The organism is Xenorhabdus indica (assembly GCF_014467235.1).
Lineage (GTDB): Bacteria > Pseudomonadota > Gammaproteobacteria > Enterobacterales > Enterobacteriaceae > Xenorhabdus > Xenorhabdus indica.
This window is the reverse complement of the sequence record NZ_NKHP01000003.1, coordinates 57,672-142,916: the sequence shown is the minus strand read 5'-3', so window position 1 is coordinate 142,916 and position 85,245 is coordinate 57,672. Positions and strand designations below refer to the sequence as shown.

At 42.7% G+C, this 85,245-nt stretch carries 63 protein-coding genes, 6 tRNA genes, 1 rRNA gene and 5 pseudogenes (1 of these 75 cut by a window edge); 20 read left to right on the top strand and 55 right to left on the bottom strand.

The window, feature by feature from the left end:
* The first annotated feature begins 36 nt into the window (after positions 1-36).
* Positions 37-152 (top strand): 5S ribosomal RNA (gene rrf, locus Xind_RS03670).
* 108 nt (positions 153-260) lie between these two features.
* Here the strand turns inward: rrf and Xind_RS03665 are convergent.
* The 4 genes from Xind_RS03665 to Xind_RS03650 form a co-directional block, all read right to left on the bottom strand.
* Positions 261-614, bottom strand: a complete 354-nt coding sequence (locus Xind_RS03665; RefSeq protein WP_052189602.1) for a YfiM family lipoprotein — start codon at positions 612-614, stop codon at positions 261-263.
* Between the two features lie 118 nt (positions 615-732).
* The gene (gene pssA / locus Xind_RS03660; protein ID WP_187649503.1) at positions 733-2,091 is read right to left on the bottom strand and encodes a CDP-diacylglycerol--serine O-phosphatidyltransferase; all 1,359 of its coding nucleotides are present in this window, start codon (positions 2,089-2,091) and stop codon (positions 733-735) included.
* Positions 2,092-2,304: 213 nt separating this feature from the next.
* Positions 2,305-4,947, bottom strand: coding sequence for a bifunctional acetate--CoA ligase family protein/GNAT family N-acetyltransferase (locus tag Xind_RS03655; RefSeq protein ID WP_187649502.1), 2,643 nt, complete (start codon positions 4,945-4,947; stop codon positions 2,305-2,307).
* Between the two features lie 115 nt (positions 4,948-5,062).
* Positions 5,063-5,740 carry a tRNA-uridine aminocarboxypropyltransferase gene (locus tag Xind_RS03650; RefSeq protein WP_047683143.1) on the bottom strand — a complete coding sequence of 226 codons (678 nt, stop codon included), beginning with the start codon at positions 5,738-5,740 and terminating at the stop codon, positions 5,063-5,065.
* Positions 5,741-5,874: 134 nt separating this feature from the next.
* Here Xind_RS03650 and Xind_RS03645 point away from each other — a divergent pair, with 134 nt between their 5' ends.
* The 6 genes and pseudogenes from Xind_RS03645 to fhuF all read left to right on the top strand — a co-directional run bounded on the left by Xind_RS03645 (position 5,875) and on the right by fhuF (position 9,626).
* On the top strand, positions 5,875-6,894 hold the full coding sequence (locus tag Xind_RS03645; RefSeq protein WP_187649501.1) for a tRNA/rRNA methyltransferase: 1,020 nt from the start codon (positions 5,875-5,877) through the stop codon (positions 6,892-6,894).
* Positions 6,895-7,212: 318 nt separating this feature from the next.
* Positions 7,213-7,542, top strand: coding sequence for a hypothetical protein (locus Xind_RS03640; protein WP_047683147.1), 330 nt, complete (start codon positions 7,213-7,215; stop codon positions 7,540-7,542).
* Positions 7,533-7,760 (top strand): annotated as a pseudogene (locus Xind_RS23780) (ferric iron reductase); the annotation flags it as partial. The gene Xind_RS03640 and the pseudogene Xind_RS23780, both read left to right, overlap by 10 nt.
* Positions 7,755-8,069, top strand: a pseudogene (locus Xind_RS20840) (iron chelate uptake ABC transporter family permease subunit); the annotation flags it as partial. The pseudogenes Xind_RS23780 and Xind_RS20840, both read left to right, overlap by 6 nt.
* A complete protein-coding gene (locus Xind_RS03630) occupies positions 8,069-8,857 on the top strand; it encodes an ABC transporter ATP-binding protein (protein WP_187649547.1) in 789 nt (262 codons plus the stop codon). The pseudogene Xind_RS20840 and the gene Xind_RS03630, both read left to right, overlap by 1 nt.
* A 1-nt stretch (position 8,858) precedes the next feature.
* Positions 8,859-9,626, top strand: a complete 768-nt coding sequence (gene fhuF / locus Xind_RS03625; protein ID WP_187649500.1) for a siderophore-iron reductase FhuF — start codon at positions 8,859-8,861, stop codon at positions 9,624-9,626.
* Positions 9,627-9,713: 87 nt separating this feature from the next.
* Here fhuF and emrB read toward each other — a convergent pair whose 3' ends face one another.
* The 7 genes from emrB to proV form a co-directional block, all read right to left on the bottom strand.
* Positions 9,714-11,255 (bottom strand): multidrug efflux MFS transporter permease subunit EmrB, encoded by a 1,542-nt coding sequence (gene emrB, locus Xind_RS03620; protein ID WP_047683155.1) that lies wholly within the window; start codon positions 11,253-11,255, stop codon positions 9,714-9,716.
* 15 nt (positions 11,256-11,270) lie between these two features.
* Positions 11,271-12,458 (bottom strand): multidrug efflux MFS transporter periplasmic adaptor subunit EmrA, encoded by a 1,188-nt coding sequence (emrA, locus tag Xind_RS03615; protein ID WP_047683157.1) that lies wholly within the window; start codon positions 12,456-12,458, stop codon positions 11,271-11,273.
* Between the two features lie 262 nt (positions 12,459-12,720).
* Positions 12,721-13,248 (bottom strand): transcriptional repressor MprA, encoded by a 528-nt coding sequence (mprA, locus tag Xind_RS03610; RefSeq protein WP_047683158.1) that lies wholly within the window; start codon positions 13,246-13,248, stop codon positions 12,721-12,723.
* Positions 13,249-13,377: 129 nt separating this feature from the next.
* Positions 13,378-13,875 carry a hypothetical protein gene (locus Xind_RS03605; protein ID WP_187649499.1) on the bottom strand — a complete coding sequence of 166 codons (498 nt, stop codon included), beginning with the start codon at positions 13,873-13,875 and terminating at the stop codon, positions 13,378-13,380.
* 184 nt (positions 13,876-14,059) lie between these two features.
* Positions 14,060-15,100: a glycine betaine/L-proline ABC transporter substrate-binding protein ProX gene (gene proX / locus Xind_RS03600; protein ID WP_081989065.1), complete on the bottom strand. Its 1,041-nt coding sequence runs from the start codon at positions 15,098-15,100 to the stop codon at positions 14,060-14,062.
* 15 nt (positions 15,101-15,115) lie between these two features.
* Complete coding sequence (gene proW, locus Xind_RS03595) at positions 15,116-16,219, bottom strand: glycine betaine/L-proline ABC transporter permease ProW (protein ID WP_187649498.1); 1,104 nt, start codon at positions 16,217-16,219, stop codon at positions 15,116-15,118.
* Positions 16,209-17,411 (bottom strand): glycine betaine/L-proline ABC transporter ATP-binding protein ProV, encoded by a 1,203-nt coding sequence (gene proV / locus Xind_RS03590; protein WP_187649497.1) that lies wholly within the window; start codon positions 17,409-17,411, stop codon positions 16,209-16,211. The genes proW and proV overlap by 11 nt, the downstream gene beginning before the upstream one ends.
* 747 nt (positions 17,412-18,158) lie before the next feature.
* Here proV and Xind_RS03585 point away from each other — a divergent pair.
* Together Xind_RS03585 and cspE are read left to right on the top strand one after the other, a co-directional pair.
* Positions 18,159-18,644, top strand: coding sequence for a methylated-DNA--[protein]-cysteine S-methyltransferase (locus Xind_RS03585; RefSeq protein WP_047683160.1), 486 nt, complete (start codon positions 18,159-18,161; stop codon positions 18,642-18,644).
* Positions 18,645-18,831: 187 nt separating this feature from the next.
* Positions 18,832-19,041 (top strand): transcription antiterminator/RNA stability regulator CspE, encoded by a 210-nt coding sequence (cspE, locus tag Xind_RS03580; RefSeq protein WP_045969514.1) that lies wholly within the window; start codon positions 18,832-18,834, stop codon positions 19,039-19,041.
* A gap of 70 nt (positions 19,042-19,111) precedes the next feature.
* Here cspE and crcB read toward each other — a convergent pair whose 3' ends face one another.
* The 3 genes from crcB to lipB form a co-directional block, all read right to left on the bottom strand.
* Positions 19,112-19,486: a fluoride efflux transporter CrcB gene (crcB, locus tag Xind_RS03575; protein ID WP_047683161.1), complete on the bottom strand. Its 375-nt coding sequence runs from the start codon at positions 19,484-19,486 to the stop codon at positions 19,112-19,114.
* 12 nt (positions 19,487-19,498) lie between these two features.
* On the bottom strand, positions 19,499-20,464 hold the full coding sequence (lipA, locus tag Xind_RS03570) for a lipoyl synthase (protein WP_038260083.1): 966 nt from the start codon (positions 20,462-20,464) through the stop codon (positions 19,499-19,501).
* A 117-nt stretch (positions 20,465-20,581) separates the two neighbouring features.
* Positions 20,582-21,229, bottom strand: a complete 648-nt coding sequence (gene lipB / locus Xind_RS03565) for a lipoyl(octanoyl) transferase LipB (protein WP_187649546.1) — start codon at positions 21,227-21,229, stop codon at positions 20,582-20,584.
* A gap of 170 nt (positions 21,230-21,399) precedes the next feature.
* On the opposite strand from lipB, the gene Xind_RS03560 reads away from it, so the two are divergent.
* The gene (locus Xind_RS03560) at positions 21,400-22,860 is read left to right on the top strand and encodes a TrkH family potassium uptake protein (protein WP_222941711.1); all 1,461 of its coding nucleotides are present in this window, start codon (positions 21,400-21,402) and stop codon (positions 22,858-22,860) included.
* A gap of 217 nt (positions 22,861-23,077) precedes the next feature.
* Here Xind_RS03560 and ybeD read toward each other — a convergent pair whose 3' ends face one another.
* The 20 genes from ybeD to miaB form a co-directional block, all read right to left on the bottom strand.
* Complete coding sequence (gene ybeD, locus Xind_RS03555) at positions 23,078-23,341, bottom strand: DUF493 family protein YbeD (protein WP_047683163.1); 264 nt, start codon at positions 23,339-23,341, stop codon at positions 23,078-23,080.
* Between the two features lie 108 nt (positions 23,342-23,449).
* Positions 23,450-24,688: a D-alanyl-D-alanine carboxypeptidase DacA gene (gene dacA, locus Xind_RS03550; protein ID WP_047683164.1), complete on the bottom strand. Its 1,239-nt coding sequence runs from the start codon at positions 24,686-24,688 to the stop codon at positions 23,450-23,452.
* Between the two features lie 192 nt (positions 24,689-24,880).
* Positions 24,881-25,834 (bottom strand): endolytic peptidoglycan transglycosylase RlpA, encoded by a 954-nt coding sequence (gene rlpA, locus Xind_RS03545; RefSeq protein WP_047683165.1) that lies wholly within the window; start codon positions 25,832-25,834, stop codon positions 24,881-24,883.
* Between the two features lie 12 nt (positions 25,835-25,846).
* Entirely contained in the window at positions 25,847-26,959 is a 1,113-nt protein-coding gene (mrdB, locus tag Xind_RS03540) for a peptidoglycan glycosyltransferase MrdB (protein ID WP_187649496.1), read from the bottom strand.
* A gap of 17 nt (positions 26,960-26,976) precedes the next feature.
* Positions 26,977-28,923, bottom strand: a complete 1,947-nt coding sequence (gene mrdA / locus Xind_RS03535; RefSeq protein ID WP_231571468.1) for a peptidoglycan DD-transpeptidase MrdA — start codon at positions 28,921-28,923, stop codon at positions 26,977-26,979.
* A gap of 36 nt (positions 28,924-28,959) precedes the next feature.
* Positions 28,960-29,430 carry a 23S rRNA (pseudouridine(1915)-N(3))-methyltransferase RlmH gene (gene rlmH / locus Xind_RS03530; protein WP_187649495.1) on the bottom strand — a complete coding sequence of 157 codons (471 nt, stop codon included), beginning with the start codon at positions 29,428-29,430 and terminating at the stop codon, positions 28,960-28,962.
* A 2-nt stretch (positions 29,431-29,432) separates the two neighbouring features.
* Positions 29,433-29,759 (bottom strand): ribosome silencing factor, encoded by a 327-nt coding sequence (rsfS, locus tag Xind_RS03525; RefSeq protein WP_081989069.1) that lies wholly within the window; start codon positions 29,757-29,759, stop codon positions 29,433-29,435.
* A 99-nt stretch (positions 29,760-29,858) separates the two neighbouring features.
* Positions 29,859-30,530, bottom strand: a complete 672-nt coding sequence (gene nadD / locus Xind_RS03520) for a nicotinate-nucleotide adenylyltransferase (protein WP_187649494.1) — start codon at positions 30,528-30,530, stop codon at positions 29,859-29,861.
* On the bottom strand, positions 30,514-31,581 hold the full coding sequence (gene holA, locus Xind_RS03515) for a DNA polymerase III subunit delta (protein ID WP_187649493.1): 1,068 nt from the start codon (positions 31,579-31,581) through the stop codon (positions 30,514-30,516). The genes nadD and holA overlap by 17 nt, the downstream gene beginning before the upstream one ends.
* Entirely contained in the window at positions 31,578-32,123 is a 546-nt protein-coding gene (gene lptE, locus Xind_RS03510; RefSeq protein ID WP_052189607.1) for an LPS assembly lipoprotein LptE, read from the bottom strand. Before lptE ends, holA begins: the two co-directional genes overlap by 4 nt.
* Positions 32,124-32,190: 67 nt before the next feature.
* A complete protein-coding gene (gene leuS, locus Xind_RS03505) occupies positions 32,191-34,785 on the bottom strand; it encodes a leucine--tRNA ligase (RefSeq protein WP_187649492.1) in 2,595 nt (864 codons plus the stop codon).
* Positions 34,786-34,979: 194 nt separating this feature from the next.
* Complete coding sequence (locus Xind_RS03500) at positions 34,980-35,705, bottom strand: amino acid ABC transporter ATP-binding protein (RefSeq protein ID WP_047683174.1); 726 nt, start codon at positions 35,703-35,705, stop codon at positions 34,980-34,982.
* Complete coding sequence (gltK, locus tag Xind_RS03495; RefSeq protein ID WP_047683176.1) at positions 35,705-36,379, bottom strand: glutamate/aspartate ABC transporter permease GltK; 675 nt, start codon at positions 36,377-36,379, stop codon at positions 35,705-35,707. Before gltK ends, Xind_RS03500 begins: the two co-directional genes overlap by 1 nt.
* Positions 36,380-36,381: 2 nt before the next feature.
* Positions 36,382-37,122 (bottom strand): amino acid ABC transporter permease, encoded by a 741-nt coding sequence (locus Xind_RS03490; RefSeq protein ID WP_047683178.1) that lies wholly within the window; start codon positions 37,120-37,122, stop codon positions 36,382-36,384.
* A gap of 88 nt (positions 37,123-37,210) precedes the next feature.
* On the bottom strand, positions 37,211-38,098 hold the full coding sequence (locus tag Xind_RS03485; protein ID WP_047683180.1) for a glutamate/aspartate ABC transporter substrate-binding protein: 888 nt from the start codon (positions 38,096-38,098) through the stop codon (positions 37,211-37,213).
* 498 nt (positions 38,099-38,596) lie between these two features.
* Complete coding sequence (gene lnt / locus Xind_RS03480) at positions 38,597-40,126, bottom strand: apolipoprotein N-acyltransferase (RefSeq protein ID WP_047683182.1); 1,530 nt, start codon at positions 40,124-40,126, stop codon at positions 38,597-38,599.
* A 10-nt stretch (positions 40,127-40,136) separates the two neighbouring features.
* The gene (corC, locus tag Xind_RS03475; RefSeq protein ID WP_047683184.1) at positions 40,137-41,015 is read right to left on the bottom strand and encodes a CNNM family magnesium/cobalt transport protein CorC; all 879 of its coding nucleotides are present in this window, start codon (positions 41,013-41,015) and stop codon (positions 40,137-40,139) included.
* A gap of 132 nt (positions 41,016-41,147) precedes the next feature.
* On the bottom strand, positions 41,148-41,615 hold the full coding sequence (gene ybeY / locus Xind_RS03470; protein ID WP_047683186.1) for an rRNA maturation RNase YbeY: 468 nt from the start codon (positions 41,613-41,615) through the stop codon (positions 41,148-41,150).
* Positions 41,612-42,589, bottom strand: coding sequence for a PhoH family protein (locus Xind_RS03465; RefSeq protein WP_246432459.1), 978 nt, complete (start codon positions 42,587-42,589; stop codon positions 41,612-41,614). The genes ybeY and Xind_RS03465 overlap by 4 nt, the downstream gene beginning before the upstream one ends.
* A gap of 129 nt (positions 42,590-42,718) precedes the next feature.
* Positions 42,719-44,149, bottom strand: coding sequence for a tRNA (N6-isopentenyl adenosine(37)-C2)-methylthiotransferase MiaB (gene miaB / locus Xind_RS03460; protein WP_187649490.1), 1,431 nt, complete (start codon positions 44,147-44,149; stop codon positions 42,719-42,721).
* Positions 44,150-44,365: 216 nt separating this feature from the next.
* On the opposite strand from miaB, the gene ubiF reads away from it, so the two are divergent.
* Positions 44,366-45,553 (top strand): 3-demethoxyubiquinol 3-hydroxylase, encoded by a 1,188-nt coding sequence (gene ubiF / locus Xind_RS03455; RefSeq protein WP_047683205.1) that lies wholly within the window; start codon positions 44,366-44,368, stop codon positions 45,551-45,553.
* Positions 45,554-45,861: 308 nt separating this feature from the next.
* On the opposite strand, the gene Xind_RS03450 is transcribed toward ubiF, so the two are convergent.
* The 9 genes and pseudogenes from Xind_RS03450 to nagB form a co-directional block, all read right to left on the bottom strand.
* Positions 45,862-45,936, bottom strand: a tRNA-Gln gene (locus Xind_RS03450).
* A gap of 14 nt (positions 45,937-45,950) precedes the next feature.
* Positions 45,951-46,027: transfer RNA gene (locus Xind_RS03445), tRNA-Met, on the bottom strand.
* A 41-nt stretch (positions 46,028-46,068) separates the two neighbouring features.
* Positions 46,069-46,143: transfer RNA gene (locus Xind_RS03440), tRNA-Gln, on the bottom strand.
* A gap of 85 nt (positions 46,144-46,228) precedes the next feature.
* Positions 46,229-46,303: transfer RNA gene (locus Xind_RS03435), tRNA-Gln, on the bottom strand.
* Positions 46,304-46,380: 77 nt separating this feature from the next.
* A tRNA-Leu gene (locus Xind_RS03430) sits at positions 46,381-46,465 on the bottom strand.
* A 5-nt stretch (positions 46,466-46,470) separates the two neighbouring features.
* Positions 46,471-46,547 (bottom strand) — tRNA-Met (locus Xind_RS03425).
* Positions 46,548-46,701: 154 nt separating this feature from the next.
* A complete protein-coding gene (gene nagC / locus Xind_RS03420) occupies positions 46,702-47,925 on the bottom strand; it encodes a DNA-binding transcriptional regulator NagC (protein ID WP_047678729.1) in 1,224 nt (407 codons plus the stop codon).
* A 108-nt stretch (positions 47,926-48,033) separates the two neighbouring features.
* Positions 48,034-49,185 (bottom strand): annotated as a pseudogene (gene nagA / locus Xind_RS03415) (N-acetylglucosamine-6-phosphate deacetylase); the annotation flags it as partial.
* Positions 49,186-49,214: 29 nt separating this feature from the next.
* Complete coding sequence (gene nagB / locus Xind_RS03410; protein WP_187649489.1) at positions 49,215-50,021, bottom strand: glucosamine-6-phosphate deaminase; 807 nt, start codon at positions 50,019-50,021, stop codon at positions 49,215-49,217.
* Positions 50,022-50,354: 333 nt separating this feature from the next.
* Here nagB and nagE point away from each other — a divergent pair, with 333 nt between their 5' ends.
* The 5 genes from nagE to Xind_RS03385 all read left to right on the top strand — a co-directional run bounded on the left by nagE (position 50,355) and on the right by Xind_RS03385 (position 58,280).
* Positions 50,355-52,382, top strand: a complete 2,028-nt coding sequence (gene nagE, locus Xind_RS03405; protein WP_338114332.1) for an N-acetylglucosamine-specific PTS transporter subunit IIBC — start codon at positions 50,355-50,357, stop codon at positions 52,380-52,382.
* Positions 52,383-52,611: 229 nt separating this feature from the next.
* Positions 52,612-53,034 carry a glycosyltransferase gene (locus tag Xind_RS03400; RefSeq protein ID WP_047678734.1) on the top strand — a complete coding sequence of 141 codons (423 nt, stop codon included), beginning with the start codon at positions 52,612-52,614 and terminating at the stop codon, positions 53,032-53,034.
* A 38-nt stretch (positions 53,035-53,072) separates the two neighbouring features.
* On the top strand, positions 53,073-53,393 hold the full coding sequence (locus tag Xind_RS03395) for a DegT/DnrJ/EryC1/StrS family aminotransferase (protein ID WP_072032479.1): 321 nt from the start codon (positions 53,073-53,075) through the stop codon (positions 53,391-53,393).
* 287 nt (positions 53,394-53,680) lie between these two features.
* Complete coding sequence (glnS, locus tag Xind_RS03390) at positions 53,681-55,348, top strand: glutamine--tRNA ligase (protein ID WP_047678736.1); 1,668 nt, start codon at positions 53,681-53,683, stop codon at positions 55,346-55,348.
* Between the two features lie 238 nt (positions 55,349-55,586).
* The gene (locus Xind_RS03385) at positions 55,587-58,280 is read left to right on the top strand and encodes a beta-N-acetylhexosaminidase (protein ID WP_047678738.1); all 2,694 of its coding nucleotides are present in this window, start codon (positions 55,587-55,589) and stop codon (positions 58,278-58,280) included.
* A gap of 116 nt (positions 58,281-58,396) precedes the next feature.
* Here Xind_RS03385 and fur read toward each other — a convergent pair whose 3' ends face one another.
* From fur to Xind_RS03345, 8 genes and pseudogenes are all read right to left on the bottom strand, one after another.
* Positions 58,397-58,846: a ferric iron uptake transcriptional regulator gene (gene fur / locus Xind_RS03380; protein ID WP_038259894.1), complete on the bottom strand. Its 450-nt coding sequence runs from the start codon at positions 58,844-58,846 to the stop codon at positions 58,397-58,399.
* Positions 58,847-59,050: 204 nt separating this feature from the next.
* Complete coding sequence (gene fldA / locus Xind_RS03375) at positions 59,051-59,584, bottom strand: flavodoxin FldA (protein WP_047678742.1); 534 nt, start codon at positions 59,582-59,584, stop codon at positions 59,051-59,053.
* Between the two features lie 177 nt (positions 59,585-59,761).
* Entirely contained in the window at positions 59,762-60,052 is a 291-nt protein-coding gene (ybfE, locus tag Xind_RS03370; RefSeq protein WP_047678744.1) for a LexA regulated protein, read from the bottom strand.
* 267 nt (positions 60,053-60,319) lie between these two features.
* Positions 60,320-60,910, bottom strand: a complete 591-nt coding sequence (locus Xind_RS03365) for a TetR/AcrR family transcriptional regulator (RefSeq protein WP_047678746.1) — start codon at positions 60,908-60,910, stop codon at positions 60,320-60,322.
* A 47-nt stretch (positions 60,911-60,957) separates the two neighbouring features.
* Positions 60,958-64,071, bottom strand: coding sequence for an efflux RND transporter permease subunit (locus tag Xind_RS03360; RefSeq protein ID WP_187649488.1), 3,114 nt, complete (start codon positions 64,069-64,071; stop codon positions 60,958-60,960).
* 1 nt (position 64,072) lies between these two features.
* The gene (locus tag Xind_RS03355; protein WP_187649487.1) at positions 64,073-65,176 is read right to left on the bottom strand and encodes an efflux RND transporter periplasmic adaptor subunit; all 1,104 of its coding nucleotides are present in this window, start codon (positions 65,174-65,176) and stop codon (positions 64,073-64,075) included.
* A gap of 145 nt (positions 65,177-65,321) precedes the next feature.
* Positions 65,322-65,499, bottom strand: a pseudogene (locus Xind_RS23775) (IS1-like element transposase); the annotation flags it as partial.
* Between the two features lie 207 nt (positions 65,500-65,706).
* On the bottom strand, positions 65,707-66,174 hold the full coding sequence (locus Xind_RS03345; RefSeq protein ID WP_052189365.1) for a hypothetical protein: 468 nt from the start codon (positions 66,172-66,174) through the stop codon (positions 65,707-65,709).
* A gap of 197 nt (positions 66,175-66,371) precedes the next feature.
* Between Xind_RS03345 and Xind_RS03340 the strand changes: the two are divergent.
* Positions 66,372-66,461: pseudogene (locus Xind_RS03340) on the top strand (IS1 family transposase); the annotation flags it as partial.
* A gap of 31 nt (positions 66,462-66,492) precedes the next feature.
* Here the strand turns inward: Xind_RS03340 and Xind_RS03335 are convergent.
* From Xind_RS03335 to Xind_RS03320, 4 genes are all read right to left on the bottom strand, one after another.
* Positions 66,493-67,458: a GlxA family transcriptional regulator gene (locus Xind_RS03335; protein WP_047678791.1), complete on the bottom strand. Its 966-nt coding sequence runs from the start codon at positions 67,456-67,458 to the stop codon at positions 66,493-66,495.
* Between the two features lie 101 nt (positions 67,459-67,559).
* Positions 67,560-69,704: a type I secretion system permease/ATPase gene (locus Xind_RS03330; RefSeq protein WP_187649486.1), complete on the bottom strand. Its 2,145-nt coding sequence runs from the start codon at positions 69,702-69,704 to the stop codon at positions 67,560-67,562.
* Position 69,705: 1 nt separating this feature from the next.
* Entirely contained in the window at positions 69,706-71,061 is a 1,356-nt protein-coding gene (locus Xind_RS03325) for an HlyD family type I secretion periplasmic adaptor subunit (protein WP_187649485.1), read from the bottom strand.
* A complete protein-coding gene (locus Xind_RS03320; protein WP_187649484.1) occupies positions 71,054-73,174 on the bottom strand; it encodes a peptidase domain-containing ABC transporter in 2,121 nt (706 codons plus the stop codon). The genes Xind_RS03325 and Xind_RS03320 overlap by 8 nt, the downstream gene beginning before the upstream one ends.
* Positions 73,175-73,676: 502 nt before the next feature.
* On the opposite strand from Xind_RS03320, the gene rtxH reads away from it, so the two are divergent.
* The 3 genes in view from rtxH to rtxA are tightly spaced (at most 34 nt apart) and all read left to right on the top strand, a layout consistent with a single transcriptional unit that may run on beyond the window.
* Complete coding sequence (gene rtxH, locus Xind_RS20835; RefSeq protein ID WP_047678763.1) at positions 73,677-74,021, top strand: protein RtxH; 345 nt, start codon at positions 73,677-73,679, stop codon at positions 74,019-74,021.
* Positions 74,022-74,055: 34 nt separating this feature from the next.
* On the top strand, positions 74,056-74,517 hold the full coding sequence (gene rtxC / locus Xind_RS03310; RefSeq protein WP_047678766.1) for an RTX toxin-activating lysine-acyltransferase RtxC: 462 nt from the start codon (positions 74,056-74,058) through the stop codon (positions 74,515-74,517).
* Positions 74,518-74,545: 28 nt separating this feature from the next.
* On the top strand, positions 74,546-85,245 hold the 5' portion of the coding sequence (gene rtxA / locus Xind_RS03305; protein ID WP_187649483.1) for an MARTX multifunctional-autoprocessing repeats-in-toxin holotoxin RtxA. It continues 3,199 nt past the right edge of the window; the window shows 10,700 of its 13,899 coding nt (coding positions 1-10,700); its start codon is at positions 74,546-74,548; the stop codon falls past the right edge of the window.

Here is an 85,245-nt window from a genome sequence, read left to right as displayed (position 1 = left end):
GTCCGGCAGCTTGTTCGGGATTGAAAACAGGATTTGTCTGGCGGCAATAGCGCGGTGGTCCCACCTGACCCCATGCCGAACTCAGCAGTGAAACGCCGTTGCGCCGATGGTAGTGTGGGGTCTCCCCATGCGAGAGTAGGGCACTGCCAGACAGCCATTTGACAGAGAAGCCATCCTGAACCGGATGGCTTTTTTGCGTTATGAGAATAGAAAAATATTCTTTTAATTTAGGAGAATATTTCATAAATATAATTAGTAAACTATTTTAAGGATTGATACAAGCTATAGCCAGTTATGGCTCCCGCTATATCGTAAACAAAGTCTTGCCAACTCCATCCTGTACCAGAAGGACGGCTATCATAAAATTCTTTTGCTGCACCAAGACTAATTGATAGTAACATGCCGAATTGTGCACTTTCCCGATGTTTCCAGTTTTGGTGATCGCCATAAGCGTTTCCTGCGGCGGCTATTACGGCAGAAAATAGAAAGTGCTGCGCTTTGTCTCTACCTGTCCAGGTATCATTGGCCTGATACATATTCGAGCAAGCAGTCGTGGATAAGAGAGAAAATGCTATTAATACATTTTTTGTTTTGTTGGTGGTGGATTTTTTCATTGTAATTTACACTATTGTTTATAATTTAATAAATAATAGCGATTTGATAAATAAGATACAAAAATCCCTTCTTATAGTAAGTAAGAAGGGATTAATATTTTGATAATTATTTATCTATTTACAATATTCTGCTGATTAATCTATCAACACGGATACGGCGTAAGCGACGTATTAATTTACGAACTTTGACAGGATAAAGTTGTATACTATCTAATTCCTGATAATTATTGATGATTTTTGTATGAGAACGAATGCAATTTAGTTCCAAAGAGCGTTGTGCGTGCATTTTCTGATGAGGATCATGAATGAGAATGGCATTTTCCAAATCAAGCCCCCATGCACGTGGATTGAGGTTATTACCTGTAATCAATTGCCACTTGCTATCAACCCAGATACCTTTTAAATGATAGGTATTATCTTCATCCTTCCATAACCGGATAGTTAATTGCTGGCTATCGATAAAACGTTGTAGCCGATTGGTGAAACGGCGTAAGTTAATCTCATACAGATAGGGTAAAGCACCAATAATCTTAAAAGGCTCTTCCGGTGATATATAAAAATCATTGGCTGTTTTATCCCCAATGATAATCTCAACCTGTTTCCCCTGCCGCAACAATCTTGTAATAGAACGAACTAATACTGCTGGTAAGTTGAAGTAAGGGGTGCAAATTACTACTTTCTTTTCTGTACTGGCGATTAGATGGCAGATTGTCTTATTCAGAGGATTCTTTTTGCCCAATCCAACGAGTGGTATTACTGCAAGTTCGTCATTTGAAGCCTGATTTTTGATATGATATGTAGCACTACGTAAGGAAGTGCGAAATTGCTTGATAAAGTTTTTAATTTCAAGGCTGCGAGGTCGAGATCGGGAGGCCAAATTATTGACTGCATCAGCAGAAACAATGTTGTCGTCAATAAACTGCTTCATGATAGCTGCGAGTTTAGCATTGCGCAGGAGATGATAGCGATCGTAGCGATATTTTTCGTGGCGGTGTAAATAGACGTTGTTAATACTGGCACCACTATAAATCACAGTATCGTCAAAGATAAAGCCTTTTAGGTGCAAGACGCCTAACGCTTCACGGGTATTTACAGGAACACCCAAGGTGGGAATATGAATACTAGGATATTTTTCAGCCATAGAACAGTACCAATCTGCGTTTGTTACAGTGGCTTCTGCACCAATACGACCACGCTGGGCACGATGCCAGTCAACCAGAATTTTGATATCCAGTTCAGGCCGCTTTTGCTTGGCTTCATACAGTGCTGTTAAAATATCTCGTCCGGCGTCGTCATGTTCTAAATATAATGCGGCGATATAAATATGCTTTTTAGCGCCTGAAATGCGTTCCAGTAAGGTGCTGCGAAACTCTTTAGACTGATAAAGGGTTTCAATGTCAGCAACTGACTGCGGTAATTTAGGCAGTTGTGCAAGGTGTTGTTGGTGTTTTGCTTGTTTAAATTTGGACAACATCACAGTGCGATTTTTCTCTTAGTTTAGATGGTTGGCTTTCCATCGTAATGTTTATGAATCAAAATGATCCGGCCATGATACCATTAGTTTGGTCAATTGTGAGTATGAATTAACTTTCTATTGCTGATTGCTTTAAGTCTGTGCGATCCATCACGAAGTGAAGATTCGGTTTGGGCCTGTTTTCCACTATCTTTATTTACCTTAAAGTTCTGGCGACTAAAGTTTTAAGACAAGATTGACAATTCCCTCTTCTAATTGAATATCGATGGTAAAGCCCAGTTTTTTGGCAAGTCGGATCATATTACGATTTTCTGGCATAGTGATAGCGGTTAGTACCTGAATGCCATGCTCTTTTGTGTAGTGGATTAATTTGGTCATGAGTTGATATCCTAACGTAATCCCTTTCAAATCTGATCGCACTAACACCGCAAATTCTGCTTCGATATTATCCGGATCAGCCATAGCACGGGCGACACCAATAATTTCCGGTTTGGTTGTTGGATAGCGTATCGCAACAAATGCCATTTCACGGTCATAATCAATTTGGGTCATATTGGCGAGGTCATCGTGAGTGAATTCACTGATCTCACTAAAATAACGATAATATAGATCTTCCTTCGTTACCTGTTCGATAAATTCTTTTAGTAATGGTTCATCTTCCGGCAGAATTGGACGTAGTAAACATTCAAAATCATCTCTGATATAAATGGTTTCTTCCAGTTCATTAGGATAAGGACGAATTGCCAGTCGATTTCGGTGATCACCAGTGATGGGTGTTAATTCCATTGTTACATCCAATAGTGTGAATTCACTGCCTGATGCCAATAACGGATGGATATGCATACGAGTGATTTGAGGGCAATCAATCAGTAAATTGGATACCCTAACCAATAATTGACTTAGAGCAGGGATATCCAACGGTTGCAGTGAACCCCCAGATTTTATTTTACCGCCTTTAATAGCCTGAATGACCAAATAACGAGCCAATGCCATATTGAGAGGCGGTAGAGCGACGGCTGCCTGAGTTTCATTAACCCAATCTATGCCACCTTCTCCAAGCATAATTAAAGGGCCGAATATCTCATCTTGTTCAATGGCAACTCTCAATTCTTGCGCACCAGCTCGGTTTGCCATGTTTTGAACTAATAAACCATGAATTCTGGCTTGTGGAAAGTTCTGTTTCACACGTTCAATAATGGCCTGAGTTGCTGTCTTAACTTCTCTGGCATTACGCAGATAGAGCATAACCCCTTGAACTTCTGATTTGTGAGGAATATCGGGAGAACGCAATTTCAATGCTACAGGATAGCCAATTTTTTCCGCAATATTGACTGCATCATCACTGGAATGAGCAATCCATGTAGGTAAGGTATTTAGGCCGTAGGCTTCAAGAATAGGTTGTACTTCATGGGTATCTAGCTGAGTATTGCCACTATTGAGAGCTTGCTGTATACAATCGTGAGCGTGGGCAGTATTTGATGTGATGCCTATTGGCAGGGCAGGGGTTTCTTTGAGTTGTTTTTGGTTACGTTGATATTCCACCATATGCATAAAAGCTGTCACCGCGCCTTCTGGTGTACGGTAGGTGGGAATACCCGCTTCACTGAATAACCGCCTCGCTTCTAATGAAGAATATTCACCACACCAATTAGTAAAGATTGTGAGCCATTTTCCACGAGGATGTTCTTTAACAGCCTTAATGACGTTAACTGCTGTTTTCATGCTATGGGAAATGGCACAGGGAGAATGAATCAACAGTAGGGCGTCATAGCTACGACTATCTAACAGTAGTTTCAGAGCAGCGATATATTGTTCAGTTGATGAACTATCTCCAAGATCCAGCGGGTTACGTAAGATTTGTGCTTCAGGCAGTACACCAGATAATTTAACAATCGTTTCGTCCTCCAGAACCGCTAGTTTACCGGTTCTCCTGAGGAGTTCATCTAGCGCCATAGCAGCAGGTGCGGCTCCATTACTGACAATGAGCAGGCGTTCTCCACGTAACGGACGCATAAAGCTTAACGTCTCCACGGCAGAAAACATTTCATGTGTATCCTGTACACGCAGTAAGCCCGCCCGTTGAATTGCGGCGTCATAGGCTACATCGAAATTCTGTTGTTCACCCAGTAATTGTTGAGCCTTGCGGGTACGACTACTTTTTACAACCAGAATGGGTTTATTGCGTGATGCACTTCGTGAAGCAGAAAGAAACCGACGAGCATCGTTAATGTGCTCAAGATGCAATAGAATCGCGCTGGTCTTACTATTCCGGGCTAAAAAGTCGAGCAGATCATCAATATCAATATCAACGCTATCACCCAATGCAATGAAATATGAAAAACCAATATTGCGATGGTTAGCCCAGTCCAGAATCGTATTGGATATTGCCGCTGATTGTGAAATAAATGCTAGCCTTCCCTTGAGAATAGGAATAGGGGAGAAGCTGGCGTTCAATCCGATCCACGGAGCCAAAATGCCGAGGCTATTAGGGCCGAGGATCCGGATGTGATATTTTTGGCTATATTGTTTCAGTTCAGCAAACTGTGACGCTGGTGATGAAAGAATGATAACGGTTTTACAGCCCAATCTGGTTAATTGCTCCAATAATGGCAAATTGCGGCTGTGGTGAGTACATATGACAGCCAGATCGGGAGTTAATGGTAATTTATCGATAGAAGGATAAGCCAGCACACCGAGAACAGCATTTTTATTAGGCGTGACAGGAAGAATCGGCCCCTTGAAGTTTCCAGTTAACAAATTCCGCATCAATGTTGAGCTGGCTTTTTCGGGTTTTTCAGACGCTCCAATAACAGCAATAGATTTGGGATGTAACAATGCTTCAAGTCCACGCTGGCTCATTTTTCATCTCCTCATTAATTGTCATTGAATAAGTAATTACTTCAATAAACAATCACTTTCAATTGAACCATTTCTATGAATAACTTTAGCCGTGATTGACAAGAATTACTGTGACTTACTCCGCCGGATGGTTCGATTTTCCTGCCAGATATTGTTCACGAAATTGATTGAAATGGGCGAGTAATTGTTGTGAAGCCTCAAGATCATTAGCCAGTTCCAGAGCGGCGGCGGCAACTTCCGCAGTGCAATGCTGTTCTTTTCTTGATGGCATCCGGAGCAAATAATCCATTTTAGCAATACTATTGATTGATAATAGAGGAATATCATCTAAATATGGGCTTTTGCGAAACATTTTTCTTGCTTCAGGCCAAGTTCCATCCAATATAATAAACAGAGGTGCTTTCTGATTATCCGGCAATTGTTGATACACAGTACGAGGTGGTGTGGCGTAACTTTCTGGAAAGATCAGATAAGGTTGTCGTGTTGGATCACGCAGTATTTCAAGCATGCGTTGATCAGGCTCGGTTCTTGACCAGAGAAAAGCATCAGTATCAGGTAGAACATCTGCAATTAGCTTACCTGTATTACTCGGCTTCATAGGTTCAGTATCAAACATGATGAGGCAAAAGCGGCTGGCCGCTTTTACTGGTGAGATTTTTTCACACAGGCATCTTTTTTGGGGCAATAAACAATAAGTGCAACGCTGAACTCGGCAGCCTCTCGCTTGAAAAGGACGGGTAGAGCGGGCCAGGCGATGTTGGCGAAGCTGATAAACGGCGTTGTTATTTCTCATTTAAGAACTCAAAAATGTTCATGAATAAAACCAGTAAAAAATTGGCGGATATTTTAATGGATTGTCGTTGCCAGAGGTAGCTTCGGGCGCGAACATCGGGTAATCTTCGCGCCATAGCGAAGTTGGAGAAATAAATGAACGATTCCTATAGTGGTAAAAGTGGCAAAGTCAAAGTGATGTATGTCCGTAGTGAGGACAAGAGTGACAGCCGTAATAATAACGAGCGTCGTAACAGCAATAATCGTCAGTCTGGCAAAGGACGTGAACAAGGAGGCAGACGACGTGACAATGAACGCCCTCAGCGTTCAAAAGAACATTCTCCCTGGAGAACGGTTTCCCGTCCGGTAGGGGAAGAATCAAAACCTGATCATGGCGGTATTAGTGGTAGAAGTCAGATTGACCCTGAACAACTTCGCCGTCAACGGTTGGAAGAAACCCGTATCTATGGTGAAAATGCTTGTCAGGCAATGTTCCAAAATCGTCCAGAAGCCATCGTCAGGGCATGGTTTGTCCAGTCAGTAACTCCCCGCTTCCGTGACGCTCTTAAATGGATGGCGGCAAATCGTAAGGCTTATCATGTAGTCGACGATGAAGAATTGAGCAAAGCATCAGGAACGGAGCATCATGGTGGTGTCTGTTTCCTGATCAAAAAGCGTAATGGTCTGGAGGCAGAAACTTATTTACAGCAAGCACCAGCGAAAGATTGTGTTCTGGCATTAGAAAGTGTGGGTAACCCGCATAATCTGGGGGCAATTATGCGTAGCTGTGCCCACTTTGGTGTACAGGGTATGATATTGCACGATACAGCGATGCTGGAATCTGGTGCGGCAGTCCGTACTGCTGAGGGGGGAGCTGAGCATATTAAAGGTATTGAAGTTAATGATCTTACAATCACGCTGAGTCAATTCCGCGATGCAGGCTACACCATCGTGACTACTTCAAGCCATAAAGGAAGTACAAAGCTGACAGCAGTCAAGCTTCCTGAAAAAATGGTCTTGGTATTAGGGCAGGAAAGTGATGGTTTGAGTGATAGTGTCTGGGAGGATGGTGATATCCGTCTTTCGATTGGTGGCACGGGTCGAGTAGAAAGCCTGAATGTTTCTGTTGCTACGGGTATTATGCTAGCGGAATGGTGGCGTCAGAATAAAGTCTGATAAATAATTTAATATAGTTTCTTTTGTAAATGAGGCTCTGGTTTTTCAATCAGAGCCTTATTTATAAGGGGAAGTATTATTCTATTTGCAAGCATGATAAGTATTTCACAAGTGCAGAATTAATATTTTATATATGTAATTATTTTGTTTGCGTATCATAATAATTTTTATTAAATGGCGGAAATCATTCCTGCAATTTATCCAATTGTCTTAATACCTTTATATTTTCATGGTTGTTAGTAATAATGATTTTAATTATCATTTAGTAAAGTGTGTTAGTGTGCTACGGTTAATACCTAAGAGCTGGATAGAAATATTTTGGATTATATAGATTATCACTCCGCTAAAATACTGCGTGAACTGTCTCATGAAAAACTGATCTATCCAGTACACCAACAAGGGCAATCTTTCTCCATTGAAATTGGTAATTTTGAATACCATTTTCAGGATCAGGATTGCCAACTAGAACATTTAGATATTGATGCCTCATCAATCGAAAAATTCAACCACGGTCAACTACAATCATTGGATGCAATTCAACTGATCATTGATTTGTATCCATTGCTAGGCATATCAGAAAAGATGCTGCCTATTTATCTCGGTGAGGGGAATGATCGTTATCTGGCTCAGCAATCTATCTTCCAGTGAAAATGTTGATGATAGATATTGGTGAAGAAATTGCCATTTTGAATGGAGACCTTCAATTACCTGAGGAGATTGATTTTCTACATGTCACTATTCAGGATGATATGAAGATTAACTATATCTATATATTCCTTGATGTTTTTGATTGTTTCTTCCGTTATTTTAGTCCGTTATTGCAAAAACACCTTGCATTGCCAGAAATACATTTTTGGGAACTAGTGGTCTTTTTTTCTTTCATTCCAGTGTTGGATCAACGGCCTCGCTTTTGGACTGCATTTATTGGCGCTGGTTTATCAACTCTATTGTTCTACCTGCTTAGCGGGGGTTCCCGCAATACCAATCCTGTACGATTGGTTTTGACAGGAGCCGCTATCAATGCCTGCCTGTTTGCTGTGGTACAGGGAATGGTACTTTTTATCACACCAGCATGGCAGACAAGAAAAGTGGTATTTTCGATGTTACTGTTGTTGGTAGTGCTTTTTTATCTGACTTTGTCACTAGGCAGAGAAGGGATGAGAATTCCCCTATGATGACTTCACGACTTAAAGCCCTGAATTTTTCACTGGCATACGGTAAAAGAACGATCATTGACGGCATTAATATCGCGATTCACGATAATGAGTTTAGCGTCATTATTGGCCCCAATGGATGTGGAAAGTCAACCTTGTTGCGGGCAATTAGCCGAAGTATGCCGCCGCAACAGGGTGAGGTTCAACTGGATGGCATAAATATCCATCGCTATAAACCAAAAGCTGTTGCACGTGAGTTGTCATTATTAACGCAAGGGACAGTGATAACTGAGGCATTGACAATTTATGACCTTGTTTCGCGTGAACGTTACGCTTATCAGATTTTCTTGCGGCAGTGGTCAGAAGAAGATGAACGTGCCGTCAATGAAGCATTACGGGCAGTAGACTTATGGGATATGTCGCAGAAATTGGTCAGTGAGTTGACAGGTGGCCAGCGTCAGCGCGCATGGTTTGCCATGACATTGGCACAGCAAACTCCCATTATTCTATTGGATGAACCGACGATTCATCTGGATATTTCTCATCAAATTGAGATGCTTGATTTGTGTCAGCGTTTACATCAACAAGGGAAAACTCTGGTACTTATTTTACACGATATCAATTTGGCTCTGCGTTATGCCACACAGTTGATCATGATGAAGTACGGGCAAGTTTATGCGGAAGGAAAGCCAGAAGAAATCATCACAGAACAAAGTATTGCAGATGTATTTGGTCTGACCTGTTGCATTATTCGAGATCCGGAATCTGACAAGCCGTTAATTATTCCGAGATATAACAGGAGAGTGTGAAATGACAAATAAAAATAATCATAGCTCCAATCAAATGATATCAAAAATAGATGTTAACGATATTGTTAATTTATTCGACAGTGCATTTAGTCACTTTAATTCATCAATGAAAGTGAATGCGGAAAATATTCCATCAGAGAGTATGGATTTTTATCAATGGTCGAATGAAAAAGAATTCTCAATATTAATGCAACGTTACCAGAACGAATACTATGGGAATAATGAACAAAAACCAAATAATAAAGGTCTTTATTCGTTATGGGCACAATGGTATTTTGGCTTGGTTGTTCCTCCTATTATGTTAATGTTGTTGGAATATCCACAAGCAGTAGATGCAGATTACCATCTTTTTCAGGTTGAATTTCATGAAAGTGGCAGGCCTAATATGGTTTATTACCAGTTAAACTGGATGAAAGAACCCATATCCCTGCTGGAACGTTATTATTCTTTGTTGGATCGTCATATTATTCCTGTTTGTGAGAAAATTGAATCTTATCGAGGAATTAATGGGCGCTTATTATGGAACAATATTGGTTATGTGATGTATTGGTATTTGAGTAATTTTAGGGAAAGAATGGATGCTGAACAATACGACATATTGGTAAATAACCTTTTCTTTGAACAAAAATTACCGGATGGCAGGGATAATCCATTGTATCGGACAGTTATTCTGAGAAATAATGTGATTCAGCGTCGTTGTTGCTGTCAAAGGAACAAACTACCGAGAGTAGGAAATTGTCATGATTGTCCTCTTGAATCAACGGCATAAATAATATAGGTTGAGTTATCTTCTTTCTTAAAAAGAAAGAACCTGATTGTCAGTCGGGTTCTTTTTAAACAAGAGGATAAAATAGGGTTAGTGTGCTCCTCCACTCCCTTGGTTTCCTGCACCAAAAGGTGGTTTTGCCATCCAGACCAGCAATGTCAACGTCAGGAATACGCCTGCGGAAAACCAAAAAATTTCATTAGCTGAAATAATCAGTCCCTGATGGGTGATCTCCTTTGCCAAATAAGCTGAAATCTGTTGGTCATTCATACCTAGTTGGGAGAGTTGCTGATAAGTTTGCTGATAATTAGGGTTATACGGATTGATATTCTCCGTAAAGTATGAATGGTGTACGGCCTCACGTTGGGTCCACATTGTGGTTGTGATGGAAGTTCCGATTGAGCCTGATAATATACGGGTAAAGTTTGACAGGCTGGAAGCTGATGCCATACGTTCTGGCCCTAAACCTGACAAAGTTATGGTTGTCAAAGGCATGAAGAAGCAAGCTATAGCGAGTCCCTGTACGAATTGAGGCCATGCCGCAGTAGCGAAATCCATCCCTGATTCAAATGTATATGCCCGCCAATAGAAACAGACAGTATAAATAACGAAACTGAATGTTACGATCAAACGCATATCGATCTTATGACCATATTTGCCAATGAGGGGTGAAAGTAGCAGAGGCAACAACCCTATCGGAGCGGCTGCAAAGCCAGCCCATGTTGCGGTATAACCGAACACTTCTTGTAGTAGCTGTGGCAACAGGACAATGCTGCCGAAGTACAGCATGAAGGAGAGACTGATACTGAGTGTACCGATAGTAAAGTTACGCTCTTTGAATAATGATAGATCGATAACAGGGTGTTCATTGGTTAATTCCCATACAATTAAAAATGATAATGAGATAACCACTATGATTGTCAGGACGATAATTTCAGTGGAATTGAACCAATCCAGCTCTTTACCCTGATCAAGCATGATTTGTAGACAACCGACGCCAACGATCAGCAGAATTAATCCTACCGTATCAATAGGATTAATTTCGATTTTAGTTTCCCGCCCTCGTAGGATCTGCATTGAGACAAAAATAATACCGATACCAAGAGGTATGTTAATAAAGAAAATCCAGCCCCAATGATAGTTGTCACTGATATAACCACCCAGTATCGGGCCACAAATAGGGGCAACCACGATCATAACAGACCAGAGTGCCAATGCCATATTTCGTTTAGCAGGGGGATAGTTATTCAACAAAAGGCTTTGACAAAGTGGAAGGATTGGCCCTGCGACCAGCCCCTGAATGATACGAAATACAATCAACATCTCAAGGCTGTTGGAGATGCCACACAGCCATGAGGAGAAGGTAAAGAGAGCGGTAGACCAAATAAACAGTTTGACTTCTCCAAACCGTTTTGCTAACCAACCGGTAATAGGAATGGAAATGGCGTTTGCAACACCAAAAGAGGTGATGACCCATGTTCCTTGGGAATTTGATGCACCTAAATTTCCTGCAATTGTCGGTATGGCAACGTTAGCAATAGTTGAATCCAAAACCAACATGAAAGTAGCCATTGCGAGGGAAATGGTCAGTAACGCCAGCTTCGCGCCTGTAAGTGGTTCTCGTGTCACCATGACTTCCCCTTATAACTAATTATTTGAGTTACTATTAATGATGTCAGTAACTATTTTATTTGCAGGAGACATGTCTATCATTAAGGCATTCGTGTGATAGGCGTGTTTGATACGTTCAGTGGTTGGCAAAGTCATTCCATTGGTATCTGTCGTATCGACAATCACTTTTGTTGACAGGCCAATACGCAGCGGATGTTGCTTCAGTTGTTCTGATTCAAGTTCAATGCGAACAGGCAAGCGTTGAACAACTTTGATCCAGTTTCCACTGGCATTTTGAGCTGGCAGAAGAGAAAAAGCACTACCGGTTCCCATATCAAGGCCAACAACTTTACCTTTATAGACGATGTCATCACCGTAAAAATCGCTGGTAATTTTTACCGGTTGTCCGATCTTCATATTAGAAAGTTGGGTTTCTTTAAAATTGGCGTCAATCCACATATTAGTGGCTGGCACGATAGCCATTAAAGGTGTTCCCATATTGATGCGAGAGCCTATTTGCACATTACGACGAGAAACATATCCATCTACAGGGCTGACAATTTTCGTTCTTTGTAAGTTTAACCAGGCATCACGAACCCCGGCAGCCGCTTTTTCTACAGCAGGTTGTTTTTCCAACGGTGTATTTAAAATGACAGCTTGATTACTATTGTACTGTTCGATGGCCACATCCAGATCAGCCTGGGCAAGTGCAACACTTTCATATGAATGTTGTAGTTCTTCCTGACCAATAGCATCTTGTCTGCCAAGTATTTTCCTTCGGTTGAAATCATTCTGTACTTTTCTAAGAATAATCTTTTTCTGTTCAATGATCGCTTGGTACTTTTTGCTATCAACCATCTGTTGGTGAGTTTTCCGCACGGCGGTAGCCAGTTCATTTTCCGCTTTTGTCAGAGAGAGTTCAGCATCTCTGGGATCAAGCTGTATCAGGACACTACCACTTTTTACAAAGTCGGTATTATCAAAATAGATAGTGGTGACACTACCCGCGACTTGAGACATGATTTGTATTTGATTACCTGCTACATAAGCGTTATCCGTTTCTTGTTGATGGCGCGAAAAGGTGAACCAGTAAACAGCATAGATCGTGCCGAAGATTAAAAATAATAATGTAAGAAAAATCATGATATTGCGACGTTGATGTTTTTTATTCTTTTGCTGACGATCTAAAGTCGGTGACAAAGAACTTTCCTCACTAAGGCGCATAGTGAATCTCCGTATATTTCTTGTTCGTATTGCTGCATGGTGTCCACATCATAAAGACCACTCATTTCCAGTAGCGTGGGTTACACTACTGGAAAAGATGAGCTATATGGGATTGATTATTATCTGAGGATAATAGTTAGCCATATGACGTATCATTGGTCATATGACATACCAAATGATACTGGCTAGCAGAAAAGTTTTTTTAGGTCATGTTGCCATATTGTGATTTTTCGGGATCCGGTATTGTTCATGGAGAATACAATCACTTTTTCAAACAATCCCCGATGTTATCCAATTGTGTCAACAGTTTTCTCATCAATTTTTCTAACTGTTTTTGTTCCTCCAGATCAAGGGCAGACCAAAGTTTAACCAAACACTCATGCTGAGGTGGGAGTAAACTATTCAAGAAATTTGTACCTTTTTCTGTCAGATGAAGATGGAGACAACGGCGATCGTTGTGGCTCTCTTTTCTTTCTATCCAGCCTTGCTTCTCTAATTCATCAGCAATTCGAGTTGCGTTTGTGCGAGAGGAACCTAACGCCGAGCTAAGTTCTGATGGCTGAATGCTACGACTTTCTTTGGTATCCAGGATCATCAGTGCCATAAACAAGGTTTCATTGATTCCTTGCGCTCTCAGCATGTTATTACGATTTTCTAGCATCTTACTCTGGACATGCATCGATAAGCGGGTGAGTAATATCTCTTGATAGGGCAAACTTTTGTTCAACTCTTTTTGCTGTGCAACACGGCAATTAAGCAACTCTTCTGTGGGAGTGAATGAACTTTCCATTGTTTAGATACCTTATTAGTTTCAACCGGTAAAGTAACTTCTGCGAAAAACCATACAAATACTATATTAAAAGTTAAATTTAGCAATTATAGTTATTTATTATCATCATATTTCTTTTAATATTGATACCTAATTCATAAATACCTTGAATGTTAATCCAAAAATGTCTGATCTGGATAGTGTAGAAATGCTGATGCTGCGTGTTTTATAGAAGCATACACAGATGATCAAACAGCCAATTAGAGTAAGAAAAAGCTTATTGTGCTCCCGCATCATATCAGCGTTCCCGGCAACGATAAGAAGTGAACAAATTGATGCGACTCCAATACTGTCCAAAACAATACCTATCTTGCCTATTTTTTTACCTGGAGTTTGATTAGCTCTGGTAAAAATTTTATCGGTTAACCCGAAAGCCCAAGTTGCAGTCTTTTTGCCTGATATTGCTTCAAGAGAAGATTTGATGGCACTAAGGCCAAATGTGAAGGAGATAGAAATATAGCTAATGACAATAGGAAGACTATCAAATATCCCCTTGATGAATGAAGAGCACTTGTTTGGTATTGCGGGGTCATTTATCGCTGTGCCAGATGTTAAGCCATCGGGCACAGGGGTATCAGGTATCGACATAGGGTAATTTATTTTTTTGTTAATAGTAAAACAACATTAACAAAATATAATAAAATTGAAAATATGAAATGTCTAAATTATTTAACAAATATTATTTAGAACAATGATTTTGATCCAAAAATCGAGTTAATAGGTGATTGAGGTGTTGATTTATTAATAAATTTATGTGTGATTGTGAAAGAGGCTAAGACGAAGCTGCTTTTTGCTTCGCCGCTTTTCTGGCTTCATCGAGCCAGCCATCAAAGGTTTTCTGATGTGCGTTAATCCAGCCGTTGACATGATGTTCAATATCCTCTTCGGAATCTTTCCCAGTATGCATACGCATATTTTGTGCGTTGATATCTGCAACAGATAGTTGCATGACAGCAAAAAGTGCCGCCGCTGCGGGGTTTTTTTCAGCCCAAATCCGGTTCGCCACGATATGCATAGAGCTGGGAGGAAAACCATAATTGTGGCCATTTGGCAATTGAGTATCAATTTCACCGCCTTCATTGAGGGCAGAGAAAGGAACTTGTAGCCATACCACATCTTTTCCAGGTCTTAGAATATCGCTGACCCAATAAGGCGTCCATGTGTAGTAAAAGATTGACTTACCTTCACGGTAACGGGTGATAGCATCTGCCATCATGGCGGTATAGTTTCCCTGATTTTGCTCCACGGTATTTTCTAAACCATAAGCTTTTAATTGATGGTTTATCACTTTTTCGCATCCCCATCCGGGGTTACAGCCAGTCAGGTCTGCTTTACCGTTTCCATTACTGTCAAACAACTCCGCCAGTTTTGGATCTCGTAATTGGGCAATATTATTGATGTGATATTTTTCGGCTGTTTTCTTATCGATCAGATATCCTTGGACAGAATTTTTAACGAAGGTTCCTTTACGGTAGAACGTGTTATCACCGCCGGCAGCTTTGTACTGTACATTATGAAGGGGGACCCAATTGACCGCCATAAATGTGGCATCACCTGAGGCAATAGTGGCGTAGGCGACGTTGTAATCGACTTCTTCGATTGGTTTGACATTATAACCGAGCTTTTCCAAAGCTTTGCAGACAATTAACGTCTGGAATGTTTCTTCACCAATGGTACTTTGTAACGGTTGTACACTAATTCCTTTTCCGGGAAGTTCCGTGGTAGCTAACGATGTGCTTGTTAATAATATCAGATTGAATCCTAAGACAATTTTCTTGTTTATGAGCTTTTTAAATCGGCTTATGATTAGCATGATTTTCCCCTGTTATTAATCTGTTTGGCTATCCTGATGTTGAGTATTTTTGTGGTGGGTTAGTTTTTGCAGGGATAAGAATTTAATTAACAATCCTATTGGCCCTGTGTGATACCAGCATCTGTTATTTCTGGTACGGATATTTCTTCCCAAAGATTGAGTTAAGCGATCAAGGATAATGGCAAGGATGACAATACCCATCCCACCAACTGCGGCCAGTCCGATATCAAGACGACCGATCCCACGCAGAACCATTTGTCCCAAACCACCAACAGCGATCATTGAAGCAATAACAACCATGGATAGCGCTAACATTAATGTCTGGTTTACACCAGCCATAATTGTTGGCAGAGCAAGAGGAAGTTGGACTTTGAACAACATTTGACGTGGACTGGCACCAAAAGATTTTGCGGCTTCAATCAGATCTACCGGAACCTGCTTGATCCCTAAAATGGTCAGGCGAATAATTGGGGGTAAGGCAAAAATGATTGTTACCATAACACCCGGAACATTCCCAATACCGAATAGCATCACAATAGGCACGAGATAAACAAAGGCAGGTGTTGTCTGCATTGCATCCAGTAGTGGGCGGATGATCCCGGCTGTTCGGTTACTGCGTGCCAGCCAAATTCCGAGCGGCAGCCCAATAAGGACACAAAACAGCAAAGCTGTGAGTACTAATGCCAGTGTGATCATCGCTTGAGACCATGCCCCGATGGCACCAATAAAGCATAATGAAATTAAGGTGAGCCAGCCTATACCGGCACCCGCTAGCTGCCATGCCAGAAATGTCAGGAAAAGTATCGTGATGGGAGCCGGCATTGACATCAAGAATTGCTCAAATCTGTTTAAGATAAAATCTACCGGAATACGTATTCCTTGAAAAAAAGGCCGGAAGTGCAAAACGATCCAATCAATGGCATGGGTGACCCACGAATCAAATGGGATGAGTTTATGCTGAAAAGGTTCCATGATATTAAAATGCCCCTGTGAGATATTATTATCTGTAGGGGCGTCCAGCCAATTTGTATTTGATGACGAATTGCCTGTGGTGCTGTCGAGCCAGGGATCACTTAATGTTGTTTGATCGGGTGTTGATTGCGGCGTATTACTGCTCATTTGGAGTCTCCTTATCTAAGGCTTGCAACAGTATTCCTTTGGAAATAACACCCAAATAACGATAATCATCATCCACGACAGGAACGGCACAGGGAGATTGAGCTACGATGGATATCAGCTCATTCAATGGCATATCTGCTGGAACTGCGGCTGGCTCTGTCAGGATAGCGTGTTCGATAGGATATTTTTTTTCCAGTGTATCTTGCAGGGAATTGACTGAAACTACCCCAATAAATTTCTGACCCTTATCGATCAGATAGCCATAGTTTCGATCTCCATCTTCCAGTATTTTCAAAGCTGAACGAGGCCCAAAGCCTACTGCAATATGGAGTAGTGCTTCTGGCCGACGACGAGCGACATCTTTTGCTGAAAATACATGACTGATATCCACTCCCCGAAAGAATGCCTTGACATAATCATTGGCAGGATTATTTAAGATCTCATCAGGTGTTCCCACCTGAACAATAACCCCTTCCTGCATGATGGCGATGCGATCACCAATACGGATTGCTTCATCTAGATCATGGGAAATGAATATAATTGTGCGTTGGTGTTGACCTTGCAGGCGTAATAACTCATCCTGCATTTCTGCACGAATAAGAGGATCAAGGGCAGAAAAAGCCTCATCCATCAATAAAATATCAGGATTATTGGCGAGCGCTCTGGCTAATCCAATACGCTGCTGCATACCACCCGATAACTCATCCGGGTAAGACATAGTGTAGTTTTCCAGATTGACTTGTTTCAGGGCCTCAAGAGCGTTGTGCTGGCGTACTTCTTTAGGAATACCAGCAAATTCCATACCGAAAGCCACATTCTCCAGCACATTTAAATGTGGCATGAGCGCAAATGATTGGAAAACCATACTGATTTTATTGCGGCGGATTTCGCGCAATTGAATGTCTGAAATTACAGAAATATCCTGCCCATCGATAATTACCTGACCTTTGGTCGGTTCTATCAGGCGGTTGAGAAGGCGTATCAGTGTGGATTTTCCTGAGCCGGACAGGCCCATAATCACAAATATTTCGCCTTCTTCGATGACCAAATTAGCATTTTGTACGCCAACTGCCATACCAGTTTTTTCAAATATTTCTGCTTTATTGTAGTTGGATTCTAATAACTTAATTGCTTGCTTTGGATGGTCACCGAATATTTTATACAGATCTTTAACTTCAAGTTTAATTGTCATGTAATAAATATTTAGCTTTGTGAAAAGATATATTCTCTTTAATTGCTTACTTCAGATAAACTGCAGATAATTAACCCAAGCTATACTTTAGCACGTTGAGATATATTGACAACTACCAGAATATAATTATTAACCAAAAGGTAAAGTTTTTTACGGATAAATGTCTACATTTTTTACTTAATTTTAACTTTCATTGTAGGAACGTTGACTTAATAAAAAAAAAATTATTATCGTCATAAAGATAGAGCAAAGTAAATTTTTGTGGGATTTATCTCTTTTTGCCTTTTTTGTCGAGTGGCTACTTTGAAAAAATTTATTGTCTATAATTGTAGGGTAAGAACATTTTGGTAGATTTCATGATGGTTAAGATTACCCACAATCCAACTGTGTTTGCCATAAATTATCACTCTTCTGGTAAAATTCTTTATTGATCTACGCACTTATCGAAGAATAAAGATGAGTATTTATGGATTACAATGCAGAAATCTCTTTATGAGAGGAGTACTATATATGGTGAATTTTTAGATATTTTTATCCATATATGGTATTTTTATCTTTTTTGAATGAATGCTGCCAAAAGTAAGATGTTATATCTTATTGGTAATCCTATGATTTTTATTATCAGAAGGCGGTATGGTTTCTTTATCAAATTGTCAGATGTGTAACTGAATTCATCATTGCAAAGTGATGAAAGAGAGACTTAGGCTAGTATAGAAATATTAACAATAAATTAAATGGAGGTAGTTTATGTATCACCATTACCTGAATACTCCAGAAGGTTTTCCTAAACCTTATGTACACATCACTGCGAACGATGAAGGAGTCACTAGTATTTATTTTGTTAATGAAAAGAAAGAACTGGAATCTAAAAATGCTATTACTAAGCAGTGTGTAAAAGAGCTACAGGAATATTTTAAAGGAAAACGGCAGATATTTACGGTTCCTTTGAGTATGCAAGGAACTGAATTTCAGCAACGTGTCTGGCAACAACTCTGTAATATCCCATTTGGTGAAATGTGGAGTTACAAACAATTAGCATTGACGTTGGGTTCGGTAAATTATTGTCGTGCAGTCGGTATGGCAAACTCACGTAATCCGATTTCACTGATTGTTCCCTGCCATCGGGTAATTGGGCATGATGGTAAGTTAGTCGGATATACAGGCGGGCTTAATATTAAGGAGTGGTTGCTGGAGCATGAGAAGAAAAAAAAGACGAAAATTAAACCAATCTAGAATGAAACTCCAATTAATTTGTGAAATGACGATTGGGGTATAGAATAAATTAATGAAATTAAACAAAACGTGCGTTTTGTACATTTTGTTATATGTTTCGTGATCTAGGTTGCAGACAGTGAACTATATTATTTGTTGTACTGTATGTAACACGGAGTTTGTGTATTTTTTATTAAAGGTAAGTTTGATGTCTAAAATTAAAGGTAACGTTAAGTGGTTTAACGAATCTAAAGGGTTCGGTTTCATCACTCCAGAAGATGGTAGTAAAGATGTTTTCGTACACTTTTCCGCCATTCAGTCTAACGGTTTCAAGACATTGGCTGAAGGCCAAAAAGTTGAATTTGAAATCACTGAGGGTGCGAAAGGTCCATCTGCTGCAAACGTTGTCGCGATCTAATTTCTAATCCCATATTCTTAAAACCCGTTTTTATAACGGGTTTTTTATGTTTTTTAAATTTCTGCTTAGTTCAGAGTTTATTTATTAAGGTAAACGCGAGGGCAGTCATTAATAATGAACTGATAACATTTGCCAGAATGGTGCTTAGTGCCCAACTTATTTTTCCTGCTTGTAATAAATAAACCACTTCAGCAGAAAATGTAGAGAAAGTTGTCAATCCACCGCAGAACCCTGTTGTTAACATGAGCTTCCAGGCAGGAGCAAGATGTGTTGTTTTGCTGAAATAGGCCAGCCCCAACCCGATAATGAATGCTCCAATACAGTTAGCCGTCAGAGTACCAATGGCAATAGGAGATGAGGCATTATTCAGGCGGAGGCCGATAAACCAACGTAAGACGCTGCCAAAACCACCACCGATAAATACAGCGAGAATAAGATTCATCAGTAGTGGTCCCAGTTATTTGACTTCCATACCCTTGGCTTGTAAGTCAGCGTGGTAAGAAGAACGAACAAATGGCCCACAAGCTGCATGAGTAAAGCCCATTTCTAATGCTGCTTCTTTCATTTCATCAAATTCAGCCGGGTTGACATAACGTTGGACTGGCAGGTGATGGCGACTTGGCTGCAAATATTGCCCCAATGTCAGCATAGTTACCCCGTGACTACGTAAGTCACGCATCACTTCTAAAATTTCTTCATTAGTTTCTCCCAAACCCACCATCAAACCTGATTTGGTCGGAATATCTGGGTGTGCCTCTTTGAATTTTTGCAGCAATTGTAATGACCAGTTGTAGTTCGCACCTGGACGGATCTGACGATACATCCGTGGCACGTTTTCCAGATTATGGTTAAAAACATCGGGAGGTGTTGCAGTCAGAATTTCCAGTGCACGATCCATACGGCCACGGAAATCCGGTACTAGTGTTTCAATTTTGATTGATGGATTTTTTTCACGGATCGCAGTGATACAGTCGGCAAAATGTTGAGCCCCACCATCACGCAAATCATCACGGTCAACAGATGTGATAACAACATAGCGCAGACCCATATCCTGAATAGTTTGCGCAAGTTTAACCGGCTCATTTACATCTGGTGCATTTGGTCGCCCGTGTGCCACATCACAGAACGGACAGCGGCGTGTACAAATGGCACCCAGGATCATAAAAGTGGCGGTTCCGTGGTTAAAGCATTCGGCAAGGTTAGGACAAGAGGCTTCTTCACAGACGGAATGCAATCCATTTTTGCGCATTGCCGCTTTGATTCCCTGAATGCGGCTGGAATCCGCAGGAAGTTTGATTTTCATCCACTCAGGTTTACGCAAGAGTGCTTCACGTTCTGTGACCACTGTTTTAACAGGGATCAAAGCCATCTTATCTGCGTCGCGGTATTTGATACCACGTTCCATCTGAATTGGTTTACTCATAATCGTGCTGGTTCCAGTTATATTTTTCAGATTGTTATTTATTGCTTGATTATTAAGCCAAATTCATCGGAGCAATAAGTGTATTCAAATTTTTTTGAAAAATGTTAAAAAATTATATCATCTTTCATCGGTGAGTTGAAATCCTAAGATCTGGCAGAATTTTTGTACCAGAATGGGTTGTACATCTTCAACAGTGATCCCATCTACGAGGTCACTGAGCTGAATCATTTGCATGCCTGCATAACCACATGGATTAATGCGCAAAAAGGGTTGTAAGTCCATTGCAATATTTAATGCCAAGCCATGGAAAGAACACCCTTTTCGGATACGTAATCCCAATGAACAAATTTTATTGTCTTTGACATAAACCCCCGGCGCATCTGGTCGGGCATGAGACTCAACGCCAAAATGAGCTAATGACTCGATAACGGTGTTTTCAATTGCGGTGACTAACTGACGAACCCCAATTTTGGCCCTTTTTAAGTCGATCAAAACGTACATGACTTGCTGACCAGGCCCATGATAAGTGACTTGGCCTCCCCTGTCGGATTGAATGACAGGAATGTCACCCGGTGCAAGCACATGTTCTGCTTTACCTGCCTGCCCCTGTGTGAACACTTTTTCATGCTGGACAAGCCAGATTTCATCGGGGGTTTCCGCTGTACGCTGCTCGGTGAATTGGTGCATGGATTCAGAAACCGGCTCGTAAGGCTGAATACCCAACTGGCGTAAAATAACGGTGTTATGTTGCAATGGAAGTTTCATCATCAGTTAACAAAAATTGCCCGCCAGTATAACGCTCTAAAGGGATTCTCTCCAGTTAGAGAATCCCTTAACGCAATAATAATGTTAATTAGACGAATATGTTTAGATTCTATATTATCATAGTTATATATTTCGACGATTTCCCCCTTGTTTTCTGTTTGAGCTAACAGATGATCAGAAAAAACCAACTCCTGATTGTTGGGCATCTTTGCAGTTCTCTGGTGCTCCTATACAGCCTCTCAATGTTGCTGCCTGTTTTTTTCGCTTTGTTTTATAAAGAAAAAAGTGTTTTTGCGTTTTTCGAAACGTTTATTATTGGAATGATCTTTGGAGGTGTTGGGTGGTATTTCACCCGAAAAACTAAAGCACAACCCAGTACTCAAGATGGGTTCCTTATCATCGTCTTATTTTGGTTACTTTTTTCGTTGCTTAGTGCCTTGCCCTTCGTACTGGATAAGAATCTGAATATCAATCTTGTGGATGCCATGTTTGAAGGTGTATCTGGTATTACAACGACAGGGGCAACAGTACTAAATGATGTTTCTTCACTGCCTAAGTCTGTTCTTTATTACCGAGCTCAGCTCAATTTCATCGGCGGTTTGGGCGTTATCGTGCTTGCCGTAGCTATTTTGCCGTTGCTTGGTATTGGTGGTGTAAAGCTTTATCAATCAGAGATGCCCGGACCGTTTAAAGAGGAACGATTAACTCCTCGCCTTGCAGATAGTGCCAAAAGTTTATGGGTAGTTTATCTGTTGTTAGGTGGAGTATGCTCGTTCAGCTTCTGGGCCGCCGGGATGTCCTGGTTTGATGCCATTTGCCATGGAATATCAACGGTCTCTTTGGGGGGATTTTCGACCCGCAATGAAAGTCTTGGCTATTATGATAATTCCCTTATTGAAATGGTGGGAGGGATTTTCTCAATATTATCAGCGGTTAACTTCACCCTCTATTTTGTTGTCCTGACACGAAGAAGCATTAAACCCTTACTGAAAAATGCCGAGTTTCAATTCTTCTTGCTGGTACTTTTCATCGTGATTTGTATTATTTGGCTGGAGTTGTACCGTTCTGGAATGTATGGTTTGAAAGATGCTTTTGTGCATGGTTTTTTCATGACCAGTTCGATGATGACAGACAATGGTTTGGCAACTTCAGATTATGCACAATGGCCACCTCACACGATGTTGCTGTTATTGGCGATAAGTTTCTTTGGTGGCTGTGTTGGTTCGACTTGTGGAGGTATTAAGGCGCTGCGTTTTCTGATCCTGACAAAACAAAGTTTCAGTGAGATTAATCAGCTTATTCATCCGAACGCCATTTCAACGATTAAAGTAGGTAAATCACCAGTGCAGGAAAGGGTACTTCGTTCCGTCTGGGGCTTTTTCTTCTTGTATATTTTTTGCAGCTGTTTCTTTATTTGGGCACTGAATCTTCTGGGATATGATCTGGTAACTTCATTTGCCACGGTTGCCGCATGTATCAATAACATGGGAGTCGGTTATGGTGAGACAGCACAAGGTTTTGGCAATCTCGATGTTGTGGCGAAATGGATGATGTGTGCAGCTATGTTATTGGGAAGACTGGAAATTTATCCTATTCTGATTTTGTGCTCGAAAGCGTTCTGGCGTTTTTGACTGGGGCGTTAGTATAGGGTACTGATAGCGTTTCCCTCTGTACCACCATTGCTATTTTCATTGGTGTGCCTTATTTCATTATGCTGTTGCAGCGGCAGGTGAGAATAGGAAGCTGAAAAAATCGCTGACTTTTTGTCAGCGATTTTTTATAGAAGTGGAATTTGCAGAAGTAGAAATTATCACGGTACTATTTATTCATTACAACATTACTTATTCATTACAATACTACGCGTACCAGTTCCAGTTTGCCCAACTCTTCATACAGCGTTTCAACCTGCTCAATATGAGTTGCATTGATAGTAATAGAAACAGAGTGGTAATTACCTTTGCTGCTTGGTTTCACTGCTGGGGAGTAATCGCCCGGCGCATGGCGCTGAACCACTTCAATAACTTGATCCACCAGCTCAGGTTGAGCTAAGCCCATCACTTTGTAAGTGAATGAGCAAGGGAACTCAAGCAGTTCATTTAATTTTGTTTTCATGGGCGCTCCTGATTTATTAACCACGGCAGAATGAAAGATTCTGCCGTGGCGTGATTATTTTCCAACAATTTATATTAATATAAGGTTCAATGCTCAGCTTTCAAGGTTTCAGCCAAACCAGTGATGGAATGCCAATCGGATGTAATCGAAAATACGGCTAAAGAAACCACCCTCTTTTACTTCCTGCATCACGACTAATGGGCGTTGTTCGATCGTTTTACCATCAAGTTGGAAATTGATTGTGCCGACTACCTGATCTTTGGCGAGAGGAGCATGTAGTTCATTGCTATTTAATACATAGCTGGCTTTTAGATCTTTCAGGCGACCACGAGGAATAGTCAGATAAACATCCTTCTCGACACCCAGTTGGACTTTATCAGTATCGCCAAACCAGACCGGTTCAGAAGCAAATTCTTTATCTGCTCGTAGTGGTGAGACAGTTTCAAAAAAACGAAAACCCCAGGTCAGTAGTTTCTTACTGTCAGTTTCACGGCCTTTGAATGTTGGGCTACCCATTACCGTAGCAATCAGGCGCATGTTACCTTCAGTAGCAGAGGAAACAAGGTTATAGCCAGCACCGCTGGTATGGCCGGTTTTGATGCCGTCCACATTCAAGTTTTTATCCCATAGCAAACCATTGCGGTTGGGCTGGCGGATGTTATTGTAAGTGAATTCTTTCTCTTTATAGATGGCATATTCATCCGGTACTTCGCGGATCAATGCCTGACCAATCAACGCCATATCATGGGCAGAACTGTATTGGCCTTCGGCATCCAGACCGTGAACAGTTTGAAAATAGGTGTTTTTCAGTCCTAAACTCTGAACATATTTATTCATCAGACTGACGAACGCATCCTGACTACCTGCTACGTAGTCCGCCATTGCTACACAAGCATCATTACCGGATTGCAGGTTAATACCACGGGACAGCATAGCGACGGAAACTTGATCGCCGGGCTTCAAAAACATCAGAGAAGAGCCTTTGAATACAGGATTTCCCGTTGCCCAGGCATCCTTACCTACCGTAACGATATCATTCGGTCCAATTTTCCCTGATTTGATGGCTTGCCCAATAACATAACTGGTCATCATTTTGGTCAGGCTGGCAGGATCACGACGGACATCTGAATTCTTTTCGGCCAATATTTTTCCTGAATTGTAATCAATCAGAATATAGGCTTCGGCATCGATCTGCGGCACTCCGGGGATCATGGTTTTGAAATTATCATCCGTATTAGCGAATGCAGAAACACTGGTGACCAGAGCAAGACTCAGGGCTGCATTTTTAATAAAACGGGAAGTAGCTATACGGGAAGTAACTATACGAGAAGTAACTATGTATTTCATGATTGATTAGATAACATCCGTGAGAGAAGCATTGATAGTAAACCACATAATAACAAATGACAAAAAGCGTGACATTAAACAAAATTGGAAGAGATGAAGATTTGCATTTTTTTACTTGGTTTTTTCTCCCTGCTGATATTAATCAGAAGAACAAATATCAGCAGGGAGCAGACTAATCAGAAAACAATGTAATCAAGGGGCAACAATAAAGGAAGATTGGTGCATTTGGTCAGTTAATTTTTTTTGCATTTGTGCTGCTTGCTGACGGCTACTAAAAGGCCCTAGCTGAACACGATGAACATTACCAAATTGGGTCACACGTCCCGGTACATTAAAGTGTTGGCTTAATAATTGCTGCCATTCTTTGGCTTTTTGTTCAGAACTGACAGCACCAACTTGTACCATATAACTAGATGAAGTGGCTGAGGCTGATTCAGGGATTGTTTTCTCTGATGGTACAGGAGGTTGATTTTCTTTATTTCCAGACAGATTTTGGTTTGAATTATTCTGTTCAGGAGAATCCGGCGTCATGTTTGTGACAACTCCCATTGATGGAGAGTTAAGGACAGGCCTGTCAGGTAAAGCATAGCTTTGTTTGACAATAGTTGAACCCGCTGTCCCTAAACCAGAAAGCGAACCATCAGGAGCAACCTGAATGCCATCCAGTTTCACCCGACTTTGCGGCATCAAATTCAGCCGTTCGGCAACAGCTCGTGATAATTCAATCACTTTTCCTGGTTTATTGTAGGGACCGCGATCATTAACTCTGACGATTATCATGCGCCCATTGCTTAAATTGGTGACGCGTACATAGCCTGGTATTGGAAGTGTTGGGTGAGCAGCCGTCAATGCATAAGGACTGGCTCGTTCTCCAATTGTTGTCAATTTTCCATTCGTTTCTTCACCCAATACGCTGGCATAGCCTGTTTGAGTAAATTGGGCAGGATCCTGAATGATATGATAGTTTTCTCCATCCCTGCTGTAATCCCGGTTAGCACTTGGATGGTAAGGCTCATATACAGGCTCAGCTCCCAATACATCACGGGTCGGAACTGGCGGAACAGAAGAAGCGCCTCTTTCATTGTTTGTTGTGCAGCCTGAAATCAGTACAGCCACTATGCTAAGAATAAGCCATTGTTGACGCATGAAATTTCTTCCTCATAGACTTTTGGATAATAACTTGCGATGAGTATGTATCGACATGATAATGCCGAATCCCGCCATTAAGACAATTAACGCAGAACCTCCGTAGCTAATCAGGGGCAGAGGTACACCAACTACAGGTAAAATACCGCTAACCATGCCGATATTCACGAAGACATAGACAAACAATATCAATATCAGTCCCCCTACCATGACACGGCCGAAGGTGTTTTGTGCGTTGGCAGCGATAAACAGGCCGCGAATGAGGATTATTAGGTAAAGTGCCAATAAAACAAGGACACCGATCAATCCCAATTCTTCCGCTAAGACAGCAAAAATAAAGTCGGTATGGCGTTCAGGTAAAAACTCTAATTGTGATTGTGTGCCTTGTAACCAGCCTTTTCCAAATAACCCACCTGATCCAATAGCAATTTTTGATTGAATGATGTGATAGCCTTTACCCAAAGGGTCACTTTCTGGATCTAACAACATCATGACCCTGGCTCGTTGGTAATCATGCATTAAAAAAAACCATAAAATCGGCAGGAAACAGGCAACCAGTAAAACGGCAATAGCAATTAACCGCCAGTTCATTCCTGCCAGAAACAGGATAAACAACCCGGAAGTCGCTATCAGGATAGATGTACCTAAATCAGGTTGTGCAGCGACAAGCAGAGTAGGCAAGAATATCAATACTAAGGCAATTCCAGTATTTTTCAGGGAAGGAGGGCAAAGGTCACGATTTATAAAGCGTGCAATCATCAAAGGGACAGCGATTTTGGCAATTTCTGATGGCTGAAAGCGTACAATGCCTAAATCCAGCCAACGCTGAGCCCCTTTACTTATTTGCCCGAAAACATCAACAAAGATAAGTAGCATGACACAGACAATATAAAGATAAGGTGCCCAACTTTCGTATATGCGAGGGGGTACTTGAGCCAGGGCAACCATGACCACTAAGCCAATGAGCCCCTGCCCGATTTTACGTTCCATCATGTCAATGTCTTGTCCACTGGCGCTCCACATAATGAAAAGACTATAGGCCAGCAGTGCCAGAATACAGAGTAGCAGCGGGATATCTATATGTATTCTGGTCCAGAAAGGAACTTTTTTCTGCGATTCTGTCATAGCATTACTCAATTAGCTTATGTTCTGGTAGCGGGTTTTTGGGTAGATGGTTTTTCGCCAACGGGTTCTCCTGTAGACGATTTTCTACTTTTATTCGCTGACTCAGTAGATGAAGTGCCTGTATTATTCCTGATTAGAATATGATCCAGAATTTGGCGCACAATAGTGCCAACAGGTGGCCCTGCTCCTCCATTCTCCAAAATAATGGAAACCGCAACGGTTGGATTATCGTAAGGAGCAAAAGCAATCATTAGCCTATGATCCCGCAGATGCTCTGCGAGTTTACTCGCATTATAGGTTTCATATCTGAACACCTGCGCCGTACCGGTTTTTACTGCGGCCTTATAAGGAGTACCGGCAAAAAATCTGCGTGCTGTGCCATTGGGGGCATTAGCGACACCATACATGCCATCTTTGGCAATCTCCCAATACCCAGAATGAATATCTCCGATTGGCTCACTGACAGGAGGCTGATAAGGATGTATGTCACCATTTACCCGTGTTCCCAGTAAAAAATGCGGTGTTTTTACCTCGCCATCATTAATCAATATCATCAGGGCTTTTACCATCTGCATAGGTGTGGCCGTCCAGTATCCCTGACCAATGCCAACAGATATCGTATCTCCTTGAAACCACGGTTTTTTATAACGTTTTTGTTTCCATTCTCGGGTCGGCATGTTACCCGCCGCCTCTTCTTTCAAGTCAATACCGGTTAATTGACCAAAACCAAATTTTGTCATCCAGTTGGAGATCCTATCAATACCCATATCATAGGCTAACTGATAGAAAAAGGTATCTGCTGATTCAACAAGGGATTTATGCACATTCAAAAGACCATGCCCATAACGTTTCCAGTCACGATAACTCATATTAGAGTTAGGCAATTGCCACCAGCCTGGATCATTGATGGTTGTATTCTTTGTGATGACACCACTACTTAGTGCTGCAACAGCGATAAAAGGTTTTACTGTTGAGGCGGGAGGGTAAGCACCTTGTGTTGCACGGTTAATCAATGGGCGGTTGGGATTATTGAGCAGAGCTTTATAATCCTTACTGGAAATGCCATCAACAAACAGATTGGGGTCATAGCTTGGGTTGGATACCATTGCCAGAACTTCGCCGGTACGGGGATCTGTGACAACAACTGCTGCGCGGCTGGTTGTCAGTATCTCTTCAATATAAGTTTGTAGCTCTAAGTCTATTGATAGATAGATATCTTTGCCCGCTTGTGGTGGTTGCTCATGTAACTGGCGAATAACTTTACCACGGTTATTGACTTCAACTTCTTCATAACCGGGTTTTCCATGTAGAACAGATTCGTAATAGCGTTCAATACCTAGTTTGCCGATGTCATGAGTCGCGGCGTAATCCGGCAAAATTCCCTCTTTGTCGAGTCGCTCTACGTCTTTGTCATTAATTTTGGAAACATAACCGATGACATGGGTGAGGGCAGAACCATAAGGGTAATAACGACGTTGGTATCCTTTGATTTCCAACCCTGGGAAGCGGTATTGATTGACAGAGAATCGGGCAACCTGCACCTGAGTCAGTGATGTTTTCAGGGGGATTGAGGTGAAGCGGCGTGCGCGCAGCCTCTCTTTTTTGAAATTTTCGATATCTTCATCGGTTAACCCGATGATGGAACGCAACTCATTTAAGGTTTTATCAAGATCAGCAACTTTTTGGGGTACAATCTCCAACTGGTAAATCGTACGGTTAGCTGCCAGTAGTGTGCCGTTACGGTCATAAATGAGCCCCCGGCTTGGGGCAATGGGAACAAGTTTAATACGGTTCCCATTTGAGCGAGTTTGATAATCTTCGTGGCGGGTGATCTGGAGATTATAGAGATTGGCAATCAGAACCCCTGTTAAAAGGATAATGCCGACAAACGCCACGAGCGCGCGGCGTATAAAAAGGGCTGATTCAGCCGTATGATCGCGAAAAGGGGTTCGTTTCTTTTTCATCCCATTACCAGAACTCACGGTGATAGATTACCTAATTTATTCCCGATGATAAGGGTGATTAGTTGTGATGCTCCATGCCCGGTACAAGCTTTCGGCAACCAAAACCCGTACCAGAGGATGTGGAAGAGTCAGTGGAGAAAGAGACCAGCTTTGTTCTGCGGCGGCTTTACAGGCAGGCGCTAAACCTTCCGGGCCTCCAATCAGCAAACTGACATTTCTGCCGTCCTGTTTCCAGCGTTCAAGTTGTTGTGCCAACTGGGGAGTATCCCAACGAGATCCGGGGATATCCAGTGTAACAATGCGATTGCCTTTATTGACAACCGACAGCATCTGTTCGCCTTCTTTTTCCAGAATACGTTTGATGTCGGCGTTTTTGCCTCGTTTCCCAGCCGGAATTTCAATTAATTCGAATGGCATGTCTTTGGGAAAACGATGCAGGTAATCCGTAAAGCCGGTCTGCACCCAGTCCGGCATTTTTGTTCCTACAGCGACAAGTTGTAACTTCAAACTCAGCTCCAGAGTTTTTCCAGTTCATACATGCGACGGCTGTCTTCCTGCATGACATGTACCATCACTTCGCCGAGGTCAACAACGATCCAATCTGAAATGCCTTGCCCTTCGACACCCAGAGGCATGATGCCCGCTTTACGGCAGTCATCAACAAGATTGTCTGCGACTGACATCAGATGGCGACTTGATGTACCAGTGCAGATAACCATGCAGTCTGTAATACTGGATTTTCCTCGAACATCTATAGAAACAATATCCTGTGCTTTGGAATCTTCAAGTTTATCAATAATAAATTGTTGTAGTTCTGTGCCTTGCAAAAGGATCACCTTAATTTCATCAAATTAGTTGTGTAACGTAGAATAATAGCATGTCCGTCTCTATAAACGTAAGCAGCTCAACGGGGAAATCCCATAATGATTTAACTATCAGCTATATAACTTACGTGAATCAATATAATTTTGTATTGATGGAGGCAGTAAATCATCACAGTTCAAACCTTGTTGATGACGCTGACGTATATCAGTTGCTGAAATGTCTAATAACGGAGTTTCAGCCAGGTAAATATAACCATGTGATTTCTGGCTTAATGGGGTTGGAGTATCAACTTGGTGTTGTTCAAGCCATTTCTGCATTTTTGGGGTTGCCAATTGTTTTGCATATCCTGGACGGGAGCAGACCAATAGATGACAGATATCCAATAATTCTGTCCAGCGATGCCATGTATGGATAGATTGCAGAGAGTCTTGTCCTATGATGAATGCCAATGGACATCGTTCCCCAACTTCTTCACGGAATGATTTCAATGTTTCGATGGTGTAAGAAGGTGTCTGACGTTGTAATTCCCGAGTATCAACTGTGAAAAGCGGGTTATCCTGTACCGCCAGATACACCATTTCCAACCGTTGTTGAGGAGACGCTTCGGGTTGAGGACGGTGTGGTGGGACATGATTAGGTAACAAAATAACTTGCTTAAGACCTACTTGTTTCGCTAATGCTTCCACCGGGAGCAAATGGCCATAATGGATAGGATCAAAAGTGCCACCAAATAACGCATGAATAATCGGTGAATTTAAGGATGAATTAGTGGTATGAAGCATTCAAAAAGCTCTCTGGTAATATTTTTCCGTGCGTTTTTCCGAGGGTGTTTCCGTATAGTAACAGCATAGAAAGTGTTTCCAGGTCAGCCCAAATCGATTGGCCATAATCCTGTTTGATGCACAGTTCCATCTGGGTTAACAAATATATAGCCGAGTGTAGATCTTGTAATGACAGCCGCTGTAATGCCGTTGTCAGAAGCGTCCGGCGGTTTTGCCACACTTTATGTTGATCAAACAGTGTCTTCAACGGTGTCGTTTTTTCCTGACGCTTAAGTGTCAACAGCAGCATAAGTTCCCGCTGTATCGTGCGGAGTAAAATAATTGCTTCGGTATCTTCTTGTCGTAGTTGTTTCAGGATATGCCATGCCCGCTTGATCTTGCCTGCCAGCAGAGCATCAACCCAATGATAAGGAGTGAAATGTGCCGCATCATTGACTGCGTCTTCAACTCGATGAAGAGTTAGCCGATTATCGGGGTAGAGTAATGAAAGGCGTTCTAATGCTTGAGACAGTGCCAGCAGGTTGCCTTCGTAGCAATAGCATAATAATTGGTTAGCTTCATCTTCCAGTGACAAGCCCATACTTTTAGCGCGTTGTGCCACCCATTGGGGAAGACGATTTTGTTCCGGGTTAAGGCAACTGACATAGACACCATTCTTTCCAATTGCTTTGAACCAGGCGCTGTTTTCTTGTGCTTTGGTCAGTTTATGCCCACGCAGTACTAACAGAATATCTTCATGCAATAATTCAGAAAGTTTGGTCAGACGTTCGGCCATTGCCGTATTGGGGCCATTCTCAGGTAATAACAAAGTAATTGACTGACGGCTGGCGAAAAGGCTGAGTGACTGACATAGGCTGAAGATTTCATCCCATTCGGTATGGTTATCCAATGAAAACGAGAAATGTTCTACAAAGCCATGCTGTTCAGCCACTCTACGAATGTTGTCCTGACTTTCCTGTAGCAACAACGGTTCGTTGCCCCATAACAGGTAGCTGCTTCGCAGCCCTTCATTGAGCTGCGAAAGAAGTTGTTCAGGATAGAGTCTGATCATTGTTTTTGCGTAGTTGCTGCTTGCTGTTTTTTAGCCGATTTTAGCTGTTCTGCGCTTTGAACTGTCAGCAGTTGGCGTATAAGCTGGCGGGCAGCTTGTTCACGCATTTCTTGCTGAACCAGTTCATTTTCTGCATCTTTTGCCAGGGCTTCCAATGGGTTATCGAAGAAAGCGCGATCAACCCTTGCCTGCAATGGATAGATGCTGCCATTCGGCATCAGAACTTGTGCATCAACATTCAGTACTAGCTGACGTTCTGCTGCTTTACCATCCTGAAATACTGATACAGTGTCTTTGTTTTCACTTGAACCTAACAGTTTCAGGATCGGAACAGAGGCACTGGCCTGTTCAACAATTTTGACGTCATTCAGACGTAATTGCTGGCGTACTGCTCGTGCCAATGGTCCGTATGGATCACTTGAACTTAATTGTAACGTCTGAAGTTCTTTTGGTACTTGTGTTGTGCCACGAAGGTGAAAACCGCAGCCAGCGGTGACCAGCACCGCTAACCCCAGCAACAACGTGAAAATACGATGCCGCATATTCTTTCCTATCACATTTACTGCCACGCTTTTTATCACAAGAATGGCCTCCCATTATCAGCTAATATCAGCCAACGACCAGATTTAGCAATTTGCCCGGAACATAGATGACCTTACGAATACCAACGCCTTCAAGATATTTCGTTACGCTGTATTCTTGAGTGGCCATCTCCTGAACGTACTCTTTTGTCGCATCTGCCGGTACAGTAACGCGTCCACGGACTTTACCGTTAATCTGGATGATGACCAGTTTAGTATCATCAACCATTGCCTGTTCATCAGCCTGCGGCCATTCGGCAACATCAATGTCACTTTCATTACCGAGTGCTTTCCACATAACGAAACAAGCATGTGGAGTGATAGGTGAAAGCATACGCACAATTGCTGTCAGCGCTTCTTGCATCAGAGCACGATCCTGCTCTGTTTCCTGTGGTGCACGGGTCAGTTTGTTCATCAGTTCCATGATAGCGGCAACTGCGGTATTGAATGCCTGGCGGCGACCGATATCATCAGTAACTTTAGCTATCGTTTTGTGCAGATCACGACGCAAATCTTTCTGCTCTGTTGTCAAGTTAGCAATATCCAACAGCTGAGGTTCGCCTTTGTCTGCGTTTTTATTAACGTGCTCATGAACCAGACGCCATACACGTTTCAGGAAACGGTTAGCCCCTTCCACACCAGACTCTTGCCATTCCAGAGTCAGCTCTGGTGGTGCAGCGAACATCATAAACAAGCGAACGGTATCTGCGCCATATTTATCAACCATAAGTTGTGGATCGATACCGTTATTTTTGGATTTTGACATTTTGCTCATGCCAGTATAGATCAACTCATGACCCGCCTGATCCATTGCTTTTATGATGCGGCCTTTTTCATCACGTTCAATAATTGCATCGGCCGGTGACACCCAAACTTTTTCACCGTTGCTGCCGATGTAATAGAAAGCATCAGCCAGAACCATGCCTTGACACAACAGACGTTTTGCTGGTTCATCAGAATTAACCAGGCCTGCGTCCCGCATCAATTTGTGGAAGAAACGGAAATACATCAGGTGCATGATAGCGTGTTCAATACCACCGATATATTGATCCACTGGCAGCCAATAGTTAGCGGCAGCAGAATCAAGCATACCTTTGTCGTAATCCGGGCAAGTATAGCGTGCGTAATACCATGATGATTCCATAAAGGTATCGAAGGTATCGGTTTCACGCAGAGCCGGTTGGCCGTTGATAGTGGTTTTTGCCCACTCAGGGTCAGCTTTGATTGGGCTGGTAATGCCATCCATCACAACATCTTCTGGCAGGATCACTGGCAGTTGATCTTCAGGAACAGTTACAACAGTACCATCTTCCAGTGTTGCCATTGGAATTGGTGCCCCCCAGTAACGCTGACGAGAAACCCCCCAGTCACGCAGACGATAGTTAACTTTGCGTTTGCCAACGCCCATCTCAACCAGCTTATCTGCGATGGCATTGAAGCCTTCTTCGTGGCTCAATCCACTGAACTCACCGGAATTAACCAGAGCATTTTTATCGGTGACAGCCGCTTCCTGAACCGTTGGTACGTTACCATCGTTATCCAGAATAACCACTTTCATTGGCAGGTTGTATTTAGTGGCAAACTCCCAATCGCGTTGGTCATGGGCTGGAACTGCCATAACAGCACCCGTGCCGTATTCCATCAGTACGAAGTTAGCAACCCAGATAGCGATGCGTTCATGGGTTAATGGGTGGATGACGGACATACCGGTTGACATGCCTTTTTTCTCCATAGTTGCCATGTCTGCTTCGGCAACTTTGGTATTACGGCATTCATTGATGAATTCAGCCAGCTCTGGATTATTTTCCGCAGCTTGTTTTGCCAGGGGATGACCTGCGGCTACGGCAACATAGGTCGTTCCCATAAAGGTATCTGGGCGGGTAGTATAAACGGTCAGTTTTTCTTGGCTATCAGCGACATCAAAGGTGATTTCGACACCTTCAGAACGACCGATCCAGTTACGCTGCATGACTTTAACCTGTTCAGGCCAGTCTTCCAGCTTATCCAGATCATTTAACAGTTCTTCTGCATAATCGGTGATTTTAATAAACCACTGTGGGATTTCTTTGCGTTCTACCTGGCTGTCACAACGCCAGCAGCAGCCATCAATAACTTGTTCATTTGCCAGAACTGTCAGGTCATTTGGGCACCAGTTAACAGCAGAGGTTTTTTTGTAAACCAGTCCTTTTTCATACAACTTAGTAAAGAACCACTGCTCCCAGCGATAATACTCTGGTGTACAGGTTGTGACTTCACGATCCCAATCATAACCGAATCCCAGCATTTTCAGCTGATCTTTCATGTATTCGATGTTGGAATAAGTCCACGGAGCCGGGGCGGTTTTGTTCTTAACTGCAGCGCCTTCTGCTGGCAGGCCGAATGCATCCCAACCGATAGGTTGTAGTACGTTTTTGCCAAGCATACGCTGGTAACGGGAAATCACATCACCAATAGTGTAATTACGAACATGGCCCATATGTAGTCGGCCAGAAGGATAAGGTAGCATAGACAGGCAATAGTATTTTTCTTTGCTGCTGTCTTCGGTCACTTTAAAAGTTTGCTTCTCTTGCCAATGAAGCTGGACTTGTTGCTCTATGTCTTCTGGACGATATTGTTCTTGCATGGCACCGATAATCCTATGGTGAGTAATAAAGCTACGCTTTTAGCGAGCGTGTTTGTTTATGAAATTTAGGATGACATAGCATAGCGGATAGGAATTGGGGCAACAACACTTGTTATAGGAAGAACACGGAAAATTACTGAATTTAGTCATGGTTTAAAGTCGGCGGTAACGTATTATCCGCCGACAGAGGTAAATTAGTGCAGGATCTTCGCCAGAAAATCACGGGCACGTTCTGATTGAGGGTTGGCGAAGAACTCTTCTTTCTTGCTGTCTTCGACAATAGTGCCTTCATCCATAAAGATAACGCGATGGGCAACTTTTTTGGCAAATCCCATTTCATGGGTAACAACCATCATGGTCATTCCTTCGTTAGCCAGTTTAACCATAACATCCAGGACTTCATTGATCATTTCTGGATCAAGGGCGGAAGTCGGTTCGTCAAACAGCATGGCGATGGGATCCATGCAAAGCGCACGGGCGATGGCGACACGTTGTTGTTGCCCACCAGAAAGTTGGGCAGGAAATTTATTGGCGTGATTTGCCAATCCAACACGCTCTAATAGCTTTAAGCCTTTTTCAGTCGCAGCTTGTTTATCACGCTTTAAAACCTTGACCTGAGCCAGTGTCAGATTGTCTATGATAGACAGATGGGGAAACAGTTCAAAATGTTGAAACACCATGCCAACTTTGGAACGTAGTTGAGCCAGATTTGTGCCTTTATCATTCACGTTTGTTCCGTTTACCCAAATTTCACCTTGCTGGACAGCTTCAAGGCCATTGACTGTTTTTATCAGCGTGGATTTACCGGAACCAGAAGGCCCACAGACTACCACGACTTCGCCTTTTTTGACTTCAGTTGAGCAGTCATTCAGAACCTGAAATTGGCCATACCACTTGGATACATTTTTCAGGGAAATCATTAAATAATCCTTTTCTTCAAATAGTTAACCAGCATGGAAGCGGAAAAACTAATCACAAAATAAATAAAACCGGCAAACAGAACCATTTCAATCTGTGTGCCATCGCGCTCACCGATATTGGCTGCTGTACGGAAAAAATCGGCCAGACTCAATACATATACCAGAGAGGTATCCTGAAATAATACAATGCCTTGTGTTAGCAGTAATGGGATCATCGCACGGAATGCCTGTGGCAAGATGACCAGACGCATGCTTTGCATATGCGTCATTCCCAGTGCTAATGACGCAGATGACTGACCACGGGAAATACTCTGAATACCAGCCCGAATAATTTCGGAATAATAGGCTGCTTCAAAGAGCGAGAACGCTACCATTGCAGAGATTAAACGAATATCAGTTTTTGGTGATATGCCTAGAACGTTTTGGACTAAGTTAGGTACAATTAAATAAAACCATAACAATACCATTACCAGTGGTACAGAGCGGAAAAGGTTGACATATAAGGTGGCAAACCAGCTCAGTACCTTAATGGAAGAAAGTCGCATAACTGCCAGAGCCGTTCCCCAGGCAATACCGATGATAATGGCTATTATGGTAATTTCAGCAGTGATGATTAACCCGTCTAACAACAGGGGAAGGCTAGGAATAATGGAACTCCAGTCAAATTGATACATTCTCATCGTCCCCCCATGTTGCCCGGCAACCGTATTTTTTTCTCAAGCATACTCATTGCAAACATGATAACGAGATTGATACCAACATATGCCAGAGTGATTGCTGTAAATGTTTCATACGCATGCGCTGAATAATCCAGTAATTTTCCTGCTTGTGCTGCCATATCTACCAAACCGATGGTTGAGGCAATCGCGGAATTTTTCACCAGATTAAGCATTTCTGATGTCATTGGTGGCGTAATGACACGATAGGCATTAGGTAGCAGGACATAACGGTAGGTTTGTGGCAGGGTCAAACCCATTGCCAGCCCTGCGGCTTTTTGTCCTCGTGGCAGTGATTGAATGGCTGCACGAACCTGTTCGCATACACGGGCCGCAGTGAAGAGCCCCAGACAAATTACCGAGGAAAGGAAAAATTGGATATTGGGATCCAAATCCATCTTGAACCAATGACTCAGGTCTTTAGGCAGGAATTCTGGTACAACCAGATACCATACAAAAAACTGGACGATAAGAGGAATGTTACGGAACAGTTCAACGTAACAGGTTCCTAGCCCTGCCAGAAATTTATTCGGAACAGTACGAAGAATGCCGAAAAACGAACCGACAATAAACGCAATAATCCAGGCGCAGATAGAAAGAGCAATTGTCACCTGCAATCCAGAAATGATCCACCCAAGGTAGGTGGTATTACCAAAAGGGGCTTCTTGCAGAAAGATGCCCCAATTCCAATCAACTGACATACGCATGCTCCCTGAAACATAAAAAAAATGAGGTAGGGAACGACTACCTCATACCCGTCGTGCCAATAAAATCGGGATCTTCGGTTTATTAATTTAGAGACTTATCATTTGGTGCTTTAAACAAAGCGTTCATTTCGTCTGGCAGAGTGAAGTTCAGGTTCAAATTCTTAGGTGGAATTGGCGCTTTGAACCAGCGATCAAACATTTTTTCTGCCCGACCAGAAGTTTGTATTTCTGCAACAGTGTCATCCAGTAACTTTTTGAATTGAGGATCGTCTTTGCGCATCATACAACCGTAAGCTTCTTTGGATTGGGGTTCACCGACGATAATCCACTGATCAGGTTTTTTTGCTTTTGCCCGTTCGCCTGCCAGTAGTGCATCATCAACCATGAAGGCAACAGCGCGGCCTGATTCCAGCGTACGGAATGAATCGCCATGATCTTTTGCACTAATAATGCGCATTTTCATTTTCTTTTCGTCATTAAGTTTATTCAACAATATCTCAGAAGTTGTGCCTGCACTTACAACGACATTTTTTCCAGTCAGATCGTCAAATCCTTTGATCCCTGAATCCTTATTAGTCAGCAGGCGGGTGTTGACGATAAAGATGGTATTGGAGAACGCAGCTTGTTTTTGGCGCTCAGGGGTGTTAGTGGTTGAACCACATTCAAAATCAAAAGTACCGTTTTGTAGCAATGGAATACGGTTTTGAGAAGTGACAGGGATCAGCTTAACTTGCAGGTTGGGCACATTAATTTTTTTCTTAATTGCCTCCACAATTAAATTGGAATAGTCCTGGGCGTAACCGACAACATTCTGTTTACCATCATAGTAAGCAAATGGAACAGAAGATTCTCTGTGTCCGACAGCAACAACACCACTGTCTTTGATTTTTTTTAATGTTCCAGTCAATTCCTCAGCATGGACAGCCCCTACTGCGCTAAGCAACATCATGGTTAACATCAATTTACGCATACATAGCTCCTTCATTTGGTTGTTTTGCGCAACTTATTTTGTACAGTTTGTTGTGTACAATGGGTTTTCTACAAACTGCTTTGCGCAAAGTTGGGTTTGCTTGCACATATTGGTGCTTCTGTTTTTATAAAAACGATTTTTTGAATTATTTTGTGTATGGGTTGTAAAAAAATAATTCATAATGTTACTTTTTTTAAACCATATGTTTTCATTTCGCGAGCCACTTCGCACTAAAAATAAACAATTTTGTTTAAGTGTGATTTTGAGGTGAAGAATTTTTAATCTTGTTCACAGTTTCTACTTTTTAGGATTAACTATTTTATTTTGGGTATTATTTAATTTTTTCTTTTATAAAAGTATTTATGTTTTGATATTAAATATGATGGGTAATATTTATTGAGATTATCAAGATGAGAACGTAAAAAATATAAGTCCAGTTAATAAATTAAACTTCTGGACTTATATTGGGTATTTTCTGGAATATTGCTAAAAAATTAGCTAGATTTGGCGACGGTTGCTTATCAAACCGAATAAAATAAACAAGATGGTTATTCCCCAGACTGGCCAATTACCGAATCGGAAATAAGGTGTAATACCGCTGGCTGGTGTGACTTTAGTTGCCAAAACTTGACGAGTAAATTGTGGAATTTCGGCTTGTATTGAACCATCGGGTTTGATTACCGCTGTAATTCCGTTATTTGTCCCTCTTAACAGAGGACGGCCCAGTTCAAGGGAACGCATACGCGCCATTTGGAAATGTTGCCACGGCCCAATAGAACGTCCAAACCAGGCATCATTGGAAACAGTCAGCAGAAACTCTGTATTGGGTTTGAAGTTATCACGGACTTGTTCGCCCAAAATAATTTCATAGCAGATTGCGGCGGTAATTTCGTGTCCCGCAACAGAAAGCTGAGGTTGGATATAATTTCCCTGGCTGAAAGAGGACATTGGCAGGTTAAAGAAAGGAGCCAATGGGCGCAGTAATGATGCCAGAGGAACAAACTCACCAAATGGAACAAGATGATGTTTGTCATAGCGGCTAATCGCCGGATATTGGTAAGGAGTGTTTTCCCCTAACACAATGATACTATTATAGAATTTGTATCCATCCAGTGTAGGACGTGCATCGGGAATACCTGTAATCAGGCTAGTGTTATGTTGCCTGAGTAGAGTATCCAGCTTGGTCAGAAAATTATTTTGATTGTGCTCGTAATCAGGTATAGCCGCTTCTGGCCAGATAATAATAGGGACTTTGCCGATAAAAGGTCGGCTATGATCCAGATAAATATCCAGGGTTTTCCCCAATACGGAGGGATCCCATTTTATTTCCTGAGGAATATTGCCTTGTATCAGTGCTACATCGGTTGATTTTTCCGGCATCAGGGTATACCACTGATAATGTCTCATTGGCCACGGCAGCAGTAAAAAGATAATGGCAGCGATGGCAGATGAGCGTTTTTTATGAATGGCAGCAAAAACTAACAAGCCACTGCTCATCATTAGCAGGAAAGTGATACCTTCTACTCCGAAAATCGGGGCAACTGCTTTCAAGGGACCATCAATCTGGCTATAGCCAAATTGTAGCCACGGAAAACCCGTTAATACCCAACTCCGCAAAAATTCAGTGCATTGCCATAATGCAGGGCTGGCGATGATTAACCTCATCCCATTTGAGGTCGGGAAAAAGCGGTTAAGCAGCCCGGCAAACAGGGCGGGATAAAGAGCGAGATAAGCGGAAAGCAGGATCACCAAAAAGATATTAATGGCGGTTGGCATGCCTCCGAAATTCGCGATACTGACATAAACCCAGTTTATGCCACTACCAAACAAGCCAAGGCCCCAGCAGAAGCCAATAAAGAGCGCTTGTCGGGTAGTCCGGTTAAGTGTCAGGATTTGCAGACCACAGAGAGAAACAAGAGCTGTGGGCCAGAAGTCAAAAGGTGAAAAAGCCAGTGTTCCACTGGCTCCGAAGAAAAGTGCCAGCAAAGCACGCAGCCGCTGGCAACTCATTAATGAGGCTTTGTTCATCCAGATCCTATTAATCTTTATCAAGGCCAGGAACTTCAGCATCATTCGGTATTTTGACATGAACCTGAATGATTTTCCGGCTATCTGCCATTGCTACTTTGAAGTGATAGCCATTGATGTTGATGGATTCTCCACGGGAAGGCAGATGACCAAATGCCTGCATAACCAACCCACCAATGGTATCAACTTCTTCGTCGCTGAAATTAGTACTGAAAACATCGTTAAAGTCTTCGATTTGAGTCAATGCTCGCACTGAATAAGTATGGCGACTCAAGGCACGAATATCGTTATCTTCATCATCATCGTATTCGTCCTCAATTTCCCCCACAATCAATTCAAGTATATCTTCAATCGTGACAAGGCCGGAAACACCGCCGAATTCATCAATAACAATTGCCATATGATAGCGTTGAGAACGGAATTCTTTCAGCAGTCGGTCAACCCGTTTACTTTCTGGCACCACGACAGCCTGACGCAGCACTTTATCAATGCTGAAAGGCTCCGCATTCGTACGCATAAATGGCAAAAGATCTTTTGCCATCAAGATGCCTTCAATGTGATCTTTATCTTCACTGATCACAGGAAAGCGAGAGTGTGCCGAATCGATAATCACATCCAGACATTCGTCCAGAGATTGATTGCGTTTTAAGGTAACGATTTGTGAGCGCGGGATCATAATGTCACGCACGCGTTGGTCAGCAATATCCATTACCCCTTCGAGCATCTCTCGGGTATCAGGGTCAATCAGGTCGTTCTGCTCAGAATCACGGATCAGTTCAACCAAATCGTTACGGTTTTTCGGCTCACCGTGAAAAATCTGATTAAGAAGTGCAAAAAAGCCTTTCTTAGGACTAGGGTTATCGTTACTAGAAGGATGGTCGTCGCTCATGGCGTTTTAATTAAAATTCCTCATTAATTAAAGTTAGATACCTGTCGTCTTTCAGGTGGCAGCTTTATTGGCTGCATCCTGAAATCTATAGGCTACGGATCGTAATGTTTAACATAAAAATGTTCTTAGGGGTTATTCTTTTTCCGCAAGATAAGGATCAGGATAACCCATTTTTTTTAGGATTTCTGTTTCCAGAGATTCCATTTCTTCCGCTTCTTCATCTTCAATATGGTCATATCCAAGTAGATGGAGACAGCCGTGAACTACCATGTGTGCCCAGTGTTCTTCAACAGTTTTTTGTTGTTCTTTTGCCTCTTTCTCAACAACCTGACGGCATATAATCAAATCACCGAGTAAGGGCAGTTCCACTTCGGGCGGAGCTTCAAATGGGAAGGATAACACATTGGTTGGTTTGTCTTTCCCGCGATAAGTGAGGTTTAATTCGTGGCTTTCTGCCTCATCAACCACACGGATTGTCACTTCACTTTCAGCCTGAAATTGTGGTAAAACGCTTTCCAGCCAGCGTTGGAAAAGGACTTCCTCAGGAAGTCCTGTTGGGTTTTCACACGCGATTTGTAAATCTAATATAACTGAACTCATTGCGCTTCCTGTCTGCGTTTTTCGTTAAGCGCCTGTTTACGTTTTGGCTCTGTAGCTTCCCATGCTTCATAGGCGATAACCACTTTGGCAACTACAGGGTGGCGGACCACATCTTCGCTATGGAGGAAATTAAAGCTCAGCTCGTTAACTTCCGACAAGACTTCCATTGCATGGCTCAGACCCGATTTCTGGCCTCTTGGCAGGTCGATCTGGGTTACGTCACCAGTAATCACTGCCTTAGAGTTAAAGCCAATACGAGTCAGGAACATTTTCATCTGTTCAATGGTGGTGTTCTGACTTTCATCAAGAATAATAAAAGCATCATTGAGTGTTCGTCCACGCATATAAGCCAATGGAGCGACTTCAATAACATTTCTTTCGATCAGCTTCTCAACTTTTTCAAAACCCAGCATCTCAAACAGGGCATCGTAAAGTGGACGTAAGTAAGGATCAACTTTCTGGCTCAGATCACCCGGTAAGAATCCCAGTTTTTCTCCGGCTTCAACCGCAGGACGGGTAAGAAGTATCCGACGAATTTCTTGCCGCTCCAGTGCATCAACTGCTGCGGCAACGGCCAGATAGGTTTTACCTGTTCCTGCTGGCCCGATCCCAAATGTAATATCATGGTCAAGGATATTGGCAATATACTGTGCCTGATTAGGAGTGCGGGGTTTTACAACACCCCGTTTGGTTTTGATATTCACGGCATTGCCGTAGGCAGGTACGCTTTCTGCTGACTGTTCCAGTACGCGACTTTCTGTGATTGCGAGATGGATCTGTTCAGGTTCAAGATCCGGTATCACGCCACGTACAGGTGCGGTTTCGACATAAAGGTGGCGTAATATGCTTGTTACTGCACTGACACACAGTGGTTTGCCCACCAATTTGAAACGATTGTCGCGGCGGTTGATCTCGACTCCCAGACGACGTTCAAGTTGTTTCAGATTGTCATCAAGTGGGCCACACAGGCTCATTAGTCTCTGATTGTCTGCGGGTTCCAGAAAAATCTCTTGTGTTGCTACTTGTGGGTTTATCTGTGTCACTGATTATCTCTATATTAGGGCCTGTCAAGACTGGCCTATTTGTTAAAGTTGACCTATTTTTTAGGGCTGATAAATGCCAACGCCGATTTCGTCTTCCTTACGGGTACGGGCAATCACTGACGCAGGCGATTCATGGATACGTAAATCCATTTCATCTTCGGTACGGATCACCTTACCACGCAGGGAGTTGGCATAAACATCAACAATTTCGACATCAACAAATTTACCAATCATATCAGGTGTACCTTCGAAATTAACCACACGGTTGTTCTCAGTACGGCCAGAAAGCTCCATGATATTTTTGCGGGATGGGCCTTCAACCAAAATGCGCTGTGTGCTGCTAAGCATGGCGCGGCTATAGCTCATGGCTTGTTGGTTAATACGCTGCTGGAGCAGGTACAGGCGTTGTTTCTTCTCTTCTTCACTCACATCGTCTGGCAAATCAGCCGCAGGCGTTCCCGGACGTGCTGAATAAATGAAGCTGAAACTCATGTCGAAATTAACTTCGGCAATCAATTTCATCGTTTTTTCAAAGTCGTCTTGTGTTTCGCCTGGGAAACCGATGATAAAATCAGAACTGATGAGAATGTCAGGGCGTGCTTTACGCAGGCGGCGAATAATGCCTTTGTATTCCAGTGCGGTATGGGCGCGTTTCATCAGGGTCAGAATACGATCAGAGCCACTCTGGACGGGCAAATGCAGGAAGCTAACTAATTCCGGTGTATCTTCATAAACGGCGATAATATCGTCAGTAAATTCGATAGGATGGCTGGTGGTGAAGCGTATACGGTCGATACCATCAATAGCCGCAACCAGACGCAGTAATTCTGCAAATGTGCAGATATCCCCATCAAATGTTGCTCCACGGTAAGCGTTAACATTCTGGCCGAGCAAGTTAACTTCACGCACGCCTTGGGCCGCAAGTTGGGCAATTTCAAATAGGATATCATCGCAAGGACGACTGACTTCTTCCCCGCGGGTGTAAGGAACAACGCAGAATGTGCAGTACTTATTACAGCCTTCCATGATAGAAACGAATGCAGTCGGGCCTTCAGCTCGCGGCTCTGGCAAACGGTCGAACTTTTCGATTTCAGGGAAACTGATATCAACAACAGGGCTGCGGGTGCCTTTTACATGATTAATCATTTCCGGCAGACGGTGCAGGGTTTGTGGTCCGAAGATAATATCAACGCTAGGTGCACGCTGGCGGATGTAATCTCCTTCCTGAGAAGCGACGCAACCACCGACACCAATGATGACTTCAGGGTTTTTATCTTTCAGCCCTTTCCAGCGTCCGAGTTGGTGGAAGACTTTTTCTTGTGCTTTTTCACGAATAGAACATGTGTTCAGGAGTAAGATATCTGCTTCTTCGGCGACATCGGTTAACTGATAACCGTGAGTGGTTTCCAGCAGGTCGGCCATCTTGGATGAATCGTATTCGTTCATCTGACAGCCCCAGGTTTTGATATACAGTTTTTTTATCGTCGACATTTTGTGTATCCGGTGTTTTCAGTGAAATAATGCATCAACACTGAAAGCGTAGTGTATTGAATCTGCGTATTGAATACAGTGTATTTAGCATCATAATGTTGCTGGCTATTGTAGTCATTTGAGACACCAGTGACCAGACTGTAACACCGGATATTCGCAGCCGGAAAGGGAAAATTCCGGTACACTTTTAATCAAGAGGTTAATAATGTGATGAATATGAATAATCCACAACAAAAATTCGATATTGTTGTCGTTGGTGCAGGCATGATTGGTGCAGCAACGGCTTTGGGGTTGGCACAAGAAGGCTGGCGGGTCGCATTATTGGAACACCAGACACCACAACCTTATCATGCAGCTCATGAACCGGATGTTCGTGTCTCTTCGGTTAGCTGTGCTTCTGTGGATTTATTGAAACAGCTAGGGGCATGGAAAAATGTCTTACAGATGCGTAGTGCACCTTATCGGACTCTGGAAACCTGGGAACAGAATGATTCCAACGTGATTTTCGATGCAGAAAGTCTTGGTTTACCGGAATTAGGGTACATGGTAGAAAACCGTGTTTTGCAGTTGGCATTGTGGCAGGAATTTGAACAGCATCCCAATCTCTCGCTTTTCTGTCCAGCTACATTGAAATCGATGTATCGGCAACGTGATCATAAAACATGGCGGGTTGAATTGGCTAATGGTACGGAATTAAACACACGTTTAATTATTGGCGCCGATGGTGCCCGCTCGCAGGTTCGGCAATTGGCTGGTATCGGTAGTAGGGGATGGCAATATCGTCAGTCGTGTATGCTGATTACAGTCAAAACTGAACAGCCTCAGCAAGATATAACATGGCAGCAATTTTTTCCTTCCGGCCCTAGAGCCTTCCTGCCATTGTTTGAACAATGGGCTTCATTAGTGTGGTATGACTCTCCCGCTCGTATTCGCCAGTTACAAGCGATGTCAATGACACAACTTGAACGGGAAATATTTCAGGCATTTCCAGCCCGTTTAGGCAAAGTAACACCGGTTGTCACAGGGTCGTTTCCTTTGATGCGCCATCATGCCAACGATTATGTACGTGAAGGTTTGGTTTTACTGGGAGATGCCGCTCATACTATTAACCCATTGGCGGGGCAGGGGGTTAATTTGGGCTATCGGGATGTTGATACTTTGCTTAATGTATTGATCAATGCTAAGGACTTGCATGAAAAGTGGGAGTCTTTGGCAGTTCTGAAACGCTATCAATGTCGCAGAATGCCGGATAATTTGGTCATGCAGGCAGGAATGGATCTCTTTCATACGGTATTCAGCCATAATTTGCCGGGCTTGAAAACCATGCGTAATCTGGCATTGATGGCAGCACAACGTTCAGGTGTGATGAAAAAACTGGCGCTAAAATATGCGTTGGGCGTGTGATTGTTGTTTCTTTATCGAATATGTTTGGATAGGAGCATTTTTTTGCAAATGCTCCGTTAGCCCAAATTGACTTCCATGTAATTTTTCCCAAAACGCTTTCAGTGATGCAACGGATATTATTTTCATAATCTTCGTGGTAGTCCCGAAATGGGACTTCGGCAAGTATTTATTGCTTACTCTAATGACCTGCCATTTTTAATAACGTGTATTAAGTGCTGTTTGATGAAGATATAGGGGAGATTTAGTGGCAGAAAAACAAAAAAACCACCTATCGGTGGTTGTCAATTCAGTTAACACTTTGAAAAATCTGGCTGGGGTACCAGGATTCGAACCTGGGAATGCCGGAATCAGAATCCGGTGCCTTACCGCTTGGCGATACCCCAACTGAATTTTTAAATGGTGGCTACGACGGGAATCGAACCTGTGACCCCAGCATTATGAGTGCTGTGCTCTAACCAGCTGAGCTACGTAGCCATTTACGTTAACAGTAAATTTTATGAAAACATTCAGGAATATGGCTGGGGTACCTGGATTCGAACCAGGGCATGCCAGGATCAAAACCTGGTGCCTTACCGCTTGGCGATACCCCACCTGACTATTCTCATTAAAATCTTGTTGTTACCAGTTCGTTATTTTTGGTGCTTTACGTTTTAGTTATGGTTGTTTTCAGCATTATGGCTGGGGTACCTGGATTCGAACCAGGGTATGCCAGGATCAAAACCTGGTGCCTTACCGCTTGGCGATACCCCACCTGAAAATAACACACTAAAACTTAAACCCGAAACGAAACCAGTTCAACCCGATTTAAGTATAACCGACGAAGAAAATGGTGCGGGAGGCGAGACTTGAACTCGCACACCTTGCGGCGCCAGAACCTAAATCTGGTGCGTCTACCAATTTCGCCACTCCCGCAAAGATGGTGGCTACGACGGGAATCGAACCTGTGACCCCAGCATTATGAGTGCTGTGCTCTAACCAGCTGAGCTACGTAGCCATCTTTTTTCGCTTTGCCTTCATCGGCGGTGCGGGGCGCATTATGCGTATATCAGACAGATGCGTCAACTGCTTTTTTAAAAAAATATGCGTAATATCGCTTGTTTGTTTGGCTTGTAATCATATTGATGATAAAACCAACGATGTTGGTGAAATTATCCTCCAAGAAGATGTTGCAACAGTACACCATTGAGCATCGCTCGCTTTGTTAAGGCAAATGCACCAATTGCGGAACAGTGATTTAGTTCAGAAACAACGACGGGGAGATCTTCACGGAAGGCTTTTAACGACTGTGTGTTGATGCAGCTTTGAATAGCTGTAAGCAGAACTTGCTCAGCTTCCGTAATATCACCAGCAATAACTATTTTCTGGGGATTAAATAAATTAATGGCGATGGCAATAGCTTTACCAAGATTGTGCCCTACTTGCCTGATAACTTCGACTGCCAGAGGATCTCCCTGATTAGCTGCGAGGCATATGTCACGAATAGTGCAGCTATTTAAGGTTAATTTGCTTGGAAATCCTTGCCGTAATTGATGCTGTACTTTAGCCTCTATTGCTGAGTTAGATACAATAGTTTCCAGACAGCCAAAATTTCCGCAATGGCAACGTTCACCCAGTGGTTCGATTTGGATGTGACCTATTTCTCCCAGATTGCCACGTTTATTGAGCAAAATATTATTATTGATGATAACTCCTGCTCCTGTACCACGGTGAACGCGTACCAGAAGTGAGTCTTCACAATGGCGGGTGGCCCCGAAATAGTGCTCTGCCAACGCAAGGCTGCGAATGTCATGCCCGGTAAAGCAGGAGATATTGAAATGTTTCCGTAGGTTTTGCACCAATGGCCAATTGTCTACTTTTATGTGTGGCATGTAACGAACGATGCCGTTATCGGGATCCACCAAGCCGGGAAGAATGATTGAAATTGCGATCAATTCACGGATCCGCCGCTGATTTTTGGCAATGAAATTCTCAATGGCGCAGATAATCCGTTTTTCGATTTCCTGTTGTGTACTCTCCTGTACGGAGTAGTGCTCTTCGGCTAATTGTTTGGCACTCATATCAAATAATGCAATTGTCGCATCATGGCGTCCGAGCCGTATGCCAATAGTATGAAAGCGGCTGGTTTCTGTAACGATAGAAATAGCCCGACGCCCGCCAGTAGAAGCTTGCTGGTCAATTTCTTTTATCAGGCCGCGTTCTAATAACTGACGAGTGATTTTGGTGACACTGGCGGGCGCAAGCTGGCTTTCTTCTGCAATTTGAATACGGGATATCGGGCCATGTTGGTCTATCAAACGATAGACCACCGCACTATTGAGCTGTTTAACCAGGTCAATATTACCGATTTGCTTCTGTGCATTATGGTTACTCATCAGACTCTATGCTCACGATAGTTCAACTTCGTTTCCGATGTTTCCATTATCAATATCTTTGTTGGCTATGTTTTTGTTCGCTGTTTTTTCGTTAACCACGTTTTCGTGGACTATGTTTCCGTTAACTATGGTCTTGCAGATTTTGAAATTATGTGTGAATGCGGTCAGGTTTGCGACTTTGCCGACTTCAATCGTACCGAGGTGTTTATCAACACCGATGGCTTTGGCTGGATAAAGAGTTGCCATCCGCAATGTTTCATCCAAAGCGATACCGACATGTTCAACACTATTCTTGACGCTCTCTATCATTGTGACTGAGGAGCCGCTTAGTGTGCCATGTGCATCGACACATAATCCATCACGATAATATATTGTTTTATTAGCAAAAGTGAATTGCTCCAGGGTATTTGTCGCTGAATCAAGACCGGCAGGGACGATAGCATCTGTCACAAGAACTAATTTTTCATTTTTCAATCTTTTGGCGCTACGGATATTTGGCCATGATACATGCATACCATCACAAATAATGCCGGCATAGACTTCAGATGTATCATAAATAGCGCTGATTAGCCCAGGTTGGCGGCCGGAAATGGCAGGCATGGCATTATATAAGTGGGTAGAAAAAGTAATGCCATTACGGAACCCTCGCCGGGCCTCTTCATAAGTTGCATTGGAGTGACCAGCAGAAACAATAATACCCGCTTCAGTTAATTGGTGAATGCACTGCTCTTCGACCATCTCAGGAGCAAGGGTAATCTTGGTGATCACATCTGCATTAATACACAAATAATTGACCATCTCAGATGTTGGTTTGCGTATGTAGGCTGGATTGTGAGTCCCTTTTTTTATCGGATTGATGTAAGGCCCTTCCAGATGTAATCCAAGTGCCTGATTAGGATTGTTGACTAAGTAGATACGCATCACTTCAATGGCTTTAATCATCAGTTCATCAGGGCTGGTGATAAGTGTAGGCAGAAAACTGGTACAACCATGACGCTGATTAGTTTCCTGCATAATACGCAGCGTCTCTTCCGTAATGTATTCCAGCCGTTCATTATATTGAACCCCCCCACAGCCATTGACTTGCAGATCAATAAATCCGGGAGAGAGATTTACACCGTGTAAATCGTGTTTTTCAATATGTTCCGGTAATTCATTTTCTGGACAGACTTGCTTAATCAAACCATCTGCAATGATGACAGCATGTCCGTCCAGTCTTTCGTGTCCGGTATAGATAATACAGTTAGTTAAAGCGTACATTCTGGTCTCCTAATCGCCTGAATTAAGTACTAACTGGCGAACTCATTAAGAATTTCCGCCTCTAGCTGGTAAAAATATTTCACTGTTTTTACTCTTAACTCCATCGTTGCAGGTTCATCACAGACGATGATCGCTTTTGGGTGTATCTGCAAACAACTTACTGTCCACATATGGTTAACGTTGCCTTCAATTGCAGCTTGCAGGGCCAAGGCTTTTTGGGCCCCTGTCGCCAAAATCAAGATCTCTTCGGCATCCATTAATGTACCTACACCAATGGTTAAAGCATATTGGGGAACTAAGTCCACATTATTATCGAAAAAACGCGAGTTAGCTGTTCGCGTTTCCAGCGTTAACGTTTTAATCCGGGTACGTGAAGAAAGGGAGGACGCCGGTTCGTTAAAGGCGATATGACCGTCATTACCTACACCGCCCATAAACAGATGGATTTTTCCATACGACTTGATCTTATTTTCATAACGTAAACATTCAGCATCAACATCTTTCGCATTACCATTGAGTAAGTTTATGTTTTCTTTTGGGATATCGATGTGATTAAAGAAATTCTGATGCATGAAAGTGTGGTAACTCTGGGGATGATTTGCAGGAATACCGACATATTCATCCATATTGAAAGTGACGACATGCTTGAAACTGACTTTTCCTGCCTGATATAGCGCGATGAGTTCTTTATAAGTCGCCAGTGGTGTACTGCCAGTGGGCAGGCCGAGTACAAAAGGATGCTCTGTTGTTGGATGAAATTCGTTGATTTTACTAGCAATGTAGTGTGCAGACCATCGACCTACATCACTTGTATTTGTTAGGGGGATCAGCCTCATGATGACCTCTTTAAGCATTATTCATGGTTAAAAATGGAACCATACAAACCGTTGTCGAGGAAAGCCGTCTATCATACCTGTTCTTTGTAATGGTTCTACTTGTCGAAAGTTGAAATGTTATTTTTTATAGTAAAATAAGTTTTTGATTAAGGCCATATTTTGATTAAAAAAATATCAATTGTGGTGATTTTTATCACATATCAGAAGGATTTAATTTGTGATAAAAAATAATTTTTTTAGAATAAAAATATTTTAATAAGAAACACATAAGTGATGTCATTACATCATTCATTAAATAAAAGACTCCATTAATGGAGCTTTAAGGGGGCGTGAGTGAACATTCTAAGTTACTTACAACGGATTGGCCGGGCATTGATGGTGCCCGTGGCAACATTGCCCGCAGCGGCAATACTAGTTGGCGTTGGATATTGGATCGATCCAACGGGTTGGGGGGCCGATAACCCTCTGGCAGCGCTGCTTATTTCATCAGGAAATGCCATTCTCGAAAATATGGCAATATTATTTGCGATTGGGATTGCTTATGGTATGTCGAAAGATAAGGATGGTGCTGCCGCATTGACCGGATTAGTCGGATTTATGGTTGTCCTTAAACTATGCTCTCCTGCAGTCATCGCAATGATTAAAAATATTCCGATTGCTGAAGTGCCAGTCGCATTCAGTAAGATCAATAACCAGTTTGTTGGCATCTTAGTGGGCGTTATTTCAGCCGAACTTTATAACCGTTACAGCCATATTGAATTGCCTCAGGCATTATCATTTTTCAGTGGCCGTCGTTTAGTGCCTATATTGAATTCCTTCTTGATGGTCCTGCTCTCTTTTATCTTGATGTTTATCTGGCCTGTGATTTATAGCTGGCTGGTGGCATTTGGTGAAAGTATTACTAATCTTGGCTCAACGGGGGCAGGGCTTTATGCCTTCTTTAACCGTTTGTTAATACCGATAGGTTTACATCATGCCTTGAATTCAGTTTTTTGGTTTGATGTTGCGGGGATCAATGACATCCCTAACTTCTTGGCAGGAGCAAAATCTATTGCTGAAGGGACAGCCATTCCCGGTATTACCGGGCGTTATCAGGCAGGTTTCTTCCCCATTATGATGTTTGGTCTGCCGGGAGCGGCATTAGCGATTTACCACTGCGCGCGTCCTGAAAACAGAGCAATGGTTGGCGGTATTATGATGGCAGGCGCATTTGCTGCATTCTTTACTGGGGTAACGGAGCCACTTGAATTCTCTTTCATGTTTGTTGCACCTGTACTTTATGTCCTGCATGCCATTATGACGGGGATTTCAGTCTATATTGCGGCGACTATGCACTGGATTGCTGGTTTTGGTTTCACTGCTGGCTTTATTGACCTTCTGCTCTCTTCACGCAATCCGTTGGCCGTTCACTGGTACATGCTTATTCCACAAGGTTTGGTCTTCTTCTGTCTCTACTATGTGATATTTCGTTTCACGATCAAAAAGTTCAACCTGTTGACACTGGGGCGTGAATTGTTCTCCACCGGACAAACGGATGGTTATGATATCGATATGGCTGCAAAAACCATTGGCCCAGGTAATATTGAGGAAGAAGCGTATAAATATATTGCAGCAGTAGGCGGTTCAGGCAATTTAACGGGTATTGACTCCTGTATTACCCGTTTACGCTTATCAGTAAAAGACTCAGGTTTGATTAATGAACAAGCAGTCAAGCGGCTTGGTGCTTCCGGGATTATCCGTCTGAACAAAGAGAGTGTTCAGATTATTATTGGAACCCGCGCAGAATTGGTCGCCAATGCCATGAAGAAAGTTATCACCAAAGGACCTATTGCGGCTGAAACAGAACACCAGGCTTCAAAGCCTGATATTCAGGTAAAAAAAGATCGTAAGTCGCAAGAAAAAGTCATTTTAACCTTAATGGCTCCTGTAACAGGTGAATTGGTTAAATTAGAGGATGTCCCGGATGAAGCTTTTTCCAGCAAATTAGTGGGTGATGGGATTGCTATTAAACCGACCTCTGATACTGTTTTTTCACCGATTTCAGGTACGGTAGTGAAAGTGTTCGATACTAATCATGCATTGTGTATTGAGGCAGATGACGGTGTTGAAGTGATTATCCACATGGGCATTGATACCGTTTCTTTACAAGGTAAGGGGTTTGAGCGTTTGGTTGAAGAAGGTGTAAAAGTGACAGTAGGGGAGCCATTATTGAAATTGGATCTTGAATACCTGAACACTCATGCTAAGTCAATGATAAGTCCGATTGTTATCAGTAATATTGATGACTATGCGGGTATCAGTATCATGGCTGAACGTCATGTTATTGCTAAAGAATCAAATTTATTTCAGGTAATGAAATAGATTAATTTATTTCTCCTTCCAGGCTAACGGTGATCGTTTCGACGATCACCGAATGATATAAAAATACTTCATTTGAATAGTTCTAATAATAAAGAACAATAAAAACTAAATCATTTTATATATTTATCTAATTTATCATTGATGTTATTGGATTTTTATCAGTTAAGAGTGTAAGCAGAGCGCTTAATAAGAGAAGGTTATAATTTTTATTTTTGGATTAGGAGGGGAAATGTCAGGGTGTTTTTCTGAAGATAAAATGAAACAATATTTGAAGTATTGGGATGATAGGGGTTATATCATTATTGAATCTGCGGTGAGCAGGCAACAAGTACGGGAAACAATATCGGATAAAAACAATTTTCATGATAGTGATATAGCAAAAATAAAACAGAATTATTGTGATGTTATGGTCATTTCTAATTGTGGAAACTATGGGAAAGGATACAGCATTCGGCGAGGTGTTGATTTGGCAAATGGAAAATATATCTGTTATACCAATATTGACTTCCCAATAAAAGAATCTGATTTTTTTAATGCCTATAATCAGATTAAATATAATAATATTGATTTAGTGATAGGGGAGCGTTTTTTAAACAATAAATCAAAGGCTAATTTTTACCGAAAAATAACCAGTAAAATTTTTCTAAAATAAAAGCGCTTATTACAGAGAAGACGAAAGCTATTATCGTTGTGCATCTTTATGATGTTGTTTGCGATATGGATCCTATACTCGCTATTACCCGTAAATATAATCTCAAAGTAATAGAAGACAGCGCCCAATGTTTGGGAGGTCAATATAAAGGTAAACCTGTCGGTACAATTGGTGATGTCAGTACATTTAGTTTCTGTCAGTCAAAACATTTTACCCAAAAGAGTAGACATCGCCTGAATCAGTCAATTATCGTGATGTTGTGTGTGAGACGGTTCGCTCTTTATTACCCCGAACAATCAGCCTGTATTTGCATCCTGGTTGGAGCGAAGAGCATATTATTTATTGTGCGGATCAGTTAATTGTGGTGCTGGAAAATCATCGCATTTGCTGATCTTACTTGGTGCTATTATTGAACGCCCCATGAGAAAAACGACAAGCCATTTTTTTATAATGGCTTGTCAGTATCCTTCACAGTTTTTAACGGAAAGTTAACGATATTGTACATAATTCATTGTACATAAATCGCTTTTTAGTACTAACTTTGCCCTTTTCGTCCATTTTCCATTAACTAAGTGTTGTTTCTCGGTTCAGCTTAATAGATTATAAAGGGTTTATTGAAACGCTTTTTGCATTGAGGAATAAAACGATGAGTGAGGCAGATGCTCGCCCGACAAACTTTATTCGTCAGATAATTGACGAAGATTTAGCAACTGGTAAACATACATCCGTACATACCCGTTTCCCACCTGAACCTAATGGCTATCTGCATATTGGACATGCGAAGTCGATCTGCCTGAATTTTGGCATCGCACAAGATTACCAGGGGCAATGCAACCTGCGTTTTGACGATACTAACCCGGTTAAAGAAGATATTGAGTACGTTGAATCGATTAAAAATGACGTCCAGTGGCTAGGATTTCAGTGGAGTGGTGATATTCGCTACTCTTCTAACTATTTCGATAATCTGTATGAATATGCGCTTGAATTGATCAATAAAGGTTTGGCGTATGTCGATGAGTTAAACCCAGATGAGATCCGCGAATATCGTGGTACGTTAAAAGAGCCGGGTAAAAATAGCCCGTACCGCGATCGCAGTGTGGAAGAGAACCTTGCCCTGTTCGAAAAAATGCGTGCTGGTGAATTTGCTGAAGGTAAAGCTTGTCTGCGGGCAAAAATTGACATGGCTTCTCCATTCATTGTCATGCGCGATCCGGTTCTGTATCGCATTAAATTTGCAGAACATCACCAATCTGGTAATAAATGGTGCATTTATCCGATGTACGATTTCACCCATTGTATTTCTGATGCCCTGGAAAGGATCACTCACTCTATATGTACGTTAGAGTTTCAGGATAACCGTCGTTTGTATGACTGGGTATTGGATAACATCACCATTGATTGCCATCCACGTCAGTATGAGTTTTCTCGTCTCAATCTGGAATACACGGTGATGTCCAAGCGTAAACTGAACCAGCTGGTGACAGAAAACGTTGTTGATGGTTGGGATGACCCACGTATGCCAACGATTTCCGGCTTGCGTCGTCGTGGCTATACTTCTGCTGCGATCCGTGAATTCTGCCGTCGTATCGGGGTGACTAAACAGGATAACAACGTTGAAATGGCCGCGTTGGAATCTTGTATCCGTGATGATTTGAATGAAAACGCGCCGCGTGCTATGGCAGTTCTTGATCCGGTAAAACTGGTGATTGAGAATATGCCGGAAGGTGAAGTCATTCTGACAATGCCTAACCATCCAAATAAACCAGAAATGGGTAGTCGTGAAGTGCCTTTCAGCCGTGAAATTTATATTGATCGCGCAGACTTCCGTGAAGAAGCAAACCGTCAGTATAAGCGTTTGGTTCTCGGTAAAGAAGTTCGTCTGCGTAACGCTTATGTGATTAAAGCTGAACGTGTCGAAAAAGATGAAAAAGGTAATATCACTACTATTTATTGTCACTATGATGAGCAGACGCTGAATAAAGATCCGGCTGACGGTCGCAAAGTGAAGGGGGTTATTCACTGGGTCAGTGCCGCACATGCTGCCCCTGCGGAATTCTATCTGTATGACCGTCTGTTCAGTGTACCGAACCCAGGGGCAGAAGAGGATTTCCTGTCTACGATTAATTCAGAGTCATTAGTGGTACGTAAAGGTTTTGTTGAACCGGGGCTGGCAAAAGCACAGTCGGAAAAAACGTATCAGTTCGAGCGTGAAGGGTATTTCTGTGCTGACAGCAAACTCTCAAGTCCTGAACGTTTAGTATTTAACCGTACTGTAGGCTTGCGTGATACTTGGGCGAAAATCTCTAAAGAATAATGTAAGTTGAATACACGAAAAAAGCGTGATTATTATCGCGCTTTTTTTATGCTTAAAAGTCTCGTAATGAAAATTAACTCCTCCTGCCAAGATTAAAAATTGCCTTATAGTCACATTTTGTATAGGGTTATTTCGCATTGATGCTATGTTGCGCAAAACCGTTGTACAAAACCGTTTTGTGATATCAAAAACAGTCTTCTGTTCTGGGCCAAAATAAAAAACTCGGACGAGGTCATTAATGAAAAGCATTAAATTACACACTTTAGCAGCAATTATCATGGCGGCTGGGTTCACGGCAGGTACTTATGCGGAAAATATTCATGCGGAAATGTCATCACAGCAGATAGTGGATTCACTTAGTCAGTTAAGCGTGAATTTTAGCATCGTAGACAACCAGGCCGGATCACATGGGACTGATTGTGCCATCTTAGGTGCAAATGGGGCCGCTTGTAATCGGGTTAATATCACACTGACCAATGGCGATCAGGTAATTGATTCTGCCGATTGGGCACTCTATTTTCATAGCATTCGCCAAATTCTGAACGTTGATCATGAGCAATACAAAATCACGCATATCACAGGTGATTTGCATAAATTAGAACCGACAGAAAAGTTCAGTGGGATCAAGGCCAAAGAGAAGATCTCACTGCCTATTATTGGTGAATACTGGCAGATTTACAGTACAGATTTTATGCCACGCTGGTATGCCACTTCCGGTGATGCGATTCCCAAGGTACTGACTAATACTGATACTGAGGATCTGAGTGCATTTTTATCTGATTTTAAAGGGGAGCAGTGGAAACGAACGACGACAGATAACAATATCCTGATGACACCTGAAAGCCGTTTTGAGAAAAACAGCCAGATGTCATTAATGGATGAGGTTAAATTGCGTGGGCAAATTATCCCAACGCCCAGAAAATTGTCCATTCATTCACAGGATGTCAATTTGTCTCATGGAGTGAGATTGGAACTGGGAGGGTTGAGTAACGCTTCAATTCGGGTTATCCGAGAGCGTTTTGCTGATTATAACATTAAGTTAACCGATAGCGGTTATCGGGTTGCGACTCAGATTAATGCTGACAAATTTACCGGTGATTGGCGGGTTAAAGGGGCTTATTCCCTGAATATCACGACTAAGGGAGCGCAAATTGTTGCTTTTGATGAATCCGGTGTATTTTATGGACTGCAATCACTGTTTTCTCTTCTTCCGGCCAATGGTGTACCGAAAATAGCCACATTAACAGCAAAAGATGCACCCAGATTTGAATATCGGGGGATTTTTCTCGATGTCGGACGGAATTTCCATAGTAAAGAAGCGGTCTTGCGTCTGCTCGATCAAATGGCGGCTTATAAACTGAATAAATTCCATTTCCATTTGAGTGATGATGAAGGCTGGCGTCTGGAAATTCCCGGTTTACCGGAATTAACAGAAATTGGCAGCAAACGTTGTCATGATTTAACTGAGACACAATGTTTGCTACCGCAATTAGGCTCAGGGCCAGCAAGTAATAATATGGGAAGTGGCTATTTTAGCCGTCAGGATTACATTGATATCTTGAAATATGCTAAGGCTCGTCAGATAGAGGTGATCCCAGAAATTGATATTCCGGCCCATGCCCGTGCAGCGGTAATGTCTATGGAAGCCCGTTATAAAAAGTTGGTGGCAGAAGGAAAGCTACAGGAAGCCAATGAGTACCGTTTGCTCGATCCGACGGATACCTCAAATACGACATCTGTACAGTTTTACGATCGCCATAGCTATCTGAACCCGTGTATGGATTCTTCCAAACGTTTTGTTGACAAAGTCATCAGTGAAATTGTTGCCATGCACAAAGAAGCCGGGACATCACTGAAAACATGGCACTTTGGCGGTGATGAAGCGAAAAATATTCGTTTAGGGGCGGGTTATCAGGATAAAGATGGCCCAATTGAACCGGGTAAAGGGATCATAAATAAAAAAATCGAAGACAAACCATGGGCAAAATCTCAGGCTTGTCAAAAAATGATTGCGAAGGGTACTATCAAAGATGTTGATGAGCTGGCCAGTTACTTTGCGATTGAAGTGAGTAAGATTGTCAATGCTCATGGTATTGAGGCGATGCAGTCATGGCAGGATGGTCTGAAACATGCAAAATCGGCGAAAGACTTTGCTACTCAGTATGTTACGGTAAACTTTTGGGATACGCTCTATTGGGGAGGTTATGATTCCGTTAATGACTGGGCAAACAAAGATTATCGTGTCGTTGTTTCCAGTCCTGATTATGTTTACCTGGATATGCCGTATGAAGTCAATCCGAAAGAGCGGGGCTATTATTGGGCATCCCGTTTTAATGATGAAGCCAAAATCTTCAGTTTTGCACCAAATAATATGCCACAAAATGCCGAAACTTCGATGGATATCAATGGTAATTACTTCAATACCACCAGTAATAAACGTTGGCCGGGGGCGTATGGAATGTCAGGGCTATTATGGAGTGAAACGGTACGTACTGATCAGCAAATGGAATATATGATTTATCCGCGTTTGCTGCCGCTGGCGGAACGTGCATGGCATCAAGCTGAATGGGAACAGAATTACCAACAGGGCAGGGAATATAAAGGCGGAATCACACGGTATATTGAAACCGATAAACTCAATAATGATTGGCGTCGTTTTGCCAATTTAATGGGGCAACGTGAGATGGCAAAACTGGATAAGGCGCATGTTGCATATCGATTACCAATACCGGGAGCAAGAATTGTGTCAGGGACATTGGAAGCAAACATTGCCTTGCCGGGGCTGGCAATTCAGTACTCGTTGAATGATGGTAAAACTTGGGAAATTTATGATGACAGACAAAGACCGCACGTTGAAGGTAATGTGAAAGTCCGTTCTGTTAGCACTGATGGTAAGCGTTTTAGTCGAATTGAAGACGTATATCAAAAATAATCGCCTGTAAAAAAAGCAACCTGCCGATTAGCTTAGGCTAATCGGCAGCAGCTTCTTTTGACAAGAGCAGATATTGGAAGTGAGTAGTATGTATCACTTCTTACCGTGCCTTCTTATCATGCTTTCTCATCATGTAACGTACTATCTTTGCGGCAATCACCTGTAGTACAGTGACCATACAGATAGAGACTATGATTTGACAACTTGATTCCATGACGTGCAGCAATATCTTTCTGACGTTCTTCAATGGACTCATCGCTGAACTCAATCACTTTACCACAGTCGAGGCAAATAAGATGGTCATGGTGATGTTGCTGAGTGAGTTCAAAAACCGATTTACCGCCTTCAAAATTATGGCGAGTGACAATGCCGGCATCATCGAACTGGTTCAACACGCGATAGACAGTGGCGAGGCCAATCTCTTCACCGATATCAATCAGTTTTTTATAGAGATCTTCCGCACTGACATGATGGCATTCTGGGTCCTGTAGCACTTCCAGAATTTTCAGGCGAGGAAGTGTTACTTTAAGTCCAGCATTTTTCAATGCTTTATTGTTGTCGGTCATGCGGATTCAGTCCTGTAACTTGAGTTTAGTGAACTTGTGATACTTGGGGTATCGTGAGAGAATCATGATTTAGTTTCACGCTGTAGATTATAGGCATGGATATTGAAAATGAAAACCATGCCCACCTCGCTATCATGACACATAATTCAAGAATTATCCCGCGCAAAAGGTAATTGTTTCCTTATATACACACGCGGATATCTTTTATGCGCCGAGGATCTCTGACAGGCTCATTTCAGTCTTAATCTGCTGTACCCAAGCATCAACACGCTCTTCGGTCAATTCTGGTTGGCGATCTTCATCAATAGCAAGACCAATGAAGTGATTATCGTCAGCCATACCTTTAGAGACTTCAAAATGATACCCTTCAGTTGGCCAGTGACCAACAATAATTGCACCACGAGGTTCAATAATATCGCGGATGGTGCCCATAGCATCACAGAAATATTCTGCATAATCTTCCTGATCACCACAACCAAACAGGGCAACTAACTTCCCTTCAAAATTGATCTCTTCCAGAGTTGGGAAGAAATCATCCCAGTCACATTGAGCTTCGCCGTAATACCAGGTTGGAATGCCTAGCAGCAGGATATCGAAGGCTTCAAGATCTTCCTTGCTGCTTTTGGCAATATCGTGAACTTCCGCAACATCAGCACCGCCCAGTTTTTCTTGGATCATTTTGGCAATGTTCTCTGTGTTGCCAGTGTCGCTGCCGAAGAATATACCTATTATTGCCATAAAGTAGATTAACCTCTTGTTCTATTAGTAGTGTATGAAATCTATACACGTCACGCTGAAATCAGCAGGAAAAATAGCAGTTTTATTAAAATGAAAAACGTTATTTTGACCAAACATCAGTGACAAGTCTGTCAGATTTGTGTGGTGACGCCGCTTCATTCTGTTGAATTAAAGCCGTTAATTGGTAAGGCGATTCTCTGTTGCCAGTTGAGCCAGCAACATCTGTTCAATCAATTCACTGCGGCTGATATTGCGCTGTTTTGCCAGATGGTTGAGAGCGCCAACAGCATCTTCATTGAGTTTTAGTTCCACCCGACGCAGTCCTTTGACTTTATCCCGGCGCAACTGGTTGCGTTTATTGATCCTAAGCTGTTCATCTCTGGACAGCGGATTTGTTTTAGGTCGCCCTGGCCTGCGTTCATCTGCGAACAAATCCAGTGTGGTGCGATCAGTTTGTTCTTTTGCCATAAATTCGATTGATAAAGGGCGTGTACCAATAATATAGCGGGCAATGATACCTTAGCTGGACGCGTGTCGCTACTGGTTGATGGGAGAGATTGTTGGTTGATTAGAGGGATTGTCGGGTTCAGCTAAAATTCAGACATAATAATGTCGGGAAAGTGGTGTATAGCGTGATGTATAACAAGTACGGTGTGAAAAAGAAATAAAATGGAGAAAAAGAGTCGCATTGGTCTGATTAAGGCAAATGCCTTAATCAGAAAGCGGTTGTAAGAGTTATGGAGTAAAGGCTTTTCGTATTAAATAAATAAGAGCATCAAGGCCTTCACGCCATTTAAAATCAGATCCCATGATTTGCCTTCCGATAGCACCGTCAACGGCGATCATCAACCAGGAAGCAGTCTGTTCAGCATTAAGTTTTTTATCAATTTCCCCATTCTCAATGCCTTTATTGAGTAGTCGCGTAAAACGCTCCCGGACTTTTTTCTCATTCTCGATAAATATCTTATTAATAGCAGGATTCCGGCTGGCCTCAGCGATAATCTCAATACTAAGGCGTGCATAGCCGGGTTCGTTATAGAGTTGTATCAGCTTTTCCAACAATTTTTCTATTGTGGCAACCACTGAATTTTCATCATGACAGGCAGCTAAAATTTCGTCATAGTCGTGACTGTCTTCTTCTGCAATCGCTTCAATAATGGCACTCTTGGTTGGATAGTAATGAAACAGGTTGCCGGGACTCATACCTGCTGCTTTGCAGATTTCTGCTGTTGATGTTGCATGAAATCCCTTCTCGATAAAACAGGAGATAGCCGCATCAATAATATGTTTACGTTTGGCTCGCTGTTTTTCGGTCTGTTTTTTCACCTTATATTCCTCCAAAGGCTAGATACAGAATCAAATTGATTCATCTATCAATGATAATTGAGATCGTCTTTTGTTACCGATGACAATTTTCTAAGATATGGAACGATATAGTTTTTAAAATCATCCACATAACTGTAAATAACGGGCACAAACAGCAAACTTAGCAATGTTGAACTGAGTAACCCACCAATGACGGCAATCGCCATCGGCGCACGGAAACTGGTATCTGCGCCGCTGGTGACTACCAGAGGGATCATCCCGGCAATCATGGCAATTGTTGTCATGATAATTGGCCTGACACGCTCTCTTCCTGCCTGAATAATGGCGTCAGTTCGTGACATACCAGAGCGGGATTTTTCGAGAATAAACTCAACCAGTAAGATTGAGTTTTTGGTGACAATTCCCATTAGCATTAATATGCCGATAATAACGGGCATATCAATCGTGGCATTATAGATAAGTAAAGCGATAATGGCACCACCGATAGCAAATGGCAGGGCAATCAGAATCGTCATGGGTTGTAAGAAATCTTTGAACAGAATCATCAGAATAGCCAATACCATCAGGATACTAAGCATCATGGTGGTAGAGAAACGTTCAAACATCTCATTCATGTATTCAATATCACCATATTGGATTCTTTTAACTTCTGGTGGCAATTTTTTCAATGTTGGTAATTGATTGATCTGCTCTAGTGCAGTGCCAATTGCGATACCATTCAGATCAGCCTCAATCACAGCTTTACGCTGTCTGGAAATGCGTTCTATAGTGTCAGGCCCTGAACCAAAGGAGATATCAGCGACCGATTTTATCGGGACATTAACCCCAGATGTGCTGTTAACGTACATATTACTTAGCACATTCAGATTATCCCTGTCCTCTTTGGATAATAAGACACGGATCGGAACCTGTCTGTCTGGTAAATTAAATTTAGAGACATTGGCGTTGATTTCACCGATGGTTGCGGTCTTAATCACTGCACCAATAGCATCTGTTGTTACTCCCGCTCTGGCAGCCTCAGCAATATTCGGGGTGATGATAATTTCCCGTTTGGGTAATGGTTGCAAAATTTGAATATTCTTTAATCCATTCAACTGCATCATTTCCTGACGCAACTGTCTTGTTGTCTGAGCCAGAATTTCTGGATAATCACTGGCTAAAACAATCGAAACATCCCGATTTCCATCACTACTGCCAAAGGTATAGCGAATATCCGGCGTTGCATCTAAGATAGGCGTCAGTGACTGTTCAAACTCTTTTTGTGACAATTTGCGATCATTGATGGGCACTAAATTGACGATAATAGTGCTTTTGCTTTGATTAATATCGCCGGCTGTTCCTTCAACACCTGCAATAGAGAAAATATCTACAATTTCTGGACGGGCTTTAAACTGTTTAATAATCTGCTGTAAAAGTTTATCGCTTTGCGCCACCTGTGTTCCGGGTGGGGCTTCAATATCTATTCTAGCGATACTGATATCGGATTTAGGTAAAAAGCCAGAGGGTAATAGCTCAAGCAGACTGAGTGAACCAAACAGAAAAACGACAGCTAATGCTAAGGCTGTTTTGCGAGATTTTAGTGTCTTATCCAGAATGGCAACATATTTCTTGATCCATTTCGGTGTTTCGGCTTTACCTGTTTCACTGTTTTGTTCAGACAATGCTTTTTTCGTTGATGCCTTTTTCGGTAATAACAGATAAGCGGACATCAGAGGAGTTACCATTCTGGCAACCAGTAAGGATGATAAAACTGCCGCAGATACGGTAATGCCGAAGGGGACAAAATATTTACCTACGAAACCGCCAACAAAGCTGACCGGCAGGAAAACAGCGACAATCGTAATAGTAATCGCGATGATTGCGAACCCAATGGCATTGGATGCCTTGATCGCTGCAATATAAGGCCTTTCTCCTCTTTCAATATATTTTTCTATGTTCTCTATTTCGACTATCGCATCATCAACTAAAATACCGATTACCAGCGTTAATGCTAATAATGTGATGCTATTTAATGTGTAACCAAATAAATGCAGAATAACAAATGTGGGTAAAATAGATAATGGCAACGCAATTGCTGCAATTAAAGTAGCACGCCAACTTTTCAGGAAGAAAAACACCACAATGACTGTTAATATTGCACCTTCGATTAATGTCTGCATAGTGGCGTTATAACTGGCCACTGTGTATTTCACATTTGATGAAACAAGTTTAATGTTAACATCAGGATTCTCGTTTTTAATTCTCTCTAATGCTTTTGTGACTCCTTTTTCTACCACGGTATCACTTGAACCTTTAGTGCGGAATACGGCAAAACCAATAACAGGTTTACCGTTCAGACGGGAAATAGACGTTGTTTCTGAATGGGAGTCTTTAATCGTGGCAATATCGCCCAAAGTGACCCAGTTATTATTCTCTAAAGGAAACTTTAATTTACGCAGATAATCTAATTGATTTTTGGCTCCTAAGATACGGATAGAATGACCTTGCTCTGCTATAACCATTCTCCCGCCAGGAATATTGGCATTACTCTGGAGCAATAACCGGTTAATATCTGCAACACTGATCTTTAACGCAGCCAGTTTTACCGGGTCGGGTTCAACCAGTATTTCTCTGTTTGTCCCACCCGAACGGCTTATTTTTTGTACCCCTGGTACAGTTAATAGATGCTTACTTAATTTGTCATCAACAAACCAGGATAATTCGGTTAAATTTTTACTCTTTGACTGAACGGCATAATTCAGAATAGCTCCGCCTTCTACATCAATACGGTTTATTAAAGGCTCATCTATATTTTGAGGTAATTCTGCCCGAATTTGGGTAATTTGCTCACGAATATCATTAACGGCGACATTAGGATCAACCTTCAAATTAAATTCAATAACCGTTATAGAGACACCATCAGTAATGGTTGAGTTAATATGCCGAATTCCCGGTAAGCCAGAAACTGCCCGTTCGATAGGTTGAGTCACTGCATTTTCTAATTCAGAAGGTGAAGCACCACTTTGTGAAGTAGTTACAGTCACAACCGGAAAATTAATCACAGGGTTGGCATTAATGGGTAACTCAGAAAAGGAAAATAACCCGGCGATAGTGAGAGCCAAGAAAATAACAATAGTGGGAATTGGCTTTCTGATAGCCCATTCTGATAATTGAAACTTCATCTTATTTTCCCTGTGATTTAATGGAAACAGTATCCATATCTTGTAGGAATGGAGATGCAGAGACTACAACTTTATCGTTTGCTGATAACCCAGACTTTATTTCAACCCATTTATCAAAAATACGCCCTATATTGACCTGCTTTTTCTCCACCGCATTGTTTTTATCCACAACATAGACGTCTGCTTTGTTTCCATCAGTGATACTCACTGCACTATAAGGAATGGCATTAATATTTTCTGGTTTAAGCTGAAAGAGAGCATAACCGAAATCGCCTAGTTTGATATTTGTGGGAACGTTATCAAGCGTGATCCTGATGAGCCCTATTTGAGTAATAGGATTAATCTTTGGTGATACATATCTCACCTTACCCGTTATTTTATCCCCTTCAGTAAGAGAAATGGTTGCAAGTGAGCCCACCTGGATCTGTTTTAAGTCAGAAATATAGGCTTCAGCCGAAAATTCGTATTGGTTATTGTCGATAAGCTTAAACAGGTAATTACCATCAGTGGTCATACCAACTGTGGCAACACGCTCACTGATAATTCCTGCTTTGGGAGCCAGAATAGTTGTTTTGGCACGCTGGCTTTTTTCTTCTTGTAATTGTGCCTGTAATTGCCGGTATTCGGCTTTTGCCGCATTTAAGGCTGCTAATGCCGAATTAGCCTCCATTTTATATTTTTCAAACTCACTGGCAGTAATTACGCCGGTTTTGATCAGCGGTTTTGCCCGTTTCAGGTCGGATTGTGCCCGATCGTTCATGGCTTCATTCTGTTTTATCAGAGCCAAAGCATGTTCCAGATTCGCTCTGGCCTGTTTGACTTTCTCATCCTGAATGGGCGTTTCCAGTGTAGCCAGAACATCACCTTGTTTGACGTGATCGCCTTCTTCGACCAGGACATCAGTAATGATATGCTGAGTCAGTGACGGGCTTATGATAATTTCATTTCTTGCTACAATAGATCCTAATATATTAATTGAAGGAGTAAAGGGAACTGCCTGCATCGTTGTTGCTGAGACACGCATCTGTTCTTGGGATGCTTGGGCATTTGTGAAAACGAGCACAGAAAAACAAAAGCCAAGAAGAGATAACAAATTTCTTGCCATTTATCGTCCTTACTAATGACTGAAGATGATCGCCTAAATTAGCGCCTATACTTTAGATAGATTAGTCTATCTAAAATTTGCGTGCAACCTGTTTTCATCATGCTTTGTGTTAACTATATTTTACCCAGAATCTATCCCCAGATCAGGGCAAATGGGTCTCATTTCTTGGCGTGAGCTTTTTAAGGTGCGAATGACTGTGTTAATGCCGACTTTTAGAACCCAGGCTGTGTCCCTGATGCTGGAGTTATTTATTGCCATATCAATAACTCGCTTTTCATACCGGGATGACAGGCTTGATAGGTAGCGTTTAGTTGGAAGGTTTTGCTCTCACCCACAATAAAAAGCAGGGAGTTTATCACAATATCTAATCATCGGGAGCATGACCTGATTATTCTAAATCCCCCGAACTGCACGATAAGATCATTGGTACATTCATTGATCGTAATTGCTATGTTTGACATACATCAACATAATTAAATATATAACCGTTTTTTATGTTCTCCAGCTCTGTCGCAGACAATATGTGATATTCACGCGCTTCTATACAACCATCTCCTTGTTATATTGTGATATTTATTTAAACTCGAAATGACGCAATTATATTCCTTCCCTTTGTTTGGTATCAAAAATGTACTAACTGGATTTTTTAAATCTTTATCAAGACTAAAAAATATATTAATGTCTGGCTCCATGCTACCAATAAATTCATATGTATTACTTATCCCTGCAGGCGATAGAGTCACGACTAAAGGTCTGGAATGGCCTGGAGGAATAAACTCCGAGCTGGCAGACATTATTCCAGTCTTTGTATTTATGTTATACCTATTGTTCACGTTTAAACCAACGTATTTTGATCCAGAACTTGATAGTTTTTTAAAGCATTCAGCGTCATATTGAGGTGCTAAAGCACCATTCTGTAATACGGTATAGACAAATTTCAGTATAACTTTAGCTTCTCCCTCAAAAGAATTAGCATGAATTTCTTTAATTTTTTTCATAAATTGACTCCATTGTAATGGTAAATTATGTCTGAATTAGATTAATTAACAAACTCTCAAGCCGATTATATATTATGGTTCATATACAGAATCTTAATAATTAAATCTTTCAAAACATGTATCCAATATTTTGTTTTTACATGACTTTCTTTGCGGTGTTTTGGAAGGCATCCTTGATTTTGATATTAGTTTGGTGACTCAATCGTAAGACACTGGGTTATTCTAAATCCCCCGAATTGCACGATAAGAGCATTGGTACATTCATTGAACGTAATTACTGTATTTGACATGCATCAACGGATTAAATACATGACCAAATCAGCCATTATGGTGATATTTTTGTCGATACTCTTTTGGTGTCAGGCCATTACAGCGTTTAAATAACTCTCTGAAATAACGGGTATCTTCATAACCCACTTCATGACTGATTTCTTCAATGGTTTTTTGCGATTTTTCTAGCCAGTGTTTGGCCTGTGACAGACGTATCTGTTGGATATATTGGATCGGTGTTTGTCCTGTGGCAACTTTGAATCTGCGTTTCATTTGCCGTTCACAAAGATGAATTTTATTTGCCAAATCAGCAACCGATAAAATTTCAGAGGGGGAAGAATGCATCCAATCTTGCAGCTTGTGAATGAGTGGATCTGAATGTTGACGATAAGGGACAAAACTGACTGAATCCTGGTTTTCACTTTCTCCAAACAGGAAATGTGCACAACGTTCTCTGGCGTATTGTCCATAAATCAGCTCCACAATATTCATCATGCAACGGGCATCTTCATAAGCACTGGAAATGCAGAACCGATTATTGTCGCAAGTGATTTTTTTGTTGGTATACAGAGGAATATGGGGAAATAGCTCTTTGAATTCAGCAGCGAAATGAGGGTGAATAGTTGCACTTGTTTTTAGTAAGCCTGCGCTGGCCTGCATGAAAGTGCCGGAACAAATGGAAACAACAGGAATATGCTTTTCACCCATGGCTTTCAGCCAGTCGATTATTTCCTGTGAACAGTGGTGTGGTTGCCATTCAGGAAAACCCAGTGAGCCGATCAGAATAAGGTCGGGTTGTGTATCATGATAAAGGCTGCCCTGAAACGTTGAGGCAGAGCCAATCAACAGACCATGGGGTTCATCCATTCCCTTCTGAGTAGGATAAATAATACGAACATCAGGAATAGGGCCGCCAATAGCATTAGCGGCAATAGTCAGTATTTCAATCGGCATAGCAACCGATGTGACTGAAGTATGTGAAAATACCAGAGCTGTGATAGAGAATTGTTTCATAGCCATATTCTCTTCCTTAAGAACATCTTACAATGTTGGGTTAATTTCGTTATTAAGATGAAACAAGCCTCCCGCCTTCAATGAATTTTTCAGAATGATAGTCAGCTAGTTTGCTGATTCCAAAGTTGTGCATAGAGCCCATTTTGTTGTAACAGATCATCATGTGAGCCTGATTCGATTATTTGCCCTTGATCTAAAACGAAGATTTTATCTGCGTGGCGAATGGTGTTCAGTCGGTGAGCAATGCTGATAATTGTCCGATCCCGGCGGATCTCAGGCATATTGCTCATAATGGCAGCTTCGGATTCATAATCCAGTGCGGAGGTTGCTTCATCCAGGATCAGGATCTTGGGTTCATTCAGTAATGCTCTTGCCAAAGCGATACGTTGCCGTTGGCCACCAGACAGATTGCTGCCTTTTTCACCGACCGGATGGGTGAATTTATGGGGAAATTGATTGATAAAATTGATAGCCCCAGCCAGAGTTGCTGCTTGATAGAGTTCTTCATCACTGGCATTGGGTTTACACAGACGGATATTGTCGGCAATGCTACCAGAAAACAGAATGCTTTCTTGTAATACCACGCTCATATTGCGTCGCAGCGATACCGGATCGGCAATGGCCAAATCCATGCCATCCACTAAAACCTGGCCATGTTGTGGTATATACAAACGTTGCAGCAATCGGGTCAGGGTGCTTTTGCCTGAGCCGGATGGCCCTGTGATACCGATAAATTCTCCTGCCTTGATCGACAGTGACAGATTTACCAATACTTCGGGTGTATCTTCATGGTAACGAAAACGGATATTTTTGAATTCAATCTGACCTGCCAGCTCAGGAGAAGACGCTAATCCTTGTTTGCTGTTCTCCATGGGTTCATCAAGAATATCGCCGACACGTCTTAGAGCGATCAGAGTATGTTGGAAATCCTGCCATACTTGTGCCAATCGCAGGATCGGTTGTGTGACATGCCCGGCCAGCATATTGAAAGCAATCAGCTCGCCGGGAGATAGCTCTCCTGCAAGTACGCTTTTGACTCCCCACCATAGCAATAGTGCTGCGACAATTTTTTGGATCAACGTGATCCCCTGTCCTGCGGCAAGCCCGCTTTTCTGGGCTGCAAAACGCTGGATTAACTGTCGGCTCAACACTTTTTGCCATTGGTGCAGAAAACGTTTTTCCGTCGCTGTAGTTTTGATTGTTTCAATACCCGTCACGGCTTCCGTTAAGAAACTGGTCGCATTGGCATCAGCTTCGTATTCCGCTTCTACTTTATGCCGGATGATTGGCCCTACGGTGATCCAGAGCAGGAAATAGAGTATCAGAGAGCCGATCACTATCCATGACAGCAGGCTGGAGTAATGGAACATGACACCAAGGAATAGGATGATAAAGATCAGATCGAGCAATAACATCAGGGTAGAACCCGTCAGAAACTGGCGAATTTGCGCCATTTCTCTGACACGGGCGATGATTTGCCCTGTTTGACGCTGTTTGAAATAGGGCAGGGGTAAACCCACCAGATGGCGGTAAAGTCTGCCGGAGAGTTCTGCGTTGATTTGGCTTGCCATATGCCCAAATACAGTGTTGCGTAAAAAACCGTACAAGGGTTCTGCAATGGCGAGTGCCAGCATTGCCAGACCGAGAACATGCAGACTGGAAAAGCTGCGTCCCACCAATACCTTGTCGATAATGTTTTCAAACAACAGAGGTGATGCCAATGCAAAAAGTTGCAGCACAATGGCCAGCAGGAAAATATCCCGTAACTGTTTTTTCTGTCTGAAAATGGAGGGATAAAACCAGCTTAAGCCAAATTTGACCTGCTTTTTAGTTAGATTTTTTTCAGCGACAAGCAAGATCTTATATTGGTCATGCAAATCCTGAGTTTTTTGTTTTCCCGTAACAGGATTGAGAACGGTAAATTGACCCGCGTTGGCATCCAACAATACCCACCAGCACTGTTCCAGTTCAACCAATGTCGGCAGAGGTAAAGTTGCAGCCGTCTCTGATGTCAGCAAATCAAATTTACTGTGTAGCCCGATAGCATCAGCCGCTTCCCGTAGTTGCCAGTCTGTCAGTTGCAGCGAATCTAACCCCAGTGCATGGTGCAATTGCCTGGCATCAGCAACTTTGTGGAATTGTTTTCCCAGATAAGCGACACATTCCAGTGCACGATTATTGGCATGATTTTCCGTATCAGTGCTATTTTTATTAATACTATTTGTAAAGGAAAAAGTCTCTGCCATATTATTTTTCCCTCAGCGCTTCAGACTGATATTCCTGAATCGGGCTGAGCAGGTAATCAATCACTCGCCGTTGATCAGTCTTGATGTCTGCAACAATCGACATCCCTGCCGTAAGCTCGACGGGTTTACTATCAACCATAATATTGTTTTGCTTAAGGCTGATTTGAGCCGGAAAAACCAGTCCCAATCGTTCATCGATAGTGGAGTCACGGGAGATACTCAGTAATTTTCCTTCAATAGTGCCATAGCGTGTATAAGGGAAAGCATCGACTTTCACTGTTACCGACTGACCGGGACGAGCAAAGCCGATATCTTTATTCAGGATCTGGATTTCGGCGAGTTGTACATGGTCATCTGGAACGATCACCATAAGATTTTGTGCGGGTTGCAGTACTGCTCCAAAAGTATGAACACTTAATTGCTGAACAGTACCCGTAACAGGAGAACGTACAACAGAAAGTTCTTCCCGCTCTTTCATTTTTGATAGCTCTTGTTTCAGTACAGCCAGTTGTATTTCAGCCTGCTTTCTTTTTTCAAACCAGTCCCGTTCTTTTTGTGCTTTGAGACTTTTCAGGCGCTCTTCAAAGCTCTTGTATTGAGCCATCAGAACATTAAGTTCTGATCTTTGTTGAGTGAGCAGCCGTTCTGTTTCCAGTAATTCCTTTTCCTGTTCCAGATATTCCATTCGGCTTATAACTTGCTGCTGACTCAGTGTCTTTCTTGCTTGTAAGCGTTGACTAATATTCTGGCGCAGATTAGTCAGCGCCTTCATATCACTCTCTTTGGCTTTTTGGGAAGAGAGATTGACATCCATTTCAGCATAGGTATTGGTAATAATAGTGTCGAATTCCTGCTTCTCATGAGCGTAATGTGCCAGGATTTTCTGCTGTACAGATATCGGCTGCTGCTGGAAAAGAGGCGAAGATTTAGGGTCATGTTTGTCCAGCAATGCCTGATAACGGATCTTCTCTTCAGTAAAATATTCGCGCTGCTCAAGCAGACGTGCAATATCCTGATTCACACCGAGTGTATTTAATGTCAGTAGTTCTGCTCCCTTTTCAACATGTTGCCCGTTGGTAACATGGATCGCGATCAGACGACTCTGTTCATAAGCCTGGATCATTTGTGAACGACCAGAGACGATCAGGCGCCCGGTTGCTGTTGCCTGTACATCTAATTTTCCCAGATATGCCCACAGGAGAGCTGCCAGTACACCAATACTGAGTACAATCGCCGTATAACGAGCAAACGGAGAAGGTGGGCGTTGTGACAATGCCAAATGGGTTGGCAGAAAATCATAATGTATTGAAGGAGCACGCAGGTGTTTTAGCCCCTTACGCAAGATGGCTTTAAACATGGGAGGGGCCCTCCTGTTTCAATTCCTGTTGTAGTTCTTGTTGTAGCTGCCAGAGTTTTCGATAGTGTTTGCCATGCTGCAAAAGTTGCTCATGACTTCCTTGTTCGCTGATCTGGCCTTGATGCAGCACAATTATCCGGTTGCACTGACGTACAGTGGATAATCGGTGTGCAATGGTGATGACGGTTCTACCTTGTGCAATATTTGCCATATTGGATTGAATGATGGCCTGTGATTCATCATCCAATGCGCTGGTGGCTTCATCAAGGATCAAAATTTTGGGATCAGAGAGCAGGGTTCTGGCAATCGCCAGACGTTGTCTCTGTCCGCCTGACAAAGATTGCCCCCCTTCTGCAATAACGGTGTCATACCCTAGTGGTAGTTTGAGAATAAAATCGTGAGCACCGGCCAGTTTTGCAGCTTCAATTACAGCGGACAATGAGGCATCCGGCCGTGATTGCGCAATATTTTCCTGTACGGTTTTATTGAACAGAAAGTTTTCTTGCAGCACGATACCTATTTGCTGCCTTAATGATGCAATATCAATCTGTTGCAGCGGGATACCATCTAAGGTGATTTTTCCATGTTCCGGGGTATAGAGACGCAAGAGCAAGCGGGCAAGGGTGCTTTTTCCTGAACCGGATGTACCAACAACGCCAAGCGTTTCTCCTGCCCTGATATTCAGCGTGAAATGGTTAATGGCTGGAGGAAGATCAGGTTGGTAACGGAAAACGATATCGGAGAATGAAATTGCGCCTATTAGTGTCACCTGCTCCTTACCTGATTGTTGTTCCGTCGGTAAATTCAGCATATCCCCTAATTTATCGACAGCAATGCGTGAGCGGATAAATTGTCCCCAGAGCTGCACCAGTTTGGTCAATGGTTGTTCGGTATGATTGACCATCATATTGAAAGCAATCAATTGACCGATAGTCATGTGCAGGGAAAGAACTTCTGATGCACCAAGCCAGATAATAATTGCGCTGGTTACTTTTTGTAGCAGCATTACCAGATGGTTGGAACGGTTGTCCCATTGCTGAACTTCATAACTGGTACTGACCATATTTTCGGTCTGGTTATCCCAACGATGTGTAAAACGTGGTTCAGCGGCAAGGCTTTTCAGCGTCTCGGCTCCTGCAACGGTTTCAGTCAGAAAAGAGGTATTGAGTGCAGCATGAGTGAATTGTTTCTCTACTGCTTTTTCGATCTTGGGTGTAACCCACCAGGCAAGTAAGGCATAGAACGGTATAGTGAGCAGAAAGATCAGAGTTAATTTCCCGGAAATCAGACTCATAACGTAAATAAAAACGAACATGAACAGGACATCAATACATAATGTAAACATCGAACCTGTCAAAAATTCCCGGATAGTTTCCAGTTCCCGTACCCGTGTGACAATTGCCCCCACCTGGCGGGTTTTGAAAAACAGTAAAGGCAGACCAAATAGATGCTTGACCAGCTTCAGCCCCAGTTTGATATCAATCCGATTGGCCGTGTGAGCATATTGGTATTCGCGTAATCCTCTCAGGACAACTTCAATCAGTCCGGCGACCACCAAACCAAATATCAAAACATCTAATGTCGAAAGTGCCTGATGTACTAATACCTTATCCATGACAACCTGAAGGAATAAAGGAGAAATCAGGGCTAAGATTTGCAAGACGAAAGAAAACAACAATATCTCAGACAGATTTTTCTTCTGTCTGACAAATTCTGGGATGAACCATTGAATATTAAATTGGCTACTGTTTTGTTTTATTTTTATCCAGCGGCCACTCCATGAATTGATAAGGTCTGTTTTATCTAATATTTCTGGTTTTTCTTGATGGGGTTTTTGAATTAACACACGATGTTCATCTGATTTTGCCAGAATAAAAGGGTTTCCATCATTATCGAATAGAATAGCTGGTAAAGATAATGTATTAATTTTCTTATTTATTGAACGCTTATTCTTAATAGATATATGGTGTTTTTTCTTTAATTTATTTAAAGAAACATGATAATTATCATTATTATTGCTTATGTTTTTATCAGATATAATCGAGTGTTCGCCATTAGATATCATTATTATTAATTTAATTAATGATAATGTTGTTTTTTCTATTTCATTCATGCATGGAGATCTATTTGTAATGAAAGCCAAAACTCAAATTAAATAAGCAACAAGAGAGAGAATATGGTATCTCTCGATAAAAAAATCTTAATGAATTTAATAATGAATATTATCTGCTATTAACGGGGATATTAACGTGGGTAATTAGGACAAAATATAGTGGTTAAAAAGACATTTTAATATTTATATATTGATTTTAAAAAGTAAATAGATATATTTTCGATCAAAATCATCAATAGATTACTTGGTTTTCTTCTCGCTTGTTTCACTTGTCATTTTGCAATTTATGTTGAAGTGTATGTCTGTTTTCAACCTTCAATACTCATTAATTAACTCATGTTGTAACGGTGTTTTTGGTGCTACTTAACCTATTAGGTAGCATGTAATAGAGGGATTTAATGATAAAATTATCCTAATCAAGATAAGGTTCATTTATCATTTATTCTCTTTTAATTTAATATGTTTTTAACATTGGATTAATATTTATTTAATGGATAATGATATGTCTGAAAAATTCGTTCAAACAATTTCAAGCGTTAATTACAATAAAGGTGTGTTTTCTCTTTATTTTGTTGGTCAAGATCCTCATCAAATGGCAAATGGGGTACTGGCGGAAAACGATAAAGAATTGGCGTTAAAACAAGTTATCCATATGCCGGTATCAGGTTTTATGTATATGGTTTCTATGGTGAAAAGTATGCTCGAAGATCCACGTATGGAAGCTGAAATCAATAAGCTGATTGCTGCTGGGTTTTTGCCGATGCCAGAGATGGACGAAAATGCAGCACCTGTTGAAGTTGAACAATCTGTAAAACCGACGGCACGTAACACGAAAAAATCAAAATAAAATCAGTAAAATCCTACCAGATAGTTGCTCGATTATGATGATCACACATCAACCAGCAACACTGAGTCAGACTGAAATACAAGCATTAATTGGTGGGGTGATGTTACTTTGTCAACATTCTCCCCTGCATCGACGCTATTTAGTTGCAGAATGGCAACAACGTATTTTACCGTCATTTCAGCTCAATCAGTTTTGCTATTACGAAGATGAATACCAACGCCCAGTTGCTTTTTGTAATTGGGCTTTTTTGTCTGACAGCAGTCGGGATGCAATCCTTTCCGGTGAACGGGAAATCATGCATGAAGACTGGCGTTCTGGTCAGCATATCTTTTTTCCAGAAATGATAGCGCCTTTCGGACATGCGCGTGACATTGCCTGCGATCTGCGCCGCCGTGTTTTTGCAGCGTGGAAAGGGCAGAAAGCCTGTACTGTCCGGGGCATTCTGGATATTAAAAATGACCGCTGTATCCGCCGGGTGCAGTGGTTTACTGTTTAATTTTTTTTGCCCAACACCAGGAATATTTATGGGGAAATCATCTAATCGAAGTACTGAATACTTCTTTACCGGTAAATACGAAGATGATAATGACGGTAACACAATACACGCCATCGGCGTTGGTGGCGTCATCAATGCGTACGGTGGTAATGATTACATTGTCGTCGGATCAATTGGGGCTACAGTCAATACTACATGGGGACATGATACTATTGTCGGCGGCGCGGGTTATCTGAATATCAATGACACCAGTGGCTCTCTGACCGTAAAAGGCGGTGCGGGATATGCTACTATTAATAAAACACATAACGGAACGGTAGAGTTTGCCGGGGCTGCCGGTGGGTTGCAAATCAACCACACCGGTGACAATGGTGCTATCAATTACTCTGGTATATCTGGATACAATGGCATCACCCGCAAAGGTGTGCGGGGAGATATCCAGTTTAAGGGGGCTGGTGGTTATAACAACCTGTACTCCGATGTTGAACAGGGGAATATCCATTTCACTGGTGCAGGCGGTTATAACAAGATTGTTCGTAAAGGTGCTGACAATGATTTCAGCGGTGAAGGGATAGAATACGCTGATGCCGGAGAAATCGTCCTGAAAAATGCCACCATGAATGGTTCATGGATTGGCAGCGATCATCAGGTATCAGGCCTGAAATCAACACGAGAGCCGAACACGTATCTGTTTGCTTTTGCAGATGGTACTTATACTAAAATCAATAAAGTTCAGCTTCGTAATGATCCGGCAACGGGAAAACTGATCTATCACTCAACCTCTTGGTATAAAGAAGGAAATCACCTTAAAGGGCTTGAGAAACAAGATATCTCTGCTCAGGGTGGTTTTGTGGATGTTAATCTTGACGGCGCATATACCCTGTCAAATCTGGTTGTTGAACGTCAGCAACTTGTCACAATTCAGGCAGTACAGCAGAATCTGACGGAAAACGCATGGGTGATTTACGGTAATGGTATCCAGGTTAATGCGGCTGATATTGTTTTGTCAGATGCCAGAATGGGCGGATATGCAATTTATCAGGATGGCACGACTGTCGATGTAAAAGCGGTCAAATCTAACCGGATGCCAAACACCTATGTGTATGCCAAAAAACTGGGCATATATACCAAAATTGTGGTAGTTGAGTTAAGGAATAATCCAGAAACCGGAATACTGCAATACATCGCCCGCCCTTGGTATAAGGAAGGTGATCACACTGCCAATCTGGCAAACGAAATCATTTCTGCGGGCAATGGTTATCACAGTATGGGCACCGGAGGTTATTCACTGAGTGATCTCCATTATAGCGCCAAAGTGGTACACACAGTGAGTGACCGTGTTGCCAGGACACACGAATATAGCGAACAGTCGCTATTTCCGGCCACTGAACGACGTGAAAGTTCGGGAGATGTTCGTTATGAAGGCGCTGGTGGCGGTAACGTTATCAAATCTAACGTGACAAGAGGTAATGTCTACTTTGATGGTGCCGGTATTGCCAATTTTATTGAACATACTTCCGAATTCGGTAACACAGAATTTAAGGGGGCGGGTGGCGCCAACGTCATCATCAAAAAAGGCCAGGAAGGAAACCTGAGCTTTAATGGTGCCGGTGTTGCCAACGTACTTCTTCATCAGGGGAAGCGTGGGGATATGGAAGTCAATGCTGGCGGAGCAGCAAACGTACTGGTTCGCGTTGGTGATGGTCGCTATCTTGCTCATCTTCTGGCGGTCGGCAATATCTCTATCCACAAAGGTAATGGCAATAGCCGCGTTTCAATGGGAGGGGGTTTTAATACTCACACTCAAATTGGTCATGGGGATGCGGTCTGGTCTGGTGTGGGTGGTGCCAATGTCCTGACTAAAATGGGGCAGGGCCATGTTTCTTCTGTTCTGGCCGGGGGAGCTAATATCCTGACCAAGATAGGGGAAGGTGATCTCGAATCTGGCTCGTTCGGTGGTGCCAACATTATTACCCATATTAGCAGTGATAGTGATACTTCTAATCCACTTTCTTCTGATACAAAAGCAGTCGCACTGGGCGGTGCCAATATTCTGACCAAAAAGGGCAAGGGCAACCTCTTGGCTGTTATGGGAGGTGGTGCTAACGTCCTGACGCATGTTGGTGATGGAACAACTTCCGGCATCATGTTAGGTGGTGCCAATATTCTGACCAAAGTTGGCAATGGCGATACTACCGGCATCATGTTGGGGTTGGGTAACGTCTTGACCCACGTTGGTGATGGACAAACATTGGGTGTGATGGCTGCGGCGGGTAACATCTTCACTAAGGTGGGAGATGGTGAAACCATTGCCGCCATGTTAGCAGTCGGCAATATCTTTACCCATGTCGGAGAAGGGAATGCGTTCGCAATGATGGCGGGCGGCGGCAATATCTTTACCAAAGTGGGTAATGGTAATGCGCTGGCGTTAATGTTGGCATTTGGCAACGTATTTACTCACATTGGTGATGGCACCAGCGTTGCTTTGATGATCGCCAAGGGCAACATTGCGACGAAAGCCGGTAATGGTGACGCACTGGCTGCGATGATCGGCAAAGCCAATATCTTTACTCAGATTGGTCACGGCTCCACTTTTGCTGCCATGATTGGCGGTGCAAACGTTCTGACCAAAGTCGGCAATGGCTTGACGGCGGCATTGATGATAGGCAAGGCCAACATTTATACACATGTGGGTGAAGGAACCAGCATCGGTTTGTTTGCCGGTACGGCTAACATCATGACGAAAGTCGGTGATGGCACAACATTAGCTGCTATGTTCGGTAAGGCTAATGTTATGACTCACGTCGGTAATGGCCTGACAGGTGTGCTTGCATTGGGCAAAGCCAATATCGTGACAAAAATCGGTGACGATTTTATGGGCGTCGTTGCTGCTTCAGAGGCCAACGTAGTGACGCATGTTGGTGAAGGAACAACGGCCGCTTTGTTGAACGGTAAAGGAAACATTCTGACTAAAGTGGGTAATGGAACTGCTGTTGGTCTGTTGGTTTCTAAAATCGGCAATATTATGACTCACATTGGTGACGGAACCACAGTCGGATTTGCCAAAGGTGAAGCCAACGTCATTACCAAAGTGGGTAATGGTTCGGGCGTCAACGCAGTTTGGGGCAAAGCCAATATCCTGACCCATTATGGTGATGGAGATCGCTACAACTTTGCCAAAGGTGAAGCAAATATCATCACTAAGGTGGGGGAAGGACAGGAAATCACTGTTGTCCAAGGGCAAGCCAATATCGTTACTCATGTAGGTAATGGGGATGATTACACCGGTGCTTGGGGCAAAGCGAATGCGATCACGAAAGTGGGTGATGGGCGTAATGTCGTACTTGCTAAAGGTGATGCCAATATTGTCACTCAGATTGGCGAGGGAGATAGCTTCAACGCGTTGTGGAGTCAGGGCAATCTAGTCACCAAAGTGGGTGATGGCACTCAAGTAACTGCGGCTAAGGGCAAAGGCAATATCATCACGACAGTCGGTAACGGTTTGAGTGTAACGGCGACGCATGGCGACCTGAATGTGAACACCAAAGTCGGTGATGGCGTCTCTGTCAACGTGGCTTGGGGGAAATTCAATGTCAATACCCGTGTGGGGGATGGCCTGAATATCTCCGTCATGAAAGGGACAGGCAATGCTAATATCCGTGTCGGTGATGGCCTGAACGTTAATGCCTCTTATGCCCGAAATAATGTGGCAATTCAGGTAGGTAACGGTGATTTCTACAGCCTTGCCGTGGCCGAAAGTAATACCCAGAGCAATAAGTTAGGGGCACTGTTTGATAACATTAAGCAGACAGTGCTCGGCACTGCTGGTAGTCAGGGCATCAATTATCTGGTTAATGGTGATGAAGCCAACACATCGGGAACCCATAAAGGGCGTGGTGCCATTGACTTGCCAGAGGTTTCCTCACTGAGTGGTTTCAGACTGACAGAGATTGATGAAGTGACTTCTGAGTTGGGCGACAGCCTGAAAGGAACAGTATCAGAAGTGAATACGCCAGACACTGATGCAATCCAGAATGCTCTGAGCGATGAAACGCAGGGGTATAACTTAATTACCAATGGTGATTTTGAGCAGGGTTCTGTGGGATGGCAGTCCTGGCAGTCCACGAGTGGGGTTGAAGCTGATTTTTCTGCTGAGTCTTATGGGCTAAATAAGAAGGGACACGGTGAGCGTGTCAGTGAACTTGATACCAATACTAATACCCGTATTTACCAGGATATTGACAACCTTACCGAAGGAGAGTCCATCACAGTTAGTTTTGACTTCGCAAGGCGTACCAATATTTCTGCTGATAATGGGATGTGTGTATTCTGGAATGGCGAAATTGTTTTTTCAGTTTCCGCAGGTGAGGCAGCATGGAGTAACAAAACCTTAACTCTGAAAGCACAAGAGGGAAGTAACCGACTCGAATTTGCAGGTACTGGCAGAAGTGATGGTTTGGGTTACGTTTTGGATAACGTTGTTGCTCAATCTGAACTGTCAGGCAGTAGCGTTGCTAAGCATGTGAAACAGGATAAGGCAGCCCAGAATGCCTTACAGGATAAGGAAAAAGCAGAAGCCGATCGTCAACGTCTGGAGCAGGAAAGAGATAAGCAACTGACAGCGGTTTCTGGTACTCAAGCACAACTGGAAAATACCGATCTGGAGGCACTGGAGGCTAATGGTCAATCGCAGCGTGATTCTATCAATGATGAAGCACAGGCAGTGACCAACGCGTTGATGGCAAAAACGAAAGGATTGGACGCGTTGAATGATCATGCGACGCATCATGGACAATCCGGCAGTCAGTGGCGTGATCAGTTTGCTGATGGTTTGTTGGGAAATCTGCAATCCCAACTGGATATTGCAAAAGAGATTGCACAGCAGCAACTAGATCACTCCCAACAAGCCTCTTCAGAACGACTGGGTGATATTAAAGACGCAGTCACCAAATCTGAGTCAGGTATCCTCAAAGGGGAACAAAACCATCAGCAGTCTTTACAGGACATCGAGAAAACCCGTGCCGACATAGAATCGCGGGAACAAGAAGCTATAGCTCGCATGCAACAGGCTGAACAGTCTGCCCGTGATGGAAAATCCGCAGTACAAAAAGCAGAACAGCGTGGTCAACATGCAGTGTCTGCGGCGGAGATAAAAACGGCACAAGTACAATCTGATGCTAAAGGTGCGAAACTTGATGGCAATAGCCTGCCGAACCGGGCGCAAGCAACGGGAAGCGGATTGTCAGTTAAGGGGCAATCCGCGACTTATACTGGAAACGCGTTTGAAACAACGGTTGAAAATCACGCCGAAAAAGTCAATAGCTATATTGATTCCGACTCTTCTGTTGAAACAGAGGAGGGACTCAGTATGGAGTTGCAATATCTGGAAGAAGATCTGAACGAACTTGACGATGCAAAAGAAGCGTTGGATCGTTTACAGATTAATGCCGGAGTGCGTATCAGAAAGCGGCAGACTAATCTTAATGCTCAAAGTGAGGAAACTGCGCAGTCATCGGCTGATAGCCACGTTTCCGTCAATGCTCCTGATACCTCTACTGATACATCTGCGTCTGCCAGCAGTATGGCGGATAGGCCTGTCAATTCTGTCAGAAAAGAACAGAAAATTTCTGGTTTGGATCTCAGCGGGCTAAAAGCACTGGGGGAAACGCTGGCACAGCCGGAAGCGGCAGAGACATCAACAGACTTTGGGGCAGCGGCCAGAGCACAGAAAGTGGCTGATGTTTACCGCTGGCTGGACAGTGATAACGATGTGGCGACCGAAAACTACATTCCAGTACCGGGCTTTGAACGTGTGGATGCAGATATCCCTGACGATCTCAGACAAAAAATGGTGAATTTTGTTGAAGGTTACCTGAACGGAACTGAAAACAGTGTACCGGAAGAACAGAGATCTTCACTGGCGAAACTGTTCGTTGATGCCACAATCGACTATGACTGGGATAAGCGGGTCGAATTTATTTCAAGACTTGAGCACTATGGCTATAGTTTTGAGCCTACACATGGTGATAAGAGCATCGTGTCGTTCTGGTCTGGCAAGAACTTTAAACAATACCGCGACATTCTTGACGCAGCCCAAACGGACGGTAAAAAGGTCGTTTACGATACAGATGTAGAAGGTAACTCTTTTGCTATTCAACTCAACAAGATATTGATGCGTTGGGGCGGCATTTTCCTTGATTCAGATAATGCACAGCAGAATGCACTACAATCAGTCATTAACGCATCTACACTGAGTAATACGGGTTTCTGGAGTTCCCTGTATGCAACCGGATCACGTGATGATGTCTATGTCATTGCTGAGGGTGGCCTGCGTTTGGGCAACTATTTCTGGAATGTTGAATTGCCAGTGTTGCGTCAATTACAGCGTGAAGGATTAGTGGGAGAAATCCGTCTGCTGGATAAAGCAGCCAAAGAGTATCAGGGCGTACCGCTTGAAGAGATTGGCCGCAGGCTGACAGAAGCGGGCGTTTCCGTAAAAGCACGTTTTGACTTACTTAGCCTTAAAGAACAGGAAAAACGCCTTGCGTTGAACCCTGACAGATATCAGCCGGATACACTGATTGATCTGAATATCAAAACCAGTGCTATCGACAATCTGCTGAATCAGGCATTGCCATTCTATGGATTACGTACAGAGCGTAATTTGCTGGTACGTGAATCTGATGATGAGGAAGGTTTTGAAGTCCGCCCTTGGCCGGGCAGTCGTGATAATGGTTCTGAGAATGCAAGCTTCAAGACCATTATTGTAGAAGATCAGGATGATACAGCTCAGATTAAAGCTATTGAACGTTTTATCCTCGCCAACTATGACAATTACGCTCAACTGCCTGATAAGTTATATCTGGTGGATGATCGCATTGTTTCCCATGATAACGGACGTACCCGTATTCTGGCTGAAAAAGTGGAAGGTAGCTGGCGTTACCAACCGAAGACAGACCTGATGTCTGTCAGTGAATTGCAGGAAGCGGCTTACGTTAAAGGCAAAATCCGTGGCGACAGTTATCAGAATGTACTGGATGCGCTCAGAAGCTATGAAAATGTGCTGCAAGAAAGTAAAGATTATGACCTTCATGCCATTGAAAAACTTTATGATTTACATCATGAGGTGGACGGTTATCTGTTGGGACATCCGGATTCAGAACGTGTGCCAACACTGAAAAACTTGTTGTCACAAATTAATGTGCGGATTGACGAGTCAACGACGCTTGCAGAATCTACTGTAGAAAGTTCTGGGAAGGGCAGTTTCAGTGAGCTGTATAACAAACTGGGTAATGCCAACCTGAAAGATTCGAAACACCTTTATATTGATGAGCAGGGCGATTTTGTTACCCGTGGTAAATCCAATATTCAGATTGCCACGAAAACAGAAAGTGCAGAAAAAGCGATTGAGCAAGTCAAGACATCCATCACCAGAGAATATGGTCAGTCAGTGACAGAAATCGTTTTCTCAAATCTGAATGCCCGTGACCTGGCGAAAGATGGCAAGGGAATTGATATCTCTGGTTTGAAAAAGATACATCAGGCCATTGAACAGCAATTATCGCCGATCAGCGCCACTTTGTTTATCTGGAAGCCAAGCGATCACAGTCGGTTAGGCCATGCAGCCCTGCAAATCGGACATGGACGTATTGAAGTCAGTGCAGAAAATGCAGAGGAATTTAATGAGAAAAACTATGTCAGTTGGTGGCCGAAAGGTGGCAAGTCAACCAACATTGGCCGCATTTTTGATGTTTCCTCAGCGGAGTATCCGGATGTAAAACTCCGTTGGCGTGACCTCAGCCAACCGGCAGGACAAAGTGGAGCGCTGGCGCTGGATGTCTCTTCCGAAGAAAATGATAACTTTGGCTTGCAGGATGGCGCACGTAAGCTGGAAAGATTTATTGAAAAGTTACAGGTAGCAAAAGGCATTGATGCAAGATTTGAAGACATCAGCGAAGGTTTTGCTATGGCTGCTTTGGCGAATCCTAATCTGTTGAAATCTGCCGGCATACCGGAGCATATTGCGCGCCCGTATATGCAACAGTGGGAAGATGGCCGCATAGATATGTTTGAAGTGGGTAAGGGATTTGCCGAAGCACTGCGGACAGTAGCAAAACAGCATTCACCTGAACTGACTGAGAAACGCATTGCCAATGTGATTCGTCAATTTGCAGAGTATGAACTGAGTAATATTCAGGACTTTAAGGCCAGTGAACCCGATCAGGGACGTGTCTTCCGTATTAATCTGGCAGGCTTGGATGCGGCAGCGATGCAGGCGGAATGGCATAAAATCAGCCAGAATCCTGATGCCCGTTACCAATTACTGACAGGTAACTGTTCAAGTATTGTTGCCAAAGTTCTCAAAGCGGGAGGCGCGGATCAGGTCATCGGACATAAATGGCGGCCACATTTTGGCATTTGGACACCAAATGAGTTGTTCAATTATGCGCAGGCATTGCAGGAAGCGCAGGCTGAGCACATAGTCAGAAAGCCAAACCGTCTGATCGGTGAAGATTTGACAGTGCCGGGTAGCAGCGAAAGCAAAGATAAAAACAAGGTACTGGAAAATGTCGCCATTGATAATGATGGTACGCCACCACGTGAGCGGGAACCATTTAACCCGATAGCACGCTTCCTGAATAACGAACTTTATGGTGCTAAAGATGCCCGCCGCAATGTCAATGAAGATACCCAGATATTGCTGGATCACGCGGTTAATAACGGCACAGCCGATAAAGTGACATTACGAGGCAGTGCCGGACGCCTGACAGGCTATTACCATCTCTCTGCTCAGGGAACAGAGGCATCTACAGAACAGAGTATAACGAAAAAAGTTGTACTTTTCATTCATGGTTCCGGTTCATCAGCGGAAGAACAAGCCGATGCTATCCAGCTTCACTACCAAAAACAGGGTATTGATTTGCTGGCGGTCAATATGCGGGGTTATGGTTCCAGTGACGGACATCCGAGTGAAAAAGGGTTATATCAGGATGCCCGCACAATGTTCCACTACCTGGTGAATGATCGTGGCATCAAACCAGAAAATATCATCATTCATGGCTACTCAATGGGAGGCCCGATTGCGGCAGATCTGGCCCGTTATGCAGAACACAGTGGACAACCAGTATCCGGTCTGTTGCTTGATCGCCCAATGCCGAGTATGACCAAAGCCATTACAGCCCATGAAGTACCAAACCCTGCTGGGATCACAGGGGTGCTGGCAAAAGCGGTGAATGGGCGGTTTTCGGTTGAAAAAAATCTGCAAGGTATCTCGAAACAGACACCAATCATGTTGTTGACCGATAGCGAAGGGTTGGGGTCTGAAGGTGAAAATCTGCGTTCCAGACTCGTCGCAGAAGGTTATCAGGTGTCGGGTGAACATACTTTTTATGGACATGAAGATAGCAACAGATTAATGAAGCAATTTGCGCGGCAGATTGTGACTAGTCTGTTTGATGTGCAACATCAGCCTCATAAACCAGAAATACTTAAAGATATCTGGAGTGAATTGAAAAGCGTTGGTGAAGTGCTGAAACCACAGGTAAACAAAGCAGGCATAACCACGTATGATATCCGTACAACAGAAGATTTTCTGGCAGGTTATAAGCAGGGCCATGCCAAACAGATCGTGGATGGATTCCGTTCAGACATGAGCATCAAGCAATTGGTGGATCTGCTGGTTAAAGGAAACTGGAGCGCAGAACAAAAAGGTGCTTTGACATGGGAAATTGAAAGTAAGGCCTTAAAAGCCACTTTCCAGGAGAAAGCTGAGAAATTCCACCTCTTGTTCCGTGATGTAGCTTCTGCGGGTATTGCTGATACTAAGGCAAATGAACAGCCTGCACCACAGACATTGTTCCTGAATCTGTCCAATGATGGCTATGGTGGGCGTTGTGACCCATTATCAAAGCTGGTTCTGGTAGCGAAACAGCTTGAAAACGATGGTCAGGACGGCGTTGCCCGTAAATTACTGGAAAAAATGTACTCCACAGCCGCCGTACTCAATAATCCAGATCTGTATTCAGCGACTGAACTCGCTAATGCCAATAAGTTCTTGGGGTCTTTGGCAGCCCTGCATGCCCGTAACCCGATGTATGAGACATTTATCAAAGTATGGGAAGAAAAGCTGGAAGGCGAGCGGGCACTGACTGTTAATGGCGTAATTAATAAAGTGACTGCGGTAAATACCGATGGTAAACCGGTTCTCCTTGAACTGGATGCGCCCGGCCATGCGATGAGTGCGTGGGCGAAAGGCAGCGGTGAAAATCGTGTCTATGGTTTCTATGATCCGAATGTCGGTATTATCGAATTTTCTTCTGCCGAGAAATTTGGCGATTACATGACACGTTTCTTCGGCAAAACTGGTTTGAATATGGAAAACAGTTACAAGATGCCGAAAAATAGCGCGGGTGAAGCTGTTTTTTACCGTGTAGTGGTGATGGATGGCGGTGTACTGGCTACCTATAAACCCACACACAATGTCAGCATGAGGGATATCCTTGATCTGAACGTGTTTGATGAAACGCCGATGAAAGCACGTGCAGAACCTGAAATTACCGATGTGGTGAAATCACCACTTAAGGACAATCTGCCTGAAAGTGTTGACCGCGTGGTTGACAATAAAAATGTCGAATCATGGGAACGCGTTACCGTCACACCACAGGCGGAAGGTGGTGAAAGCCGCTTTGATGGTCAGGTTATCATCCAGACAGAAAATGATCCGACGGT

What these genes read in the sequence shown, in the direction of transcription:
- Xind_RS03360 (WP_187649488.1), bottom strand. Translation starts at nt 64,071, where the DNA reads ATGAAGTTTCAATTATCAGAATGGGCTATCAGAAAGCCAATTCCCACT.
- lipA (WP_038260083.1), bottom strand. Translation starts at nt 20,464, where the DNA reads ATGAGTAAACCAATTCAGATGGAACGTGGTATCAAATACCGCGACGCA.
- Xind_RS03560 (WP_222941711.1), top strand. Translation starts at nt 21,400, where the DNA reads ATGATCAGAAAAAACCAACTCCTGATTGTTGGGCATCTTTGCAGTTCT.
- mrdA (WP_231571468.1), bottom strand. Translation starts at nt 28,923, where the DNA reads ATGAAAAAGAAACGAACCCCTTTTCGCGATCATACGGCTGAATCAGCC.
- Xind_RS03385 (WP_047678738.1), top strand. Translation starts at nt 55,587, where the DNA reads ATGAAAAGCATTAAATTACACACTTTAGCAGCAATTATCATGGCGGCT.
- Xind_RS03325 (WP_187649485.1), bottom strand. Translation starts at nt 71,061, where the DNA reads ATGTTTAAAGCCATCTTGCGTAAGGGGCTAAAACACCTGCGTGCTCCT.
- ubiF (WP_047683205.1), top strand. Translation starts at nt 44,366, where the DNA reads ATGAATAATCCACAACAAAAATTCGATATTGTTGTCGTTGGTGCAGGC.
- ybeD (WP_047683163.1), bottom strand. Translation starts at nt 23,341, where the DNA reads ATGAAAACAAAATTAAATGAACTGCTTGAGTTCCCTTGCTCATTCACT.
- corC (WP_047683184.1), bottom strand. Translation starts at nt 41,015, where the DNA reads ATGAGCGACGACCATCCTTCTAGTAACGATAACCCTAGTCCTAAGAAA.
- nadD (WP_187649494.1), bottom strand. Translation starts at nt 30,530, where the DNA reads ATGCTTCATACCACTAATTCATCCTTAAATTCACCGATTATTCATGCG.
- Xind_RS03585 (WP_047683160.1), top strand. Translation starts at nt 18,159, where the DNA reads ATGTATCACCATTACCTGAATACTCCAGAAGGTTTTCCTAAACCTTAT.
- miaB (WP_187649490.1), bottom strand. Translation starts at nt 44,149, where the DNA reads ATGTCGACGATAAAAAAACTGTATATCAAAACCTGGGGCTGTCAGATG.
- leuS (WP_187649492.1), bottom strand. Translation starts at nt 34,785, where the DNA reads ATGCAAGAACAATATCGTCCAGAAGACATAGAGCAACAAGTCCAGCTT.
- glnS (WP_047678736.1), top strand. Translation starts at nt 53,681, where the DNA reads ATGAGTGAGGCAGATGCTCGCCCGACAAACTTTATTCGTCAGATAATT.
- Xind_RS03320 (WP_187649484.1), bottom strand. Translation starts at nt 73,174, where the DNA reads ATGAATGAAATAGAAAAAACAACATTATCATTAATTAAATTAATAATA.
- dacA (WP_047683164.1), bottom strand. Translation starts at nt 24,688, where the DNA reads ATGAAATACATAGTTACTTCTCGTATAGTTACTTCCCGTATAGCTACT.
- Xind_RS03655 (WP_187649502.1), bottom strand. Translation starts at nt 4,947, where the DNA reads ATGAGCCAGCGTGGACTTGAAGCATTGTTACATCCCAAATCTATTGCT.
- ybfE (WP_047678744.1), bottom strand. Translation starts at nt 60,052, where the DNA reads ATGGCAAAAGAACAAACTGATCGCACCACACTGGATTTGTTCGCAGAT.
- gltK (WP_047683176.1), bottom strand. Translation starts at nt 36,379, where the DNA reads ATGTATCAATTTGACTGGAGTTCCATTATTCCTAGCCTTCCCCTGTTG.
- rlpA (WP_047683165.1), bottom strand. Translation starts at nt 25,834, where the DNA reads ATGCGTCAACAATGGCTTATTCTTAGCATAGTGGCTGTACTGATTTCA.
- Xind_RS03645 (WP_187649501.1), top strand. Translation starts at nt 5,875, where the DNA reads ATGAACGATTCCTATAGTGGTAAAAGTGGCAAAGTCAAAGTGATGTAT.
- holA (WP_187649493.1), bottom strand. Translation starts at nt 31,581, where the DNA reads ATGATCAGACTCTATCCTGAACAACTTCTTTCGCAGCTCAATGAAGGG.
- Xind_RS03335 (WP_047678791.1), bottom strand. Translation starts at nt 67,458, where the DNA reads ATGAAACAATTCTCTATCACAGCTCTGGTATTTTCACATACTTCAGTC.
- rtxC (WP_047678766.1), top strand. Translation starts at nt 74,056, where the DNA reads ATGATGATCACACATCAACCAGCAACACTGAGTCAGACTGAAATACAA.
- lptE (WP_052189607.1), bottom strand. Translation starts at nt 32,123, where the DNA reads ATGCGGCATCGTATTTTCACGTTGTTGCTGGGGTTAGCGGTGCTGGTC.
- Xind_RS03400 (WP_047678734.1), top strand. Translation starts at nt 52,612, where the DNA reads ATGTCAGGGTGTTTTTCTGAAGATAAAATGAAACAATATTTGAAGTAT.
- Xind_RS03465 (WP_246432459.1), bottom strand. Translation starts at nt 42,589, where the DNA reads ATGAGCCTGTGTGGCCCACTTGATGACAATCTGAAACAACTTGAACGT.
- proW (WP_187649498.1), bottom strand. Translation starts at nt 16,219, where the DNA reads ATGAGCAGTAATACGCCGCAATCAACACCCGATCAAACAACATTAAGT.
- Xind_RS03345 (WP_052189365.1), bottom strand. Translation starts at nt 66,174, where the DNA reads ATGAAAAAAATTAAAGAAATTCATGCTAATTCTTTTGAGGGAGAAGCT.
- lipB (WP_187649546.1), bottom strand. Translation starts at nt 21,229, where the DNA reads ATGAAACTTCCATTGCAACATAACACCGTTATTTTACGCCAGTTGGGT.
- fhuF (WP_187649500.1), top strand. Translation starts at nt 8,859, where the DNA reads ATGACAAATAAAAATAATCATAGCTCCAATCAAATGATATCAAAAATA.
- Xind_RS03630 (WP_187649547.1), top strand. Translation starts at nt 8,069, where the DNA reads ATGACTTCACGACTTAAAGCCCTGAATTTTTCACTGGCATACGGTAAA.
- nagC (WP_047678729.1), bottom strand. Translation starts at nt 47,925, where the DNA reads ATGAGTAACCATAATGCACAGAAGCAAATCGGTAATATTGACCTGGTT.
- mprA (WP_047683158.1), bottom strand. Translation starts at nt 13,248, where the DNA reads ATGGAAAGTTCATTCACTCCCACAGAAGAGTTGCTTAATTGCCGTGTT.
- lnt (WP_047683182.1), bottom strand. Translation starts at nt 40,126, where the DNA reads ATGAACAAAGCCTCATTAATGAGTTGCCAGCGGCTGCGTGCTTTGCTG.
- proX (WP_081989065.1), bottom strand. Translation starts at nt 15,100, where the DNA reads ATGCTAATCATAAGCCGATTTAAAAAGCTCATAAACAAGAAAATTGTC.
- Xind_RS03605 (WP_187649499.1), bottom strand. Translation starts at nt 13,875, where the DNA reads ATGTCGATACCTGATACCCCTGTGCCCGATGGCTTAACATCTGGCACA.
- emrA (WP_047683157.1), bottom strand. Translation starts at nt 12,458, where the DNA reads ATGCGCCTTAGTGAGGAAAGTTCTTTGTCACCGACTTTAGATCGTCAG.
- cspE (WP_045969514.1), top strand. Translation starts at nt 18,832, where the DNA reads ATGTCTAAAATTAAAGGTAACGTTAAGTGGTTTAACGAATCTAAAGGG.
- fur (WP_038259894.1), bottom strand. Translation starts at nt 58,846, where the DNA reads ATGACCGACAACAATAAAGCATTGAAAAATGCTGGACTTAAAGTAACA.
- proV (WP_187649497.1), bottom strand. Translation starts at nt 17,411, where the DNA reads ATGACAATTAAACTTGAAGTTAAAGATCTGTATAAAATATTCGGTGAC.
- Xind_RS03490 (WP_047683178.1), bottom strand. Translation starts at nt 37,122, where the DNA reads ATGTCAGTTGATTGGAATTGGGGCATCTTTCTGCAAGAAGCCCCTTTT.
- Xind_RS03330 (WP_187649486.1), bottom strand. Translation starts at nt 69,704, where the DNA reads ATGGCAGAGACTTTTTCCTTTACAAATAGTATTAATAAAAATAGCACT.
- Xind_RS03485 (WP_047683180.1), bottom strand. Translation starts at nt 38,098, where the DNA reads ATGCGTAAATTGATGTTAACCATGATGTTGCTTAGCGCAGTAGGGGCT.
- nagB (WP_187649489.1), bottom strand. Translation starts at nt 50,021, where the DNA reads ATGAGGCTGATCCCCCTAACAAATACAAGTGATGTAGGTCGATGGTCT.
- rtxH (WP_047678763.1), top strand. Translation starts at nt 73,677, where the DNA reads ATGTCTGAAAAATTCGTTCAAACAATTTCAAGCGTTAATTACAATAAA.
- mrdB (WP_187649496.1), bottom strand. Translation starts at nt 26,959, where the DNA reads ATGACAGAATCGCAGAAAAAAGTTCCTTTCTGGACCAGAATACATATA.
- Xind_RS03665 (WP_052189602.1), bottom strand. Translation starts at nt 614, where the DNA reads ATGAAAAAATCCACCACCAACAAAACAAAAAATGTATTAATAGCATTT.
- Xind_RS03355 (WP_187649487.1), bottom strand. Translation starts at nt 65,176, where the DNA reads ATGGCAAGAAATTTGTTATCTCTTCTTGGCTTTTGTTTTTCTGTGCTC.
- Xind_RS03650 (WP_047683143.1), bottom strand. Translation starts at nt 5,740, where the DNA reads ATGAGAAATAACAACGCCGTTTATCAGCTTCGCCAACATCGCCTGGCC.
- Xind_RS03500 (WP_047683174.1), bottom strand. Translation starts at nt 35,705, where the DNA reads ATGATTTCCCTGAAAAATGTATCCAAGTGGTATGGCCAATTTCAGGTT.
- ybeY (WP_047683186.1), bottom strand. Translation starts at nt 41,615, where the DNA reads ATGAGTTCAGTTATATTAGATTTACAAATCGCGTGTGAAAACCCAACA.
- fldA (WP_047678742.1), bottom strand. Translation starts at nt 59,584, where the DNA reads ATGGCAATAATAGGTATATTCTTCGGCAGCGACACTGGCAACACAGAG.
- emrB (WP_047683155.1), bottom strand. Translation starts at nt 11,255, where the DNA reads ATGGTGACACGAGAACCACTTACAGGCGCGAAGCTGGCGTTACTGACC.